Source organism: Accumulibacter sp., from assembly GCF_029255285.1.
In the GTDB taxonomy this organism is placed as follows: Bacteria; Pseudomonadota; Gammaproteobacteria; order Burkholderiales; family Rhodocyclaceae; genus Accumulibacter.
The window spans coordinates 1-96,962 of the sequence record NZ_JAPUVI010000112.1 but is presented as its reverse complement, the minus strand read 5'-3'; the positions used below and the strand labels follow the sequence as shown (position 1 = coordinate 96,962).

Annotated in this window: 98 protein-coding genes and 2 pseudogenes; 48 read left to right on the top strand and 52 right to left on the bottom strand. The window is 64.2% G+C overall.

What is annotated here, in order from left to right; genetic code table 11:
* The 4 genes and pseudogenes from Q1M07_RS18520 to Q1M07_RS18505 form a co-directional block, all read right to left on the bottom strand.
* Positions 1–259: pseudogene (locus Q1M07_RS18520) on the bottom strand (hypothetical protein); the annotation flags it as partial.
* Positions 260–541: 282 nt separating this feature from the next.
* The gene (gene mnmA, locus Q1M07_RS18515; protein ID WP_300456689.1) at positions 542–1,642 is read right to left on the bottom strand and encodes a tRNA 2-thiouridine(34) synthase MnmA; all 1,101 of its coding nucleotides are present in this window, start codon (positions 1,640–1,642) and stop codon (positions 542–544) included.
* Positions 1,643–1,655: 13 nt separating this feature from the next.
* Positions 1,656–2,267, bottom strand: coding sequence for a hypothetical protein (locus Q1M07_RS18510; RefSeq protein WP_300456687.1), 612 nt, complete (start codon positions 2,265–2,267; stop codon positions 1,656–1,658).
* Entirely contained in the window at positions 2,264–2,716 is a 453-nt protein-coding gene (locus Q1M07_RS18505) for an NUDIX hydrolase (RefSeq protein ID WP_300456685.1), read from the bottom strand. The genes Q1M07_RS18510 and Q1M07_RS18505 overlap by 4 nt, the downstream gene beginning before the upstream one ends.
* A 108-nt stretch (positions 2,717–2,824) precedes the next feature.
* Here Q1M07_RS18505 and Q1M07_RS18500 point away from each other — a divergent pair, with 108 nt between their 5' ends.
* The 9 genes from Q1M07_RS18500 (at position 2,825) to Q1M07_RS18460 (ending at position 10,749) form a co-directional block, all read left to right on the top strand.
* Positions 2,825–3,745, top strand: a complete 921-nt coding sequence (locus Q1M07_RS18500) for a branched-chain amino acid transaminase (RefSeq protein ID WP_300456682.1) — start codon at positions 2,825–2,827, stop codon at positions 3,743–3,745.
* 25 nt (positions 3,746–3,770) lie between these two features.
* A complete protein-coding gene (locus tag Q1M07_RS18495; RefSeq protein ID WP_300456679.1) occupies positions 3,771–3,968 on the top strand; it encodes a zinc-finger domain-containing protein in 198 nt (65 codons plus the stop codon).
* Positions 3,969–4,009: 41 nt separating this feature from the next.
* Positions 4,010–5,026 carry a lipopolysaccharide heptosyltransferase II gene (gene waaF, locus Q1M07_RS18490; protein ID WP_300456676.1) on the top strand — a complete coding sequence of 339 codons (1,017 nt, stop codon included), beginning with the start codon at positions 4,010–4,012 and terminating at the stop codon, positions 5,024–5,026.
* On the top strand, positions 5,023–5,472 hold the full coding sequence (locus Q1M07_RS18485; RefSeq protein WP_300456673.1) for a nuclear transport factor 2 family protein: 450 nt from the start codon (positions 5,023–5,025) through the stop codon (positions 5,470–5,472). Before waaF ends, Q1M07_RS18485 begins: the two co-directional genes overlap by 4 nt.
* Positions 5,469–6,440, top strand: coding sequence for a hydrolase (locus tag Q1M07_RS18480; RefSeq protein ID WP_300456671.1), 972 nt, complete (start codon positions 5,469–5,471; stop codon positions 6,438–6,440). The genes Q1M07_RS18485 and Q1M07_RS18480 overlap by 4 nt, the downstream gene beginning before the upstream one ends.
* 1 nt (position 6,441) lies before the next feature.
* The gene (locus Q1M07_RS18475) at positions 6,442–7,821 is read left to right on the top strand and encodes a phosphomannomutase/phosphoglucomutase (RefSeq protein WP_300456668.1); all 1,380 of its coding nucleotides are present in this window, start codon (positions 6,442–6,444) and stop codon (positions 7,819–7,821) included.
* Between the two features lie 45 nt (positions 7,822–7,866).
* Entirely contained in the window at positions 7,867–9,114 is a 1,248-nt protein-coding gene (locus tag Q1M07_RS18470; RefSeq protein WP_300456666.1) for an EAL domain-containing protein, read from the top strand.
* Positions 9,115–9,551: 437 nt separating this feature from the next.
* Positions 9,552–9,878 (top strand): EscU/YscU/HrcU family type III secretion system export apparatus switch protein, encoded by a 327-nt coding sequence (locus Q1M07_RS18465; RefSeq protein ID WP_300456601.1) that lies wholly within the window; start codon positions 9,552–9,554, stop codon positions 9,876–9,878.
* Between the two features lie 73 nt (positions 9,879–9,951).
* On the top strand, positions 9,952–10,749 hold the full coding sequence (locus Q1M07_RS18460; protein WP_300456598.1) for a flagellar brake protein: 798 nt from the start codon (positions 9,952–9,954) through the stop codon (positions 10,747–10,749).
* A gap of 169 nt (positions 10,750–10,918) precedes the next feature.
* On the opposite strand, the gene frdD is transcribed toward Q1M07_RS18460, so the two are convergent.
* The 10 genes from frdD to gmk form a co-directional block, all read right to left on the bottom strand.
* A complete protein-coding gene (gene frdD / locus Q1M07_RS18455) occupies positions 10,919–11,290 on the bottom strand; it encodes a fumarate reductase subunit FrdD (protein ID WP_300456595.1) in 372 nt (123 codons plus the stop codon).
* Positions 11,287–11,685, bottom strand: a complete 399-nt coding sequence (locus Q1M07_RS18450) for a fumarate reductase subunit C (RefSeq protein ID WP_300456591.1) — start codon at positions 11,683–11,685, stop codon at positions 11,287–11,289. The genes frdD and Q1M07_RS18450 overlap by 4 nt, the downstream gene beginning before the upstream one ends.
* Positions 11,682–12,437, bottom strand: a complete 756-nt coding sequence (locus Q1M07_RS18445; RefSeq protein WP_300456587.1) for a succinate dehydrogenase/fumarate reductase iron-sulfur subunit — start codon at positions 12,435–12,437, stop codon at positions 11,682–11,684. Before Q1M07_RS18445 ends, Q1M07_RS18450 begins: the two co-directional genes overlap by 4 nt.
* Positions 12,430–14,220 carry a fumarate reductase (quinol) flavoprotein subunit gene (gene frdA, locus Q1M07_RS18440; RefSeq protein ID WP_300456584.1) on the bottom strand — a complete coding sequence of 597 codons (1,791 nt, stop codon included), beginning with the start codon at positions 14,218–14,220 and terminating at the stop codon, positions 12,430–12,432. Before frdA ends, Q1M07_RS18445 begins: the two co-directional genes overlap by 8 nt.
* A gap of 88 nt (positions 14,221–14,308) precedes the next feature.
* Complete coding sequence (gene rquA / locus Q1M07_RS18435) at positions 14,309–15,031, bottom strand: rhodoquinone biosynthesis methyltransferase RquA (RefSeq protein WP_300456580.1); 723 nt, start codon at positions 15,029–15,031, stop codon at positions 14,309–14,311.
* Positions 15,032–15,248: 217 nt separating this feature from the next.
* Entirely contained in the window at positions 15,249–16,037 is a 789-nt protein-coding gene (locus Q1M07_RS18430; RefSeq protein ID WP_300456577.1) for a TatD family hydrolase, read from the bottom strand.
* A gap of 9 nt (positions 16,038–16,046) precedes the next feature.
* On the bottom strand, positions 16,047–17,285 hold the full coding sequence (locus tag Q1M07_RS18425) for a D-amino acid dehydrogenase (RefSeq protein WP_300456574.1): 1,239 nt from the start codon (positions 17,283–17,285) through the stop codon (positions 16,047–16,049).
* Entirely contained in the window at positions 17,282–19,384 is a 2,103-nt protein-coding gene (locus Q1M07_RS18420; protein WP_300456701.1) for a bifunctional (p)ppGpp synthetase/guanosine-3',5'-bis(diphosphate) 3'-pyrophosphohydrolase, read from the bottom strand. The genes Q1M07_RS18425 and Q1M07_RS18420 overlap by 4 nt, the downstream gene beginning before the upstream one ends.
* 131 nt (positions 19,385–19,515) lie before the next feature.
* The gene (gene rpoZ, locus Q1M07_RS18415) at positions 19,516–19,722 is read right to left on the bottom strand and encodes a DNA-directed RNA polymerase subunit omega (protein ID WP_300456571.1); all 207 of its coding nucleotides are present in this window, start codon (positions 19,720–19,722) and stop codon (positions 19,516–19,518) included.
* An 18-nt stretch (positions 19,723–19,740) separates the two neighbouring features.
* Positions 19,741–20,349, bottom strand: a complete 609-nt coding sequence (gene gmk, locus Q1M07_RS18410) for a guanylate kinase (RefSeq protein WP_300456568.1) — start codon at positions 20,347–20,349, stop codon at positions 19,741–19,743.
* Positions 20,350–20,497: 148 nt separating this feature from the next.
* On the opposite strand from gmk, the gene Q1M07_RS18405 reads away from it, so the two are divergent.
* Positions 20,498–20,854, top strand: coding sequence for a hypothetical protein (locus tag Q1M07_RS18405; protein ID WP_300456566.1), 357 nt, complete (start codon positions 20,498–20,500; stop codon positions 20,852–20,854).
* Between the two features lie 50 nt (positions 20,855–20,904).
* Here the strand turns inward: Q1M07_RS18405 and Q1M07_RS18400 are convergent, their stop codons facing one another.
* Positions 20,905–21,771 carry a YicC/YloC family endoribonuclease gene (locus Q1M07_RS18400; protein ID WP_300456563.1) on the bottom strand — a complete coding sequence of 289 codons (867 nt, stop codon included), beginning with the start codon at positions 21,769–21,771 and terminating at the stop codon, positions 20,905–20,907.
* A gap of 103 nt (positions 21,772–21,874) precedes the next feature.
* On the opposite strand from Q1M07_RS18400, the gene Q1M07_RS18395 reads away from it, so the two are divergent.
* Genes Q1M07_RS18395 through hemW form a run of 5 tightly spaced genes read left to right on the top strand, consistent with a single transcriptional unit; the run spans position 21,875 to position 26,295 of the window.
* Complete coding sequence (locus Q1M07_RS18395; RefSeq protein ID WP_300456698.1) at positions 21,875–22,825, top strand: serine/threonine-protein kinase; 951 nt, start codon at positions 21,875–21,877, stop codon at positions 22,823–22,825.
* Positions 22,822–23,739 carry a serine/threonine-protein phosphatase gene (locus tag Q1M07_RS18390; protein ID WP_300456560.1) on the top strand — a complete coding sequence of 306 codons (918 nt, stop codon included), beginning with the start codon at positions 22,822–22,824 and terminating at the stop codon, positions 23,737–23,739. Before Q1M07_RS18395 ends, Q1M07_RS18390 begins: the two co-directional genes overlap by 4 nt.
* 8 nt (positions 23,740–23,747) lie before the next feature.
* Positions 23,748–24,464: a ribonuclease PH gene (rph, locus tag Q1M07_RS18385; RefSeq protein WP_300456557.1), complete on the top strand. Its 717-nt coding sequence runs from the start codon at positions 23,748–23,750 to the stop codon at positions 24,462–24,464.
* A complete protein-coding gene (gene rdgB / locus Q1M07_RS18380; protein ID WP_300456554.1) occupies positions 24,461–25,048 on the top strand; it encodes an RdgB/HAM1 family non-canonical purine NTP pyrophosphatase in 588 nt (195 codons plus the stop codon). Before rph ends, rdgB begins: the two co-directional genes overlap by 4 nt.
* Positions 25,048–26,295 (top strand): radical SAM family heme chaperone HemW, encoded by a 1,248-nt coding sequence (gene hemW, locus Q1M07_RS18375; RefSeq protein ID WP_300456551.1) that lies wholly within the window; start codon positions 25,048–25,050, stop codon positions 26,293–26,295. The genes rdgB and hemW overlap by 1 nt, the downstream gene beginning before the upstream one ends.
* A gap of 46 nt (positions 26,296–26,341) precedes the next feature.
* Here the strand turns inward: hemW and Q1M07_RS18370 are convergent, their stop codons facing one another.
* A complete protein-coding gene (locus Q1M07_RS18370) occupies positions 26,342–27,544 on the bottom strand; it encodes an ankyrin repeat domain-containing protein (RefSeq protein WP_300456548.1) in 1,203 nt (400 codons plus the stop codon).
* A 30-nt stretch (positions 27,545–27,574) separates the two neighbouring features.
* Here Q1M07_RS18370 and Q1M07_RS18365 point away from each other — a divergent pair, with 30 nt between their 5' ends.
* Positions 27,575–28,102 carry an energy transducer TonB gene (locus tag Q1M07_RS18365; RefSeq protein ID WP_300456545.1) on the top strand — a complete coding sequence of 176 codons (528 nt, stop codon included), beginning with the start codon at positions 27,575–27,577 and terminating at the stop codon, positions 28,100–28,102.
* Here Q1M07_RS18365 and trmB read toward each other — a convergent pair.
* The 5 genes from trmB to Q1M07_RS18340 all read right to left on the bottom strand — a co-directional run bounded on the left by trmB (position 28,061) and on the right by Q1M07_RS18340 (position 32,377).
* Positions 28,061–28,807, bottom strand: a complete 747-nt coding sequence (gene trmB, locus Q1M07_RS18360) for a tRNA (guanosine(46)-N7)-methyltransferase TrmB (RefSeq protein WP_300456542.1) — start codon at positions 28,805–28,807, stop codon at positions 28,061–28,063. The genes Q1M07_RS18365 and trmB overlap by 42 nt on opposite strands.
* Positions 28,808–28,809: 2 nt before the next feature.
* On the bottom strand, positions 28,810–29,604 hold the full coding sequence (locus Q1M07_RS18355; protein WP_300456539.1) for a thiazole synthase: 795 nt from the start codon (positions 29,602–29,604) through the stop codon (positions 28,810–28,812).
* Between the two features lie 23 nt (positions 29,605–29,627).
* Positions 29,628–29,828: a sulfur carrier protein ThiS gene (thiS, locus tag Q1M07_RS18350; protein WP_300456536.1), complete on the bottom strand. Its 201-nt coding sequence runs from the start codon at positions 29,826–29,828 to the stop codon at positions 29,628–29,630.
* Positions 29,829–29,933: 105 nt separating this feature from the next.
* Complete coding sequence (locus Q1M07_RS18345; protein WP_300456533.1) at positions 29,934–31,352, bottom strand: UDP-glucose/GDP-mannose dehydrogenase family protein; 1,419 nt, start codon at positions 31,350–31,352, stop codon at positions 29,934–29,936.
* Positions 31,349–32,377 (bottom strand): NAD-dependent epimerase, encoded by a 1,029-nt coding sequence (locus tag Q1M07_RS18340; RefSeq protein WP_300456530.1) that lies wholly within the window; start codon positions 32,375–32,377, stop codon positions 31,349–31,351. Before Q1M07_RS18340 ends, Q1M07_RS18345 begins: the two co-directional genes overlap by 4 nt.
* A 613-nt stretch (positions 32,378–32,990) precedes the next feature.
* Here Q1M07_RS18340 and Q1M07_RS18335 point away from each other — a divergent pair.
* The 4 genes from Q1M07_RS18335 (at position 32,991) to Q1M07_RS18320 (ending at position 35,540) form a co-directional block, all read left to right on the top strand.
* On the top strand, positions 32,991–33,713 hold the full coding sequence (locus tag Q1M07_RS18335) for a winged helix-turn-helix domain-containing protein (protein ID WP_300456527.1): 723 nt from the start codon (positions 32,991–32,993) through the stop codon (positions 33,711–33,713).
* Positions 33,700–35,103 carry an ATP-binding protein gene (locus Q1M07_RS18330; RefSeq protein WP_300456524.1) on the top strand — a complete coding sequence of 468 codons (1,404 nt, stop codon included), beginning with the start codon at positions 33,700–33,702 and terminating at the stop codon, positions 35,101–35,103. The genes Q1M07_RS18335 and Q1M07_RS18330 overlap by 14 nt, the downstream gene beginning before the upstream one ends.
* A gap of 81 nt (positions 35,104–35,184) precedes the next feature.
* Entirely contained in the window at positions 35,185–35,343 is a 159-nt protein-coding gene (locus Q1M07_RS18325) for a hypothetical protein (protein ID WP_300456521.1), read from the top strand.
* A 5-nt stretch (positions 35,344–35,348) separates the two neighbouring features.
* A complete protein-coding gene (locus tag Q1M07_RS18320; protein WP_300456518.1) occupies positions 35,349–35,540 on the top strand; it encodes a hypothetical protein in 192 nt (63 codons plus the stop codon).
* 14 nt (positions 35,541–35,554) lie between these two features.
* Here Q1M07_RS18320 and Q1M07_RS18315 read toward each other — a convergent pair whose 3' ends face one another.
* Genes Q1M07_RS18315 through Q1M07_RS18295 form a run of 5 tightly spaced genes read right to left on the bottom strand, consistent with a single transcriptional unit; the run spans position 35,555 to position 40,509 of the window.
* Positions 35,555–36,916, bottom strand: a complete 1,362-nt coding sequence (locus tag Q1M07_RS18315) for a mechanosensitive ion channel domain-containing protein (protein ID WP_300456514.1) — start codon at positions 36,914–36,916, stop codon at positions 35,555–35,557.
* Positions 36,913–38,127, bottom strand: coding sequence for an RsmB/NOP family class I SAM-dependent RNA methyltransferase (locus Q1M07_RS18310; protein WP_300456511.1), 1,215 nt, complete (start codon positions 38,125–38,127; stop codon positions 36,913–36,915). Before Q1M07_RS18310 ends, Q1M07_RS18315 begins: the two co-directional genes overlap by 4 nt.
* Positions 38,128–38,171: 44 nt before the next feature.
* Complete coding sequence (locus tag Q1M07_RS18305) at positions 38,172–39,203, bottom strand: DUF3108 domain-containing protein (protein WP_300456508.1); 1,032 nt, start codon at positions 39,201–39,203, stop codon at positions 38,172–38,174.
* 13 nt (positions 39,204–39,216) lie between these two features.
* Positions 39,217–39,870 (bottom strand): phosphoribosylglycinamide formyltransferase, encoded by a 654-nt coding sequence (gene purN / locus Q1M07_RS18300; RefSeq protein WP_300456505.1) that lies wholly within the window; start codon positions 39,868–39,870, stop codon positions 39,217–39,219.
* Positions 39,871–39,873: 3 nt separating this feature from the next.
* On the bottom strand, positions 39,874–40,509 hold the full coding sequence (locus Q1M07_RS18295) for a DedA family protein (protein WP_300456502.1): 636 nt from the start codon (positions 40,507–40,509) through the stop codon (positions 39,874–39,876).
* A gap of 76 nt (positions 40,510–40,585) precedes the next feature.
* Between Q1M07_RS18295 and mutL the strand changes: the two genes are divergently transcribed.
* A complete protein-coding gene (gene mutL / locus Q1M07_RS18290; RefSeq protein ID WP_300456499.1) occupies positions 40,586–42,418 on the top strand; it encodes a DNA mismatch repair endonuclease MutL in 1,833 nt (610 codons plus the stop codon).
* Positions 42,415–43,368 carry a tRNA (adenosine(37)-N6)-dimethylallyltransferase MiaA gene (gene miaA, locus Q1M07_RS18285; RefSeq protein WP_300456496.1) on the top strand — a complete coding sequence of 318 codons (954 nt, stop codon included), beginning with the start codon at positions 42,415–42,417 and terminating at the stop codon, positions 43,366–43,368. The genes mutL and miaA overlap by 4 nt, the downstream gene beginning before the upstream one ends.
* Positions 43,369–43,401: 33 nt before the next feature.
* Here miaA and Q1M07_RS18280 read toward each other — a convergent pair whose 3' ends face one another.
* The gene (locus tag Q1M07_RS18280) at positions 43,402–44,607 is read right to left on the bottom strand and encodes a patatin-like phospholipase family protein (RefSeq protein WP_300456492.1); all 1,206 of its coding nucleotides are present in this window, start codon (positions 44,605–44,607) and stop codon (positions 43,402–43,404) included.
* A 72-nt stretch (positions 44,608–44,679) separates the two neighbouring features.
* Complete coding sequence (locus tag Q1M07_RS18275) at positions 44,680–45,156, bottom strand: Lrp/AsnC family transcriptional regulator (RefSeq protein WP_300456489.1); 477 nt, start codon at positions 45,154–45,156, stop codon at positions 44,680–44,682.
* Positions 45,157–45,328: 172 nt separating this feature from the next.
* Here Q1M07_RS18275 and leuA point away from each other — a divergent pair, with 172 nt between their 5' ends.
* Positions 45,329–47,026 (top strand): 2-isopropylmalate synthase, encoded by a 1,698-nt coding sequence (gene leuA, locus Q1M07_RS18270; RefSeq protein WP_300456486.1) that lies wholly within the window; start codon positions 45,329–45,331, stop codon positions 47,024–47,026.
* Between the two features lie 112 nt (positions 47,027–47,138).
* Here the strand turns inward: leuA and Q1M07_RS18265 are convergent, their stop codons facing one another.
* Positions 47,139–49,643 carry an ATP-binding protein gene (locus Q1M07_RS18265; RefSeq protein ID WP_300456483.1) on the bottom strand — a complete coding sequence of 835 codons (2,505 nt, stop codon included), beginning with the start codon at positions 49,641–49,643 and terminating at the stop codon, positions 47,139–47,141.
* A 355-nt stretch (positions 49,644–49,998) separates the two neighbouring features.
* Between Q1M07_RS18265 and Q1M07_RS18260 the strand changes: the two genes are divergently transcribed.
* Positions 49,999–51,093, top strand: coding sequence for a DUF2157 domain-containing protein (locus tag Q1M07_RS18260; RefSeq protein WP_300456480.1), 1,095 nt, complete (start codon positions 49,999–50,001; stop codon positions 51,091–51,093).
* Positions 51,094–51,140: 47 nt separating this feature from the next.
* On the top strand, positions 51,141–51,989 hold the full coding sequence (locus Q1M07_RS18255; RefSeq protein WP_300456478.1) for a DUF4824 family protein: 849 nt from the start codon (positions 51,141–51,143) through the stop codon (positions 51,987–51,989).
* A gap of 153 nt (positions 51,990–52,142) precedes the next feature.
* Here the strand turns inward: Q1M07_RS18255 and Q1M07_RS18250 are convergent, their stop codons facing one another.
* The gene (locus tag Q1M07_RS18250; RefSeq protein ID WP_300456475.1) at positions 52,143–53,150 is read right to left on the bottom strand and encodes a PEP-CTERM sorting domain-containing protein; all 1,008 of its coding nucleotides are present in this window, start codon (positions 53,148–53,150) and stop codon (positions 52,143–52,145) included.
* Positions 53,151–53,577: 427 nt separating this feature from the next.
* On the opposite strand from Q1M07_RS18250, the gene Q1M07_RS18245 reads away from it, so the two are divergent.
* Entirely contained in the window at positions 53,578–54,450 is an 873-nt protein-coding gene (locus Q1M07_RS18245) for a DUF3365 domain-containing protein (RefSeq protein ID WP_300456472.1), read from the top strand.
* Positions 54,451–54,468: 18 nt separating this feature from the next.
* Positions 54,469–55,854: a serine/threonine-protein kinase gene (locus Q1M07_RS18240; protein ID WP_300456469.1), complete on the top strand. Its 1,386-nt coding sequence runs from the start codon at positions 54,469–54,471 to the stop codon at positions 55,852–55,854.
* A gap of 327 nt (positions 55,855–56,181) precedes the next feature.
* Here the strand turns inward: Q1M07_RS18240 and Q1M07_RS18235 are convergent.
* The 4 genes and pseudogenes from Q1M07_RS18235 to Q1M07_RS18220 all read right to left on the bottom strand — a co-directional run bounded on the left by Q1M07_RS18235 (position 56,182) and on the right by Q1M07_RS18220 (position 59,098).
* Positions 56,182–57,317 (bottom strand): IS3 family transposase gene (locus Q1M07_RS18235; RefSeq protein WP_300456466.1). Its coding sequence is split into 2 segments (ribosomal slippage): positions 56,182–57,056 and positions 57,056–57,317, totalling 1,137 coding nucleotides; the frame shifts between segments, so codons are not numbered across the junction.
* Positions 57,318–57,382: 65 nt separating this feature from the next.
* Positions 57,383–57,634 (bottom strand): annotated as a pseudogene (locus tag Q1M07_RS18230) (transposase zinc-binding domain-containing protein); the annotation flags it as partial.
* Positions 57,635–57,688: 54 nt separating this feature from the next.
* Positions 57,689–58,321 (bottom strand): NAAT family transporter, encoded by a 633-nt coding sequence (locus Q1M07_RS18225; protein WP_300456463.1) that lies wholly within the window; start codon positions 58,319–58,321, stop codon positions 57,689–57,691.
* 195 nt (positions 58,322–58,516) lie between these two features.
* Entirely contained in the window at positions 58,517–59,098 is a 582-nt protein-coding gene (locus Q1M07_RS18220; protein ID WP_300456460.1) for a PEP-CTERM sorting domain-containing protein, read from the bottom strand.
* 289 nt (positions 59,099–59,387) lie between these two features.
* Between Q1M07_RS18220 and Q1M07_RS18215 the strand changes: the two genes are divergently transcribed.
* From Q1M07_RS18215 to bioD, 9 genes are all read left to right on the top strand, one after another.
* A complete protein-coding gene (locus tag Q1M07_RS18215; RefSeq protein WP_300456457.1) occupies positions 59,388–60,248 on the top strand; it encodes a DMT family transporter in 861 nt (286 codons plus the stop codon).
* A gap of 308 nt (positions 60,249–60,556) precedes the next feature.
* The gene (locus Q1M07_RS18210; protein ID WP_300456455.1) at positions 60,557–61,000 is read left to right on the top strand and encodes a DUF2934 domain-containing protein; all 444 of its coding nucleotides are present in this window, start codon (positions 60,557–60,559) and stop codon (positions 60,998–61,000) included.
* Between the two features lie 56 nt (positions 61,001–61,056).
* Positions 61,057–61,533, top strand: a complete 477-nt coding sequence (locus Q1M07_RS18205) for a discoidin domain-containing protein (RefSeq protein WP_300456453.1) — start codon at positions 61,057–61,059, stop codon at positions 61,531–61,533.
* Between the two features lie 197 nt (positions 61,534–61,730).
* Positions 61,731–62,909, top strand: a complete 1,179-nt coding sequence (locus Q1M07_RS18200) for a DUF2863 family protein (protein WP_300456450.1) — start codon at positions 61,731–61,733, stop codon at positions 62,907–62,909.
* Between the two features lie 20 nt (positions 62,910–62,929).
* Positions 62,930–64,261 (top strand): adenosylmethionine--8-amino-7-oxononanoate transaminase, encoded by a 1,332-nt coding sequence (locus Q1M07_RS18195; protein WP_300456448.1) that lies wholly within the window; start codon positions 62,930–62,932, stop codon positions 64,259–64,261.
* Entirely contained in the window at positions 64,258–65,412 is a 1,155-nt protein-coding gene (bioF, locus tag Q1M07_RS18190) for an 8-amino-7-oxononanoate synthase (protein ID WP_300456445.1), read from the top strand. Before Q1M07_RS18195 ends, bioF begins: the two co-directional genes overlap by 4 nt.
* Positions 65,409–66,173 (top strand): alpha/beta fold hydrolase, encoded by a 765-nt coding sequence (locus tag Q1M07_RS18185; protein ID WP_300456442.1) that lies wholly within the window; start codon positions 65,409–65,411, stop codon positions 66,171–66,173. Before bioF ends, Q1M07_RS18185 begins: the two co-directional genes overlap by 4 nt.
* Positions 66,151–66,930: a malonyl-ACP O-methyltransferase BioC gene (bioC, locus tag Q1M07_RS18180; protein ID WP_300456439.1), complete on the top strand. Its 780-nt coding sequence runs from the start codon at positions 66,151–66,153 to the stop codon at positions 66,928–66,930. Before Q1M07_RS18185 ends, bioC begins: the two co-directional genes overlap by 23 nt.
* Positions 66,927–67,589 (top strand): dethiobiotin synthase, encoded by a 663-nt coding sequence (gene bioD / locus Q1M07_RS18175; RefSeq protein ID WP_300456436.1) that lies wholly within the window; start codon positions 66,927–66,929, stop codon positions 67,587–67,589. The genes bioC and bioD overlap by 4 nt, the downstream gene beginning before the upstream one ends.
* Positions 67,590–67,729: 140 nt before the next feature.
* On the opposite strand, the gene Q1M07_RS18170 is transcribed toward bioD, so the two are convergent.
* The gene (locus tag Q1M07_RS18170) at positions 67,730–68,911 is read right to left on the bottom strand and encodes an acetyl-CoA C-acyltransferase family protein (protein WP_300456433.1); all 1,182 of its coding nucleotides are present in this window, start codon (positions 68,909–68,911) and stop codon (positions 67,730–67,732) included.
* Positions 68,912–69,579: 668 nt separating this feature from the next.
* Between Q1M07_RS18170 and Q1M07_RS18165 the strand changes: the two genes are divergently transcribed.
* A complete protein-coding gene (locus tag Q1M07_RS18165; RefSeq protein ID WP_300456430.1) occupies positions 69,580–70,038 on the top strand; it encodes a hypothetical protein in 459 nt (152 codons plus the stop codon).
* Positions 70,039–70,147: 109 nt separating this feature from the next.
* On the opposite strand, the gene Q1M07_RS18160 is transcribed toward Q1M07_RS18165, so the two are convergent.
* The 4 genes from Q1M07_RS18160 to Q1M07_RS18145 form a co-directional block, all read right to left on the bottom strand.
* Entirely contained in the window at positions 70,148–70,792 is a 645-nt protein-coding gene (locus Q1M07_RS18160) for a CoA pyrophosphatase (RefSeq protein ID WP_300456428.1), read from the bottom strand.
* On the bottom strand, positions 70,770–71,036 hold the full coding sequence (locus tag Q1M07_RS18155) for a hypothetical protein (protein WP_300456425.1): 267 nt from the start codon (positions 71,034–71,036) through the stop codon (positions 70,770–70,772). The genes Q1M07_RS18160 and Q1M07_RS18155 overlap by 23 nt, the downstream gene beginning before the upstream one ends.
* Before the next feature lie 15 nt (positions 71,037–71,051).
* Positions 71,052–71,750 carry a TIGR02281 family clan AA aspartic protease gene (locus Q1M07_RS18150; protein ID WP_300456422.1) on the bottom strand — a complete coding sequence of 233 codons (699 nt, stop codon included), beginning with the start codon at positions 71,748–71,750 and terminating at the stop codon, positions 71,052–71,054.
* A 326-nt stretch (positions 71,751–72,076) separates the two neighbouring features.
* Complete coding sequence (locus tag Q1M07_RS18145) at positions 72,077–72,520, bottom strand: universal stress protein (RefSeq protein WP_300456419.1); 444 nt, start codon at positions 72,518–72,520, stop codon at positions 72,077–72,079.
* Between the two features lie 196 nt (positions 72,521–72,716).
* On the opposite strand from Q1M07_RS18145, the gene Q1M07_RS18140 reads away from it, so the two are divergent.
* Genes Q1M07_RS18140 through Q1M07_RS18125 form a run of 4 tightly spaced genes read left to right on the top strand, consistent with a single transcriptional unit; the run spans position 72,717 to position 75,158 of the window.
* Positions 72,717–73,181: a hemerythrin domain-containing protein gene (locus tag Q1M07_RS18140; protein ID WP_300456417.1), complete on the top strand. Its 465-nt coding sequence runs from the start codon at positions 72,717–72,719 to the stop codon at positions 73,179–73,181.
* A gap of 5 nt (positions 73,182–73,186) precedes the next feature.
* On the top strand, positions 73,187–73,414 hold the full coding sequence (locus tag Q1M07_RS18135; RefSeq protein ID WP_300456695.1) for a DUF2249 domain-containing protein: 228 nt from the start codon (positions 73,187–73,189) through the stop codon (positions 73,412–73,414).
* Positions 73,414–74,721, top strand: coding sequence for a hypothetical protein (locus Q1M07_RS18130; RefSeq protein ID WP_300456414.1), 1,308 nt, complete (start codon positions 73,414–73,416; stop codon positions 74,719–74,721). The genes Q1M07_RS18135 and Q1M07_RS18130 overlap by 1 nt, the downstream gene beginning before the upstream one ends.
* 44 nt (positions 74,722–74,765) lie before the next feature.
* Positions 74,766–75,158, top strand: a complete 393-nt coding sequence (locus Q1M07_RS18125) for a SirB2 family protein (RefSeq protein WP_300456411.1) — start codon at positions 74,766–74,768, stop codon at positions 75,156–75,158.
* 28 nt (positions 75,159–75,186) lie between these two features.
* On the opposite strand, the gene fnr is transcribed toward Q1M07_RS18125, so the two are convergent.
* A complete protein-coding gene (fnr, locus tag Q1M07_RS18120) occupies positions 75,187–75,930 on the bottom strand; it encodes a fumarate/nitrate reduction transcriptional regulator Fnr (protein WP_300456409.1) in 744 nt (247 codons plus the stop codon).
* Positions 75,931–76,026: 96 nt separating this feature from the next.
* Between fnr and hemN the strand changes: the two genes are divergently transcribed.
* The 3 genes from hemN to selD all read left to right on the top strand — a co-directional run bounded on the left by hemN (position 76,027) and on the right by selD (position 79,611).
* Positions 76,027–77,424, top strand: a complete 1,398-nt coding sequence (gene hemN / locus Q1M07_RS18115; protein WP_300456406.1) for an oxygen-independent coproporphyrinogen III oxidase — start codon at positions 76,027–76,029, stop codon at positions 77,422–77,424.
* Positions 77,425–77,502: 78 nt separating this feature from the next.
* Positions 77,503–78,180, top strand: a complete 678-nt coding sequence (locus tag Q1M07_RS18110) for a sulfite exporter TauE/SafE family protein (RefSeq protein ID WP_300456403.1) — start codon at positions 77,503–77,505, stop codon at positions 78,178–78,180.
* A 324-nt stretch (positions 78,181–78,504) separates the two neighbouring features.
* Positions 78,505–79,611 (top strand): selenide, water dikinase SelD, encoded by a 1,107-nt coding sequence (gene selD / locus Q1M07_RS18105; RefSeq protein WP_300456400.1) that lies wholly within the window; start codon positions 78,505–78,507, stop codon positions 79,609–79,611.
* 17 nt (positions 79,612–79,628) lie between these two features.
* Here selD and Q1M07_RS18100 read toward each other — a convergent pair whose 3' ends face one another.
* The 9 genes from Q1M07_RS18100 to lexA form a co-directional block, all read right to left on the bottom strand.
* The gene (locus Q1M07_RS18100) at positions 79,629–80,873 is read right to left on the bottom strand and encodes a DUF1015 family protein (RefSeq protein ID WP_300456397.1); all 1,245 of its coding nucleotides are present in this window, start codon (positions 80,871–80,873) and stop codon (positions 79,629–79,631) included.
* A 23-nt stretch (positions 80,874–80,896) separates the two neighbouring features.
* Positions 80,897–82,339 (bottom strand): glycogen synthase GlgA, encoded by a 1,443-nt coding sequence (gene glgA / locus Q1M07_RS18095; protein WP_300456394.1) that lies wholly within the window; start codon positions 82,337–82,339, stop codon positions 80,897–80,899.
* Positions 82,340–82,355: 16 nt separating this feature from the next.
* Complete coding sequence (glgC, locus tag Q1M07_RS18090) at positions 82,356–83,624, bottom strand: glucose-1-phosphate adenylyltransferase (protein ID WP_300456391.1); 1,269 nt, start codon at positions 83,622–83,624, stop codon at positions 82,356–82,358.
* A gap of 62 nt (positions 83,625–83,686) precedes the next feature.
* Complete coding sequence (locus Q1M07_RS18085; protein WP_300456388.1) at positions 83,687–85,330, bottom strand: alpha-D-glucose phosphate-specific phosphoglucomutase; 1,644 nt, start codon at positions 85,328–85,330, stop codon at positions 83,687–83,689.
* Positions 85,331–85,384: 54 nt separating this feature from the next.
* A complete protein-coding gene (pgi, locus tag Q1M07_RS18080; RefSeq protein WP_300456385.1) occupies positions 85,385–87,016 on the bottom strand; it encodes a glucose-6-phosphate isomerase in 1,632 nt (543 codons plus the stop codon).
* 294 nt (positions 87,017–87,310) lie between these two features.
* Positions 87,311–87,745 carry a hemerythrin family protein gene (locus Q1M07_RS18075; protein ID WP_300456382.1) on the bottom strand — a complete coding sequence of 145 codons (435 nt, stop codon included), beginning with the start codon at positions 87,743–87,745 and terminating at the stop codon, positions 87,311–87,313.
* An 89-nt stretch (positions 87,746–87,834) separates the two neighbouring features.
* Positions 87,835–89,316 (bottom strand): DNA polymerase Y family protein, encoded by a 1,482-nt coding sequence (locus Q1M07_RS18070; protein WP_300456379.1) that lies wholly within the window; start codon positions 89,314–89,316, stop codon positions 87,835–87,837.
* Positions 89,249–89,956, bottom strand: coding sequence for a translesion DNA synthesis-associated protein ImuA (gene imuA / locus Q1M07_RS18065; protein WP_300456376.1), 708 nt, complete (start codon positions 89,954–89,956; stop codon positions 89,249–89,251). Before imuA ends, Q1M07_RS18070 begins: the two co-directional genes overlap by 68 nt.
* Positions 89,957–89,975: 19 nt before the next feature.
* On the bottom strand, positions 89,976–90,578 hold the full coding sequence (gene lexA, locus Q1M07_RS18060; protein WP_300456374.1) for a transcriptional repressor LexA: 603 nt from the start codon (positions 90,576–90,578) through the stop codon (positions 89,976–89,978).
* Positions 90,579–90,711: 133 nt separating this feature from the next.
* Here lexA and arsB point away from each other — a divergent pair, with 133 nt between their 5' ends.
* Positions 90,712–91,770, top strand: coding sequence for an ACR3 family arsenite efflux transporter (gene arsB, locus Q1M07_RS18055; RefSeq protein ID WP_300456371.1), 1,059 nt, complete (start codon positions 90,712–90,714; stop codon positions 91,768–91,770).
* A 191-nt stretch (positions 91,771–91,961) separates the two neighbouring features.
* Here the strand turns inward: arsB and Q1M07_RS18050 are convergent, their stop codons facing one another.
* The gene (locus Q1M07_RS18050) at positions 91,962–92,678 is read right to left on the bottom strand and encodes a hypothetical protein (RefSeq protein ID WP_300456369.1); all 717 of its coding nucleotides are present in this window, start codon (positions 92,676–92,678) and stop codon (positions 91,962–91,964) included.
* Between the two features lie 197 nt (positions 92,679–92,875).
* On the opposite strand from Q1M07_RS18050, the gene Q1M07_RS18045 reads away from it, so the two are divergent.
* From Q1M07_RS18045 to Q1M07_RS18035, 3 genes are read left to right on the top strand one after another with little or no spacing between them, the layout of a single operon-like run.
* Positions 92,876–93,229, top strand: a complete 354-nt coding sequence (locus Q1M07_RS18045; RefSeq protein ID WP_300456366.1) for a hypothetical protein — start codon at positions 92,876–92,878, stop codon at positions 93,227–93,229.
* A gap of 20 nt (positions 93,230–93,249) precedes the next feature.
* Positions 93,250–94,503: a ferric reductase-like transmembrane domain-containing protein gene (locus Q1M07_RS18040; protein ID WP_300456363.1), complete on the top strand. Its 1,254-nt coding sequence runs from the start codon at positions 93,250–93,252 to the stop codon at positions 94,501–94,503.
* Entirely contained in the window at positions 94,500–94,871 is a 372-nt protein-coding gene (locus Q1M07_RS18035) for a cytochrome b5-like heme/steroid binding domain-containing protein (protein ID WP_300456692.1), read from the top strand. Before Q1M07_RS18040 ends, Q1M07_RS18035 begins: the two co-directional genes overlap by 4 nt.
* 53 nt (positions 94,872–94,924) lie before the next feature.
* Here the strand turns inward: Q1M07_RS18035 and Q1M07_RS18030 are convergent, their stop codons facing one another.
* Both Q1M07_RS18030 and Q1M07_RS18025 read right to left on the bottom strand, forming a co-directional pair.
* Positions 94,925–96,328, bottom strand: coding sequence for an alpha/beta hydrolase (locus Q1M07_RS18030; protein ID WP_300456360.1), 1,404 nt, complete (start codon positions 96,326–96,328; stop codon positions 94,925–94,927).
* 50 nt (positions 96,329–96,378) lie between these two features.
* On the bottom strand, positions 96,379–96,804 hold the full coding sequence (locus Q1M07_RS18025; RefSeq protein ID WP_300456357.1) for a tetratricopeptide repeat protein: 426 nt from the start codon (positions 96,802–96,804) through the stop codon (positions 96,379–96,381).
* Positions 96,805–96,962 lie beyond the last annotated feature (158 nt).

Below are 96,962 nucleotides of genomic sequence, written 5' to 3'. Positions count from 1 at the left end.
CGTTGTAGGCCGAGCCGGCACCGATCGCCGTCGCCGGACCCGCGCCAGCGATGTTGTCGATCGAGAAGATGCCTCTCAGCGAATCGCCGACATCGAGAATGCCATTCCCGTTGGCGTCGATGTGCTGCTCGGCGCTGTTGTCCGAAAACAGGGACGTGCCGGCCGGGATGGCGCCAGCGATGGCCAGCGCGGCGCTCGCGCTGCCGGCGCCGACGGCCAGCGCGGCCGCCAGGGCAATCTGGGTAAGTTTCGTGTTCATGGTCAACTCCAGTTCAACTTTAGTTAGGGGATACCGCAGGCAATACCTTAGCAGAATCTGTTCCAGCAACGCAATTCACTGTAATACCAATACCTTAGGAGGATGCTGTCAGTACCCCCCTTGGCATGTGTAAATTTTTCCGACAGCCAAGCGGGCACGCACCCAATCCCGCCTGCAGCCAGACGACCGGACTCGTCTCCGCCCTCGGAGATTTCGCTGCCTCGTGGGCGGCTGGCCGCCAAGCGCCCGCGTGCCGGCTGGTCTTCGGAACCCGCGCGCGCCTCAAACGATGACTCCGCCGCCGAGGCAGACCCGACTTTCGTAGAGCACCACCGATTGCCCCGGCGTGATGGCCCATTGCGGCTCGGCAAAGTGGATCAGGCAGGCGTGCGGGTCGACGCGCTCGACTTCGCAGGGCGCATCGACCTGCCGGTAACGAGTCTTGGCCGTATAGACCCAGTGCGTATGCGGCGGCACACCGGCTACCCAGGAAAGATCCCCAGCGACCAGTTGATCGGCCAGCAGCGCCGGATGCGAATGGCCCTGGACGACGTAGAGGACATTCGTCGCGACGTCCTTCCTGACCACGAACCACGCGTCGTGGTCGCCGCTCGCGCCGCTCCGGCCGCCCTTCACGCCGCCGATATGCAGCCCCTTGCGCTGACCGATGGTGTGGTAGGCAACGCCGTCATGTTCGCCGAGCACCCGATCGTCGTCGAGGCAGCGAATCTCGCCCTTCCTCGGCGGCAGATAACGCATCAGGAATTCCTTGAACGGCCGCTCGCCGATGAAGCAGATGCCCGTCGAATCCTTTTTCAGGGCCAGGTGCAGGCCGGCAGCCGCCGCCATCTGCCGAACCTCGCGCTTGTACAGTCCGGCCAGCGGAAACAGGGTCTTCGACAACTGCTCCTGATTGAGGCGATGGAGAAAATAGCTCTGATCCTTGGTTCCGTCCTCGGCCTTGAGCAACTGCCAGGTGCCGTCGAACTCGCGCACGCCGGCGTAATGGCCGGTGGCGATGCGATCGGCACCGATCTTCAGCGCATGCTCGAGAAAGGCGTTGAACTTAATCTCGGAGTTGCACAGCACGTCGGGGTTGGGCGTCCGTCCCGCCTCGTATTCGGCCAGAAAATGGGCGAATACGCGCTCCCGGTAACGGCTGGCGAAGTTCACGACTTCGACCTCGATACCGATCACATCGGCGACGCTCAGCACATCGACCAGATCCTGGCGCGACGAGCAGTATTCGTCGGTGTCGTCGTCTTCCCAGTTCTGCATGAACAGCCCGACGACATGCCAGCCCTGCTGCTTGAGCAGCAGCGCCGCCACCGACGAATCGACGCCGCCCGACAGGCCGACGACCACCGTACTTCCCTTGCTCATCTTCCCGTCCTCGCTAACGTTCGATCGTCGATCCTTCGCCCGGCCCGACCAGCATGACGCTCGATCCGCCGGCTTCGTCTTCGCCTTCGCCGGCCAGCCAGCGAGACAGCGGCAATACCACCGCCGACTGACCGTTGTCGCGAAACCAGCTATCGACGACATGGCGCGCCGCTTCCTCGGACGCTGGCGCCAGTTCCTCGATCTGCGCCGAGTAATGGGCATCGAACACGAAGCGAACGCGCAGCACCGGTTCGAGAGCGCGATGGAAACGCAACCAGCCACGCCCTTCGAGCAGGCGCAACAAGCGCGTCGTCGTGGTCGAGTGATCGATGCAGTCCATCCGCCCGAAAACGCCATCATCGGCGATGTTACCTCCACGATCGGCGGCGATCGGCGTCTGGCGGCCCGCCCAGCCGAGCAGCCAGCCAATCGCCACCGACAGCCGGACGCGTTCGTCCTCGGCGCTCTGCGCGCTGCCGAGCAAGGCCCGCACACGGGCCAACTGCGACTCGTCGAAATAGGCCTGGGCCTCGGCGAGACAGCCGTAGTTGTAACAGACGCTGACCGTCTCGCCGCTCGCCGCGGTCGCCAGGCAGGCCAACACGAGCCACGGCAACCATTTCATGGGCAAGAGCAATGACTCAACAGGGCGAGTGGATAGCGCCGACCGGCCCGCCAATCGTCGATGCAGCGCAGGACCAGCGGGCTGCGGTGTTGCGCCTGCCGCGCAAGGATTTCGTCGGGCGTCAGCCAGTGCGCCGCGACGATTCCGTCGTCCAGCGCTCGCTCGGGATCGTGCGCGCCGACCTGACCACCGAAGGCAAAGCGCAGGTAGGTCAGATCCCGGGCCTCGTTGCGATAGAGGTAAACACCGACCAGGTAGTGCGGATCGAAGGCGAAAGCGGTCTCCTCGAGCGTCTCGCGAATGACGGCTTCGATCAGCGACTCGCCGCACTCGAGGTGCCCGGCCGGCTGGTTGTAGCAAATACCGTATTCGGTTTCCTCTTCGACGAGCAGGAAGCGACCATCGCTTTCGAGCACCGAAGCGACGGTCACGTTGGGTCTCCAGACCATGGCAGAAGCCTTGCACGGATCAAGCACAGGCGCCATTTTACCGCCAACCGGCCGGCAAAATCGGCTAGAATTTCCGCTTCAGGATTTCCGGCGAAGGGAGAGGTTGACATGTCCATGGCGGATCGCGACGGATTCATCTGGTACGACGGCAAGCTGGTGCCATGGCGTGAAGCGACGACGCACGTGCTGACCCATACCCTGCACTACGGGATGGGAGTGTTCGAAGGAATCCGCGCCTATCGGGCGGAAAAAGGAACCGCCATTTTCCGCCTCAAGGAACACACCGACCGCCTGTTCAACTCGGCCTACATCTTCCAGATGAAGATGCCTTACGACAAGGAGACGCTGCTCGAAGCGCAGAAGGAGGTCGTCCGCGCCAACCAGCTCGAATCGTGTTACATCCGGCCGATCGTCTTCTACGGATCGGAGGCGATGGGTATCGCCGCCACCTCGATCAGCACGCACATCGCCGTCGCGGCTTGGCCCTGGGGAGCCTATCTCGGCGCAGAGGGAATGGAAAAAGGCATTCGCGTCAAAACCTCGTCGTTTACCCGGCACCACGTCAATATCAACATGTGCCGCGCCAAGTCCGTCGGCACCTACACCAACTCGATCCTCGCCCACCAGGAAGTGGCGCACGACGGCTACGACGAGGCGTTGCTGCTCGACGTGGACGGCTACATCGCCGAGGGAGCCGGCGAGAACATCTTCATCGTCAAGAACGGCAAGCTCTTCACGCCGGACCTGACGTCCTGCCTCGAGGGAATCACACGCGCCTCGGTGCTACAACTCGCCGACGATCTGGGAATCCAGGTCATCGAAAAACGGATCACGCGCGACGAGGTGTATTGCGCCGACGAAGCCTTTTTCACGGGTACCGCCGCCGAAGTGACGCCAATTCGCGAACTCGACAACCGCCAAATCGGGGCCGGTCGCCGTGGCCCGCTCACGACCCGAATCCAGAGCCTGTTCTTCGACTGCGTAAATGGCCGCGTAGCGGCGCACGCCGACTGGCTCGCCTACGTCTAAGCTCTCCGTTTGCAAGGTTGCCATCATGCCTCAGAACCCCCAACAGAGACTCGTCGAGATCACCGCGCATGACCTGCCGCTGCATTGCCCGACCAAGGATGCACCGCTCTGGGCGAGACATCCGAGGGTCTTTCTCGACATCACACACACCGGGGAAGTCGTCTGTCCCTACTGTAGCGCGCGTTACGTCCTCAAGGGTGACTTGCCGAAGGGGCAACACTGATCGTCGGCCAGCGGGTCGGCTAGCCGACTGAACGGTCGAGCATGAAAGCGCTGATCGTCGCCCCGTCCTGGATCGGCGACACAGTACTGGCGCAGCCGCTGTTCGTCCGACTGCACGAGCGAACGCCAGGCCTGCAACTCGACGCGCTGGCCGCCGGCTGGGTGGCGCCGGTCCTCGAGCGCATGCCGCAGATCGCGGAAGTGATCGACAGTCCGTTTGCGCACGGCGAGTTGTCGCTGAAAGCGCGGCATAGACTGGCGCGCCAGGTCGCCCAGCGAGGCTACCAGCGAGCCTACGTTCTGCCGAATTCGCTCAAGTCGGCCCTGATTCCCTTTTTTGCCGACATCCCGGAGCGCATCGGCTTCATCGGCGAGACCCGCTACGGACTGATCAACCGCCGCCACGTTCTGGACAAGGCGCGGTTGCCGCAAATGGCCGAACGTTTCGCGCAACTCGCCGAGCCGCCGGGAGCGCCGCTGCCCAGACCCCTGCCGCAGCCGCGGCTGAGCACCGGCAAACCGGCGCGAGCGGCGACCTTGACCGCGCTCGGCCTCGAACTGCCTGGCAAACTGGCGGTCTTCTGTCCCGGCGCCGAGTATGGCCCGGCCAAGCGGTGGCCAGCCCGTCATTTCGCGACCCTGGCCAACGCCTTGGCCGCCCGCGGCTATGCGGTCTGGCTGCTCGGCTCGGCCAAGGATCGCGCGATCGGCGACGACATCGTCAGCCGAGCCAGTTCGACCGCTCTGCCGCTCAACCTGTGCGGCTCCACCTCGCTCGGCCAGGCGATCGACCTGCTAGCCGCCGCGTCTTTCGTCGTCTGCAACGACTCCGGCCTGATGCATGTCGCCGCCGCTCTGGACCGGCCGCTGCTCGCCCTCTACGGCTCCTCTTCGCCGGGCTTCACGCCGCCGCTCTCGAAACGAGCGCAAATCGTCAGCCTGCAGCTCGAGTGCAGCCCGTGCTTCAAACGCGAATGTCCGCTGGGCCATCTCGACTGTCTGGAGAAGCTCGAACCGCAGCGGGTTCTCGACGCCTGCCTCGGAGCCTGGCCGGCATGATCGTCGTCTTCGCCACCCCGGAGGATGTCGAGGCCAGCTTCTACGAAGCCATTGCGCGCGCCGACCTGGCCGCTCTGATGAGCGTCTGGGCCGACGACGAAGAGATCGTCTGCATCCACCCGACCGGACAACGCCTGACCGGTGCGACGGCGATCCGCGACAGTTGGCGCGGCATCTTCGCCAACAACCCGCGCCTGACGGTTCGCCTGTCGCGCGCCGTGCGCTGGAGCGGCATGTTGCTCGCCGTGCATAACGTCGTCGAAACGCTATACATCGGCGACGAGCGTAAACCGCATGGCCCGATGCTAGCGACCAACGTTTTCCAGCGCGGCGCCGGCGGCTGGCGGCTGCTCGCCCACCACTCATCGACGGCGGCCGACCGCGACGTTGGCGAGACCTCGAACGCTGGCGGCAGTGATGGAAGAGCGCCGCGGACGCTGCATTGATCGCCTATCGCGCGCCACGCTGGCTACCCGGTGGCCACGCGCAAACCATCTACCCCCTGCTGATCCGGCCGGATCCTCTGCCCTGGCACCGCCAGCGCTGGCAGACACCCGACGACGACTTCGTCGATGTCGACTGCTACGAGCCGCCTCCCGCTTTGGCCGCCGACCAGGTCGGTCCGCTGCTGGTTCTTTTCCACGGCCTGGAAGGCAGCTCCAACAGCCACTATGCGACGACGCTGATGCGCAGCGCGGCAGCCATCGGCTGGTCCGGCATCGTGGTCAATTTCCGCGGCTGTTCGGGAGAGATCAATCGTCTGCCGCGCACCTACCACGCGGGCGACAGCGACGAGATCGAGTGGGTCCTGCACGCTCTGCGGCAGCGTTTTCCACGCCGCCCACGTTACGCCGTCGGCGTCTCGCTGGGCGGCAACGCCCTTCTCAAATGGCTGGGCGAAAGGGAAACGAAGGCCGGAGATTACCTTTCCGCCGCGGCGGCGATCAGCGCCCCGGTCGACCTGGCGGCCTGCTGTCACCACTTGGCACACGGCTTCAACCGCGTCTATACGAAAGCTTTCCTGCACACGCTGAAAAAGAAGGCCAACCAGAAGTTGCGCCTCTATCCCGGTCTTCTGGACGAGGGGCGCATGCGTGCGGCAAGCAATCTGTATGAGTTCGACGATGTCGTGACCGCACCGCTGCACGGCTTCGCCAGTGCCGAGGACTACTGGCGCCGCGCCTCGAGCAAGCCCTGGCTGGCCGCCATCCGGCTGCCGACACTGCTGCTCAACGCGCAGAACGACCCTTTCCTGCCGACCGCCGCGCTGCCTGTCGCGGCGCAGGTGGCGGCACAAGTGCAGCTCGACTATCCGCGCCAGGGCGGACATGTCGGTTTCGTCACCGGCCGTCCGCCAGGGCAACTCGACTGGTTGCCGCTGCGCATTCTCCATTTTTTTCAGAACGAGGTCTGACATGCCCGCTTCCCTGCCCACCGAGATCTTCAAGGCCTACGACATTCGCGGCATCGTCGGCCGGACGCTGACCGCCGACGTCGTCCGCCGCATCGGCCACGGACTCGGTTCGCTGGCGGTCGAGCGCGGCCAGAACGCGATCGCCGTCGGCCGCGACGGCCGCCTGTCCGGACCCGAACTGGCGGCGGCGCTGATGGAAGGCATCCGGCTGGCCGGAATCGACACCATCGACGTCGGTTGTGTACCGACGCCGGTCGTCTACTTCGCCGCGCACGAGCTGGGCTGCGGCAGTTGCGTCGCGGTCACTGGCAGCCACAATCCGCCCGACTACAACGGCCTGAAGATGGTCGTCGCCGGCGAGACGCTGGCCGGCGAAACCATCCAGGGAATCCGGCGGCGGGTCGACGCCGGCGAATTGCGCCATGGCGAGGGGCAGGCAACTTGCGCCGACGTCCGGCGGGCTTACGTGACGCGCATTACCGGCGACGTCCGTCTGGCGCGTCCACTGAAGATCGTCGTCGACTGCGGCAACGGGGTGGCCGGCGGCATCGCCCCGACCCTCTTCCGCTCGCTGGGCTGCGAGGTCAGCGAATTGTTCTGTGAGGTCGACGGCAACTTCCCGAACCACCATCCCGACCCGTCGAAGCCGGAAAACCTGCAAGACGTGATTTACGCGCTGCGTAACGGCGATGCCGAACTCGGACTGGCCTTCGACGGCGATGGCGATCGCCTCGGCGTCGTTACCCGAGACGGCGAAATCATCTACCCGGACCGGCAGTTGATGCTTTTTGCCGCCGACGTGCTCAGCCGCTGCCCGGGCCAGCCGATCATCTACGACGTCAAATGCACGCGCCGGCTGGCGCCATGGATCCGCGAGCACGGCGGCGAGCCACTGATGTGGAAGACTGGCCATGCGCTGGTCAAAGCCAAGCTAAGAGAAACCGGCGCGCCGCTGGCCGGAGAAATGAGCGGCCATGTCTTCTTCCGCGAGCGCTGGTTCGGCTTCGACGATGGTCTCTACGCGGGCGTCCGCCTGCTCGAGATCCTCTCGCGATCGACTGATCCGAACGCCGTCCTCAAAGGACTTCCCAACAGCAGTTCGACACCCGAGCTGAACATCGCGATGAACGAAGGCGAGCCTGCCGCGCTGATCGAAGAACTGCAACGTAATGCGGGTTTTGACGGCGCACGCGAGATCATCACCATTGACGGCCTGCGTGTCGAATACGCCGACGGCTTTGGACTGGCGAGGCCGTCGAACACGACACCGGTGGTGGTGCTCAGATTCGAGGCCGACAGTGACGCCGCACTCGAGCGGATTCAGGCCGATTTCCGGCGTCTCCTCCTGGCCGCGCGGCCTGGTCTGCGTTTGCCGTTCTGAAACTCCGACCCCCGCCGCGACGGCCGGAACACTTGGGCGACAACGATGACCGATCGACCCCTCGAGAACGCCTTCCTTTTCCGCCAGCCGATCCTGGACCGCAAGGAGGAACTCGCCGGTTACCAGTTGTCCCTGCGCGGCAGCGCCGAGCTCGCCGGCAACAGCGGCGGCGCTAGCGGCGCCCCCCTGTGCGCGGCTTATTCCGAACTCGGCATGCGCAGCGCGCTGGGCAACGTATGTGCGTTCATCGGCATCGGCAGCGACTTCCTGCAACAGGACGCGATCGACCTGTTGCCATCGGATGGCGTAGTCCTCGAGCTGCTGATCGAGGGTGTTCCTGACCGGGCGACGCTGACGCGTTGCCAGAACCTGCGCGCGCGGGGCTACTCGCTGGCGCTGACCGATTACCGCGGAATCGACGAACGCAGCCGCCTGCTGCTACCGATGGTCGAGGTGATCAAGATCGACCTGCACGGTGCCGGCGCCGGCCAATTGCGTGACCTCGCGGGCTCGCTGCGCCACCTGCCGATCAGGCTGCTGGCGCAGCATGTCGAGAGCCGCGAACAGATGGAACGTTGCCGGTATCTCGGGTTTGAACTCTTCCAGGGCCGCCACCTCGCGCAAGCCGAAATCGTCAGTGGCCGCCGTCTGTCGGCCTCGCAAGCGGCGCTGATTCGCCTGATTGAACTCGTCGGCCGTGACGTGGACACGGGAGTGATCGAAGACGCGTTCAAGCACGAACCGGCGCTGACCCTCAATCTGCTGCGCGTCGTCAACGCGGTCGGTCATCGTGGCAACCGTCTCGCACAACCCGTCACCTCGCTGCGCCACGCCATCACCCTGCTCGGGCGACGCCAGTTGCAACGCTGGTTGTCGTTGTTGATGATGGCGCCCGGCAGCAGCACGGCCGACCCTACCCGCTCGCCCCTGCTGCAGGTCGCCGCCTTGCGGGGGCGAATGATGGAGCTGCTAGTCGAAGTCGGTCAGCCGCGCGACCACAAGCTGGCCGACCTGGCTTTCCTCACCGGCATCCTGTCGATCGTTCCGCTGGCACTGGGCCTGCCGATCGAGGAAATCCTCGAGCAGATTACGGTCGAGCGCGAAGTGCGTGGCGCGCTCTGCCAGCACGACGGCTTGCTGGGCAAACTCCTGGCCCTGCTCGAGCGCTTCGACGGCGACGATGCGGCCGGCTGCGACGCGCTATTGTCCGAGTTGCCGGGCCGCTTCGACCGCCACACGCTGAACCTGTGCCTCGGCAGCGCGCTCCGCTGGCTGAACAGCGGCAGCGGATGACGCTGTCGAGCTTGCCGTCGACACAGGTAGAGGTGTTTTTTCGGTGGCAAGGTGGCGATTTCGCGCGGGTTAGCGGTGTCAGGATGTCAGAACCGGGTCTTGCGTAGACGACCGGAGGAGAGAAGACAGGTCAACATCTGCCTCGCCAAGAAGGGCTCGATCAAGCGCCGCGCGCCGCCGCTGTGCTTCGCCCGCCCTTGACGCGCCTGGCCGTCAGTTCCCTGAACTCGGCCGTGCAGGTCTTTTGTCGGCATCTTCATTTCCCCCTCAAAAGCGACGGTGATTTCACGCCACCCCTTGGCAGACGAGATTTCGGGGGAAGCTCAGTCTATCGCGTCGCCTTGGTCGGAGTTAATATGATAAGCCGTGACTCCGAAAAAGCTGCCGTTCGCCGCCGCACCGCTTGGCGAGCGAGCGCCTACAGACAAGCGATCCGCATGTCCAAAGCACCGAACAACCCGTTAAGAAACGCTGTCGCGCTGGCTTACAGTCAGACCGACGCCGCGCCACGGGTGGTTGCCAGGGGACGTGGCCTGATGGCCGAGCAAATCATTGCACGGGCCCACGAACACGGCGTTTACGTTCATGAGTCGGCGGAACTGGTTTCGTTGCTGATGCAGGTCGATCTGGATCAGCATATTCCGCCACAACTGTATCTTGCCGTGGCCGAACTTTTGGCTTGGCTTTATCGACTCGAGAATGGTCAGGCGACGTCACCGCCGCCGGCCTTTGTCGCCCCACCGGCAGACGCTGCGAAAACCTGAGCGAGTTGTCGTTCATGATGTCTGCCAAGCTTTTGCTCTAAACTACCGCTTTCAGCCGATGCCGGGAAAGTCAATGGAAGAATCGGACGTCCAGCCGCACGAGACGCCACCGCGCTTCGAAATAGAGCAGCCCGAAGACTACGACCAGTACTTCCTGCATTCCAAGGCGGAGATCGTGGCGGTGTTGCGGTCGCTTATCCAAAAGAGGGCGCTCGTCAGTGCCTATTTCGACGACGGGCGCTCGTTCATGCTCACATCGGTGCTGCAGGTCGTCCCAGAGTCCGGAGAACTGATTCTCGACCGTGGTCGCGAGGAAACGGTCAATCGCCAGGCGCTACTCGCCGAGCGGCTGGTTCTGACGGCGATGGTCGACAAAGTCAAGGTCCAGTTTACGCTGCGCGGGCTTACCGAGACACAGAGCGCGGGTCGCGCCGCTTTTACGGCGGCACTGCCCGACAGGGTCTTGCGTCTGCAGCGCCGAGAGTATTTCCGGCTGGCGACGCCGATCGCCAAACCGGTGAAGTTCATCACCACGATCCGGCGCCGCGATGACAGCGCGCTGGTTGTCGAAGCCTCGTTGCTCGACATCAGCGGCGGCGGCGTGGGTCTGATGGCCACACCCGGCTTGGCCTTGCTCTTGCCGCGCGGCGCCCTGCTGCACGACTGCAAGATGGCGCTTCCCGACGAGGGCTTGCTGGTCGCCGATCTTTGTGTGCGTAACAAGTTCGACGTCACAGCTCGCGGCGGTTCACGCTACGTCCGTGTGGGCTGCGAATTCATCGGCTTGCCTGGCGCCAAGGTGAGCATGGTGCAACGCTACATCACGCGCGTGGAACGGGAGCGAAAGGCGCGGCTGAGCGGTATCGCCTAGCCGGCGCCGCGGCCGCCCGTCGCGGTTTGGCCGCGGACTCGCCGGACTGGTAGCCGGCAGATCGCGGCCGCAGCGCGCGCTTTGGCGAGTCGCTGCGTGCGGTCGGGGTGGCGCTGCTTTGCGTCCACCCGACCGCAGCCGTCCTCCGCCTGCTTTGCCGGGCGCCAGCCTAAAAACCGATCGCCAGCAACGCGTAGGCAGCAATCAGCGTTCCCAGCATCGCGAGCCCGTAGCACAGCAGCTTTGCCCCTGTTCCGGCGTGGATGCCGATGTCGTGCAGACTATGGAAGATGCGGTGCGCGGCATGCCACAGGAAGAGCGCGATGATGGCGAAGATGAAACCCTTGCCGATGATGTTCTGCGCGAAGGCCAGCATGTGCGGGTAGCTCATGGTGTCCGCCGGCAGCACAACGGCAAGCGGAACGGCGATTCCGGTAATGAATACCAGCATCGGACCGAACAAGGCCGAGAGCATGCCGCCGGCGCCAAACAGGGCCCAGAAGATTGGCGCATTGGATCGTTTCAGTGTTCTCTGTTTCATCGTACCAACCCCCAAACCAGACCCAGTAGGGCGGCGCTCGCCGCCGCCGCGACGGCCAGCCCGCTGCCGGTGATTGCCCAAGCCGGGAGCCTCTGACCACCGACGACGACCGGCGGCATGGTGCGCGGCATGATCTTGAACCAAGTGTAGGTGTGGTAGGCAATAGCCGCCAGCGCGAGCAGGTGGAAGCCGACGTACCACGGGTTCTTGAGCGCCGACAACCAGGCGTTCCAGGCCGCCTCTCCCTGCGACAGGCGGACCAGCCCGGTGAGCAGAATCGCTGCGTAGGCAGCGACGAAGAGTGCGGTGCCCTCATGTACCATGTACTCGACGAAGAACGGGTTCTTCCGCCACCAACCGTCCATCGGACGGACGTAGGGACGACGCTTGTTCACTTGGCACCTCCCTTCGGGGTGAGGAAACGAAGAAAATAGTCGGCCGCGCTGTTCGTCTTGTTCTGATTGACGGCGTTCGCCGGGTCGACATGTTTCGGGCACACCTCGGAGCAATAGCCGACCGCCGTGCAGTTGAAAACGCCTTCTTCGGAATTGATCAACTCCATACGCTGGGACTTGCCACCGTCACGGGAGTCGACATTGTAGCGATGCAACAGCGCGGTCGCGGCGGGCCCGATGAAGTTGGAATTCAGTCCGAACTGCGGGCAGGCAGCGTAGCACAGCAGGCAGTTGATGCAGGAGCTGAACTGCTCGTAGGCGTCGAGCTGTTCAGGCGTCTGCAGGTACTCGCCCTGGGCCAGCGTGCGCGTTTCCCGCGGAATGATGTAGGGCTGGATGCTCTCCAGTTTCTCGATGAAGCCCTCCATGTTGATCACCAGGTCGCGCTCGATGGGGAAATGCGACAGTGCTTCGACCCGCACCCGAGCCGGGTAGTAGTCGCGCAGAAAAGTCTGGCACGACAGACTCGGTTCGCCGTTGATCATCATTCCGCAACTGCCGCAGATCGCCATCCGGCACGACCAGCGAAAGCTCAACGACCCGTCGAGGTAGTCCTTGATGTACTGCACGCCCTGCAGCACCGACATGTCATCGGTAAACGGCACCTCGAAGACCTGCTTGTGAGGTTCCTTGTCCTTTTCCGGATGGTAGCGCAGAACCTCGATTTCGATGATTTTCTGTTTCTCAGACATTCGATGCCTTCCTTTCTTCCTGCTCGGCCTTTTCGCCAGCGGCACCGTAGGCACGCGTGCCCGGCTGCGATTTGGTGATCTTGACAGGGCCGTAGTCGATACGCGGTGGGCCGCCAGCGACATAGTGTGCCTGTGAATGCTGCAGGAAGTTGACGTCGTCGCGTGCTTCGAAACCGTCGAGGCGCTGGTGTGCGCCACGCGATTCGCGCCGGTTGATCGCCGAATAGGCCATCGCCTGAGCGACGTCGAGCTGGTATTCGAGTTCGATCGCCAGTAGCCACTCGGTGTTCCAGACGCTCGACTTGTCCTCCAGATTGACGTTGCGGAAACGTGCCTTGAGTTCGTCGAGCTTGTCACAGGTCTGCTGCATCGTTTTGGCCAGACGATAGATACCGCAGCCATCTTCCATGGTCTGCGCCATCTCCTTACGCAGCGTAGCGATACGTTCGCTGCCACCGGTTTTCGTCTTCAGTCCGAGAACCCGCTGTTCGACGGCCTGCGCCTGCTTGAGCAAGCTGGCCGAATTCCCCGGCGCCACTGATTTGGCGAAGCGGGCGGCTTCGACGCCCGCCACCTTGCCGAAGACCAGAAGTTCGGACAGGGAATTGGAACCCAGTCGGTTGGCGCCATGGATGCCGACGCTCGAGCATTCGCCCGCCGCGTACAGCCCGGCCAGCGGCGCGGCGCAACGACCGTCGACGAGGATTCCGCCCATCGTGTAATGCACCGCCGGACGAACCGGTATCGGTGCGTGTGCCGGATCGACGCCCATGAACTGTTCTGCCAGCTCGTAGATCTGCGGCAGGCGCTCACGCAGCTTGGCCTCACCGAGATGGCGGAGGTCGAGGTGCACCACCGAACCGTGCAGTCCTTCGATCGTCCGGCCTTTTTGCTGCTCGTACCAGAAAGCCTGGCTGAGACGGTCGCGCGGCCCGAGTTCCATCGCCTTGTTGCGCGGCGTCGGCTCGGCCGGGCCGAGACCGTAATCCTGCAGATAGCGGTAACCGTCCTTGTTCACCAGAAAGCCGCCTTCGCCGCGACACGCTTCGGTGAATAGGAGACCGGTACCAGGCATGCAGGTCGGGTGATACTGCACGAACTCCATGTCGCGCAAGGGCACGCCGTGCCGGTAGGCGAGCGCCATGCCGTCACCGGTGACGACGCCGCCGTTGGTGTTCTCGCGGAACACCCGGCCGGCACCGCCGGTAGCGATGACCACCGATCTGGCTTCGACCAGAGTCAGCTCGCCGGAAGCGATTTCGATGGCCACAACGCCCTGGACACGGCCGTCCTCGACCACCAGATCGACACAGAAATGCTCGTCGAAGCGCTTGATCGAGGGATACTTGATCGACGTCTGGAAGAGCGTGTGCAACATGTGGAAACCGGTCTTGTCAGCCGCGAACCAAGTCCGTTCGATCTTCATACCACCGAAAGCGCGCACGTTGACGTGGCCGTCCGGCGTACGGCTCCACGGGCAACCCCAGTGTTCGAGCTGGGTAAGCTCTTCAGTGCAGTGGGCGACGAAGTACTCGACGACATCCTGCTCGCAGAGCCAGTCGCCACCATGAACCGTATCGTTGAAGTGATACTCGAGGCTGTCCGTTGCCTGTTTCACGCCGGCCGAGCCGCCTTCGGCGGCGACGGTATGGCTGCGCATCGGATAGACCTTCGACACCAGGGCAATGCGCAGCGCGGGATCAGACTCCGCCACCGCGATCGCCGCCCGCAGGCCGGCGCCACCGCCGCCCACGATCACCACGTCCGCCTTATATGTCTCCACGCTTTATCCTTTCTCCCACCAGGTTGCGCCTGGCGTGGCCAACTTCCGACAAGCCCCGGCACGGCCAGGGCCTACTGTACTGAACTGCTTACGCCCTCGCTGACCGGCCCGCGTCGGGCTCGGCGATCCTGAGGGTCAACATCTGATACATGCCGCCGAAAAAACGTTGTTTGCTGACCGTTACGAAACTCCCATCCCGCGGCAACCAGGCGGCGACTTCCTCGCTGAACAGATCATGAGCGAACGGTTCGAGGCGGTCCAGAACCGGCTTCCAGAAATACCGCAATGGGTTGAAGCGGTTCGGAGGGGCGTAGTCCACGATGGTCAAGGTGCCGCCGGGGCGGACGACTCGCAAGGCTTCGGCCAGGGTTTGTTCCCGTACCGCTTGGGGCTGCTCGTGCAGCAGGAAAAACAGCAGGGCCCGGTCGAAACTCCCGTCGGCAAACCCGAGCGCTGCCGAATCCATGCAATGCAGTTTGATCGGCGTTTCCCGGGGCAGCTTGCCGGCCAGATTCTCGAGCTGGATAGGCAGGATATCGACGATCTCCAGCGAACCATCGGGAGTCACACATCGCGCCAGGCGCGGCGTCAGATCGCCGTAGGCACAGGCGATCTGAAGCGTACGGCCTGGCAGATGATGGCCGTAGCCATGGAGCACCGCGTTGCACAGGCGCTTGTAGTTGCCCCAGAGGATGAGGTTGACCAGCCACTGCCGTTCGAAAACGTGCACCGCCCGTGGATGGACATAGGCCCACCAGTAGTGGGCCTGCAGGTATTGCGGAACGGCGGGGAGGCTCTTCTTGACAGCCACGCATGTGGCACCTGGTCGATCGACGCGAGTTTTCATTGGAAAGATCTTAAGGTTTACGATCAGCGAGAAACCGCCTGCGACTGGCCAGCCGGAAGCTCCTGATTGATCTTCCGATCACCCGAGAATGGTCTTTGCAAGGTCTTGCCGCCCCCCTCGCGTGCTGCCCGCCCTGTCGGAAAATGGGAAGTTCCAAGCCGACAGGCCGTACCCTACCCGATCAAACCGGCGAAAGCAACTCGGGCAGCACCGCCCGCGCGTTGGCCGATGTGGCTTCCGCCAGATCATCGGCCGCCGTGGCGCGCAGTTCCGCCAGCACAGCATTGATTCGTGGCAACTGCGCCGGCGTGTTGCGACCACCCGCCAGCCAGGCTGGCGGCATGTCGGGAGCATCCGTTTCGAGAACGATCGAGGTCAGTGGCAGGGTTGCGGCGAGGCGGCGAAGGCGCGTTGCCCCGGAATGCGTCAGGGCGCCGCCGAAACCGAGCTTGAAGCCCAGTTTTACGAACTCCGCGGCTTGCTGACTGCTGCCATTGAAAGCATGCGCGATACCGCCTCTAACCCGGATGCGGCGCAGTTGCGCGAGAACCTGATCGATGGCACGGCGGATGTGCAGGAGCACCGGGAGGTCAAGCTCGCGGGCGATCTTCAGCTGTTCGACGAAAAAGTGTTCCTGCCGTGCGAAATCGGCGCCGGCAACGAACAGGTCGAGGCCGATCTCGCCTACCGCAAGCGCCGGTCGCCGCTTGCCAGGGGTTGCCGCAAGCCATTGGCGCAAGGCGTCCAGATCCGCCGGGCTGGCCTGCCGAACACTCAGCGGATGGATACCGTAGGCTGGAAAGCAAGCGACATGGCTTGAGCAACAGTCGTTCACGGCGTCGAAACTGGCGACGTCGATCGCCGGCACCACGATCGCCGATACGCCCGCCGCCCGTGCTTCCGCTGCCACAGCCTTCCGGTCGCCAGCAAACTCGTCAGCCGCCAGATGACAATGGGTATCGATCAGCATGGTGCGACGTCAAAGGAAGCGAAAGTCTGGTTCGGGCGACTGGCCGCCGATGATGGCGGCCAGCGCGGCGCCCGAACCACAGGCCATCGTCCAGCCGAGCGTTCCGTGGCCGCTGTTGATGTACAGGTTGCTGATGGCCGAACGTCCGATCAGTGGTACGTTCGACGGTGTAGCCGGTCGCAGGCCGCACCAGAACAGCGCCTCGCCGGCCGGCCGCAGGTCTGGGAAGAACTCCATCGCACGCGTCATCAAGGCTTGGCAACGCACGGCGTTGAGCTCGGTATTGTAACCGTTGAACTCGGCCGTTCCGGCGATCCTCAAGCGTTGGCCGAGGCGCGAAAAGACAATCTTGCGGCTGTCGTCGATCAGGCTGACGGTTGGCGCGACGCTGTTCTCGGTCAGCGGAATGGTCGCCGAGTAACCTTTCGCCGGATAGATCGGCAGACGGATCCCGACTGGGCGGAGTAATAAAGGAGTGTAACTGCCGAGCGCGGCGACATAGGCGTCGGCCTGCAGCAACTCACCACCGGCCAGCAAGCCGGCGACTCGTCCGCCGACGACGGTCAACCGGTCGATCGTGACGCCATAGCGGAAAACGACGCCGCGCGCCGCACAGAGCGCGGCCAGCTGTTGCGTGAAACGATGCGCGTCGCCGGATTCATCAGCCGCCGTATAGTCGCCGCCGACCAGCAACGATCTGGCGGCGGCAAGCGCTGGTTCGATGGCGATGCACTCGTCAACCCCGACGGTTCGTCGTTCACAGCCGAAATCACGCATTGCCGCGGCCGCGTCACCGGCCGCGGCAAACTCATGGCGATCGGTGTAGACATGCAGGATGCCGCGTTCGAGATGGTCGTAGGTCAGCGAGTTCTCGGCGGCGCGCAGGGCCTGCAGCTGCTCGCGGCTGTAGAGCGCGAGCCTGACGATCTGGCGAATATTGTCACGCGTTCGCTGCGCGGAGCACTCACGCAGGAAGCGCAGGCTCCAGTCGAGCAGGGCCGCGTCCGGGCGCGGCCGAAAAAGCAACGGAGCGTCTTCGCGCAGCATCCAGCTCAGGGCACGGCGCGGCGCCTGCGGGTTAGCCCAGGGCTCGGCATGCGAGACGGAAATCTGGCCGCCGTTGGCAAAGCTGGTCTCCATGGCAGCGGCCGCCTGGCGATCGATCACCGTCACCCGATGCCCGGCCCTGGCAAGATACCAGGCGGTGGTGACGCCAATGACGCCGGCCCCGAGCACCAGAACCTTCAAGCAGTCAACCCCTGATCCCGGGAAATGCGCGCGACTTCGGGGATGCGGCGCAGGCTGCGCATGAGGCGCGCCAGGGAAGTGCGGCTGGCGACCTGAACCGTGAAGTACAACGTCGTGTAAAGCCCCGGGTGTTTCTCGTCCATGTTGACGTGTTCGATATTCGTTCCGGAATTCGATATCTCAGTGGCGATTCGGCCGAGTACGCCAAGGGTGTTCTGTACCATGATCCGCAAACGCACGCTGAACAGCTTGCCAGGTTCAGGCTCCCACTCGACGTCGATCCACTTGGCGGGTTTGGCACTGCGCGCCCGGCGGATTGCCGGGCAGTCATGGGTATGAATCACCAGTCCCTTGCCCTTCCAGATCGAACCGATGATCGGGTCGCCGGGGATCGGCTGACAACACGGCGCGAACTGGACGGCCATACCTTCCGTACCGCGAATGCTCAGCGAAGCCGGGCGCTTCTCGGTACCCTGTGGCGCTTCCTCACGAGCCAGCAGACGGCGCGCGACGACACCCGCCATCCGAAAGCCGAGACCGATGTCGGTATACACTTCCTTGATCAGTTTGTTGCCGGAATCGCGCAGGACGTTCTTCCAACTGGACACGGGCACCTCGGAAGCGACCACGCCGAGGGCGCGCAACTCTTGGTCGAGCATCTTTTCGCCGAGCGCCGTCGACTCGTCGTGGTGCGCGGTCTTCAGGTAGTGGCGGATCTTGCTGCGTGCGCGCCCGGTCTTGACGTGGGCCAGCCAGGCGGCGCTCGGGTGAGCGTCGGCGGCGGTGACGATCTCCACTCGGTCACCATTGGTCAGTTCCGTCGCCAGCGACATCAGGTTGAAGTTGATCTGGGCGGCGACCGAGTGATTGCCGATATCGGTGTGCACGGCGTAAGCCAGGTCGACCGGCGTCGCGCCGCGCGGCAAGGGGATGATCTTGCCCTTCGGCGTGAAAACGTAGATCTCGTGCGGAAAGAGGTCGACCTTGACGTGCTCGAAGAACTCGGAGGAGTTGCCGGCGCTACTCTGCAGGTCAAGCAGCGAGTGGAACCACTTGGTGGTCTTCTGTTGCAGTTCGGCACCGAAGGACTCGCTATCCTTGTACAGCCAGTGCGAAGCGACACCTTCCTGCGCTACGTTGTCCATCGCCTCGGTACGAATCTGCAGTTCGAATGGAGTGCCATGCGGACCGATCAGCGTGGTATGCAGGGACTGGTAGCCGTTGGGCTTGGGAATGGCGATGTAGTCCTTGAACTTGCCCGGTACCGGCTTGTACAGCGCGTGCAGGGCACCCAGAGCCAGATAGGCCGTAGCGACATCGTTGACCACGACGCGGAAGCCATAAACATCGAGCACCTGCGAGAACGACAGCCGCTTGTCGAGCATCTTGCGATAGATCGAGTAGAGGCTCTTCTCCCGGCCGAAGACCTGCGCCTCGATTCCCGTGTCACGCAGCTTGCCCTTGATACCCTCCAGGATACGCGACAGCAGCTCACGCCGGTTGCCGCGCGCCGACTTCAGCGCGCGTGCGAGGACGCGGGCGCGCATCGGATAAATCAGCTCGAAGGAAAGATCCTGCAACTCCCGGAAAAGCTTGTTGAGACCCAGTCGGCCGGCAATCGGCGCGTAGATCTCCAGCGTTTCGCGAGCGATGCGGCGACGCTTGTCGGCGCGCACGGCAGACATGGTCTGCAGGTTGTGATGGCGATCGGCCAGTTTGATCAAAACGACACGCAAGTCGCGCGCCATAGCCATCAACATCTTGCGAAAGTTTTCCGCCTGCGCTTCTTCGTGCGACTGAAACTCTATCCTGTCGAGCTTCGACAAACCGTCGACCAGATCGGCGACCGGTTTGCCGAAGCGCTCGGCGATCTCGTTCTTGCCGACCGACGTATCCTCCATCACGTCGTGCAGCAGCGCCGCGACGACGCCTTCCACGTCCATCTGCCATTCGGCGATGGCACCGGCCACGGCCAGCGGGTGAGTGATGTAGGCTTCGCCGGACAAGCGCGTCTGGCCGCGATGCGCCTGCTCGCTGAACAGGTAGGCCTCGCGAACGCGCTCGATTTCTTCCGGCAGCAGGTAGTTCAGGCTGTCGATGAAAACCTGATAAGCTGGTTCGTCTTCGGGATGGGTAAGCGCACCCTCGACGACTTGCCGTTCAGCCGCCGGTTTCGTTTCGGCAACGGTGGTGTGCACGCTGACGCCCCGCTCCCCAAGCTGGAACGACGTCAGGCCTGGCCGCGGTTGAGGACTTCCAGACCGACCTTGCCGGCGCCAATTTCACGCAGGGCGATGACTGTGGGCTTGTCACGACCCGGATCGATCAGCGGCGTGGCGCCTGAGGTGATCTGACGGGCACGGTAGGTCGCCGCCAAGGTCATCTGGAAACGGTTTGGAATACGGTGCAGACAGTCGTCTACGGTCACTCTTGCCATGCGAATCTCCTGGAGGAATCAGAGCAGCGTCGAAAACAGGATGGAATGGCGCTGGCGCTGCGCTGCGTAGCGTAGGCGCGAAGCGACGACCACTGCCGACAAGTCGTCTAACGCACGCTGCAAGTCATCGTTGATAATAACATAGTCGAATTCGCCGACATGCCGCATCTCCTCGCGCGCGGCAGCCATGCGGCGCGCGATCGTCTCGGCCGTGTCGGTACCGCGGTCGCGCAGGCGACGTTCGAGCTCGTCGAGCGAAGGCGGCAAGATGAAAACGCCGATCGCCGCCGGGAACAAGCGGCGTACCTGTTCGGCGCCCTGCCAGTCGATCTCCAGCAGAACGTCCTGCCCGGATTGCAGGGCGACTGCGATACCATTTCCTGATGTGCCGTAGTAGTTGCCATGTACCCTCGCCCACTCGAGAAACTCACCTCGGCCGATCTTGTCCAGAAAATCCGACACGCCGATGAAGTGGTACGCGATACCCTCCAGTTCGCCAGCACGCGGCGAACGGGTGGTGTGAGAAATTGACAGACGAATTCTCGGATCGTTCTCGAGCAGCCGCCGCACCAGCGTCGTCTTGCCGGCACCCGACGGGGCCGTGACTATGTAAAGGTGTCCAGTCATGCTCTTTGACCTGCGAACGCAAGATCGCCATTGTACCCGTGGCGCGACGCCCTTCGCCAAAGGGACGCTTGCTTCGGCATGGACTCCGGCGGGCTTAAGGACGAAAATCGCGCCTTGGAAGCATTCATACTCGAGGAGGAGCAAGCTGATGTCCCGATGGAAGTGGATACCGCCCGCTGCCGGTTTGCTTGCCGCGCTGTCGGCCGGCGATGCCAGCGCGGCCGTTCCGATCAAGATTCTCGGCTTTGACGACATGTCGTGCCGTGCGTGGACCGCATCGAAAGACGACGCGGAACAGCGGGCGCTCTATGTCGCCTGGGTGCGTGGCGTTCTCACCGGACACAACTATGCCAACCAGAGTCAACAAGTGTCCACGATATCGAGTGGCACCGTCGAACAGCACGTACAACGCTACTGCACCGAAAAGCCGCTCGGGCAGTTCAGCGATGCCGCGCTTCGTCTCAGCGACCAGTTTTCGGGCCGCAACGCGGCGATCACCAAGTAGAAACCGCCGCGGCGCTCTGAACGGACGCTGGCCGGCCGCGAGGTGATCCCCTATTCCAAGTTTTGCACCTGCTCGCGCATCTGCTCGATGAGCAGCTTGAACTCGATCGCGGCTTGCGAGACTTCCGCGACGAGCGACTTGGAAGCCAGCGTATTCGCTTCGCGATTGAGCTCCTGCATCAGAAAATCCAGGCGTTTGCCGCTTTCGCCGCCGGTTTCGAGCACACGCTCGACTTCGTCGAGATGGGTGGACAGGCGCGCCAGTTCCTCGGCGACATCGATTCGTGCAGCGAAGAGCGCCACTTCCTGCCGGATACGCTCGTCGCCTACCGTATCGACCGCTTCCAGCAGGCGTTGCCGCAGCTTGTCATTGAACGCCGCCTGGGCGGCCGGAATGCGTGGCGCGACCTGCTTCACCAGCGCGCGCATGCAGGCGAGACGTTCGAGAATCACCATGGCCAGCTTGGCGCCTTCGCGGGCCCGGCTGGCGGCGAAATCGTCCAGCGTTTCACCGGCCAACGCCAGACAGGCCGGCGTCAGGATGTCGAGGTCCAGCGCGTCGTCACCAAAGATGCCCGGCCAGTGCAGCACGTCGTTGACCGCCAGCGGAACCGCCGACGGCAGAACGCCGCGCACCTGCGCGTCGTACGATCTGAGGCGTTCGAGCAGGTCGGCATTCAAATTGGCTTGCTGCCCCGTGGCAAGTGCCGAAAGAAAGCTGACACGGCACTCGAGCTTGCCGCGGCGAACGCGAGCATTGATCAGTTCACGCAGCGCCGGTTCGACGAGACGCAACTCGTCAGCGACGCGGAAATGGCAGTCCAGGTAGCGCGAGTTGACGCTTTTCAGCTCGATGTGCAGTGCGCCACCTTTGACGGCACGCGTCCTGGTGGCATAGCCGGTCATGCTGTAGATCATTGAATTCCTGGCGGGTTGACGATGCGCCGTGGGCAGGCGGCTTTACAGCCGCCCCCAAAAACGCCGACAATGATTGGAAACTTCCATGATAGCCTCGATACGGATGGCGCAACAAGCGAACCACCCCCTTCCCGCCGGTTTTCTGCTCGATGAGTATTGCATCGAACATCAATTATCGCTGGGTGGTTTTTCGATCGTTTATGTTGCCACCGACAGTCAGGGGCAGCGCGTCGCGATCAAGGAATATTTGCCGAACACCCTGGCCTTGCGGGCCGAAGGCAGGACGACCCCGGTCATTTCGGAAGAGCACTTGCCCGCGTTTCGCTACGGCATGAAGTGCTTCTTCGAGGAAGGACGGGCACTGGCTGGGCTTTCCCATCCCAACGTGATCCGCGTGCTGAACTTCTTTCGTGCCAACGAGACGGTGTACATGGTGATGGAGTACGAGCAGGGGCGTACCTTGCAGGAGCTTATCCAGAAGAACCGCGCCGGTGTGACCGAAAACTTCATTCGCAATGTTTTCACCAAGATGCTCAACGGCCTGCGTGAAGTGCACTCGCACAGGCTGCTCCACCTCGACCTCAAACCGTCGAACATCTATATGCGCAACGACCATGTGCCGGTGCTGATCGACTTTGGCGCGGCGCGCCAGACGCTGGCCTGCGACACGCCGATGCTCAAACCGATGTACACGCCGGGCTTCGCCTCGCCCGAGCACTACAGCCAGCGCGAACTGCTCGGTCCGTGGAGCGACATCTACAGCGTCGGCGCCTCGATGTACGCCTGCATCGCGGCCAGTACGCCGCAACCGGCAGACAGCCGCCTGCAAAAAGACGAACTCAAACCGGCGATGGTGCGCTGGGACGGCAAGTACTCGGACCAGTTGCTGGAAACAATAGACTGGTGCCTGTGCCTCAATCATCGCTATCGTCCGCAAAGCGTTTTCGCATTGCAGAAGGCGCTCACCGAACCGGTCGTCGCACCGGCTCCGCCAGCGAAAGGAAGCTGGCTGGAGCAGATGGTCGGCAAAATCAGAAAGCCCAGGGACGCATGAAGTTCACGATCTATCAGGAAACCCGGGTCGGCAAGCGGGCCAACAACGAGGACCGGCTGGCCCATTGCTATTCGCGTGACGCGCTGCTCATGGTCGTCGCCGACGGCATGGGTGGCCACTATTATGGCGAGGTAGCGGCACAGATCGCCGTACAGACTTTGACCGAGGCTTTCAAGCGCGAGTTCAGGCCGCGTATTCGTGACCCCTTCATGTTCTTGCAGAAGGGGATGCTCAACGCCCACCGCGGGATTCTCGACTTTGCCGGCACGCATCACCTGCAGGATTCCCCGCGCACAACCTGCGTCGCCTGCATCGTCCAGAACAATGTCGCGTACTGGGCGCACTCGGGCGACTCGCGCCTCTACCTGTTGCGGGACGGCAGGGTGCTGGCGCAGACCAAGGATCACTCGCGCGTTCGCTTGCTGGTTGACCAGGGAGTAATCAGCGAAGATCAGGTGCACGCTCACCCCGATCGCAACAAGATCTATGGCTGCCTGGGCGGGCAACAGACGCCGGAAATCACCTTTTCCCACAAGATGACTCTGGAGGCGGGTGACGTCTTGGTCCTGTGCACCGACGGTGTCTGGAGCGGGCTGCCGGGCGATGTGCTGGCGCTGGCGCTGAAGACTGCCGATCTGATGCGCGCGGTGCCGTCGTTGATGGGCCAGGCGGAAGCCCGTGGCGGTCCGACGGCCGACAACTTGTCGATCATCACCGTGCGCTGGCAGGACACCTACAATGACGGTAGCACGGGAGGCAACAGCGTGATATCGACCAAAACGATGCCACGCGATACGGTGACGACGCGACTCGATGAGTTCGGGCGCAACCCGGACGCCAAGACCGAGCTGACAGAGGACGAAATCGAACTCGCCATCGAAGAGATACGTTCGACCATACAGAAGTACAAATAGGAGTCCGCATGCGTCCCAGCCAACGTCAACCCTCGCAACTGCGCGCGGTTCGCCTGACGCGCCGCTTCACTCGGCACGCCGAGGGCTCGGTGCTGATCGAGGTCGGCGACACGCGTGTCTTGTGCACGGCCAGCGTCGATGAGTCCGTGCCGCATTTCCTGCGTGGTGCCGGACAGGGCTGGGTGACGGCCGAATACGGCATGCTGCCTCGGTCGACGCACACGCGTACGCATCGTGAAGCGGCAAAAGGCAAGCAAAGCGGCCGAAGTCTGGAAATCCAGCGGCTGATCGGTCGTGCGCTGCGCGCGGTGACCAATCTCAAGGCGCTCGGCGAACGTCAGATCACCCTCGACTGCGACGTTCTGCAAGCCGACGGCGGTACGCGCTGTGCCGCCATCACGGGTGCCTGGCTGGCGTTGCACGACGCTTGCGCGCATCTCGTCAGGGTCGGCCGGGTCGCCACGAGCCCGTTGCTCGATCATGTTGCGGCAGTTTCGGTCGGCATCTATCGTGGGCTCGCCGTGCTCGATCTCGATTACTCCGAGGATGCGAGCTGCGATACCGACATGAATGTCGTGATGACCGGCCAGGGAGGGATTGTCGAGCTTCAGGGGACGGCCGAAGGCGATCCGTTCACGCGTTCCCAGATGAACGATCTGCTCGACTTGGCCGAGGCTGGCATCGGTCAGTTGATCGCCCAACAAAAGTCGGCGTTGGCCTCATGAAACTCGTACTGGCTTCGAACAACGTCAAGAAACTCGCGGAACTCGACGCGATTCTCGCCCCGCTCGGCTGGCAACTCATCGCACAGGGTGACTTGGGGATTCCCGAGGTCGAGGAGCCGCACGGCACCTTCGTCGAAAACGCGCTGGCGAAAGCCCGCCACGCCTCGCAGATCGCCGGCTTGCCGGCGCTGGCCGATGACTCCGGCTTGTGCGTCGATGCCTTTGGCGGTGCGCCGGGCGTCTGGTCGGCGCGCTACGCTGGCGAGCCGAAATCCGATGCCCGCAACAACGAGAAGTTGTTGCGCGAACTCGGCGGCAATCGCCAGCGCACGGCGCACTTCGTTTCGGTCATCGTTTTCGTCCGTCACCCCGACGATCCGCAGCCCATCATTGCCGAAGGCGAGTGGCACGGCGAGATCCTTTCGGCGGCACGCGGCGACGACGGTTTCGGCTACGATCCCCTGTTCTACATCCGCGAATTGGACAAGAGCGCCGCCGAACTCGATGCCGCGGAGAAGAATCGCCGCTCGCACCGCGGCCAGGCCTTGGCCCGTCTCGTCGAGCGTCTGCAGGCACGTCGCTGATGCCCGGCGGCAGCGGCCGGACGATCATCCCGCTGCGCCGGCAGCCGCCAGCGTCGACCGACGAGATCGGCTTCCGCCGCCCGCCCCCATTGGCGCTGTACGTTCATGTTCCGTGGTGCGTGCGCAAGTGTCCCTATTGCGACTTCAATTCGCATGCCCTGTCGGCCGACAGCAAAATGCCTCGCGAGCCGGCGGCGATTCCTGAGCGCGAGTACCTCGCCGCTTTGCTTGGCGACCTCGAGTCTGCCTTGCCCCTGGTTTGGGGCCGCCGTGTCGACAGCGTCTTTCTCGGCGGCGGAACGCCCAGCCTGCTGTCGGGCGCCGCCGTCGACGAACTGCTGGCCGCCGTGCGCAGCCGCCTGCCCCTGCTGCCAAACGCCGAGATCACTCTGGAAGCCAACCCGGGGACCATCGAGCGCGAGAAGTTCGCGGCTTTCCGCGCCGCTGGCGTCAACCGCCTGTCGCTGGGAATTCAAAGCTTCAACCCGCATCACCTCGAGTCGCTCGGCCGGATCCACGACGGCCACCAGGCGAAAACGGCCATCGTCGAGGCCATCCGCTACTTCGACAACTTCAATCTCGATCTGATGTATGGTCTGCCCGGCCAGGCGCTGACCGAGGCGGTCGAGGACATCGACCTCGCGCTCTCGTTTGCGCCACCGCATCTCTCCTGCTATCAACTCACGATCGAGGCGAACACCGCTTTCGCGGCCCGGCCGCCGGCGCTTCCTGATGCCGACGACTGTGCCGACATGCAGGATGCCATCGAGGCCAAGCTCGCTGCCGCGGGCTATCGACACTACGAAACGTCGGCCTTTGCCCAACCCGGCCGCGAGTGCCGGCACAACCTCAACTACTGGCATTTCGGCGATTACCTGGGAATCGGTGCCGGCGCGCACAGCAAGCTCACGCTGCGCGATCGCGTGCTGCGCCAGATGCGCTGGAAGCGGCCGGAGCAATACCTGGTCAAGGTCGCCGCCGGAACACCGTTGCAGGAGGAATTCGCCGTCGACCCGGCGGATTTGCCTGGCGAATTCATGATGAACGCGCTACGCCTGATCGACGGCTTTGCCGCGCCGCTCTTCGCGACGCGTACAGCCTGGTCGTTGCGGAGTATCGAGAAGCAACTGCAGCAGGCGGAAAAAGAGGGACTGCTCGAGCGCCGGGGCGAACACATTGCACCGACCGATCGCGGCCGACGCTTTCTCAATCGACTGCTGCAGGGTTTTCTCGCCGAGCGGGCCTGACGGCGCGCGCCGGTCGTCGACAACAAGGTCGCCGAGGCCCCAGCGGCTAGCGCTTCATCGCTTCGACCGCCAGGTCAAGCTGCCGCCGGAGTTCGTCGGCCGGCTGCTCCTGCGCTTCAGCGAGACGAATCTGGCGCAGCAGATCGGATACTCGCGCGGCAGCCAAGCGACGTGCTTTCGCCGATCCCGCCGTCGGTGGCGTCTGCGGCGCGGCGTTGGGCGCCGCGACTGGCGGGACGACAGGCTTGCCGTCGACGACCAACTGGGCGCGTTCGGCACCCGGCTGACCCCGTCGGGCGGTGATCACCATAGATCGCGGTTGATACGGGCGCGGCACCGGCCGCGGGGCAGCGGCTGCCACCCCGGCCTCCTTCATGGCGTTGACCGCGGCCAGCAGCTTGCGATGCAAGTCTTCACTCGGCCGACCTTCGGCCTCGGCAGCACGGATCTGCTTCATGAGTTCGTCGATCTCGCGCGGCACCGACGCCGAGCGGACCGCTTCGCCGACGCTCGCCGGCGGCGCCTTGACGGCGATCGCGAACTCCTCCGGCGAAGAGATCATCTTCGCCAGGCGCAGATGGTTGTAGCGCATCGCCATGGTCACCGCCGTATCGCCCCAATCACTCTGCAGTCCGGTGTTGGCCCCGGCTTCGAGCAGGCTCCTGGCGAGTTCCTGGTGTCCCTCGCGGGCGGCCATCATCAGCGGTGTCGAGCCGTTCGGCGAGCGGGCATTGACGTTGGCGCCGCGCGCCAGAAGATCGCTCACCACCTTGCCGTGGCCGTTGAAAACCGCGTAGTGCAACGCGCCCCACTGGTTGCCCTGACGGTCGAGCGGCGCTCCGCGCTCGAGAAGCCACTTGACGGCCTCGAGATGCCCACCCCAGGCAGCGAGTTGCAACGCCTGCTCGCCGTTCCGGTTGTTGCGCCGCAGGTCGGCGCCTCGCTCGACGAACAGCGCCATCATTTCGATGTTGCCATGCCAGGCGGCCACCATCAGGCCGCTGCCGATATGCGCCGCCTGGTACTCCGGGTCCAGTCCCTCGTCGAGCCAGCGCTTGACCTTGCGCAGATCGCCGCGCTCGATGGCATACTCGAAAGTGATCGGATCGGGCGCCGGCGCCTGTGCCCAGACGGTACCGACAAGCAGCCACAGTCCTAGCCAGCGGGAACCGGCGACCAAGACCTGGTGCAGCGCGCGCCAGGCGAAATGGGCCACACCCGCCGCACGGCTCGCTTTAGCGTGTTGCACGTTGTCGTTTTGCCTCACAATGGCGGATCAATGTGGTCCCGCCTGATTCCCGCTTTCGCGGTTTCGCTTGCCTTGCACGCCAGCCTTCTGCTGCCGGACGCCCTCAAACTCGGCGCCGCGCCGGTGCGCCCGTCGCTCGAAGCGTCACTGCGCCTGCCGGCCAAGCGGCTACCGGCCACCGACGACGCCTTGCTGAAGAACACCCTGGCGACCGACAAGATTCCTCCGCATGTCAAGCCACCCCCCCCCGCGCCGGCCGCACGCACCGCCTCGCCAGCTGACAAGACGACGGCCAAGCGTAGCGTCGACGCCGCGCAGCGCAAACTTTCGCAACACTTGTACTATCCGCCGGAAGCGATCGCTCGCGGCCTCGAAGGCGAAGTCCGCCTGATGCTGACGCTAGGCGAAGACGGCAGCATTCTCGACGTTGGGGTGGCCAGCAGCAGTGGCCAACCGATTCTCGATAAGGCCGCGGTGCGGGCGGCCTGGGCGATGAGTCGCGTGAACTGGGCTCAGTCACGCGAGTTCATCCTGCCGGTCATTTTTCGTCTCGACTGACTCTGGCTTCCTGACAAAGACCAGATCCCACACGCCGTGCCCGAGGCGCAGGCCGCGCTGCTCGAATTTCGTTTGCGGACGATGGTCGGAACGCGGCGCGTAGTCCGGCGCCGTGTTCGCGAGTCGTGCTTCAGCCGACAGCACGGCGAGCATCTGCCGCGCGTAGTCTTCCCAATCGGTCGCGCAGTGCAGATAGCCACCGGCTTGCAAGCGGCTGGCGAGCAGCGCGACGAAGGGCGGCTGCAACAGGCGCCGCTTGTGATGACGCTTTTTCGGCCAGGGGTCGGGGAAGAAGACATGTATCCCGGCCAGCGAAGCAGGGGTGATCATGTCGCGCAGTACCTCGACCGCGTCGTGCTGGATGATGCGCTGATTCCTTAGCCCCAGTTCGGCGACCAGCTTGCACAGGCTGCCGACTCCCGGCGTGTGAACTTCGATGCCGAGATAATCATTTTCGGGATGACTGGCGGCGATCGCCGCCGATGTCTCGCCCATGCCGAAACCGATTTCGAGAATCTGCGGCGCGCTCCGTCCGAACAGCGCGTCGAGATCGACAGGCGCTGCGCTGTAGGGCACGCCGATCTTTGCCATCATCGCGTCGCGATAGCGTTGCTGGGCATTCGACAGCCGTCCCTGGCGAAGGACGAAACTACGGATGGAGGCGCGTTCCCGAACGCCGGCGCCAACGTTCCCGCCACCTGCCATGGCTAGGAGCCGATCAGTCCGGTGGTCGGCGACGAAGGATCCGCCGAGTAGTACTTGCGCGGCATGCGGCCGGCAAGGAAAGCTTCGCGCCCAGCCTCGACGGCCTTCTTCATGGCGCTGGCCATCAACCGCGGATCGCGGGCGTGCGCGATGGCGGTGTTCATCAGCACGCCGTCGCAACCCAGCTCCATGGCGATCGCCGCGTCGGACGCCGTGCCGACACCGGCGTCGACGAGCACCGGCACCTTCGCCTGATCAATGATCAGGCGCAGACTCCACGGGTTGACGATGCCCATGCCGGAGCCGATCAGCGAAGCCAGCGGCATGATCGCGACGCAACCGATCTCCTCCAGCATTCTCGCCTGGATCGGATCGTCGGCGCAGTAGACCATCACCGCGAAACCCTCTTTGACCAGGATTTCCGCCGCCTTCAGCGTTTCCGGCATGTTCGGAAAGAGGCTGTTTGGATCGCCCAACACCTCGAGCTTGCACAAGGCATGCCCGTCGAGCAATTCGCGCCCCAGGCGCAACGTGCGTACGGCGTCGGTCGCCGTATAGCAGCCTGCCGTGTTCGGCAGGATAGTGAACTGCGATGGTGGCAGGACGTCGAGCAGATTTGCTTCGCCCGCCGTCTGCCCGATGTTGGTACGGCGAATGGCAACGGTGATGATTTCCGCGCCGGAGGCATCGATCGCCGCTCGTGTCTCGGCGAAATCCTTGTATTTGCCGGTGCCAACCAGCAGGCGCGAGCGGTAGGTCCGACCGGCTACCGTCAGACTGTGAGGAGAGGAAGTCATGAGTCTTTCGATTCGCAGTATGTTCAGCCGCCGCCGACGGCGACGACGATCTCTATCCGGTCGCCGTCGGCCAAGTGCGTTTCGGCATGGCGACCGCGGGCGACGATTTCACCGTTACGCTCAACGGCGATCCGCTTGCCGGCGTGGTCGAGTACCGTCAGCAGTTCGGCGACGGTCAGTGACGAGGGAAATTCGCGGCTTTCGCCGTTGATCAACAGGTTCATGGGAGGCCGATTCTAGCATGCCGCCGCGTCATCACTCCGGCCACCTGAGGCTCGCCGGGACTCCAACACAGCGCGGCTGCCTGCCGGCCCGCCGGCCAGCGGGTTTCAGGGCAGGCGCGCGAGCGATGGCCCGCTCCCGGAAGCCCACCCGCAGCCGTTGCCCTTGACGTCATCCGTAGCGGTGCCGAGCGCCGGTAGCGACACGCCATGCCCGATCGCGCAATACTCGATCCCCAGGCTGCGCACCAATGCCGGGTCGAACAGGTTGCGACCGTCGAAAATCAGCGGCTGTTTGAGCAGCGCCCGCATCTGCTCGAAATCCGGGCTCTTGAACTCGCGCCATTCTGTGACGATCAGCAACGCATCGGCGTCGCGCAGGGCCTCCGCCTGATGGGTCGCAAAACTCAGTCCCGGCCGATCGCCAAACACCCGTCGCGCCTCGTCCATCGCCACCGGGTCGTAGGCGCAGACCGTGGCGCCGCGGCGCAACAGCTCGTTTACGATGACCCGGCTCGGCGCTTCGCGCATGTCGTCCGTGTCCGGCTTGAATGCCAGCCCCCAGACGGCAAAGCGGCGGCTCTGCAGTTCTTCGCCAAAACGGAAGACGACCTTTTCCACCAAGACGCGCTTCTGAGTCTCGTTGACCGCTTCGACGGCCGCCAGCACGCGCAGGTCGATGCCGAAAGCATGGCCGGTACGCACCAGCGCCTTCAGATCCTTTGGGAAGCACGAGCCGCCGTAGCCGGTTCCGGCGTAGAGGAAGTGTGAACCGATGCGCGGATCGCTGCCGATGCCGAGGCGCACCCGTTCGATATCGGCACCGACGCGCTCGGCGAGCCGTGCCAGTTCGTTCATGAAGCTGATTCGCGTCGCCAGCATGGCATTGGCCGCGTACTTGGTAAGCTCGGCGCTACGCGTATCCATCAGCAGCAGTTTCTCGCGGTTACGCGAAAAAGGCGCGTAGATCGCCCGCATCAGCAGCCGCGCGCGTTCATCGTCGGCACCGATGATGATGCGGTCGGGGCGCATGAAGTCCTCGACTGCGGCACCCTCCTTCAAAAACTCGGGATTGCTGACGACCGCGAAGTCGATGCTCACCCCGCGTTCGGCGAGCACCTCCTGTACTGCCGCCCGAACGCGATCGGCGGTACCCACCGGCACCGTGCTCTTGTCGACGATCACCTTGTAGTCGGTCATGTGCCGGCCGATGCCGGACGCGGCAGCGAGCACGTACTGGAGATCGGCCGAACCGTCCTCGTCGGGCGGCGTACCGACGCTGATGAACTGCAGCGTTCCGTGGTGCACGGCGGCGACGATGTCGTTGGTGAACTGCAGCCGTCCAGCCGCGACGTTGCGGCGCATCATCTCGCCCAGGCCCGGCTCGTGAATCGGGAGCCCCCCAGCATTGAGGACCGCGATCTTGCCTTCGTCCACATCCAGACAGACGACGTGGTTGCCCATTTCCGACAGGCAGACGCCGGTCACGAGGCCAACGTAGCCGGTACCAATGACAGTCACTTTCATCCGCAGCTCGCTTCCATTCGGATTTTGTAATAACGCCGATACCAATCGACGAAACGCCCTATGCCGTCGGCCAGCGGTGTGTCCGGCGCAAAGCCGATCCATCTATCCAGGGCAGAGGTGTCGGCACAGGTCGCCGGCACGTCCCCGGGTTGCGCAGCGAGCAGCCGTTTCTCGGCCACCCGCCCAAGGCACTGCTCGAGGCAGCCGATGAAGTCCATCAGCGCCACCGGTTGACGATTGCCCACGTTGAACACCCGGTATGGCGCATCGCTGGTCGCCGGATCGGGCGCCGACGCCGAATACCCCGGATCCGGCTCGGCCACCCGGTCATGGACTCTCAGTACGGCTTCGACGACGTCGTCGACGTAGGTGAAGTCGCGCCGCATGCGGCCGTGGTTGAATACGTCGATCGGCCGACCTTCAAGGATCGCCCGGGTGAACAGAAAAGGAGCCATGTCGGGACGGCCCCAGGGACCGTAGACGGTAAAGAAGCGCAGGCCGGTCGTCGGCAGGCGATAGAGGTGGCTATAGGTGTGCGCCAGCAACTCGTTGGCCTTCTTGGTTGCCGCGTAGAGGCTGACCGGATGGTCGACGTTGTCGCGCTCGGCGAAGGGCAGCCGTGTGTTGCCGCCATAGACGCTGGAACTCGAGGCATACACCAGGTGTTGAACCCGTTGCTGGCGGCAACCTTCGAGCACGTTCACGAAGCCGAGCAGGTTGCTGTGTACGTAGGCATGCGGATTGAGCAGCGAGTAACGCACACCGGCTTGCGCCGCCAGATGGGTGACCCGCTCGAAGCCTTCGCTGGCGAACAATCCGGCCATCGCCGGCCGGTCGGCGACATCCAGCGCGATGAAGCGGAAATCGCCCTGCCCGGTCAGGCAGGCCAGGCGGGAACGCTTGAGATGGACATCGTAGTAATCGTTGAGGTTGTCGATGCCGACCACGCTGTCGCCGCGCCTAAGAAACCTTTGGGCGACGTGCATGCCGATGAAACCGGCGACACCGGTGACGAGGAGTTTCATGCGCGCCGCTTTCGAACTCTCGTGCTTGTCATGGCAACGACCGGCCGCGCGCGGCCCGATGCGCTTGGACGACGTCCCGGAAACACTGCCGGGACGACCAGGCAGGCAGTCATGGGCACGTGTGACTCGTCGAAGAAAAGCGTTGTGGCAATCCTGAGTGCAAACCTGGAGACCAGAATGAAAGCCGAGGCACTGGGTAAACCACCGGCCGGAATAGATCGGTTGAATGGGCAAAGCTGGAGGCAACAACTGCGCCACGCCAAGGCCAGCAGCAACTGTGCGGGAGGCGATGATAGCAGCCCAATCGAATTTTGTCCGACGGCCCTGCGGGTTGTTTCGCCGCGTGGATGCCGGACCTCCTGCCGCGCTCACTGACCCGACCCGCGGCAGGGGGAATGCGCGCCGCGCTTCTGGCAAGGACGACGCCCCGTCGCGAGGCTCCACCGCCCTGGGGTCGGATCGACGATCATCAGATCGTTGGCTAAGCCAGGCGACCCGCCGCATTGGCCGACGTTGACCATTCCTCTCTGCTGGTCGCCCGGCTGGTCGCTGGTCACCGGCAGAAAACGGCAGAACCGTTTATCGCGCGCCGACAACCGGCTATCATAGAACGATGAAAACACGAATCCTGCTGGTCGAGGACGACGAACGCCTCGCTGAACTGACTGCTGAATACCTGCGCAAGAACAACTTCGAAGTCATGGTGGAAGGTCGAGGTGACACCGCCGAGACGCGCATTCTCAGCGAACGTCCTGACCTGGTCATTCTCGACGTCATGCTGCCGGGCAAGGACGGTTTCGCGGTCTGCCGTGCCGTTCGCAGTCAGTACAGCGGCGTGATTCTGATGTTCACGGCGCGTGACGAGGAATTCGACCAGATCTTCGGCCTCGAACTGGGTGCCGATGACTACATCGCCAAGCCCGTTCAACCACGCCTCCTGCTGGCGCGCATCAAGGCCTTGCTGCGCCGGGCGCCAGCCGCGCCGGGGGGGGCACCCGTCGAAGGCGCCGACCCGGGTGAACCGGCCGAACTGGCGTTCGGCCGCTTCCGGATCAGCCAGGCGACGCGCAGCAGCTTTTTGGGCGACGACAGTATCGACCTGACGACGGCCGAGTTCGACCTGCTCTGGCTGCTCGCCCGCCACGCCGGCAGCATCCTGTCGCGCGACGATCTTCTGCAGGAATTGCGCGGCATCGGTTTCGACGGGCTGGACCGCTCGATCGACGCCCGCATTTCCCGGCTGCGTCGCAAGCTCGGCGACGATCCGGAAAACCCGACGCGAATCAAGACGGTGCGCGGCAAAGGCTACCTGTTCAGCAAACATGACTGGCAGTAGCCGGCTGCTCGCCCTGCTCGGCAACACTACGCCGGCGCCGTGGCGCGGACGCTACAGCCTATCGCGGCTGTTCTTCAACTTTTACCTGCTGGTCATGGGCTCGTTCGTGGCCATTGCGATCTTCGCCGACTTCGTCATTTCGACTGCCGTCAAGGGCATTACCGACGACTACACCCGCCGTTTCATGCGTGGCACGATCGTCCTCATCGAGGACGAACTGTTCCGCAAGCCACGCTCGGAGTGGCCAAAAACGATAGAGGCGCTGGACAGGAAGTTCTCTTACAAACTGGACATCGTCGACCGCTGGACCCTGAACCTGCCACCGCCACAGGCCGCCAAACTCGACGACGGCGAACTGGCCATCGACGCACAGGGCGAGATTCTCTATCACCGCCTCAAACAGACGCCGCAGATTCTGATGGTCGGCCCGATCTCGCCCGAGCGCGACCCGGACTACCGGAAGGGTATCCCGCTCGATTTGCGCATCCGCCTGCTCACCTGGAGCCTGATCGGTCTGTGCCTGGCGATCGTCGTCTGGCTGTGGGTACACCCGGTCTGGCGCGATTTGGAAGCGATGCGTCAGACGACGCGGGCACTCGGAGAGGGACTCTTCGAAGCGCGTGCGCCGACGATGCGCAGCAGCGCTTTCGGACCTCTCGCGGAAACCCTTAACGGCATGGCGGAGCGAATTCAGCGTCTGATCGCCACCCAGAAGGAGCTTTCCAGCGCCATTTCGCACGAATTGCGAACGCCGATCGCACGCCTGCGTTTCGCACTCGAGATGCTGGCCGAGACCGAAGAACCGGGCGAACGCGAGCGGCTCTGGCGACTGATGGAAGCCGACCTCGACGAACTCGACAGCTTGATCGACTCCAGTCTGACCTACGCCCGCTTCGAACGCGAGCAGCCGGAACTTCAGTTGAGCGCCGTCGAGTTCGGTCCATGGCTCGCGCAACAGGTGGCGGCCAATCGGTTGCTCGGACGCCATCTCGAGCTCATGGTAGACACATCGGCCCTACCGCCCGCGCAGCATGTCGAACTCGACTCGCGGAGCATGCCTTACGCGGTCACCAACCTGCTGCGCAACGCCATCAAGTACGCCAGAACGCGCATCCGGGTAAGTGCCGAGATGGTCGGCCAGCACATCGCCTTGCACGTCGACGACGACGGTATCGGCATCCCGCCGGAAGAGCGAGAGCGCGTCTTCTCGGCCTTTACCCGACTCGACCGCTCGCGCGACCGAGCGACCGGTGGCTATGGCCTGGGTCTGGCGATCGCCCGGCTGGTGCTCGAACAACACGGTGGCACGGCCAGCGCTGGCGCCTCGCCGCTCGGCGGCGCCCGCTTCACGCTACGTTGGCCACTGTCACAAAGCGTCACCGAAAGCTGACGCAATCGCTGCAGACTCGCCAGCGAAGGGCCGCTATGATCACGCTTTCCGCTGGCAGTAAAGAGCGATCGAGGGCACGAAGTGAACGAATTCCTACTCATCAGCGAGCGCTTGCTCGCCACCACACGCCAGCACTTCTTCGCCGACGACCTGGCGACGCCCATCGAGCAGGCTGAAGACGACGGCTGTGCGGGCCGTTGTTTCGGTGATCCGCCACATCGAGCCCGCACCGACAAGTGAGCGCGGTGGCCGGGTCGCCTGTCCGTTTCCCGATCGCCGAAGGTTTCGGCATCTTTGTCGCGATTGCCGCGGCTGACGTACTCATCGCGGGCGAGGTAAATCTGTTCAAGGCTTCGCTGATTGCGGCCGGCGCGGCAATCGTGCTGTACTTGGCACGACGCCGGCTGCTTGCCAACCGACGTCGCCACTTGCACTGAAGCTCCGGGCAACATTAGCCCCCGCCCACTGCCGGCGAGTTTTCTTGGCCGGCGAGATCAGGGCGCGTTCTTGGCGAAGTGACCGTGGGCACACTGCCGACGACACGAACTTCGCGCTGCGGGAACGGAATCTCGATACCTTCGTCGCGAAAGCTACGCCAGATCGCCAGGTTGATCGCCGAGCGAACGCCGCCGGTTCCCTCCTGCGGATCGCCAATCCAGAAGCCGAGTTCAAGGTTGATGCCGCTATCGGCGAAAGCGCTCAGTAAAGCTTGCGGTGGCGGATCGGTGAGCACCCTGGGCTGTGCCTGTGCGGCCTCGCGCATGAGCCGCATCGCCTGCTCAAGGTCGGTCCCGTAGGCTACCTGAATCGAGATGGTGACACGCAGGCGCGAATCGGTAAACGACTCGTTGCGCACGATGTTCGATACCAGGTATTCGTTCGGAATGATGACCTCGGTACCGGTGAGCGTGCGCACGACGGTATAGCGTGCGGTAATCTGCGTCACCACACCGGAAGTCGTGGCGTCGATGGCGACCAGGTGGCCGATGCATACCGAACGGTCGAGCAGGAGAATGAAGCCACTGACGTAGTTGCTGGCGATCTTCTGCAAACCGAGTCCGAGACCCACAGCCAGCGCACCACTGAACACCGACAAGGCAGTCATGTCGATACCGACGATGGACAGGCTGAGCAACAGTGCGATGACCGACAGCACGGCCTTGACCAGGCGGCCCAGGACGACACGCGTATTGGCATCGAGCTTGTCGTTCGCCAGCACACGATTCTCGATCTCGCCCGAGAGCCAGAGAGCCACCAGAACCGTGACGCACACCGTCACCAGGCCGGTGAGCAAGGTCCAGAGATCCAGCTTCTGTTTGCCGGCCGTGAAAGTCACCTGCTCGAGCAACTCGACGATCGGTTCCGCCAGTCCGGTAATGTAGAGCGCCAGGCAGAACCATATGCCCATGCCGATGAAGCGCTCGGAACTCGCCAGCAAGCTGCCGGCCTGGAAAGCGTGGCGCAAGATGTAGATCGCCGCCCGCACCAGCGCCAGCGAGAGCAGCAGCGGCAGCGCCAGATCGAGCAGGCTGATCGGTCCCCAGTGCCAGTATCTGAATGCCTTGCGTACGACGAGAACGAACACCAGGGCAAGCAGGGGAAAAGCAACGCGCTTCAGACTGCCGGTGCCGAAGCTGCGCAACACGCCGTGATCGGTCCGCGAGCGCGCAAATTCGCGCCGCTGCCCATAGCGCGACAAGCCCCAGGCAAGCAGCAGACAGGCCGCGAGTGCCACCACCTGCCAGAGAAAACCGGGATCGCGCAGATCACGCCAGAGTCCGACCAACAAGGCAAACATCTCTTTTTCGTTCATTTTCTCTCCATCACCGCGGCATAGAAGGCATCGGTCCCGTGCCGGTGCGGCGACAGGCGCAGGCGTTTGCCGCAATCGATCGTGATTTCCTGCTGACCGAGAATTTCCTGCGCGCGGCAATCAACGAACTCGGAGTGTTGCGCCAGGAAAGCCCCGACCACCGCTTCGTTTTCCGCCTCGAGCAGACTGCAGGTCGCGTAGACGAGCCGCCCGCCCGGTTTGACGAGCGTTGCGGCGGCAGCCAGAATCGCCGTCTGCTTGGCGCTCAGATCGGCAACGCTGGCCGCCGTCTGCCGCCACTTGAGATCCGGATTGCGGCGCAGCGTTCCAAGACCGGAACACGGCGCATCGACCAGCACGCGGTCCAGCTTGCCAGCCAGTCGCCGGATCTTGATGTCGCGCTCCGAATCGATGCGCAGCGGATGGACATTCGACAGGCCGGAGCGCGCCAGCCGCGGCTTCAGCTTGGCCAGCCGCCGTTCGGCGACATCGAAGGCGTAGAGGCGGCCCTGCGAGCGCATCAGGGCGCCCAGCAGCAAGGTCTTGCCGCCGGCACCGGCGCAGAAATCGGCCACCATCTCGCCACGTCTGGGCTGCAGCAGGAAGCCGAGCAACTGGCTGCCTTCGTCCTGCACTTCGATGCTGCCGTCTAGGAACAAGGGGTACTTCGACAGTGCCGGCTTGCCCGCCAGGCGAATGCCGAGCGGCGAATACGGGCAGGGCTCGGCGGCCAGGCCGTCGGAGCGCAGACGCGTCAACACCTCCTGGCGCCCGGTCTTGAGCGAATTGACGCGCAGATCGAGCGGTGCCGGCCGATTGAACCCGGCCGCCAGACGTTCGACTTCTTCGCTGGCGTACTGCTCGTTCAACAAGGCGTAGAGCCAGTCCGGCAGATCGAGCCGCACGGCGGCCGGCAGATCGTTGACCTTTACCCCCTTGGCGTGCGCCAACCACTTGCTCTCGGATTCGGTCATCACCTCCGCCAGCTGTCGCCGGTTCATTCCCTGCAGACAAGCCAGCGCTGCCAGCAACAGCCGCCGCGAGCTCACCTCTTCGGCACAGCGCGCTGCCAGCGAACGTTTGCGGCGCAACACGGTGAAAACGGTTTCCGCGACGAAACCACGGTCAGCGTGACCGAGTTCGCGGTGCTGCCGAAAATAGTTGGCAACCACCAGGTCGGCCGGAAAACCCGAGCCGAGCAGATCAGACAACAGTTTTTCCGCATGCCGAAAAAGAGCGGTTGAGAAGCGCAACTTCAAGGCTCCTGAGTCAAGTCGATGGCCGTTGCGACCTGCACGAAAAGATCGCCCTTGCGGTCGGTATGCTGAATCTTCACCGGTAACAGCGAGCGATCGTAGGCCAGCCAGATCTCGGTCATCGGCACGCCCGGAACGCGCAGGTGGAGACAGCGGAAGGTCCCGGCCGGCGTCTCCACCTGCTCGTCGCCGAGCACTTCGATGCGATAAACCGAGTACTTCTTGCCGGTGACGATCGACAGGCTGCTGCCCGATACGAGGTCAGTGATCAGGCCAAGTTGGTAGTTGAAGGACAACAGATCCTGCGTACCGGGCATCAAGGCCTGTTCTGGTCGGTTAGGCATCCGCAACAGGCCCTCCGCCCAGTCGAAGTCGGTCTGCTCGCTGGTCTCGCGACCCTTTTGGCGAGTCACGAATCGTTCGGGAACCAGTCCGCTGGCGGTCATCCGGCCACGGCTCTCGACTTCGAGACGCAGCGGCTTGAACAACCACACCAGACCGCTCGTTTCGGTGACCGCCGTGATGCGGTAGGACCCGTCTACGACCTCCCACTCGTGTATCGAATAGCCGATCTGAAAACCCTGGTCACCACGATCGATACGGTAACGTATCTCCCCCTTTGCCGGGAGACGCGGCGACGCTGTCGGTGGCGCCGGCGGCGTCGTCTCTGTTGGTGGAGCCGCACTCTCGCCGTCCGATTCCGCCACCGGCTCGCCATCGGCTGGCCGCACGCCCTCCGATCCGGGAGGAGGCTCGGCGGTCGCCGACGAGGAATCTGGCGCGCTGAGCGCTGGCGGGCGCCTGCCCGACGGTGAGGCTTTGCGCGCCAACGGCCGCCGTTTGGTGGCCACGGCCTGGGCGACCGGCTTGGCCGGCAACTCGACGGGCGGTAAAGCCTTCACCGATGGCGGCAGTTCGACGACCAGCGGCGGGGGGTCACTGGCCAGCGACAGGTCGAGATCCGGACCGAAAAGCACCAGGCCATGCACGCCGAGCGACGCGGCGAACGCAATGATCAGGACGAAAGGCATGGCGCCGACTGGCTCACACCGCGACGAGCTGGGGCGCGATCAGCACGCCGCCGTCGCTCTGTACCGACGCGAGCAGGACACGTCCGTCGCACAAGCGCAGACGGCCATCGGCGAACCAGCGTATCGCCAGCGGATAGATCCGGTGTTCCTGGGCCAGCACACGCGCCGCCAGCGCCGCCTCGTCGTCGGTGTCGAGCACCGGTACGGCGGCCTGCACGATGATCGGGCCGTGGTCCAGCTCAGGCGTTACGAAGTGCACCGTGCACCCATGCACCCGCACTCCCTCGGCGAGCGCCCGCCGGTGCGTGTGCAAACCGGGAAAGGCCGGCAACAGAGAGGGATGAATATTGATCAGCCGTCCCGCGTAACGGCGTACGAAACGATCGCCGAGGATCCGCATGAAGCCCGCCAGCACGACGAGGTCGGGCGCGAAGCCATCGATCGCTTCGGCAAGCGCCGTATCGAAGGCTTCACGATCGGCGAACAGGCGATGATCCAGGGCGCGCGTCGGAACTCCGGCCGCGCTCGCCGTCTCGAGGCCGGGCGCGTCAGCGCAATTGGCGAGTACGCCGACGACGCGCGCCGGCAGCGTACCGGCGGCAGCGGCACTGAGCAGCGCCGCCAGGTTGCTGCCGCGGCCGGAGATGAGGACGACGAGCCGCATCATCGCTCAGGCCCGGCGATGCTGCCACCAGCCGACGAACACCGGCACCAGCGACAGGACGATGATCGCCAGGATGACCAGCGTCAGGTTCTTCTGAATCCAAGGCAGATTGCCGAACCAGTAGCCGGCCAGCGTGAGCGAGGCGACCCAAGCGACGCCGCCGATCAGATTGAAGAACGTGAAGCGGGCATAGGTCATCGCGGCGATGCCGGCGACGAACGGGGCAAAAGTGCGGAATAGCGGCAAGAAACGCGACAGGACCAGCGTCTTACCGCCGTGCTTCTCGTAGAAGGCGTGGGTTTTCTCGAGTGCCGCCTTGTTGAAGAAGCGCGACTGTTCCCAGGAAAAGACCTTCGGCCCGAGAAAGCGACCGATCTGGTAGTTCACCATGTTGCCGAGCACCGCCGCGGCGGTCAGCACGGCGAGCAGCATGCCGATCTCCATGCCGCCGAGAGCCGCCAACGCACCGGCGACGAAGAGCAGGGAGTCGCCGGGCAGAAAGGGCGTCACCACGAAACCGGTCTCGCTGAAGATGATGACGAACAGAATGGCATAGATCCACGACCCGTACTGCTGCACGAGTACCGCCAGATGTTTGTCGAGGTGCAGGATGATGTCGATGAAGCTGGTCAGGTATTCCATGGTCGGAGGGCGGGCACGGGATAGCGAAAGCGGGAAGCCGCGATTCTACCGGAAGGCGGACCGGTATAATCCGCCGATGCTCGAACTCCCCCGTATCCGTCTGCTGCCCGATCTGCTGATCAGCCAGATCGCGGCCGGCGAAGTCGTCGATCGCCCAGCCTCGGTGGTCAAGGAACTCCTCGAAAACGCTCTCGATGCTGGCGCGTCGACGATCCAGATCCAGCTCGAGGACGGCGGTGTCAAGCTGCTGCGCGTGATCGACGACGGCTGCGGCATGGCGCGCGACGAGCTGGCGCTCGCCTTCACCCGCCACGCGACATCGAAAATTGCTTCGCTGGACGACCTCGAACGTGTCGGGACGCTGGGCTTTCGTGGCGAAGCTCTGGCATCGATCGCCGCCGTGGCAAGGCTGACGCTGACCAGCCGCCAGGCAAGTGGCGAAAACACCGCCGGACGACACGCCTGGCGGCTTACCGGCGAACCCGGAGCAACTCCGGAACCGGCCGCCCTGCTCGCCGGAACGGTGATCGAAATGCGCGATCTTTACTACAACACGCCGGCCCGCCGCAAATTCCTGAAGTCGGACGGCACCGAATACGCCCACTGCACAGAAGCGGTGAGGCGCATCGCACTGGCTCACCCCGACGTCGCTTTCAGTCTCTCGCACAATGGCCGGCTCGCCCTGCATTTGCAAGCCAGCGATGGCCAGACGCGTGCCGGAGCGATCCTCGGCGACGACTTCCTCGCCCAGTCGCGCCAGCTCGACGTCCGCGCAGGCCCGCTGCGCGTCGCCGGTTGCTGTGCCCTGCCGGCCTATTCGCGGACACGCGGCGACGCCCAATATTGCTACGTCAATGGACGTTTCGTGCGCGACAAGCTGCTCTCGCATGCCCTGCGCGAGGCCTACCAAAACCTGTTGCATGGCAGCCGCTACCCGGCCTACTGCCTGTTCCTGGAAATCGACCCGGCCACCGTCGACGTCAATGTCCATCCGCAGAAGACCGAAGTCCGCTTCCGCGACGCACGCGCAGTACACCAGTTCGTCTTTCACGCCGTGCAGGGCTTGCTGGCCAATCCGTCGGCGAGCCGCAACAGCGCGTCCGTGAGCGCCGGGTTGGCATCCGAAAACCCGCCATCGCCGACGCCGGAACCACTCGCCGCGCCCAGCGCGGCGCCCATGTTTGGTCGGCGGACAGCTTTCCAGGCGTCGTTGCGCGTCGCCGAACCCGGTAGCGCCGGCAGCTACCTGGCTTTCGTCGATGCCGCGCAGCCAACTTCACCGAGCTCCGGCGAAGAGCCGGAAAGGCTTGCCGAAGAAGCCCAGATGCCGCCACTCGGTTACGCACTGGCGCAATTGCACGGCATCTATATCCTGGCACAGAACGCACGCGGTCTGATCGTCGTGGACATGCACGCGGCGCACGAGCGCATCCTGTACGAGAAGCTCAAGCAGGCACTCGACGGTGAGCGCGTCGCCACGCAACCGCTGCTGATTCCGGCCGTGTTCAACGCCGACGTACTCGACGTGGCAACCGCCGAGGAGCACGCCGAAGCGCTGCAGCGGCTCGGTTTCGAGCTTGCGGCGCTGGGCCCGCGGCAACTGGCGGTACGCAGCGTTCCCGCCCTGCTGCTGGCCGGCGACCCGACCGCGCTGGCGCGCTCGCTGCTCGGCGAACTGCGCGAGCACGGTCTGACGCAACTCGTGACCACCCGCCGCAACGAACTTCTGGCCAGCCTCGCCTGCCACGGCGCCGTGCGCGCCCGACGCCTGCTGGCGGTCAGCGAAATGAACGCGCTGCTGCGCCAGATGGAAGAGACCGAGCGCGCCGACCACTGCAATCACGGACGCCCGACGTGGATGCAGCTCTCGCTGGCCGACCTCGACCGGCACTTTCAGCGCGGCCGATGAGGAACGGCACGGCGCGCCACTCGCCGCCGCCAGCCATCCTGCTCATGGGACCGACGGCGAGCGGCAAGACCGCGATCGCCATCGAACTGGCGCGGCGTTTCCCGGTCGAGATCGTGAGCGTTGATTCGGCACAGGTTTTTCGCGACATGGACATCGGAACCGCGAAGCCCGACGCCGCCACGCTGGCCGAGTTCCCGCACCGCCTGATCAACCTGATCGACCCGCCGGAAGCCTACTCGGCAGCCAAGTTCCGCTCCGATGCCTTGGCCGCCATGGCGGCGATCACCGCACAGGGCAAAGTACCTCTGCTGGTCGGCGGGTCCATGCTCTATTTCAAGGCGCTCGTCGATGGGCTGGTCGACCTGCCGCCGGCCGATCCGCCAACGCGCGCCGCCATCGATCGGCAGGCCGCCGTCGTCGGCTGGCCTGCCTTGCACGCCGAGCTGGCAGCCGTCGACCCGGTGACCGCCGACCGTCTGCAACGCGGTGATGCACAGCGCATCCAACGTGCACTGGAGGTTTTCCGCCTTACCGGCCAACCGCTGTCCACCCTGCTTGCCGCCGGCCAGCCCGTGCCGCCGGACCATCTCTTCCTGTCGATCGGCCTGTTGCCCTCGCAACGCGGCGTCTTGCACCAGCGCATCGCCGAACGCTTCGACGCCATGCTCGCCGCCGGGCTGGAGGCCGAAGTCGAGAAGCTGCGCCGGAAATACGTCTTGCACGCCGAGCTGCCGTCGATGCGCTGCGTCGGCTACCGCCAGGTGTGGGAGGTGCAGCAGGGAATCGTGCCCCGCCGCGAGTTGCGCGAACGCGGCATCTGCGCCACCCGCCAGTTGGCCAAACGACAAATCACCTGGATCGGCAACACGTTGCGACCGCAGACCTTCGACTGCCTGTCGCCGACGCTGCTCTCCGAAATCCTCGACAGCGTCGGCCGCGTGCTCGGCTGACGCCGCCAGAGTACGCGGCGCCAGCGGGGTCGCTCAGTTGCCGACGACCAGATCCAGCAACTGGTCGGCGCGCGCCAGGGCATCCCCTTCACCCATCGCCATCAGCGACTGCACGAAACCCGGCTCGAACAGGAGATAACTCGCCAGCGCACCGCCACCTCGGCTGAGCATCCCGAGCGCGCCCAAGGCGTCGCGAATCGTCGCCGGCAATTCGCCTGTGTACTGTTGTGCCAGCGCGTCCAGCGACTGCGTCGGCGCCATCGCCAATACGTCGACCGCTTTGAAGCGCATCGCCGACAGCGCCTCCTGCGGCAATCCGTTGATCGTTTCGGCGACTCGCCGTGCCTGCTCGACATCCGCCTGCAGCGTATCGTGGAAGACGCTCGCCATGACGTGGCCGGTCATGCTGCCCAGACTCGGGCGATGTCCAGCCGCACCTGGCGTCGGCGACGCCAGACCCGGACGCTCCGGTTGCCCGACGCCGATGACCAGAATTCGCTGGGCGCCGAGGTGCATCGCCGGCGATAGCGGCGTGATCTGCCGCATCGAACCGTCGCCGAAGTGTTCGCGCTGACCCTCGACTTCGAGAGCAGTGGCCGGAAAGAGGAAGGGAATGGCGCTCGATGCCAGCAGATGCGCCGTGCTCAGTCGCTGAAACTCGGCACGACGCCCCGGACGCGTCCACGGCTGAAAAGCTTCGCGACTGGCGGTCTGGCAAAAAGTCCAGTGCACCCCGCTCGTGTAGCTCGATCCGGTGACCGCCAGCGCGTCGATGGCTTTCGACTGCAGCGCCTGCTCGATGTCGTCGAAAGCGATTCCCTGACCCAGCATTTCCGCCAGCGGTGTGTTGTCGAGCAGGGCGCCCCTGGCCTGAACATGGCGCGACAGGCTGAGGGCCAGCGTGAGACGGCTGAAGCGCAACCAGCGCGGCGAGCTGAGGCGATAGACATCGGTCGACCGCAGCCGCCCCCAGAACATCGCCAGTTCCTCGAAAGCCTGCAAACCCTCGCGCGCCCGCCCGGCCAGAAAAGCGGCGTTGATCGCGCCGGCCGACGTGCCGACCAGAATCCGGAATGGAAAAGCCCGCGCACCGCTGGCGTGAGCTTGCAGCATCGTCGCCAGCGCGCGCAGCACGCCGACCTGATAGGCCGTACGCGCGCCGCCGCCCATCAGGACCAGTGCGATGGTCGGCCGATCGTACTGGCGCATGCCGGCATGAATGACTGTCGCGAGACTCATCGTCCTCCTCCACAGGAGACTCCAAGTATACGGCACGCGCCGGCGAACACCTGTGCGCGCGTACCGCTCGCCTCAAAGCGCAGGGATCGGCAACGGCAGCGCCGTCTTGTCCACCACCTGGCGCAGCACAAAGCTGGAATGTACGCCCGTCACTCCCGGAATACGCGTGATGCGGTCGAGCAGAAGTTCCTGATAGGCATCCATGTCGCGAACCACCACCTTGAGCTGGTAGTCGGCATCCTGACCGGTGATCAGCAGGCATTCGAGCAATTCCGGGATCTCGGCAATCCGCGCGTCGAAGGTGCTGAAGCGTTCCGGCGTGTGTTGATCCATCGAAATATGGATCAAGGCCATGAGCGACAAGCCGAGCTTGCGGGCGTCGAGAAGCGCACGATAGCCGGTGATCAACCCCGATTCTTCGAGCGCACGCAAACGGCGCAGACACGGCGAGGGCGACAAACCGATGCGGTCGGCCAGATCCTGATTGCTGATCCGGCCATCCTGCTGCAGAACCTGCAATATCTTCCAATCGTGGCGGTCGAGTGGCACGACATTCCTTTCGGCGGATCAAAATGAAATATTCTGTTTCTAAAAGGTTATAATACGCCAGAATATTGCTCAAACTCTTGTTTTATCCCCACAAATAGCAAGCACCTGCGGGCCACATGTGCTTAAGATGACGCCTGTCGTTTTTTCACCCCCTTCCCGAGGAGTCGTCATCATGCTGCAGAACCCCGCCACCAAGTACCGACCCTTCCCGAGCGTCGATCTCGCCGATCGCCAATGGCCGCACCGCAGCATTACCAAGCCGCCGATCTGGATGAGCACCGATCTGCGCGACGGCAACCAGTCGCTTTTCGAACCGATGAACGTCGAACGCAAGATGCGCTTGTTCCGCCTCCTCTGCGAGATCGGCTTCAAGGAGATCGAAGTCGCCTTTCCGTCCGCCTCGCAAACCGAGTTCGACTTCGTCCGCCGCCTCGTCGAAGGCGATCACATTCCGGCTGACGTCTGCATCGAAGTCCTCACACCGGCACGCGAGCACCTGATCCGCCGGACGATGGACTCGCTCCGCGGTGCCCGGAAGGCGATCGTACACGTCTATAACGCGACTTCGCGACCATTCCGCGACTTCGTCTTCGGCATGACCCGAGCGGAAGTCGTCAACCTGGCCGTCTCCGCCGTCGAGCTGATCCGCCAGCTCGCCGCCGAGCAACCGGCAACCGACTGGGTACTCGAATACAGTCCCGAGACCTTTACGGCCACCGAACTCGACTTTGCTCTCGAAGTGTGCAACGCGGTTACCGCGGCCTGGGGGGCGAGTCCCGAGCGCAAGGTGATCCTCAATCTGCCGACCACGGTCGAGCTGGCAACGCCCAACGTCTACGCCGACCAGATCGAGTGGATGCACCGCCACCTCGATCGGCGCGACAGTATCATCCTCAGCCTGCACCCGCACAACGACCGCGGAACCGCGGTGGCGGCCGCCGAGCTCGCACTGATGGCCGGCGCCGACCGCGTCGAGGGTTGCCTGTTCGGCAATGGCGAACGTACCGGCAACGTCGATCTCGTCACGCTGGCGCTCAACCTTTACACCCAGGGTGTCGCGCCGGGTCTCGATTTTTCCGACATCAACGCCGTCGCGCGCACGGTCGAACACTGTAACCAGTTGCCGATCCACCCTCGCCATCCCTATGTCGGCGATCTCGTATTCACCGCCTTCTCGGGCTCGCATCAGGACGCGATCAAGAAAGGCTTCGCGGTCAATCCAGCCGGCCCGCTCTGGAACGTTCCGTATCTGCCGATCGATCCGGCCGATCTCGGCCGCAGCTACGAGTCGGTGATTCGCATCAACAGCCAGTCCGGTAAAGGCGGCATCGCCTATCTCCTGGAAAACGAGTACGGCGTGGTGATGCCGCGTCGGCTGCAGGTCGAGTTCTCGGGCGTCGTTCAGCAGTACACCGAAAGGCACGGCGGCGAGATCAGCGCAGCGCAAATCTGGCAGCTTTTTGCAACGACTTATCTCGACACCTGCGCACCCATTTGCTATCGCGAACACCGCTTGTTCGAAAACGGTCACGCACAAGGTATCCGGCTCACCGTCGACATCGACGGCAGTGCGCGCGTTCTCACCGGCGAAGGCAACGGCCCGATCGACGCGGCGGTCAACGCGCTGCGCAGCGCCGGCATCAGCGTTCAGGTGCGCAGCTACGAGGAACGCTCGATGAGCGCCAGTGGCGAAGGGGGCAACGCCAAAGCCTGCGCCTTCATCGAGATCACTTCGGGCAGCGGCGGCGGCGAGGTCTATGGCGCCGGCGTGGATGCCAACATCGTCACGGCGTCGATCAAGGCTTTGCTGAGCAGCGTCAATCGGCTGCCTGCCAGCCTGCGCCAAGGCGAACGGCAAGCCGCCGCGTAGGCGGCGGGCCGGCGGCCGGCCGCGCCCGGCGCCGGCGGCCGACCCCGCGCGGCTCGATCCTGCCGGTGCGACCGCCAGGGGCGCGTCCGCCGCCGCGTCGGGTCGCGCGGGGTCAGGGAGCGACGGCGATCCAGCGACCCAGAACCTCCTGCAGGGCAGCAGCCGGGAAAGGCTTACTCAGGTAATCGTCCATTCCGGCCTGCAGGCACTGCGCGCGATAGCCCGCCATCGCATGCGCTGTGAGCGCGACCACGGGCGTGCGCGCCGACCCGTTCGCCTTCTCCACTTCGCGAATTCGCTGTGTCGCTTCGAAGCCATCCATCCCCGGCATCTGGCAGTCCATCAGAATCAGGTCGAAGCGTTGCCGCGCATGCTCGGCGACCGCCTTCTCGCCGTTGCCAGCCAGCACGACGTCGATTCCGTAATGAATCAACATGGCGCGCGTCACCTCGGCGTTGACCGGCTCGTCCTCGACCACCAGCACCCGACGGTTGACAAAAGATGTCGTCGGTACGCCGCCACGCGACTCCTCTGGGACTGGCGCCACAGGCAGTCTGACCCGGAACCAGAAACACGAGCCCTCCCCCGGCGCGCTCTGCAAGCCAATGTCGCCACCCATCAGACGGACCAGGTGACGGGCGATCGACAAGCCGAGCCCAGTGCCACCGAAACGCCGCGTTGTTCCCTGATCGGCCTGCGCAAACGCGTCGAAGATTTGTGCTTGCTTTTCCGGCGCGATACCAATGCCCATGTCGCTCACCGAAAAACGCAAGCTGCCGTCCTCTTCGCAACTCGCATCGACGCCGATCGTCCCGTGCGAGGAAAATTTGACGGCATTCGATACCAGATTCAGCAAGACCTGCCGCAACCGTATCAGATCCCCTCTGACCCAGCGCGGCACCTCGGGCGCCACCGTCACGGCGATCCGCACGCCTTTGGCACGCGCCGCTTGAGCGAACAGATCGTCCATCTCGCGCACCATTTCCGGCAGGTCGAAACCGGCCGATTCCAGCTCCAAGCGCCCGGCCTCGATCTTCGAGAGATCCAGCACATCGTCCAGCACGCCAAGCAGGGTCCGCCCCGAACGCTGAATGGTTTCCGCGTAGTGCCTGGCGCGATCGCCCAGAGGCTCGCGCAACAGCAGTTCCGCCACCCCGATCACACCGTTCATCGGGGTCCGGATTTCGTGACTCATGTTCGCCAAAAACGCTGACTTGGCGCGGCTTGCCGCTTCGGCGGCATCCCTGGCAGCGATCAGTTCATGCTCGATCTGCTTGCGCTCGCTGACATCCTGCACGACACCGCTCAGCTTGACGATGCGGCCGGCGGAATCGGCATGCAGGACTTGAGCGCGTACCTCGACCGTCCGTTCGACACCGTCCGGCCGTACGATGCGGAGTTCCAACGTATACGTCGCACGGGTTGCGAGCACCTGGGCGAGGGCGTCGAAGAGCTTTGGCCGGTCTTCGGCCCGCGTGGCAGAGACATAGTCGGTACGGAAAGACGGCGTGAAGCTTCCCGGCCGATGCCCGTAGATGCGGTATACCTCGTCGCTCCACTCCAGGCGGTCGCTCGGCAGATCGTATTCCCAGTTGCCGACATGCGCCATGGCCTGCGCTTCGGCCAGTCTGACCTGGCTCTCCTGCAGCGCCATCAGCACCCGCTTGCGTTCGCTGTCGTCGATTCCGAAGATGTAGGCACCCCGCACCGACCCGTCCTCGGCCCAATCGGGAACCAGATACATGCGGTCGTAGCGCGTCGTCCCGTCAGGCAGAGACAAGGCCCAGTCGTATTCGCTGGCTTCCCCGCGCAGCACCTGTTGCACATAGGGCTCGACCTGATGGTAGCGTTCTTCGCCAAGCACCTCGACTACCGGCGCGCCGGCGATTTGCTCGACTGTCCTGCCGTAGCGCTCGGCGAAACGCCGGTTGGCGAACGAATAGCGCGGCACGCTGCCGCTGTGGTCGGCATAGGCGATCGACGCCGGCAAGCCATCGACGATACGCTGCAATCGCCTCTCGTTCTGCCGAAGGCTTTCCCTGGCGGTGGCTCGAGCCCGCACGACGATCCTCGCCGCTATGGCGACCACCCCGAGCGACGAGAGCTGAGCGATCAGCGCCAAGGTCGGACTCTCCTCGACCGGCACGATGCTGGGTGGCAGCAAGCCGTTCACCGAAGCCAGATAGAGGCCGACGATGACCGCGGCGTCGACGGCAAAAACGACGAGCAGCATACGCGCCTTGCCGAACGTTCCGAGCGTGGCGAGCAAGGCGATCAACCAAGGCACCGCCACCGACAGAACGCCGCCGGTGACGGCTGCCCAAATCGCGACGCAAGCGATTCCAGCAAGGTTGGTCAGCAAGAGCGCGCTGGTGGTGTTGACCGCGCAGCGAATGGCAAGCGCGGCCAGCACGGGAGTCAGCAACGCCACAGCGAAAGTCGCGAGTTCGATCGGACTGGGCCGGCTCCGCACCAGGAGAAAGGGCACGAGCACCAGGGCCAAGGCGCTCGAGATCGTGAGCAGCGATCCCGCCACCGTTCGCGCGCGATCAGCGAGTCGCTCGTCGGCCCGCGCGGACGACGGAACGAACCAGTCGAGGAACTGACGGAAGATCACTCCGCAGCGCCTACCCGCGGCACCCGGCTCGACCCGCCGTCGCGGAAGCAGGCGGCGCTCTTCGTGCACAGGAATTGAGCCGCCGGTCTGCCTTCTTCAACACCGTGCCATGCCCGGCGGAGCGCCAGCCGGAACCTGCCGGGCATGGCCACCAGGGGGGCAAACGGTCGCAAGCTCATGGGCATCGGCTGAGTATAGGGCGGCCAATCGAGGGCGGTCAACTCGCCGCCGCGCCGCGTCCAGGCGCGTCCACCCGATCACCGCCGCACTCCGAAGCAGCGCCGGCGAACAGCGCGGCATGGCCCGCGACAAGCATGGCGGCGGAGCGGCAAAATCGCCATAATGGACGACAATGATGACCGAGCAAGCACCTGACATAGCGGCTCGCCACCAGGCGCAGCAACGGGCCGACGACATCGAAACCTTTCGCAGAGAACTCGCGCGCCTGGAAGCGGAAGGCGTCCTCTCGCTCGACACAACGACACGACAAGCGATCGCCGCGCATCACCGGGTACTTCTCGCCCGTTATGCGGCGGATCACGACATCGACCGCAGCCAGCGCGCCAGGCAGCTCTCTCTGGGCATGCGCGCGGCTTCCTTGCTCGGTGCCCTGGCGCTGGCGGCGAGCGTCTTCTTCCTGTTCTACCAGTTCTGGGGGCTCTTCCCGGAAACCGCCCAGGTTGCCATCCTGATCGTCAGCGCCGTGGCCGGACTTGGTCTGACCGCCTACTTGCAGAAGCGCGACACCACAGGCTATTTCACCAAGCTCGCGGCCTTGGTCGCCTTGGCCTGCTTCGTGCTGAACGTCAGCATGCTCGGCCAGATCTACAACGTCATGCCGTCCGACCGGGCACTCCTGCCGTGGGCGGCGATGGCCCTCCTCCTCGCCTACGCCTGCGACCTGCGCCTGCTTCTCGGCGTCGGCATCCTCTGCCTCGTCGCTTTCGTCTCGGCGCGCGTCGGCAGCTGGTACGGCATCTACTGGCCGAACGTCGGCGAACGTCCGGAGAACTTCTTCGTCGCAGCGTTGCTGTTGCTGGCCATTTCTCGCCTCACGGTCAATCACCGCCATTCCGGTTTTGCCGCGATCTACCGTGTCTTCGGACTGCTCACGGCGCTCATCCCGATGCTCTTTCTCGGTCAGTGGGGCTACTTCAGCTACCTCGATCTGCCGCCAAAGCTGGTCGAAGGCGCTTACCAACTGCTCGGTTTTGCCGCCAGCGCGCTGGCGATCTGGATCGGCACACGCCGCGACTGGCCCGAAACGGCCAACACGGGCATCGCCTTCTTCGTCCTGTTCCTGTACGCCAAGCTCTACGACTGGTGGTGGGCAGTGATGCCCAAGTATCTGTTCTTCCTTGTCCTCGGCCTCAGCGCATTGCTGATCCTGTTGATCCTCAAACGGCTGCGCGGTGTCATCGGTCGCACCGAGCGCGGAGACACACCCTGAAAGCCTGGACATACTGGCACACGCTCACCGCCGGAGGAGCGCTGATCGTGCTGACCAATGCCATTATCCTGTCCGGTATCGCCCATAACCGGGTGGCCGAACCCGAAAGCCGCGCCACCCTCAGCGAACGTGAACTGGCGCTACCCTATGGCGTCCGGCAGATCGAGAACAGCGGCCTGGCGCTGACGCTCAACTGGCGCCTCCTCGACGCCGACAGCGAGCGTCTCGACTACCGTTATGCGCCCTACGGCACACGTCCGGCATGGCTGGACGCGGAACGACTGGCGGCCCTCGGCTTCGACACCTCGGGCGGTGCCGCCACCGAGGCGGCGCGCGAGCGCTTCACGCGCCAGTTGCCGCGCCAGGTGCTGGTAGTTCTCGAATTCGAAGGGCCGGCATGGCGACAGGCCGTCGAACGTGCGCGAACGAATGCCGCGCGTCGCACAGCCGCCGCGGCGGCCAACCCGGACAGCCAGGAGTTCGCCAGGCAGGCCCAGGCCGGACGCGAAGGACTGGCACTCGAAGAAGGGCATGCCAGCCGCCTGTTCGCCATCGACGCCGGCCTCGACGCCAGCGCCTTGCGCGCGCGCTACCCGGACCGTGGTCGCTTTCTGATCCTGCGTGGCACGGTTAGGCCGAGCGTGCGCGGCGGCGAAGACCGGCAGTACCGTCTCGCGGGCTTTCTCGGCGAGATCGCCATCGACCGCATCAACGTTCCCTTCGCGCTGCGTCCGCCGCTCGAACCGTTGCGCGATCCCGGCCGACCCGCGGCGGCCGAACGGACGCCACGCTACCTGGTGCAGATTGCTATCGGCCAGCGCCTCGAACCGTGGATCGAACATCTGACGATGCTGCCGGCGGACGCCCCCAATACGCCAGCGCCACCCGCGCCATGAGCGTCGTGTCCGGCACCAGGCGTCGCGGCGCGCCGGGAAGTACGATCGACAATCCGGAGGCGGATTTCGCCGCCAGCGACCGGCAACCGGGAGCGCTATCGGCTCTATCAGGTTGAGCCAGTGACAGAGCCGGCCAGCGCCGGAAGTACCTTGTCAGCCATTCTCCTTGCGTCGTTGGAGCGCCAATCCAGCAAGCGCGATGCCGAACAGCAGCACGCTCGCCGGCTCCGGAAGCGGGGGCGGCAATTTGGTAAAGCCGCGCAAGGCGACGATGCGGTCCGCAGTGGTGCCAAAAGTGGAGAACAGGAAGTCGCCGGTCAGCGGATCGATAGCCGCACCTTCCGCACCCTCGAGTCCGGTGATCAACTCACGTCGAGTCGTGACCAGTGGGTTGCCGTCGCCATCCAGATCGTAAGCCACCACGTTGCCGGCACTGAACTCCGAAACCAGCATGGCGTTGGCGACGAAGCCCGGGTTACCCGCGGTAATATAGACGAAGCCCTCGGGCCCGCCAGGCAAAGTGTCCATGGCCAGTGTGGTCGAATCGAGGTCGACCTGGGTGACGCTGCTGATGTCGAAGGTCCCCGTTCCGTCGGGTGCATAGGCCGCAGTATAGAACTGGCCGCCAGACCACGACACCAGCTTCATCTGTGAAGCACCGGCAAAGCCGGCCGGAACGAAGTTCAACGCGGCATGCGATGGCGCGACGCCGAACGGAAGCAGGTCGATCACCTTGTCCGCTGCGCTACTACCGGGCTTGGTTTGCACCAGCTTGTTTTCCGGCCACTGGGATGTGAACAGTACGCCACCCGGACCATACACCACCCCACCATCGTTGAAGGCACCGACCGTGCCGAAAGCCGTCGCGCTGCCGCTGAAGCCGGTAATGTGATTATCGACGCCACGCACCACACCGATCTGGTAGAGCAGACCACTGGCTGCGTTGGCCGTCCCGCCGATCAGAATGGTGTTGGGATCTCCCGCCTTGAAGCTAAGCCCGCCGTAAGGAAGCGGCAGTGACGGCACGGCGGCCAGATCGACGAGCGTATAGTCGGCGGCGAAGGGAGCACTGACAGTCTGCGCCTGTACGGCCGATGTCAGGCCGATCGACGACAGCCCGAGGGCAAGGCAAGAGGCACGAAGGAAGGTTCTTGATATCACTTGTCGTTCTCCGGTTGGTGTGGTCAAACTGCGCACGCCGAAAATAGAAGCCAATCTGCTACAGACTTGCCCAGGCTCGACGCGGCACGCACGAGGTGGCGCTGCCGCACAGGCCGCGTACCGCTAGCGAAGAGCACACCGCCACCAGAATGCTATAAGCAAGATTCGCGCCTTAACCATATATCGATTATTAAACAGTAGCTTGGCAGCTTACCGAAGTCGCGGCGACCGGCGCCTGTAAGATTTTCCGTCAATAGCGGCCGACACCGCTCGCTTCGCGTCGCTGGCGGCGACATCGCCATCAAACCGGCGCCATCGGGTATGGCCGCGCGCCGGATCGAGATTGACCGCCGTTGACCGCGCCACATATACTCTGCGCGCTGCCGCGGGATCTTCGATCCGCATCCTATTGCCAGGAGTAGTGCTGATGGGTCTGCGACTGAAATTCAATCTGGTGTTGCTGGTCGTCTTTGGCGCTGGAATGAGCGTCTCCGCCTACGTGTCGCACCGGCTGCTCGACGAAAACGCCAAACAGGAGACCTTGCGCAATGCCGGGTTGATGATGGAATCCGCACTGTCGGTACGCGGCTACACCGTCAAACAGGTGAAGCCGCTGCTCGACGCGCAGTTGGCTGACACCTTCCTGCCGCAAACGGTCCCGGCCTACGCAGCGACCGAGGTATTCAACAACCTGCGTGTGAAGTACCCGGACTTCGCCTACAAGGAAGCGGCGCTCAACCCGACCAACCCGCGCGACCGTGCGGTCGAATGGGAGAGCGACATCGTGCAGAAGTTCCGGGCCGATGCCGGAGCCCGGGAACTGGCCGGCGAACGCGAGACACCGACCGGACGCATGCTCTATCTGGCACGACCGATCACGATCAGCGACCCGGCGTGCCTAGCCTGCCACAGCGTCCCCTCGGCCGCGCCACCGTCGATGATTCGGATTTATGGCGAGAACAACGGCTTCGGCTGGCAACACATGGAAACGATAGGCGCACAGGTGGTCTCGGTGCCAATGTCGGTGCCGCTGGCCAACGCGCAGCGCACCTTCAACACCTTCATGCTCTCGCTGGGCGGGATTTTCCTGGCCACCTTCGCGGTCCTCAACGTCATGCTGTCGCTGTTGATCATCCGGCCCATTTCGAACATGTCGGCCGCGGCGGACCGGATATCCACCGGCGACTTCGACTTGCCCGAGTTCCCGGCGCACGGCGGCGACGAGATCGGTATCCTGGGTAATTCCTTCAACCGCATGCGCCGCAGCCTGGAAAAAGCGATCAAGCTGATCGAAGGTTGAGCGCGGAGACCCGACGCCATGACCCTGCCTCACCACATCGGCAAATACGAAATCCGTCGCGAGATTGGCAAGGGCGCGATGGGTACCGTGTACGAGGGCTTCGATCCGGTCATCGAAAGACCGGTGGCGATCAAGACGATTCTTGCCGAATATCTGGAGAGCGTCGAATCGGCGGCGGCAATCGCCCGCTTCAAACGCGAGGCTCAGGCCGGCGGGAGACTGCAGCACCCGGCCATCGTCGGGGTCTATGAATATGGCGAAGACGAACGGATGGCGTTCATCGTCATGGAGTATGTCGAGGGGCGGCAGTTGCGCAGGCTGATGCGCGACCGCGGCCGCTTCGAACTGATCGACGTTTTCGAGGTGATGAAACAATTGCTCGCCGCGCTCGACTACTCGCATCGACATGGCGTCGTGCACCGCGACATCAAGCCGGCCAACGTGATGGTGTTGCGCGGGATGAAGATCAAGGTAATGGACTTCGGCGTCGCCCGGCTGGAGACTTCGTCGCTGACGCAAGTAGGTACGGTCATGGGAACGCCGACACATATCGCGCCCGAACAACTGCTCGGCCTGGCCGCGGATGGCCGGGCCGACCTGTGGTCGGCCGGGGTAATTCTTTACGAGTTGCTCACCGGCCGCGGACCTTTCGTCGCCGAGACTCCAGCGACGGTCATGCACCACGTCCTGCACGTCGACCCCGCCCCACCTTCGACCTTGGTTGCCGACGTACCATCAATCTTCGACGAATTGCTGGCGCGCGCCCTGGCAAAGAAACCGGACGACCGTTTCCAAAGCGCGCGCGACTTCACCAACGCTCTGCTGGCCGCGTTCGTCAAGAGCAAGCCGACTGTCAGGCCGGCCGGCCGTGACGCGGCCGGTTCGCCGCCTTTGCCAGGTTGCGACGCGGCACACGCCACCGACGACAAGGCCATCAGCCTACCCCTGCCACTGCCGGCGGAAACGCTGGCCGAGATCGAGTCGTCCCTCATCCGGTCGATCGGCCCGCTTGCCAAGCATCTGGTGCGCAAAGTGGCGACACAGGCGAAAAGCCTAGACGAGTTCTGCTCGACACTCGCCGAGAGCATTCCCGAAGGCGCCGAGCGTTCGGATTTCCTGCAGCACGTCGAACGGCTGAACAAAGCGACAAGCACCAGCGCGATTCCGGCGACCGCGTCGCCATCGCCCTCGCCAATGGGCGCCGCGAAACCCGCTCGAGCTTTCACTCCGGCAACCCTCGCCGAGGCCGAAAAGCGCCTCGCCGACTACGTCGGCCCGCTCGCCAAAGTGCTGATCAAGCGCGCGGCAAGCGATACGGGCGACGTCAACGAACTCTACCGAAGGCTCGCCGAGCATATCGACTCCGAGCCGGAACGCCGCGCTTTTCTGAAGAGCCTCCATTAGTTGTAAAGTGTAGCCGGCAGCGGACCCGGCGCGCCGCGGGCGACGTCGGGTCAACTGCAGTCTGCGGTGCTCCCGGTCGCTTGGACAGCCACCGGGGTGGAATAAGCTAAGGCCAGAACCGGAGAGATGGTTTTGACTTTCCCGGATTCTATCCCGATCAGATCGAGCGCTGTGGGGCTTGTGGGCAGCCGCCGACCTGTGGGCAAGCGGTGGGCAACGCGTAGCGTTGTCCAGGGCTTGTCCATAGGGGATCGCGCTGGCGCGATCAGGCGGGAACCGGCGCAGCCGGCTGTCCACAAATCCACAGGGCATCGTCTTTTTCGCATGTTACGCCGCCGGGGATTGCGCTTGCGCCAAGGCGTCGAAGTAGGTTTCGTCCGGAGTCTTCCAGCCGAGCGACTGAGGCGGACGCCGACGGTTGTACCAGTCGAAGCACTCGGCGAGACTCTTTCGCTGCTCGATTCCGTTGTCACACGGGCGCTGATAGACCCACTCGTGCTTTACCGTCGACCACAGGCGTTCGACGAAGATGTTGTCGTGGCAACGCCCCCGACCGTCCATGCTGATCTTGATCTTGTGCTCGATCAGCACACCGGTGAATTCGGCGCGGGTGAATTGGCTACCCTGGTCGGTGTTGAAGATTTCCGGCGTTCCGTAACGCGCCAGCGCCTCCTTGAGTGCTGCCGTGTAGAAATCGCTGGTCAGCGTATTCGACAGGCGCCAGCTCAGCACTCTGCGCGTCGCCCAATCCATGATGGCGCACAGGTACAGGAAGCCGTGCCGCATGCGGATGTAGGTGATGTCGGTGGCCCAGACCGGGTTCGGGTAGTCGATGACCACGCCGCGCAGCAGATACGGGTAAATCTTGTGCTCGGGGTGGGGTTTGCTGGTGTTTGGCTTCGGGCCAATCGCCCACCGGCCGAGCTTCTTCATCAGACGCCTGATCCGGCGACGACCGACCAGTGTGCCTTCGCGCTTGAGCATCTGCGGCAAACGCCGGCTCCCGTACATCGGGTTCTCGGTGAAGCTCTCGTCGAGCCGCTTGAGCAGGTCGAGTTCTTCCTGCGAGTCCGGCGGCGGCCGATAGTAGACGCTGCTGCGCGAGACGCTCAGCAACTCGGCTTGTCGGGTGACGGACAGCGCGCTTCCCGTCTTGATCCTTGCCCGCCTTTCAACAGTCGGGCAATGGCGGGCTGTCCGGCCAAGAAATCCCGTTCAACCTGCAACTGGCCAATCTTGCGATGCCGGTTGTCGATCACGGCCTGTGGATCGGCGGCTTTCTTGGTGCCCCGCTCGAACAGGTCCTTGGCGTTCTTGACCAACTCCTGTTTCCAGGTGCTGATCATCGTCGGGTGCACGCCGTATTCCGAGGCGAGTTCCGCCAACGTCTTGTCTCCCGACAAGGCCGCCATCGCGACCCGCGCTTTGAATTCCGCGCTGTGCTGCTTGCGCTTTGCTCCCATTTTTCACGTCCCTTTCAACCGGTCGGCCTTAGCTTATCCGACTGTCCGAAAAAACGTGACCGCCGCAACAGATCCTGGCGCCGTTTCGCCAGCCAGTTCTCCTTGGCTCGGGTCTGGCACTGCGGGCCGTGGCGGTTGCGGCACGAGTGAAGGACGTGTCGCGTCACGCCGCAGCCGTCGCAGGTCTCGACGTGGCCGCCGAGCACGGCCGTGCGACAGGCGACGATCTCCCGCCAGACCTTCGCCCTAGCCGACGACAGGACGTGGCTGGCGAGATACGCCGGCCCGTGCCGACCGAAGACGTCGGCCAGCGTCACCGGCGCCGACTCAACTCAGAGGAGCAAGCCGTTCCAGCAGCGAGGTGCTGCCGCTCAACGGCCAAGCACCGGAAAGAGTTTGATCAAGCCGTCAGCCATGACCTCGACCGCGATCGCGGCGAGGATCAGACCCATCAGCCGGGTCATCACGTTGATCCCCGTCTGGCCCATGAACTTGCCGATCCGACCGGCGGCCGACAAAGCCAGCCAGGTCGCGAGACCGATCACCAAGCCATAGACCACGAGTACACCGAGTTCCCAGACGTGCTTGGCCTTGTCGGCATAAATCACCACGGTCGAGATAGACGCCGGGCCGGTGAGCAAAGGAATCGTCAAGGGCACGACGGCGATGCTGGCTCCGGAGTCGGCGCGGCTGGCGCCCTCGTCCACGTCCTGCGAACGCGACTCGGCCGGTTGCGCGTTAAGCATGTGCATCGAACTGATCAACAGCAGCATGCCGCCGCCGACCTGGAACGAGGCCAGTGAAATGCCGAAAAACTCGAGTACCTTGAGGCCCGCCAGGGCGCTCGTGGCGATCACGACGAAAGCGGTAAACGCGGCCACGCGCGCCGTTTTGGCCCGCTGCGCGCCACTCAGATTGCGTGTGAAATGGATGAAAAAGGGGATCACTCCGATCGGGTTGACGATCGCCAACAGTGTGATCAGCGGTTTGAGGGGGAAGTCCATGGCCGGCAGGCGGGCCCGGCTGGCAGCCGGACCAAAGATGGCGAAGGGCGCAGTCTACCCCGCAAGCGGGCCAGGAAACGCAAAAGCGCCCCGCTATCTCTCTACCGCATGAGAAAACCGGCCAACCAGATACGATCGAGGACTCGCGTCACTCCCGCCAGGGCGACTCCTCGACACCTGCGCCGGAATCAAAGCTTACCGCGTACCGCGGCGCCCCATCCCCAGACCCACCAGACCCAAGGCCAGCAGAGCCAGCGCTCCAGGCTCAGGGACCGAGGAACGCGTATTGGTGAACGAAAAGCTCAGATCGTTGTAGTCGAACGGACCACCGTTGAGATCTTCGAAACTGACCAGCGCTTCGCCAGGCAGCCACTCTCCCTGGACGCGCGCATGGGAACTACCGTCAGCGTTACGTGCCGCCGGCCCCGTGAAGAAGTCGTAGCCTGTGTTGTTGACGTGCAGTCGGAAAATCAGCTCGGTGCCTACGGTGAACGAACCGAGGTTGACGGTGCTGCCCACCGACGAGGCATGATTGTTGAAAATGAACCGGTCGTTGCTGAAATTTCCGTCGTCGCCCGGATTGCCTAGACCATCGAGCATCAGGTAAAGATCGTTGCTGTACGAAGCGGAGTTACCCTGATAAGTCGCAACGATTGGATCAGTGCTGCTGACGATGACCTTGAGGCCTTCGCTGCCCGGCGCGGCGATCGGAAAGGCGTTTGCCACCAGCGGAAGGGAGCCAAGTGCGGCAACAAGAAGCGGGACAAGTTTTTTCATGGGGTTCTTCTCCGGTGATGTAGCTAGGTAATGATTTGCGAGCCTGAAAGGATCGCGGCGGCTCGCGGCATGAACCTTTAAGCATGTTCCGTGCCATACAGCGACGAAGCCCACGATCAATCATTAATACAGCGCTTTGGGGCGTTGTTCGATGGAGGGCGACAAGTCGCCCAGCCGGCTTGCCGAGCCGACTGTCAAAATTCCCGACACGTTTCGATCTCGGATCTCATCCCCCGGCCTGACGGGCTTGAGGGTAAGATCTGCCTTCCCTTTCCGGCGACGCACTTCGATGCAATCCCTGTGGATGCTCCTGGCCAGCCTGCTGTTCGCCTGCATGGGCGTATGCGTGAAGCTGGCGGCGGCCACGCACTCGGCGGTGGAGATCGTTTTCTACCGCAGCTTCCTGTCGCTGATCCTGATGCTTGCCCTAGTCAGACTGCGCGGGATATCGCTTGGAACACCGCACTGGCGATGGCAGGTCAGCCGGGGAGCGCTCGGTTTCGCGGCGCTCGGCACGTACTTCTGGGCGATCACCCTGTTGCCACTGGCGACGGCGGTGACGCTCAACTACACGTCGGCGATCTTCCTGGCCATTTACCTGGCGATATCCGGCCTGCGCCTGAGCACGGGGATCGTCGGCGCCCTGATCCTCGGACTGGCCGGGGTCGGCCTGTTGCTCAAGCCGACGCTGCACGCCGAGCAATGGGCTGCCGGACTGATCGGCCTGCTCTCCGGCGTACTCGCCGGCATGGCCTACTTCAGCGTGCGCGAACTCGGGTCGCGCGGCGAGCCGGAAACGCGCACCGTGTTCTATTTTTCGCTCGTCTCATCGATCTGCGCCAGCGCCTGGCTGTCGCTGTCGGACAGACATCCGGTGGACCTGCGCAGCGGCTCGCTGCTGGTCGGCGTAGCGGCCTTCGCCACCGCCGCGCAACTGGCGATGACGCGCGCCTACACCGGCTCGCAAACGCTGCTGGCCGCCGCGCTGGCCTATAGTACGGTCGTCTTCGCCAGCCTGTTCGGCATCATCCTGTGGCACGAAACGCCCGATCGGTCGACCTGGCTGGCCATCGGGCTGATCGTCCTGTCAGGACTGGCGGCCACTCGCTTCTCGCGCGCCAGCCCGGCGCCGGCGCCACCGGCGCCTTGAGCTACGCTGCTGCGGCACCCCGCGGCTTTCCGGTTGGCCCCTCGTGCCAGATCAGGCGGTCGCCGCCACTGGAACCGTCCTGCGCGACGGGAAAGCGAGCGTGTGAGCGTGTACCTCTCCGCCCGCCGCTTTCGATCTTTCCGACGAACGACTGGAGGCCGCTCGCAAGACCGTGCATTTCGCCGCCCGCCTTGACCGATGCGCCTGATTTTCCTATCCTGCAAAGCTAGACAGGCGTTCGCCGATCCGTTTTTTTTTGACCAATCACTCAGCAAGCGACACCGACATCCTCCGAATAAGGAATCATCATGACCGAAGAAAAGAGCACGACCAAGAGATCGCCCGCCACCAAGAAAGCGGCGACTGACGAGACCGCAACGGCCAAGGCGCCAGCGGTGAAGAAAACCCCTGCCGCAACGACGGCCAGCCGAAAGGCACCGGCCAGCAAGTCTGCCCAGGCGGCGGTCGCCAAGACGCCACCTGCCGCCGCCACGTCGGCGACCAGCGCTGCAGCAGCCGAAGCCGCTACGTCGGCGACCAGCGCTGCGGCAGCCGAAGCCGCCGCGGCAGTCAGCGCCGCGCCTGCCACGAACGACGTATCGGTGAAGCCAAGCGCCGAAGAACGCTACCGGATGGTCGAGTCGACGGCCTATTTCATTGCGGAAAAGAACGGCTTCCAGGGCTGTTCGACGCACTACTGGGCGCTTGCCGAGCAGGAGGTGGCCACCCGGCTCGGCGAAGTGGCGGCTTAGCGACGGACGATTCGACGGGCGAGAAATCACTGCGCGACGGTGGTGAGGAGCAGCCCATGCGCAAGCGCTTGATCCGCGCCGAGTTGGTGGGCGAACCCTCGCCTGCCGATGCCGCCTGGCTTGACATCGAGGCCATCGCCGAAGCCGAGATCAGCTCCGAAGACGCCGCGCATCCGATCGAAGCCGCGCTGCTGGCCGACCGAGGCGGTGGCTGGCGTGCCGCAGGACCGGGCCGACAGACGATCCGGCTGAACTTTGCGCCGCCACAGCACCTGCACCGGATACGTCTGGTGTTTGTCGAGACCACCACGGCGCGGACGCAGGAGTATCTGCTGCGCTGGTCGGCCGACGGTGGACGAACTTTTCAGGACATCGTCCGGCAGCAATGGAACTTTGACCCGCAGGCGGCGGCTCGCGAAACCGAAGAGCATCGGGTCGATCTGCCGCAGGTCACCGTCCTCGAACTGCTCATCGACCCGGATATCGCCCACGGGCTGGGCGTAGCTTCTCTGGCGCAACTACGCCTGGCCTGAAAGTCGCTGGCCCGCTGCGGCCGCGGCGCCTGCCGCGTAGCGCGCTTGGCATGGCGGCCAGCGACTTTCTGCACGCTGGCGATCCCGCATCGACGACGGCGTGACGCGCCGCGTATCGGCAAGAAGATGGCGGCGCGCGAACTTCGGCCTCGTCAGCTTGGTACAATGGCGGATTGACCGTCCCCGGGCTCCCGACCATGAAACGCAACCGCTTCTCGTCCCGCAAGCGCATTTCGGCTGACGCCACCGAACTCGGCCGCCTCTCCATCGGCCTTGCCGAATCCGGCAGCAAGCTCGAAGACACCTTCTGGCAGGCCCGTCTCGTCGAACTACTGGATCGGCTGTTCCAGGATGGTGCCGAGGATGACTTGACGGCCGCCCTCGACCGCCTGTTCGACACCCATCCGATGGCGCACGACGACCTCGCCGACATCATCGAATCGCACGCCGAATCGTGCGTTCTGCGGGAACATGGGAAAGAACTCGACCTGCTGCTCTTCGCGGCACCGGTGCTCGCCTGGTCGCGCTTCTCGATTCCTGCGGCGACCATCGCCAAGAGTACGCTGCAAACGCTCAAGGTCCATCTCGGGGCACACGTCTTCGCGGCCGGTGCCCGGCTGGCACTCGCCGACTACCTGTACAGCCCCGACCAACTCCCGCACAGCTTCGTAGACACCTGGCAGATGACGCGCCAGCTAGGCGCCGCGGCGCTGGCGGGAAGCGATCTCAATGTCGACGCCGCCGCGATGCCCGAGACCAACCGCTTCCTTTCCGACACGCGCTATCTGGTAGGCGCGCTCATCGTTCCGCACGGCATGCCGCTCTTCCGCTGGAACGAGGCCGACAGGATCACCCGCGAGTCGGCGGTCAAGGAATGGGTCAAGCAAGGTGGTCCCTGCCTCGAGCCCTTGCTTACCGGCTGCGCGTATCAACCGCTGCTGGCCGACGCCTATCATGCCGCCTGCCGGGCGGCCGATAGCGCGTCACGCCCCTACTCGCTGAACGCTTCGGTCGCCTTCCTGCAAGGCGCGCTCGGCCAGGCCGCCGGCGAGAGCCTGCGTGCGGTGGTGGGAGGCTTCCACGACAAACGTCTCGAGGAATACCGGATCGGTTTCGGCCCGCTCGACGGCGACACCATCTACCACGGTGTGGTCTGGCCACTATTGGGCATCGAAGATGAAAGCACCGACGTCACTGGCGAGATCGAGAGCGTCCTGCGCAAGGCGGGCCTGAAGGACGTTCTGATCCTCGATCAGCAGTTTCCTTACGAGTTCTGCGACGACTGCGGCGCGCCGCTCTATCCCAACAGCGAAGGCGACACGGTGCATGCCGAGATGCCGGAACAGGACGACGCGCCATCGCAAACGCTCCACTGAACTCCGGTCAAGGAACGACGATGAGCAACAGCGATCTGCTGCAGCGCAGCCTGGCGGCCGTCTGGCACCCATGCACGCAGATGAAGCAGCACGCAACGGCCGGCGAAGCCCTGCCACTGGTTCCGATCGCGCGCGGCCAAGGGGTCTGGCTGTTCGACTTCGACGGCCGGCGCTACCTGGACGGCATCAGCTCGTGGTGGGTCAACCTGTTCGGCCACTGCCATCCACAAATCAACGCCGCATTGCGCGCACAGCTCGACGAGCTCGAGCATGTGCTTCTCGCCGGTTTCACGCATCGCCCGGTAGTCGAGCTCTCCGAACGGCTGATTGGCCTGACCGATGGCTCCCTCGGCCATTGTTTTTATGCCTCCGACGGCGCTTCGGCGACCGAAATCGCTCTCAAGATGTCTTTCCACGCCTGGCACAACCGGGGTCGTCGGGACAAGCAGGAGTTTCTTTGCCTGAGCGGCAGTTATCACGGCGAAACGGTCGGCGCACTGGCCGTGACCGACGTGCCGCTGTTCAAGGATGCTTACGCGCCATTGATCCGCCCGGCCAGCACGGTGGCCACGCCAGACGCCCGACTGGCAAGCGACGGCGAAACCCCGGTCGACGTGGCGCGCCGCGCTGCCGCGGCGCTGGCGACTCATCTCGAACGGCACCATGAAGAGATCGCGGCGCTGATCGTCGAGCCACTCGTCCAGTGCGCCAGCGGCATGGCGATGTACGATCCGGAATACCTGCGTCTGGCACGCGAACTCTGCGACCGCTACGAAGTGCACCTGATCTGCGACGAGATCGCCGTCGGCTGCGGTCGTACCGGAACCTTCTTCGCGCATGAGCAGGCCGGCATCCGACCCGACTTTCTGTGCCTGTCGAAAGGCATCTCCGGCGGCTACCTGCCCTTGTCGATCGTCCTCACTACCGACGGGGTTTACGATGCCTTTTACGACGATCGCACCAGCCGCGGCTTTCTGCACTCGCACTCCTATACTGGCAATGCCTTGGCCTGCCGCGCCGCGCTGGCGACGCTCGACATCTTCGCCGAGCAACAGGTCATCGCCGCCAACCTTCCGCTGGCCGAGCGTCTCGCCACGTGTCTGGGCCCGCTGGCGGCACACCCGAACGTCCGCCACCTGCGCCAGCGCGGCATGATCGCCGCCTTCGACGTGCTGTGCGACGATCCGCGGTTTGCGCAGCGTTTCTACCGGCAGGCGCTGGCGAACGAGATCCTGCTGCGGCCGATCGGCAACACGGTCTATTTCATGCCGCCCTACGTGATCAGTGCCGAGGAATGCGAGTTTCTCGCCGCTGGCGCCATCGCCGCACTGGACGCCGCGCTACCGACATGATCTGGGAAGACCTGCAAGCGGAAATCGACGCGTTGCAGCGCGCCGGTCTCAAACGCAGCCGTCGCACCCTGGAAATGCCCTGCGGCCCGCTGGCTCGGGTCGACGGCCGCGAGTTGGTGAGCTTCTGCAGTAACGATTACCTCGGGCTGGCCAACGACCCGGCGCTCGTCGAAGCCGCCTGTGCGGGCGCGCAAGCTTGGGGGGTCGGCAGCGGCGCCTCGCATCTGGTCAGCGGCCACCTCGCGCCGCACGCCGCGCTCGAGGAGAAACTCGCCGCCTTTACCGGCTTTGCGCGCGCGCTGCTCTTCTCCACCGGCTACATGGCCAACCTGGCCATCGTTCCGGCGCTCGTCGGCCGTCGCGACGCTGTTTTTGCCGACCGCCTCAACCATGCCTCCCTGATCGACGCCGCCCAGCTTTCACGCGCCGACAACCAGCGCTACCCGCACGGCGACATCGTGGCGCTCGAACGTCTGCTCGCCGGCAGTCGTGCGCGGCGCAAGCTGATTCTGACCGACGCCGTGTTCAGCATGGATGGCGATCTCGCTCCGCTGCCCGCCCTGCTGGCACTGGCCGAGCGTTTCGACGCCTGGCTGGTGGTGGACGACGCGCATGGTTTCGGCGTCCTCGGCCCGCAGGGCCGCGGCAGCCTGGCGTACTTCCAGCTGCCGACGGCCCGCCGCCTGATTTACATGGGTACGCTCGGCAAAGCCGCTGGCGCGTCCGGCGCCTTCGTCGCCGCCGACGCGACCGTCGTCGAATGGCTGGAACAACGCGCCCGCACCTACGTCTTCACGACCGCTGGCAGCCCGCTCATTGCCTGCGCCCTCGCCGCCAGCGTCGATCTGATCGCCGACGGCGAGTCGCGGCGCCAACGCCTGTGGCAGCTCACCGCGCAATTGCGCGACGGTCTGGCCGGCACGCGATGGCGCCTGCTCCCCTCGCCGACGGCCATCCAGCCGATCGTCATCGGCGACAACCACGAGGTCTTGCGGGTTGCCGGGGCGCTTTACGAGCGGGGTCTGTGGGTGCCAGCCATCCGCCCGCCGACGGTCCCGGCCGGCAGCGCACGCCTGCGGGTTTCGCTGAGCGCAGCGCACAGCGCGGAGCAGGTAGACCGACTGCTGCATGCTTTACGGGAACTGGCATGATGCGGCGAATCGGCAAGGGGCCGCCGCGCGCGCTGATCCACGGCTGGGGGCTTGGCAGCGCGGTCTGGGAATCGCTGCTTCCCGCCTTGGCGGAGCGCTCGCAGGTCCATCTGGTCGACCTGCCGGGCTACGGCGAGGCGTGCGACGCCGCCACCGACTTCACTGCCACCGCGCAGGCATTGATCGACGCGCTGCCCCACCCCGTTACGCTCTGCGGCTGGTCACTCGGCGCCATGCTGGCCATGCGCGCCGCAGGGCTGGCGCCGGAACGCGTCGGCGGTCTGATCCTGGTCGGCGCCACGGCCAGTTTCACGCGGCGCGACAACTGGTGCGAAGCGCAGGAGAGGCAGCTCGTCGACGATTTCGCGGCCAGCCTCGGGCGGCAACCGAAACAGACGCGGCAACGTTTTGTCGCTCTGCTGAACCAGGGCGACAGTCAGGCGCGAACGATCACTCGCCAACTCGTCGCCTGTCTGCAGGAGGGACCGACTGCGGACGCGGCGGCGCTCGCGCGTGGCCTCGACTGGCTGCGCGAAGTCGACCTGCGTGATCTGGCACCGGCCGTGCGCACGCGCTGCCTTCTGGTGCACGGAGAGAACGACGCGCTGAATCCTCTCCCGGCTGCCAGGCGACTGGCGGAAATGATCCCCAACGCGCGCCTGGAGGTTTTCGCCGGTGCGGGGCATGCCCCTTTCCTCAATGACCCGGAGCGCTTTGTCCGACTGCTGGACGAATTCGATGGTCTCCACCCTGCCGCCTAAGGAACGTGTGCGCGAGTCCTTCGAGCGCGCGGCGGCGTCCTACGACGCGGCCGCCGTGCTTCAACGACAGGTCTGCGACGATCTGCTGGCCAACTTCGATCTGTCGTCCGAGCCAGACAGCATCGTCGACGCCGGTTGCGGCACCGGCTACGGCAGCCAACTGCTGCGTTCACGCTGGCCCGACGCACAGCTCACCGCGGTCGACTTCGCGCCGGCGATGCTCACCCTGGCGCGGCACGACGCCCATTGCTGTCTGGCGGCCGACATCGAGGCCCTGCCCTGCCGGGACGAAAGCTTCGCCGTCTGGTGGTCCAGCCTGACCGTCCAGTGGTGCGACACCAACCGCGCATTCGCCGAAGCTTGGCGCGTCCTTCGTCCGGGCGGGCGGCTGGCAGTCAGCACCCTCGGTCCGGAAACCTTCGGCGAGTTGCGCGAGGCCTTCGCCGGCATCGACCGCTATCGCCACACCCTGACCTTTACTGAACCGGCGGCGATCGAGGAGGCTCTGTCGCGGGCCGGGTTCACCGACATCCTCTGGCAGCGCCGGACCGTCTGCCTGCATTACCCCGACCTGAAATCGCTGCTGCGCGCGGTCAAGGACATCGGCGCCCACTCGGTCGGCGACGGCGCCCGCGCCGGACTTTTCGGGCGCCTGGCCTGGCAGCGCGTACAGGCCGCCTACGAACGACATCGCACAGCCGCCGGCCTGCCGGCGCGCTATGATGTCATTCTTGCCTACGCTGCCAGAAAAAAATGAAAGACCCAAGCGGCTGGTTCATAACCGGCACCGACACCGAGATCGGCAAGACTTTCGTCGCTTGCGCGCTGCTCCACGCGGTCCGGCGAACGGGCGCCCGCGCGCTGGCAATGAAGCCAGTCGCGGCCGGCTTCGACGAGCATGGACTCAACGATGACGTCGAGCGCCTGATCGCCGCTTCGTCGTTCGCGGCACCGCGGACGCTGATCAACCCCTACGGCTTCCGGGCGGCCATCGCACCGCACATCGCCGCCGAAGAGGAAGGGCGAATCATCGATCTGGCGCACATCGACACCGCACTGAAACGGCTGCAAAGCTTGGCGGAAATCGTTCTGGTCGAGGGAGTCGGTGGTTTCTGCGTACCGCTCGGCGACACTTGCGACACCGCGGATCTGGCGTCCCTGCTCGGCCTGCCTCTGATCCTGGTGGTCGGCATGCGGCTGGGCTGCATCAACCACGCTCTGCTGACCCGGCAGGCCATCGCCGCGCGAGGTCTGCCGCTGGCCGGCTGGGTAGCAAACCGTGTCGATCCGGCGATGGCGCGCTTCAGCGAAAATCTGGCCACCCTGAAGGTACGCTTGGCCGCGCCGCTGCTCGGCGTCGTCGAGCATGGCACGACTCCCGAGCAGGCCGCGCTGACGCTGCGCCTTCCCGGCTGACGCTCGCGGCGAAGCGGGCCACCGGACGAGCGCGATAGGCACCCTCCTCGAAGATCAACGCACCAGGTCGGGAGACAAAAAAGCCCGACCACAATACGGCCGGGCTTCGGCAAAGCCGCGTGAAGCGGCCTTGGGCAACGTCAGGCGCGCTCGAAAACCACCGCGATACCCTGGCCACCACCGATGCACATCGTGACCAGCGCGTATTTTCCACCGGTGCGCTGCAACTCGTAGATCGCCTTCGTCGCGATAAAGGCGCCGGAGCAGCCAACCGGGTGACCGAGGGCAATCGCGCCGCCGTTCGGGTTGGTCTTCACGGGATCGAGGCCGAGCCCCTTGTTAACCGCAATGGCCTGCGCTGCAAAGGCTTCGTTGGACTCGACGACATCCATCTGTTCGAGCGTCAGGCCGGCTTTCTTGAGCACCAGCTTGCTTGCCGGAATCGGGCCTTCGCCCATGATCTCGTTCGGCACACCGGCAATCGCGTAGGCAACCAGCCGCGCTATCGGCTTCTGACCAGCCTGCGCTGCCACGTCGGCTGCCGCGAGCACCAGAAAAGCCGCACCATCGTTGATTCCCGATGCGTTGCCGGCGGTCACCGTTCCGTCCTTGAGAAAAGCCGGCTTCATCTTGGCCAGCGTCTCGATCGTCGTTCCACTCTTGACATGTTCATCGGTGTCGAAAACGACATCGCCCTTGCGCGTCTTCAGGACAATCGGAACGATCTGCGATTTGAAACGCCCTTCAGCGATCGCAGCGGCGGCCCGCCGCTGCGACTCGACGGCAAGGGCATCCTGCTCTTCGCGGCTAATGTTCCACTTCTTGGCCAGGTTCTCGGCCGTGACGCCCATGTGACCAACGCCGAACGGATCGCTGAGCGTGGCGACCATCATGTCGATCGCCTTGGTATCGCCCATGCGGGCACCCGAGCGCATGGCCGGCAGCATGTACGAACCGCGCGACATGACTTCGACGCCGCCACCAATGCCGTAGTCGGAGTCGCCGAGCAGAATGTTCTGAGCCGCGGAGACCACGCCCTGCAGACCCGATGCGCACAAGCGATTCACCGCCATCGCCACCGAGTCCATCGGCAAGCCGGCTTGAATCGAAGCGACGCGAGCCACATAGGCGAAGCGCGCATCGGTGGGAATGACGTTGCCGACGGCAACATAGTTGATTTGCTGCGGATCGACGCCGGAGCGGGCGATCGACTCCTTCATTACCGTACCAGCCAGTTCATGCGGCTCCATATTGGCGAGCGATCCACCAAAGGTACCGATAGCGGAACGGACCGCGCTGAGTACAACGACTTCTCTGCTCATGAAGAAACTCCCGAAAAAGATCGATCATCCGCCTACCATACCGGCAAGCCCCAACAACAACAGCAGCTACCGCCGCAGCGCGCCAGACCGGCCGGACCGCACTCTCCATGAAGTCGACAGCGGCGGCTTCTTCGCCGGAACCGATGCGGGCCGGCAATTTGGCCGACGCCCAACACCGGGATACCAAGACGAACCCCCGGCGCACCAGCGCCGCTCGCCAGTCCGATACGCAGACCTCGGTCATCCGGCCATTTATCGGCTTGCCCGCGCCAGCAGGAGACCGCCCCCTCGAAATAGCCGGCGCTCGCGGTCACCCGCACGAGAAGCCGGTCAATGATAGCAAAGGTTTGACGTGCAAAGTCTCCGAAGGTGCCATATTCTTCGTTGCCAGCGCCGGGCCGGGAGGGCGGACAAGTGGCGGACCCGACGCCAAACCGCCGGCCGCACGAGGCACCGAGCCGTTGCCTCGCGACTGCCTGCCAACCCGCTCAGCGATCGGTCGACCAGGCGATGCTACGCTGGCGGCCCGAAACGCCCGACCTGCTCGAGCCGCGATGAGGCAGAGGCAAAGCTCGTACCGACGCCCTTTCAGGGTTCGGCAAGTGTGGGCTTGCGGAAACTTTCCACTTCACGCAACATCACCCTGACGCATCTGGAAGAACTTCCACATGGATCTGTCGTCTGTCTTAAGCAAAACGGCGAAGGGCCTGGATGAGATAGCCACCCGCAGGCATCGCCTGCCCGCCCGAATGCGCGCCCTGCTCATCATGGTCGATGGCCGGCACAGCGGCAAGCAGTTGCTGGCCATGCGCCCGTCGACCGTCGAGGCCGAACGCCACCTCGCCGCGCTGCTTGCCGAAGGCTTCATTCAGTCGAGAGCGTCGCCGGCGACACGTCAACAGCCACTGCCGGACGAAGACATCACGCTGGCCAAGAGCTATATCGTCAGGACGCTGCGCGAGCTGCTGGGCGTGGAGGCGGACGCGCTGATCAGAGAAATCGAAATGCTGACCAACGCCGACCAACTCCAACGGCACGTGGAAAAAATGCGTGTCGCCCTGAGCGCCGTGGCCGACCAAAAAAAAGCGCAACAATTTCTCGACGAGCTGGCGCTGGTACTCGATTGACTGCCCCCACCCCGTGCTCGCCATTCTCGAGCCGGATCACCGTGACCTGCCGCGCCGACGCCGCAGACCGGCGACGGGCGATTGGCGAGTCTCCGGAGGAGTCTTCAGGTCATGGCTCCAGCTTCTCGAGCGCCCGATAGAGAGACATGATCATGCCTGCCGTGGCGCCCCAGATGAAGTAGTCACCGTAAGGCATGGCGTAGTAGGAGCGTAGTTTGCCGCGGTAGTGAAGCGAGTGCTGCTGGTGATTCACGGGGTCGAGCAGGAACGACAGTGGCACTTCAAACACCGCTGCCACCTCGAAGGCATCGAGCCGCAGCTCGAAAGGCGGCGTCACCATGGCCACCACTGGCGTGACGCGAAACCCGGTGCTGGTCAGATACTCGGGCAAATAGCCGGCGACGTCGATATGCGCCGGCGCCAGACCGATTTCCTCGTCGGCTTCACGCAGCGCGGTGTGCGCCGGCGAGGCGTCGGCTGATTCGCAGCGTCCGCCCGGGAAACTGATCTGCCCAGGATGGTCCTTCAGATGCGCCGTGCGCTGTGTCAGCAATACCGTTGGCTCTCGGCTGCGCCGAACGATAGGGAAGAGCACAGCGGCGGGAGTCAGTTCTTCGTCGCCGACCCCATCTTCGAGAACGAAGGAACTCCTCGAAGGAGCCGGGCACAAGACCTGCCGCACGCGGTCGAGGTCGACGGCACGGCGGTCGCTTGTTCGGCCGCGATCAGCGTCAGTTGCTGACGACAGGCTCATCGTCCTCGATCTTCGCATGCACGGCGGCCAGCGCATCGCGCAGCGTCTCGTCGGGCAAGGTGTTGATCCCCGTTGCCACCAGATCGGCCGACACCATCGCCGCGGGCGGCAACAGACGCGAGTCGAGTGAGGCAATCAGGGCAGCCGTCGCACCGACGATCTTCAACAGAGTCTGCCGCTCGCCCATCAGAATGTCGAGTTCGCGGCCCAGCATGGCAGTAGTCCAGGCACGTTGGCGTGTCATCGGCATCTCCTATCGTTAGCGCTTCCTGAGGGACATCGTCTGACCGTCACCCTGGATGTCCAAATAGTTCAGGAAATTCATGCCCAGCAAGACAAAGGGCAGGTTGTTGTCGATGTTGATCATCGCGTCGACATTGTCGACCACAATCTCGCCAACGCGAACAGAGTCCAGTCTTACGTGGCGCACCAGAGCTGGCCCGTTCGCCGTAATTATCACGCCCATTTGCCCCTGCTTGCTGCCAATTCCCAGCCGTCTCGCATCGCTGGCGCCCACCGTGATCATCGTCGCACCGGTGTCGACCAGGAAACGGACGGTGGTGCCATTGATGGCACCGGTCGTCACAAAGTGACCACGGGCGTCGGCCGTCAGCACCGCCTTGCTGCCTAGCATTTCGGCCGGCTTTGAGACCACCTTCTGACCGACACGCAGGATTCGCTTCTTGCCGTCGGCTTCGACGGTCGCCACATCGCTGTCTACGGACAGCACCTTGACTCCTTCGACCGTCGTCGTGCCGACAGCCACCGCCCGAGGCGCGGTGCCGTCGATCGTCAGCAAGGCTTTCCCCGGAAAGACACCGGCCAACCCGACGTCGACCGCTCCAACCGGCGTACACACCATGGCGAGAATCAGTACGCCAAACCGCCAGAACGTCGGCGCCCCGTTGTCTCCAGCCCTCTCTGCCCGACAGTGCAATGCGCCTCCCGTGTCTTCCATCGCCAGCCGCATTGGGCCATCAGAAGCCCCGTCGGACAAGGAATTTTGCCACATTCCGCGCACCCCACAGCGAACTATCCGGACTGCCGGCAGGTAACCGTCGCCGTGCCACCCAGGCGCTTGGCCGACAAGGCGAGAAACAACTCGTGCGGTGAGTTCACTCGCTCCGACGCGCAAAGGCCAGCCGTCAGAATCAGCCAAGCCGGCGCCGATGTCGCCGGAACACGCCGTGCCGCCGAAAGCATGACGCTGCGGACACCGGACAGCGAGAAACCTCAATCGCCAGGCGATCGGCCAACGCCGCCAGCCTGTCTGGCGAACGGCTATCAGCGATAGACGAGGACGGGAGTCTTGGAGTGCGTGAGCACCTTGTTGGTCTCACTGCCAAGCAACAAGGCCGTGATGCCACGGCGGCCGTGCGAAGCCATGAAAATCAGATCACAGCCGCTCTGCGCGGCACCATCGATGATCGCCTGGTACGGGATGTCGCTGGTGATCGACAGTTTGTCGGCCGGGACACCGGCGCTACGACAAAGGTCTACGACGAAATCGAGCGTCTGCTGTGCCTGTTGTTCGGCAAGTTCGGCGAACTTTTCCGGTGTGGTCGGGTCGATAAGAGCGCCTTCGCCGTAGTAGCTGACCGGATACTCCGGTTTGGCGTAGAACGCCGTGATGCGTGCCCCAGCCTCCTTGGCGAACGATACGGCTCGGCGTGCGGTTTCCTGTGACAGCTCGGAGCCGTCGGTCGGAACAAGGATATGCTTGAACATGTTGTTTCCTCCGGAGTCGATTGGACCAACGGCCCACTATAGGCACGAAAACGCGGGTCGATGTTGATCGAAATCAAAGGACAGGCGCTCGCCGCGTCAAGTCGTCGCACCCGCCCCGGCGGATTGCTTGATGTCGATCAACGCTGGCCCCGCCGTCAGACCGCACAATGCGTCAGGTCATTCGGCGAGGTGTAGCATGCACGAAATCACGGACTTGATGAGCCGTAATCATCGCTCCTGCGACGATCACCTGGTCGCGGTCGAACAGGCCGTCACCCGCGGTAGCTGGGAAGAGGCGACGACCGCTTTTGGCCGTTTCCGGGACGCGCTGCTGTATCATTTCGCGGCCGAAGAATCGCTGCTCTTCCCGCTCTTCGAGCAAAGCACCGGAATTTTCCGCGGCCCGACACAGGTGATGCGCGGCGAGCATTTGCAGTTGCGACAGTTGCTCGCTGCCGCTGAATCGGCGCTCGCCGAGAAGGACGCCGATGACTATGCGGGCACCGCCGAAACCTTGTTGATCATGATGCAGCAACACAACGTCAAGGAAGAGAACGTCCTCTATCCGATGTGCGACCAGCAACTGGCCGATCGGCTGGCGGAGCTGCTGCCGGAACTGCGCCGGCAGCTCGAAGAACACCAGGAAGGACCGCCCAGTTGAACCGGATGGCTGCCGAAGTCGTTATCGATGCCCGCGCTCTCGAGCCACCCGAGCCACTGCTGCGCACGATGGAAGCGCTCGAGCATCTCGACTCAGACTCGACACTCGTCGTCCTGCTGCCGCGCGAGCCCTACCCACTGTACCGTGCGCTCGCAGTTAACGGCTTCGGCTGGCAGACGGAGTGTCGCCCGGACGGCTCGGTCGAAGTCCGGATCCGACGCCAGTCGACCTGATGCAGGCTTTGCTGTCCTTTGAGCAGGCGCCCCCGCTTTCTGCACCGCTCCGCTTCTTTCTCAGCGCCCCGCTGTTCGCCGTGCTGGCCGGCCTCTTGCTGCTCTGGAGCGGCCCCGAATTGTTTGCCTCGCGCTGGACGCCCGCGGCGCTGGCGCTGACTCACCTGATAAGCGCCGGGTTCATGTTGCAGGTGATGATCGGTGCGCTGTTTCAGATTCTGCCGGTGGTCGCCGGCGCCAACCTGGCGCGACCACGGCTGGTCGCCAAGCTGGTACATTCCACCACGGTGCTGGGCACCCTGCTGCTGGCAGCCGGTTTTCTCGGTCGGCCGCCGCTTGCCTTCGAACTGGCCGTGTTTTTTCTCGCTGGCGGCCTTGCCCTTTTCGTCGTTGCGGCAGGTCGCGCCCTGTACGGCGTGCCGTCCACCAGTCCGACGATTCGGGGTCTCAAGCTGGCCTTGTTCGGCTTGGCCGTGACGGTCCTTATCGGCGCGTTGCTGGCGGCCACCATCGGCGGTTGGCTCGCCCTGCCGGTCGTGAAAATGACCTCCGTCCATTTCGGCTGGGGCTTCGTCGGCTGGGGCGTCGTTCTACTGGCGGCCGTCGCCCTGGTCGTCGTGCCCATGTTCCAGATGACTCCCCCCTACCCACCATGGTTCAGCCGCCACTTCTGCCGCGCAACGCCAATTGTCCTGTCGGTCTGGAGCATCGCCGAAATGGCCGATCATCAAGCATCGTTGGCTTGGCTATCCGGCGCCGTGGTGTTGGTGGCAGTCGCCTTTGCTGGCGCGACCTTGAGTCTCCAGCGGCGCAGCAAGCGCGCTCGCTTCGACGCCACCCAGCGGCTCTGGTGTGTAGCCATGCTCTGCGTACTGGCAGCCTGCCTGTTGTGGCTGCTGGCGGCCGTCCTGCCAGGCCTGGCCGAGTGGCCGCAGTGGCCTCTACTGTTCGGTGTTCTGATACTGTCCGGCGGCTTCATGTCGGTAATGATCGGCATGCTCTACAAGATCGTCCCCTTCCTGATCTGGTTGCACCTGCAGAATCTCGGCGGCGGACGAGTGATGGCGCCAAACATGAACAAGGTGATCGCCGGACAACGGATCGATCGGCAAACCCTGGCTCATTTCGCCTCGCTGGCCCTGCTGCTGGCCGCCAGTGCCTGGCCGGAGTGGTTCACCTATCCGGCGGGAATTGCCCTGCTGATGGCCAATGCCTGGCTGTTGCTCAACCTCCTGGCGGCGGTCGCTTTCTACCGCCAGCAGCGGTCGAAGATTGAGGCCCTGAGGCCAGCGATGGTGAGCGGCTGACGCCGATGCGTGACGCCTCGCTTTTCGATCAAGGCTAGATAGAGATGGACTACCTGATCCTGAAACACCTGCACGTAAGCTGCGTTGCCCTCAGCGGCACGGGCTTTTTCCTGCGTGGACTGTTGATGCTGTACCGATCGCCATGGCGACAGCTCCCGCTGGTCCGCGTGCTGCCGCACGTGATCGACACCGCCTTGCTGGCCAGCGCGCTGGCCATGACGGTGATCAGCGCTCAGTACCCTTTCGTTGCCGACTGGCTGACCGCCAAACTGCTCGGCCTGGTAATTTACATCGCCTGCGGCACGATGGCGCTCAAGCGCGCACGCACGCAGTCGCAGCGCGCCGCCTTCTTCGTCGCTGCGCTGTTCGCTTTTACCTACATCGTGTCGGTCGCTCTGACTCGCCATGTGCTCGGACCCTTGGTCTGGATCACGTGACACCGCCCTCTCCGCGTGACGTGATCGCTCAACCGCGTTGATGCGTCATCAGCGTCTTCAATCCGTCGGTATTGAGGATCCTGATCTTCTTCTGGTGCACCGAAAGCAGACCGTCTTCCTGAAAGCGCGAAAAGGCCCGACTGACGGTTTCCAGCTTCAAACCGAGATAGCTGCCGATTTCGTCACGCGACATGCGCAGATTGAATTCGGCTGGCGAGTAGCCGCGTGCCTTGAAGCGCTGCGAGAGGTTGAGAAGGAAAGCCGCCAGACGCTCCTCGGCGCGCATGGTTCCGAGCAGCAGCATTACCCCGTGATCACGAACGATTTCCCGGCTCATCACTTTGTGAAAGTGGTGCTGCAGAGTATGAATCTGCCGCGACAGCCCCTCGAGATGCGAGAAAGGGATGGCGCAGACCTCGCTGTCTTCGAGTGCGATGGCGTTACAGGTGTGTACTTCACTGCTGATTCCGTCGAGACCAAGCAACTCGCCAGTCATCTGGAAGCCGGTCACCTGATCGCGGCCGTCCTCGATCATCACGTCCGTCTTGAAGAAACCGCTACGCACGGCGTAGATCGACTCGAAACCCTGGCCGACGCGGTACAGAAAATCGCCACGCCTGAGCCGCCGGCGCGTCGATACCAGTTCGTCGAGCTTCTTCAGTTCGGCCGGCTCGATACCGATCGGTAGGCACAGCTCGCGCAGGTTGCAGTTCGAACAGGCGGTCTTGACCAGCTCGAAGGCCAGCCTGGCCGCCATGGCATTGTTGGACATGCGTACCCTTTTCACTGAACCCCGGGTTTGATCCACGTCAACCCACCGAATTCAGCGCGGTCCGATAATCCAGTCAATCGATTCTGTCGTTGGAACATGAACTCCGTCGCTGGCAACCTTGTCTTTGATCCGCAGATCATCCGTCGGTTCGACATCAACGGTCCCCGTTACACGTCGTATCCGACGGCGGACCGCTTCGTCGAAGCCTTCGGCTCGGAGGCCTACAGGCTTTGGCTCGGCAAGCGCAACATCGGCGCCATCAGCCGGCAGTTGTCATTGTACTTCCACATTCCATTCTGCAACACCATCTGCTACTACTGCGCCTGCAACAAGATCATCACCAAGGACCACGGGCGTTCAGCCAAGTACCTGAAATACCTGGCCAAGGAACTGGCATTGCAGAGCAGCTATCTCGAAGGCGGCGACCAGGAAGTGGCCCAGTTGCACTGGGGCGGCGGAACGCCGACCTTTCTGTCGCACGACGAGATGCACCAGTTGATGGCCGTGACGCGGAAACACTTCAAGCTCATCGAGGGCGGCGAATACTCGATCGAAGTCGATCCGCGCAAGGTCGACCGAACAACCGTCGAACTGCTCGGCGCACTGGGCTTCAATCGGATGAGTGTCGGCGTGCAGGATTTCGACACCACGGTTCAAAAAGCCGTCAATCGTCTGCAAAGCGAAGCGGAGACTTGCGCTGTGATCGAGGCGGCGCGTGCGACGGGCTTCAAATCGATCAGCATCGACCTCATCTACGGCCTGCCGAAACAGTCGGTCGAAGGCTTCGGCCGCACGCTGGAACGGGTGATCGCCGCCAGCCCGGATCGCGTCTCGATCTACAACTACGCCCACCTGCCTAGCCTTTTCAAGCCGCAGCGGCGCATCCTCGAGGCGGACATGCCGAATGCCGACGCGCGGCTGCAGATCCTGGCCCTAGCCATCCGAAGGATGACCGAGGCGGGCTACGTCTATATCGGCATGGACCACTTCGCCAAACCCGACGACGAACTGGCGATAGCCCAGCGACAGGGTCGCTTGCATCGCAACTTCCAAGGTTACTCGACGCATGCCGACTGCGATCTTCTCGCCTTCGGCATCTCGGCAATCAGCAAGGTCGGACCGACCTACAGCCAGAACGTCAAGACCCTCGACGAGTACTACGATCTGCTCGACAGCGCCACCCTGCCGGTCTATCGCGGTATTGAACTGAACGCGGACGATATCCTGCGGCGCTCCATCATTCAGTCGTTGATGTGTCATTTCGAGCTGTCGATCGAGTCGATCGAAATTGCGCACCTGATCGACTTCAGAAAATATTTCGCGACCGAACTCGACGATCTGCGCGAAATGGCCGATGCCGGGCTGGTTCGCGTAGACGACAAGTGGATCACTGTCTTGCCGCGCGGACGCATGCTGGTGAGGGCGATTTCCATGGTCTTCGACCGCTATCTACGCGCCGACCGGCAACGTACGCGCTACTCCAAAGTAATCTGACGCCGATCTGTGGATCGGTCGCCGTAAGGGCAAGGGTAGAATCGTGGCATTTTCCGCCCGCTACTCTTCGTTGCACTGATGCCTGAATCGAGCTATCTCGCTTTGCTACTCGTCGGTCTGCTCGGTGGTACGCACTGCGTCACCATGTGCGGCGGCATTGTCGGCGCGTTTTCGATGACGGGACCGACGCGCTGGACACTTCAGCTGGCCTACAACGCCGGGCGCGTCGTCAGCTATGCCGGTGCCGGAGCGCTCGCCGGCGCCCTCGGCGGGGCGGGTGCGGCCCTCTCCGGACAGTGGCCGGTGCGCAGCCTCCTCTACCTGCTCGCCAATCTGATGCTCATCGCGCTCGGCCTCTATTTGATGGGTTACACCCAGGCGCTGGCGTTCAGCGAGCGCTTCGGACAAAGGCTGTGGCGCCACCTGCAACCGCTGACTAGGCGTTTTCTTCCGGCATGCCGCGCGTCGCAGGCGTTTTCCCTCGGTCTCCTGTGGGGCTGGTTGCCCTGTGGTCTGGTCTACAGCGCGCTGGCGAGCGCCTTGACCAGTGGCTCGGCACTGAGCGGTGCCGGGCTGATGCTCGCCTTCGGCGCGGGCACCTTGCCAACTCTGCTACTCGCTGGCTTGATGGCCGCTCGTCTGCAGACCTATGTGCGCCGGCCGGAAGTCCGCTTGATAGGCGGGCTGTTGGTTCTTGGTTTTGGCGTATGGGGGCTGATCGGACTCGCTCGAACGGTACTCCGAGCGCCGTGGTAAGCCCGATGCGGCCTGTCGTCGCCCGGTTGGCGGTCGAAGTGACGTGCGAGGCCGGGAAAATTCGGGCAGAATCCGTTCCTCATCTTCACCAACACCGTTGCAATGAGCCCGACCTCGAGTGCTTTGCACTCGTAGCTTCGTAAGCGCCGGCCGCCGAGCGATGGAGTACTGCGTCGACCGAAGGGAAGGGTGACAGATGTTTCGGGAATGAATTGCCAGCCCGGCGGCCCGGACGCCGGCACGGCACGCCGAGTCAACTGGCAACTCGCCGTAGCGATGTGGCGGCAACCCGGATGCGCAACAAGAAGAAGACGAGGAAAATAGATGCCGAGAAAAAAACTCAGAACGGCCGAGCCACCAGCCTCCGAGCTCCAGTCGAACGAAACCGTCAGACTGACCCAGTTCTCGCATGGCGGAGGTTGCGGCTGCAAGATCGCCCCCGGCGTGCTCGAGCAGATCCTGGCCAAGGTGTCGCCACAGGTTGCCCCAAGCCAGTTACTGGTCGGCATCGAGACCAGCGACGATGCCGCCGTGTATCAACTGAACGCCGACCAGGCTCTGGTGGCAACAACCGATTTTTTCATGCCGATCGTCGATGACCCGTTCGATTTCGGTCGCATCGCCGCAACCAATGCCCTGTCCGATGTTTATGCCATGGGCGGCTCGCCATTGTTGGCGCTGGCTGTCGTCGGAATGCCGGTGGACAAGTTGGCACTCGACACGATCAGGCGAATACTCAAAGGTGGTGAGTCGATCTGCGCCAAGGCAGGCATACCGATTGCCGGCGGACACACGATCGACTCGGCCGAGCCGATCTACGGTCTCGTCGCCATCGGTCTGGTGGCGCCCGGCAATCTCAAGCGCAACTCAGGCGCTCGCGCCGGCGACAAGCTCATTCTCGGCAAGGGTTTGGGCATCGGGTTTTACAGCGCCGCACTGAAGAAGGGCCTGTTGTCGGCCGCCAGCTACGCTTCACTCATCGCGTCCACGACGCAACTCAACACGCCCGGGCGGGCTCTCGGTTGTCTGGCTGGCGTGCATGCCATGACCGACGTCACCGGTTTCGGCCTGCTCGGCCATCTGGTGGAGATCTGCAAGGCGTCGGGCGTCGCGGCACTGATCGACTACGCGGCGTTGCCGCTCTTGCCAAACGTTCTCGATTACGGTGCCAAGGGCTGCGTCACCGGCGCTTCGGGCCGCAACTGGGCGAGCTACGGACAGCATGTGGAACTGCCGAAGAAGGGTTTCGGCGACCTGGAGCGTGCGTTGTTGACCGATCCGCAGACCAGCGGCGGACTACTGGTTTCCTGTGCACCGGAAGTGGTCACCGAAGTGCTGGCGATCTTCCTGCAGGAAGGATTCGACCACGCGGCGGTAATCGGCGAGGTCGCCGAAGGAAAACCGCAGGTATCCGTCGTCCGGAGCCGTTGATCCGGCCCGCCGGCTGCTCAATCGAGAAGATGAGATACCAAGCCATCAGCCAGTTTTGGTTCGAACCACGTCGACTTCGGCGGCATCACCTGGCCGGCGTCGGCGACCGCCATAAGTTCGCCCATCGGCGTCGGGTACATCGCGAAAGCCACCGCCATCTCGCCGCTATCGACCCGCCTTTCGAGTTCCGGCAGGCCACGCATGCCGCCGACAAAATCGATGCGGCTATCGCGGCGTAAATCAGTGATTCCCAGCAACGGGCCGAGGATCTGCTCGGCAAGTAAAGAAACGTCGAGGCGCCGCACCGGATCGGCCAACGGAACCCGCCCGGACAGGATTTCGAGCCGGTACCAGCGACCTGCCAGATACATGCCGCAAACTCCCGTCCGCTCGGGCCGCACCGGTAGGGCCGACAGGCTCAGCGCATAGCGCCCACGGACGGCCGCCAGAAACTCCTCTTCACTCAAGCCGTTCAGATCGCGTACCACGCGGTTGTAGTCCATGATCCGCATCTGCGTCGCCGGAAAGATGACGGACAGAAAAAATTCGGCGCCGAACGACCTCGCACTCTGGCCACGCCGAGCAGCGGCAACGCGCGAAGCGGCCGCCGAGCGATGATGGCCATCGGCAATGTAGAGTGCCGGCATGGCGTCAAAAACCTCGCTGATCCGCGCAATGTGCGCGGCATCGTCGATCACCCACAGGGTGTGCCGGATGCCGTCTTCTGCTCTGACATCAGCGACCGGCGTGGAGGCACTGACCGGTACCAGCAGGCGCTCGGCTTCCCCGCTGGCGGGGTGAGCGAGCAACACCGGCCCAGTCTGCGCGTTGAGCGCCTCGATTTGACGCACCCGATCGTCTTCCTTGTCTGGCCGAGTGAGTTCATGCTTACGAATCCGGTTGCTCTCGTAGGCCAGCACCGAGGCAACGGCTACAAGGCCGAGTTGAACATGCTCGCCCATTTCGAGCCGATAGGCGTAGTAACACGGCTGCCCGTCACGGCGCAACACACCGGAATCGATCAGGCGTCGGAAGTTGTCGGCCGACCTGGCATAGACCTCGGGAGCGTGCGGATCGACATCCGGAGGCAAGTCGATCTCGGCCTTGGAAACGTGCAAGAAGGACAAGGGTTTGTCGGTTGCTGCCCGACGGGCCTCGTCGCTCGAGAGGACATCGTAGGGTGGTGCCGCCACGGCGGCGGCATCCTCGCGGCGCGGCCGGAGGCCGGCGAAGGGTCGAATCAGGCAAGAATCAAGCGACAAAGAAATCTCCTGCTGAGTAATCTTCAGATGCTCCGGTACAGAGCCTCATAGCGGACGGCAGAATCGGCCCAGGAAAAATCCTGTGCCATACCACGCCTCTGGATCTGAAGCCACACCACGGGATCACGATAAAGCGTCAGCGCATCGCCAATCCTGGAGGCCAGCGCGCGGCTGCCGGCATCATCGAAAACAAAGCCGTTCGCCGTTCCCGCCTTGATCTGCGCCGGAGTGGCATCGCTCACCGTATCGGCCAAACCGCCCACCCGACGCACCAAAGGTAAAGTGCCGTAGCGCAGGGCATAGAGTTGGGTCAGCCCGCAGGGTTCGAAGCGCGAAGGAACCAGCAGAATGTCGGCACCGGCAATGATACGGTGCGACAAGGCGTCATCGTAGCCCAGGTAAACCGATACGGCCTCCGGATGGGCTGCCGCCGCCGCCCGGAAGGCGGCTTCGATATCGGCCTCGCCACTGCCGATCACGACTAGCTGCCCACCCCCGGCGAGCAGATCCGGCAGGGCGCCGAGGATCAGATCCATGCCTTTTTGTGAGGTCAGCCGGCTGACTACCGCAAACAACGGCGCGTTGGCCCGACGGGCAAAACCGAGCTCGGTCTGCAGCTTGGCCTTGCAGACCTTCTTTCCCCGCAGATGACTCGCCGTATAGTTGGCGGGTATCGCCTGGTCACTGCCGGGATCCCATACTGCATAGTCGACGCCATTCAGAATGCCCGAGAGATCCGTTCCCCGGTCGCGCAGCAGACCGTCGAGGCCCCAGCCGAATTCCGGTGTGCAGATTTCCCGGGCATAGGTCGGGCTGACGGCGTTCACGCGCTTCGCATGCACGAGAGCCGCTTTCATGAACGACAACTGCCCGTGAAACTCGAGTGCACTCTGGTTGGCTCCGGAGATGAGCAGCCCGAGATCCGCGTGGTGGTCGAGCGGAAACAGGCCACGAAAAGCCAGATTGTGGATCGTAAACACCGTCGCCGTACTCAGCGCCGGATTCTGCGCCACATAGGCCGCTGCCAGCCCGGCATGCCAGTCATGGGCATGCACAACCTCCGGCTGCCAGTTTCTATCGAGTTCACCGGCCGCCAAGTGGGCGGCCACCCAGCCGAGCAAGGCAAAGCGCCGATGATTGTCCCGCCAGTCGCGACCGTCTGGAGCCAGATAAGGATTGCCATCACGGCGATACAGGAACGGCGCATCGATGACGTAGGCCGGCAGGCCGCTATCCGGCAGACGTCCAAGCCGCAACGTGATCATCGCGGCGCCGAAGGCCGGTCCGAAGCGGCTGATCCGCCTAAGATCGGTCAGGCCATTGAGAACGGCGGGCAGGCCGGGCAGCAGGACGCGGGTATCCAGCCCACGTGCCGCCAGGGCGACCGGCAAGGCGGCAACGACATCGGCCAGACCGCCGGTCTTGACCAGCGGATAGATTTCGACGGCAACATGGAGAACGCGCAAGTCTGGCTTCCCTGGGTCAGTTGATCCGCTCGAGCATCTTGCGGGTGATCAGCGTCACGCCGCTGTCGGTACGGCGGAAGCGACGCGCATCGTCATCCGGATCTTCGCCGACGACCATTCCCGGCGGGATGTCGCAATCGCTATCGACGACGCAGCGCGTCAGGCGCGCTCTCGTTCCGACGGTCGTGTCGGGCAGCAACACCGACAGGTTCACCCGGGCATAGGAATGGACACGGCAACTCGAAAACAGCAGTGAGCGATTGACCTCACCGGAAACGATGCAACCGCTGGAGACCGTAGACTCGATGGCATTGCCGCGCCGGTCGAGATGGTTATGCACGAATTTGGCAGGCGGCAGTTGTTGCTGATACGTCCACACCGGCCAGTTGCGGTCGTAGAGGTTGAGCGCCGGAACGGTGGCCGTGAGATCGATATTGGCGTCCCAGTAGGCATCGATCGTCCCGGCGTCGCGCCAGTAATGCTCCCTGAACTGCTCGTCCGGAGCAACGATGCAACTGCGGGAGAAGGGATGAGCGACAGCGACCCGGTTGGCCACCGCACGCGGGATGATGTCCTTGCCGAAATCGTGACTCGACGTCGGGTCCATGATGTCGCGCGCGAGTTCGGCGTACAGGTACTTGGCGTTGAACACGTAAACACCCATGCTGCACATCGCCATGTCCGGATTGCCCGGCATCGCCGGCGGATCGGCAGGTTTTTCGACAAAATCGGTGATCAGGCCACTGTCATCGACGGCCATCACGCCAAAACCGCTCGCCTCCCGGCGCGGTACCTCGATGCAGGCGACGGTGCACTCGGCGCCGCTCTCGACATGGTCGACCAGCATCACCGCGTAGTTCATCTTGTAGACGTGGTCACCGGCCAGAATCACGACAAACTCTGGTGCCGGCCGATAGGTTTCGAGGATGTCGATATTCTGGTAGACCGCGTCGGCCGTACCCCGGTACCACGATTCCTCGTCCACCCGCTGCTGCGCCGGCAGCAGGTCAACGAATTCGTTCACCTCGCCGTGCAGGAAGTTCCAGCCCCGCTGCAGGTGGCGCAGGAGGCTGTGCGACTTGTACTGCGTCACCACACCGACGCGCCGGATCTGCGAGTTGACACAGTTCGACAAAGCGAAATCGATAATCCGGAACTTGCCGCCAAAATGGACCGCCGGCTTGGCGCGCCGATCCGTCAACTCGTGCAACCGGCTGCCACGACCGCCAGCAAGGACCAGGGCAATCGCCTTGCGCGGCAATTGGAATGTCTTCCTGTCAACCATTTTCGTATCCCCTATGAACTCGTTTCATCGCATCTGGCGGCGCCACCTGGTGTCACCACGTCCTAACTGATCACGTCGGGGCCCTTTCTCCCGGTGATCGAAGCAATCCGTGCAATCGTATCGGCCAGGCCGACGAGCGGCTCCAGTGCCTCTTGCGTCGGCACTTCGTGCTGGCTGGAGTCGCCAACGAAGCGTTCGAGGTAGACGCGCAAAGTCGCGCCTTCGGTACCCGTTCCGGACAGCCGGAATACCACCCGCGAGCCATCGTCGAGCAGGATGCGCACTCCCTGGCGCTCCGAACGTGAGCCATCGACCGGGTCGGTATAGGCGAAATCATCGGCTGCCGCGATCGCCAGCCCGTTGCTCAGCGAGCCGGGCAGTTGCGGCAGGCGTGCCCGTAGTTCTGCCATCAGAAGGTCCGCTTTCGCCGTCTCGATCGCCTCGTAATCGTGGCGCGAATAGACGTTGCGCCCGAAACGACGCCAGTGTTCACGCACGATCACGTCGGCCGGCAAGTCGCGCACGGCCAGAATGTTGAGCCAGTAAAGGACCGCCCACAGGCCATCCTTCTCGCGCACGTGGTTGGAACCCGTGCCGGCGCTTTCCTCGCCGCACAGCGTCGCCATTCCGGCATCGAGCAGCGATCCGAAGTATTTCCAGCCAGTCGGCGTTTCGTAGCAGGCAATGCCGAGTTCCTTCGCCACGCGGTCTACGGCACAACTCGTCGGCATCGAGCGCGCGACTCCCGCCAGACCCCCGGCATAGGCCGGAATCAGCGCGTGGTTGGCGGCCAGGACGGCCAGGCTGTCGCTCGGGCTGACGACGAAATTGCGACCGACAATCATGTTGCGGTCGCCGTCGCCGTCCGAAGCAGCGCCGAACGACAGGCCAGAGCGGCTGTCGGCCAGCGCCGCGACGAGGTCGGCCGCCCAGACCGGGTTGGGATCCGGGTGACCGCCACCGAAATCCGGCAGCGGCGTTCCGTTGACCACCGTGCCGGCAGGGGCACCGAGGCGGGTTTCGAGAATAGCTCGCGCATAGGGGCCGGTGACCGCGTGCATGGCGTCGAAACGCATGCGAAAGTCCGGGCGCGCCAGCAGGCCGGCAATGCGATCGAAGTCGAACAGGGATTCGAGAAGCTCGGCGTAGTCGGCCACCGGATCGATGACGCTGACGATCATTTCGCCAATGACGGTCTCGCCGATGTGCGCCAGATCGATGTCGGGCGACTCGACGGTGCGATAGGCGCTGATCTCCTGCGTGCGCCGATAAACGGCGTCGGTGAAGGCCTCGTTCGCCGGCCCGCCGTTGCCGAGGTTGTACTTGATTCCGAAATCACCCTTCGGGCCACCCTCGTTGTGACTGGCGGACAGGATGATGCCGCCGAAAGCCTGCCATTTGCGGATCACGGCGCTCGCCGCCGGGGTGGACAGAATACCGTCACGACCGACGAGAACACGGCCGAAACCGGCCGCCGCCGCCATGCGCAGGATGGTCTGGATGGCCACATCGTTGTAGTAACGACCGTCGCCACCGAGGACCAGGGTTTGCCCCTGCTGGCCCGACAGCGTGTCGAAGATGGCCTGTACGAAATTCTCGAGATAGCGCGGCTGGCAAAAAACCGCGACCTTCTTCCGTAACCCGGATGTCCCCGGCTTCTGGCCTGAGTAAGGCGTGCTGGGAACGCTGATCACCTTGATGCTCATCTTATGCCTCGTGACAAATGGAGTTTTCTGGATCGCCGACCGAGCGCTACGGGCTCATGCCAGATGTTGCCGGCTGAAAGCCAGCAACTGGCGCGTCGAAGTGTCGAGCTTTTCCGCCAGCGCCGGGTCGCCGATCGCCGGCAGTATGCTGTTGGCGACAGCCTTGCCCAACTCGACTCCCCACTGGTCGAAAGAATTGAGCCCCCAGATGACGCCCTGAACGAATACCTTGTGCTCGTACAGGGCGACCAGTGCGCCAATCGTTTGCGGATCGAGTCGCGACAGCAACAAGGTCGACGACGGCTGATTACCGGGAAACACCTTATGTGGCAGGAGTTCGGCCAGCGCTGCCGGCGACATCGTCCGACTGAGTTCATTGCGCGCCTCGTCGATCGTCTTGCCGAAAGCGAGCGCGGCACTCTGCGCGAAACAGTTGGCGAGCAAGGCTTCCTGATGCCCGGGCAAAGGATAGTCGGAACGTACGGCCGCGATGAAATCGCAAGGCACGAGTCGCCCACCCTGATGGAGGAGCTGGAAAAACGCGTGCTGCCCATTGTTGCCGAGTTCTCCCCACACGATGGGATTCGACGCACAGGCCAGCGGCTGGCCATCGATCCCCACCGCCTTGCCGTTGCTCTCCATCTCGAGTTGCTGCAGGAACGACGGAAAGTACTTCAGCGACTCGTTGTAGGGCAGCACCGCATTGCTCGTCGCGCCCAGGAAATTGGTGTTCCAGATGCCGATCAGGGCCATCACCACCGGCAGGTTGCGCTCATAGGGCGTGCTGAGAAAATGCTCGTCCATGCGCTGGGCACCGGCGAGCAGATCAGCAAAGGCATGCGGACCGATGGCGATCATGAGCGCCAAGCCAACGGCCGACCACAGCGAGAAACGCCCTCCGACCCAATCCCAGAGCGGAAACACCGCCTCCTCGCGAATGCCGAATTCGACGGCGCGCTGTGGTTTGGCGGTCAGCGCGGCAAAGTGGTTGCCCACCGCCGCGTCGCCGAGGTTGGCGACCAGCCAGCCGCGCGCGGTCTGCGCGTTGAGCATCGTCTCCTGCGTGGTGAAGGTCTTGCTGGCGACGAGGAACAGTGTCGTACGCGGATCGAGCGTCTGCAGGAGCGGCGCCAGTTGGGCACCATCGAGATTGGAAACATAGTGCACGCCGAGCGCTGGATGAGAGATCGAGCGCAAGGCGTAACCGACCATCTTGGGGCCGAGATCGGAGCCGCCGATGCCGATGTTGACGACATTGCGGATCGGCATGCCAGTAAAGCCGAAGGCGTTGCCGGAACGGATGTTGTCGGCGAAAGCGGCCATGCGCTGGCGCGTCGCGAGAACCTCCGGCATGACGTCCAGATCGCCGGCCGGGAAAGGCCCGTTCGCCCGCCGCAGAGCGACATGGAGCACCGCCCGGTCTTCGCTGGCATTGATCCGTTCGCCGCCGAACATCCGCTGCGTCCACTCCTCGAGCCGCGCCTCGTGCGCCAACGCGGTCAGCAACTGCAGCGTCGTCGAATCGACGCGCTGCTTCGAGAAATCGTAGAGGATTCCGTCGAAGCTCAGCGAGAGCGAGTTGGCACGCCCTGGATCGCGGGCAAACATTTCTCTCAGATGCACAGGCGAAGACGACAGCCGGTGCGCTTCAATAGCCTTCCAGGCGGTTGAGGCGGTGATGTTCATGGTCGGTCAAAGCTCGTTGATGAAGGATCAGGCCATTCGAAAATGGCTGCAGGAGAGGGCTGGAGACGAAATATGACGAGATATGCTGTTCCGGTTGTCAGCTTGCCAGAATGCTCGGCAGAACGCAAAAAAGAATGCTCGACGGCCATCCCGGGAGCCATTCCCGAGCCGTTTCGGACCTTGGTTGCGGAGCTATGCGGATCACGGTTTGCACACTGTTGGCACCCGGCCGACCGAGCGAGGCAGGGATGGCGAAGAAAAGCAAAGAGTACTGGTCGGCCTGGTCGATTGAAGTCAAAGACTGGCCACCGACTGCCGATCGGCAGCCTCGAGCCGACATGCCCGCACGCTGGCGGCGAAAGGCTTGTCCTCCTCGTTGATGTGACGCTCGAACCAATATTCGGCATAGCGCAAAAAGGAGTGCACATCGCGCCTGCCACGCTTTACCTCGCCGAGCGCCCGGCGTAGCACGCGCAGGTTTTCCCGGTGCACTTTGGCGTGCTCGGCGAACTCCGCCCCGGCTTCCCGGGCCACACGCTCTTCGGTCGCGAAATGGTGCTGCACGTAGTCGAGCAGGCTCTGGAAGCCGTCGAAAGGAGCCGGCCCACTACCGTAGCAGGCGACCTTGAGGGACTCGACACGACGAAAAATCTCTTCGTGCTGGGTATCGATTTCAGGCAGATCAATCAGCAGGGCCTCCGGCAAGACACCAGCAAGACTGACCTCCATGACAAAGCCCTCCAGGAAAACGTGGAATTCTTTCAATGGCTACAGTATAAAAAGAGGGACCGAAGAATTCCAGTAAAATCAGGCCACGCTCAGGCGAATACGCCATGCAGGAACCATCCGATCTGGCTGCGGAAGACCCATAGCCATTCGGCACGCGGGGAGACGGCGACGAAATAGTCGCGCCGCACATCGCCGAGCGCACCGCGCTCGGCTTCGTCCCACCAACCACTCTCAATGCGCTCGGGGCCGGCAAGCAATCGCAGAGGGCCGCCACATTGCGGCCGACCGGCCACCTCGCGCAAGATCTGCGGTCTGGCGAGGAGCCAAAGCGGACGCGGGCCGGGCAGCGCGTCCCGCTGGACGGCTGCGGGCCGTCTGGCCGGGAACTTTTCTCCTGCCGGCAAGCGGGGAGGGATGGCCCGTGAAGCATTCTCCGGACGATGCTCGGCAAGCACCGACAAAGCATGCACACGGCCACTCCCGAGGCGCGCCTGCAGACCTTCGACCAGCGCTGCCAACGAATCGCCGCCGGCACTTTCGCCCTGCTGGCCGAACAGGCTCCCGGTACGGCTCGGCAGCGCGGCCGGCGCCTCGGCCCGCAAAGTGATCCGCTCGACAGCCGCCGGCAGTGCGAGCCCTTGCAGGCGCTCGCCGAACACGCGCCTGATCCGCCCGGCACTGCGCGTCGCCGCGGCAAAGCCGAGCGCCAGAACGGTGGCCGGTCGCTGTCGCACGCCACGCTCGTGGTCGAACTCGAAAAAGCATTCACTGACGCCTGCACCACGGACAGCCAGCCAGCCGCACAAGGCATCGATCAGGCAGCGTCCGGCGAAACCGATGGCCATGGCATTTTCCACCCGTACCGGCAATTCCAGCCGCTCGACGAAACGTTCCGGAAAAACGAAGCGCGGTCGCGGATCCGGCAACTCGCCGAGCGCGCGTGCCAGGTCAGTGGCCAAGCCGGAACCGAGGCGGCGCGTCAGACCGGCGCGCGGCAGACGCAATACATCAGCCAACGAACGCACACCAAAGCTCGCCAGACGGAGTTGCTGCTGTGCCGACAGGCCGAGCACCGTCAGCGGCAGCCTGGCGAGGCGATGCGGTAACTGAGCGCTGACCAGGCAGGGTTTTGCATCGCCGGCCAACGCCAGCCACTGTGCGGCGAGCGGCGTCGGCGCCAGCGCTGCCCGCGGCGCGAAGCCCTGCTCGGCGCAAGCGCGAACGATGCGCTCGAACAAAAGCGCGGTGCCGCCGAAGAGGCGTAGCGACCCGCTTACCTCGAGCAGCAGCGTTTGTGGTGGCAGAACGCAGACTTCGGAAGTGAAAGTGCCGGCCCAGCAGGCGAGCCGAGCCAAGGCGGCCTGCTCGCGCGCGGCAGCGCGTTCCTGAATGGCCAAAGCGGGCAACAAGCCCCACGCCTCGGCCAGTCGCAATCCGGGCAGGACGCCTGATGCGGCGGCGACATCGTCGGCCACGACGATACGTTCATGGCTGACGACGGCACTAGGCGATGAGCGGCTGGCAAGGACTTCGAGCGACAAGTTCGGCAGATGCAGGGCAAGCCAGAGCATGACTCAGGGGCAAGGGGCGGTGAACGGCAAGCGGCAGCGGTACGGGCTGGGCGCCGCCACGGCGCTTGAGCAGGCGGACGACGAATTGCTCACCCGCCGTTTCGAGCAGCAGACGCAGCGGCGCCGGCGAGGGCTGGCCGGCGCAATCCGGCGGACGGAAGACGAACAACAGCATACGGCTGGCCTCGGCAGCAAGTTGCAGGCGGCGAAGCAGACTCGCCTGGGCGTCGGGCAGCCAGGCGACGACGGCGCCAACGCCTTCGGTAGCCAGAGCGCGCTCACAAGCCCAGGCAGCGTCGCGGCCGGGAGCACTGGCGACCAGCAGGCGTGACAGATCGACGCCGGCCGCCTGCAAGGCCGGCGCATAGAGTGGGTGCGGTGGGGCGACGCAAACCAGCCAGGCCAGTTCATCACTCGACAGGCGTGCCAAGGCCGGGAGCAAGAGGCTCAGTTCGCCCATTCCGTGCCGTACCGGCAAAAGCTCGGTCAGACAAGCGCGTGGCCAGCCGCCACCGGGCAACTCACGATCGAGTTCGGCAAAACCCGTCGATACCCCGGGTAGCGGCGCTCTGGCAAGGTCGTCACCGCGCCAGACGTCGGCGCGTTCGAGGATTTGCGAGAGCATCGGTGATGGACGCATGCGGAAAGCCCGGCCACCTCTACATCGCTTCGCTGTCGCGGATCAAGCCGACGGCAATCCCTTCGATGGCCAAGGTCCGCGTGTTCGTGTCAACGACGATGGGCGCGAAATCGGGGTTCTCGGCGATGAGCTCGATCACGCTGCCCTGCTGACGGAAGCGCTTGACCGTCACCTCTTCGTCGAGCCTGGCGACGACGATCTGGCCGTTGCGCGCCTCTCTGCTGCGATGCACGGCGAGCAGGTCGCCATCGAGAATGCCGGCGTCGATCATCGACAGACCGCGAACGCGCAACAGGAAATCGGCGCGTGGCCGAAACAGGCTGCTATCGAGCGCATAACGGCGCTGAATGTTTTCCATGGCCAGAATCGGGCTACCGGCCGCGACACTGCCGATCAAGGGCAGACCGAGTTGTTCGACCAGCCGGATACCGCGCGCCGAGCCCGGTTCGAGCAAAATGGCGCCCTTCTTGGCCAGCGCCCGGAGGTGCTCCTCAGCCGCATTGTGCGAAGCAAAGCCGAAAGCGTTGGCGATTTCGGCCCGCGTCGGTGGCGCGCCGAGCGCCTCCAGCGTCTGGCGAATGAAGTCGAGTATTTCCTGTTGCCGCGGCGTAAGCTTGAGCATGATCTTGCCCTCCATGGTCGATTTCTGTATTTTCATACAGTCAAAGATAAAAAAGCAAGGGGCAGGATCTCCGAATGAGTGGGAAGCGGAGGCGCAAGATGCGACAATTGCCGCATCGCAGCAGAGGTACGAAATGAGCGCCGTTACCCGAAAACTGTCTTTCCTCGACAGGTATTTGACGATCTGGATTTTTGCCGCCATGGCCATTGGCGTCGGTCTGGGCTTTTACGTTCCGGGCATCGAGGAGCGGATCGATTCCTTCCGGGTCGGAACGACCAACCTGCCGATCGCGTTGGGCCTCATCCTGATGATGTACCCGCCCTTCGCCAAAGTGCGCTACGAGGAACTGCCGGATGTCTTCGTCGACCGGAAGGTTCTCGCTCTGTCGCTGCTTCAGAACTGGGTCGTCGGGCCGCTGCTGATGTTCGCGCTGGCGGTCATCTTCCTGCCGGACAAGCCCGAATACATGGTGGGGCTGATCCTGATCGGGCTGGCCCGCTGCATCGCCATGGTGATCGTCTGGAACGAAATCGCCAGGGGGTCGACCGAGTACGCGGCCGGTCTCGTCGCTTTCAACTCGATTTTTCAGGTCCTGTTCTACAGCGCCTATGCCTGGCTGTTCGTGACCGTACTGCCGCCCATGTTCGGGCTCTCGGGTTCGGTGGTCGATGTCTCGATCGGCCAGATTGCCGAGAGCGTCTTCATCTACCTGGGAATTCCCTGCGTCGCCGGGGTGCTGACGCGAGTGCTCATGCTGCGCTTCGTCTCGAAGCAGTGGTACCACGAACGGTTCGTCCCGAAGATCGGACCGCTCACCCTGCTTGCCCTGCTCTTCACCATCGTCGTCATGTTCAGCCTCAAAGGCAAGCTGATCGTCACCATCCCGCTCGACGTGCTGCGCATCGCCGTCCCTCTGCTGCTCTACTTCGTGCTCATGTTTCTGGTGTCCTTCCTCATGAGCAAGCAGGCCGGCGCCGGCTACGGGAAATGCGCCACCCTGTCGTTCACCGCGGCGAGCAACAACTTCGAGCTGGCGATCGCCGTCGCCGTCGCCGTTTATGGCATCGATTCCGGCGTCGCCTTCGCGGCCGTCGTCGGCCCGCTGGTCGAGGTGCCCGTGATGATCGGTCTGGTGAGGGCTTCGCTGTGGTTCGAGAAGCGCTATTTCGCCTCCGAAGACCGCACCGCGTGAACGCCTGCCCAGGTAACGCCGGCTGGCTGGCGTTCTTGCCGGCCAGCCGCGGCGCCGCGTCGACATCGCTGCCGACCTTAATGCCGCGGCCACGTGCGGCCACATCCTCCCGCAACGGCCGCTCCACGCCGGCGGCGGACTGCCGGACTACGCCATCCCGGCGATCCGGGTTCTTGGGCGGAGAGCCTCGATCATGGAAGGCGGCGGTGAGCGGCGAGCGTTCGTCCTGCCGCCCGCTTGCCCACCTGGACGAGCATGAGAGCCACGGCGAGCGCCGTCAGGAAGCTGGACGCCGGTTCCGGAACGGCGCGCGTTCCGGCAAACCGCAGAATGGGCTGCGCTCCCGAAATGGTCGAGGAGACGACTTCCCTCTCATAGGCACCCGTATTGTCGAAAGAGAAGTAGTAGCGGCCAAGGTGGGTCGCACCCGCGTCTCTTGTGAAGTTGACGCCGAATCCGGAAATGTTTCGAAAACCGACGAAATAGTCCTCGCCTGTCTGTAGATCCAGGTCGGCGAACGACCACGTTTCGAACGGCTGCCCGGTGATGCTGGTCGAGGCGCTGCCGAGCAAATGACCGCCGTTCAAAGGTGCTCCGTCCCAAATCTCCAGCACTACGGTACGACTATCGATCGACGCAAAGCGCGTCTTGACCTCGGACAACGAGTAGGATTCGGTCGGCGAATACAACCATCCGGCTTCCGCCGCTGACCAGTCGGTGCCTGCGACGGGCGACGCCCCGCCATTGATCGAGTCGACTTGCGTTGGCAGTGCGGCGGCAGAGCCGCAGGCAATGACCGTCGCCACCACAAAGCATGCGCGCGCAAAATTCATGACACCCCCCTTTTTTCGACTTGGTTTAGAGACAACGGCTGACCGGGCGGCGAAAGCAATACCGATGCCACCCACGCAGATCGTTGATTCGTCTGTTGTCCGAGGATGGCCGAAGTGGTCGCTTTAAAATTATCCGACAAGGCAAGCGCTTGGGCCGGCGTTCCCGAAGTGGAATATTGGCGCCTGTGCGGCGCCTGCCGAACGAGTTCGTTCGGCGCTGACGATATACTTGACCCATGCTTCGCCGGAGAAGCTCGTTACCTAGGCACACCATGGATGAGAACCAGCGCCGTTCGGCGCACCGGGAATGGCGAGAGCCCCGCCAGAGCGGGCTATTGATCGTCCTGCTGCTCGCGCTGGCCGCCACCGCGCAGGCGCGCGGCCCGGTGCGGGCGAGCGAGGGAAACACCCGCGGCTGGCAGCTCATGACGCCGGAAGAACGGGTCGAACATCAGGCGACCATCCGCGGCTTCAAGACTTACGAGGAATGCCACAACTACCAGGTGGCGCACCACCAGCGCATGGCGGAACGCGCCCGCCAGCGCGGCCTGGACTTGCCGCCGGGAAGGCGGGACATCTGCGCCCACCTGCAACCGGCGAATGACCCCCGCCCAGCGGCCGACTGATCCTGCGCCAAGCCGTCCTCATGACCCTCCTCCGCCGGCTAGCGATTCCGCTGCTCGTCCTGGTCGCCTGCACCACCCCGGTGTATTGGGCCTTTCCCGAGGATCTCTCGGTGGCGCGCGGCCTGGGCATCGTCCTCGGCTGGGCCGGTTGCGGCCTGTTGCTCGCCAGCCTGCTGCTGATGCTGCGCGAGACCTGGCTGTCCCGCTGGCTGGGCGGACTGGAAAGGATGTACCAGTGGCATCACCGGGTCGGCGTCGCGGCCTATATCCTGTTGCTGGCGCATCCGCTGGCACTCGCTGTCGACGCCTGGCCGACGTCTCCCGCGCTGGCCTGGCAGACGCTGTCGCCCTTCAGCCAGGGCTGGCCGGTCTGGCTGGGCTGGCTGTCGCTGCTCTTGCTGATGCTCGGCCTGGCCGCCACCTTCGCCAGTCACCTGCCGTATCGAAGCTGGCGCCGGCGGCACGTCTCGCTCGGCGTCGGCGTTCTCGTCGGCCTGCTGCATCTGCGGCAGCTCGGCATCGAAGAGCCGGTCCTGCCGATCCTCGCACTGGCCGCGCTGTTTCTCGGCTGGCGACTGATCCGCGAGGATTTCGGGCTTGCCGCCCGGCCGTACGTCGTGCAGTCGGCGGCGCCGGTCGCCGAAGGAATGGTCGAGATCGTCCTCCAGCCGCTTGCCGAACCCATTGCCGCGACGCCGGGACAGTTCGTTCTGGTCGCCTTCTTCGCCGGGCCGACCTTCCGCGGCTGTGGCGAATTCCACCCCTTCACCGTCAGTTCGATCGCCGCCGGCGGCCTGATCCGGATCGGCGTCAAAGCCCTGGGCGACTGCACCCGGCGCCTGCAGAGCGTCGAATCGGGCGTCCTGGCACGGGTGCATGGCGCCTTCGGCACCTTTCTCGCCGACCGGCCCGCGGCGCCGCAACTGTGGCTGGCCGGCGGCATCGGCATCACGCCTTTCCTCGCCCTGCTGCGGGCCGGACCGCTCGGCCAGCCGACGACACTCGTCTACCTCCATCGCCGCGCCGCGGACGCCGCTTTTCTGCAGGAGATCCGCGCCCTGGCCGAGAGCGACCGCCAACTGACCTTGCACGCGCTGGCCACCGGCAACGAGCCGCCGGACCTCGCCGCCCTGCTGCCGGCCGCGCCCGCCCTGGCCGGCATCGAATGCTATCTGTGCGGGCCGCCGGCCATGATCGACGCCGTCCGGCAGGTGCTGCGCGAACGCGGCATCCGGCCCCGCCACATCCACTTCGAGAACTTCGGGTTCCGCTGATGCGCCGCCTGTATGTCCTGGCAACGGCGCTTTTCTGGCTCCTGGTGGCGGCCTTCTGGGCCGCCGGCCGCTGGTGGCCGGCGGCCGACGAGACGGGCACGGCGCTCGCCGAGCGGTCGTTTGCGCCGGCCGAGCTGGCCAGACACGCGCTTCCCGACGACTGCTGGATGGCGATTCGCGGCCAAGTGTACGATGTCAGCGCCTATCTTCCCGAGCACCCGTCGCGCCCGGGCGTCGTCCTGCCCTGGTGCGGCAAGGAAGCGACCGAAGCCTACGAGACCAAGAACAAGGGCCGCCCGCATTCCGCCCAGGCCGACGAACTGCTGGCCAGGTATCGCATCGGCCGTCTGGCGGCCGACCGGCCCTGACCGGCCCTGACCGGCCCTGACCGGCGCGCCGCCGGTGCGCGGCGCGCCGGCGATCAAGCGCCGATCAGCCAGTACCGCTCGCCGCGCTCGGTCGCCACCGCGCGCAGGCCGAAGCGGCGCTCCGGCGCCGCGCCGTGGCGGATCAGCGCGTGCATGTCGCAGATCACGTCGCGGGCTTCGGCGACGTAGCCATGCCCGAGCAGCGTCAGATCGGCGTTGACGGCGTTCACCGTGTCGATGCCGGGCGCGATGGTGACCGGCGGCATGAGTCCGGCGCGCGGGTAGTCGTGCAGCCAGCGCGAAGCCTCGACCGCCGCATCGCGACTGGAGACGTACAGCGTCGTGCGCTGCGCGAGCCGCGGATAGGCGGCGCAGCGCTGCAGGAACTGACGCGCATCGACGTCGGCGGCGGCGAGCATGATCTGCCCGAAGCGCACATCGACGCGCCGCCGGGCCTCGTCGGCGATCCTGTGCACGGCGCGCAGGACGGCACGGTTGCCCATGCTGTGCGCGATCAGATGCACCCGGCTGGCGCCGCTGCGCAACGCGAAGTCGCACAGAAAATCGGCGATCGGGTCTTCGTCCAGCTCGATGGCGGCCTCGTCGGCCAGGTAGCTCGCCACTCGTCCGCGCGAGGCCCAACTGTAGAAGGCCATCGCCCCCCGGATCTGGAGATCGAAGCCGATCTGCGCGGCGCGCAGCGCGGCCTCCTCGAAGTCGACGTTGAAGCCGTGGATGAAGACGACCGCGTCGCGCTCGTCCACCGGGCTCTGCCGCAAGTGCTCGCCGAGCTGCCGCCAGAAGGTCTCGGCGTTCGCCGCGTCGACGGCGAGCAGGCGCAAGCGGTCGTCGGTGAAGGTGACGAGACGCTTCCACCAGGGGGAGCCGAGGGCGCCGACCTGGTGCGAACGCGGGACGAACACCCGGCAACTGCCGTAGTGAATCCGGCTGTCGCGCTCGACGCCGAAACCGAGCGCGGGCTTGGTCGCGTCGAGCGGTGTGCGGCTGGTCGCGTACCAGACGCGGTACTCGGCGTCCGCTTGCGGAGCCGCCGGCGCGAAGCCGGCGTAGGCCGCGAGTTGGCGGGCGAGGCCGCGCACGAGACCGTGCCGGCCCTCACGACGGCCGCCGTCCGCGTCGCCGGCAGCGGCGGGCGGGCCGGCCGGCGCCAGTTGGGTTTCCAGCACGGCCAGCACATCGGCGGTTTCCAAGCGCTCGCCGCCGGGGGCGAAGCGGCGCATCGGTTCCGCCTGCGCCAGCAGCGCCGCGAGCGCGTCGCGGAAGCGATCGTCGCTCGCGAGGACACGCAGCGCCGACCGCGCGAGCTCGCCTTCGGACGGCCGGTCGACGCTGTCAGCCGCCACCGACAGCGTCTTGAACAGCGCGTCGGCCTGCGCTGGCGCGAAACCTGGCGCGGCGGCGGGCGTCGGCATCGCGCGAACGAAACGTCGCAGCAAAGCGATCGCCTGTTCGCTGCCAAGGGCCTCGATTCTGGATTCGAGTTCAGTCATGAAGTGCCTCCATCCCCGGCTTGGCGAAGTGCGTCGAGGCGTTCGAGCGATCCCCGAGCGATCGCCGCGGAGTGCTCGTTGCCCACGCGCTCGAAGATCGCCAGCGACTTGCGGTACCAGCCCTCGGCCGCCGCGAAGTCGCGCCGCTCCTCGGCGACCCTGCCGAGCTGGTGGTAGGTCATCGCCGCGCCGTGCTCGTCGCCTTGGCGCTCGAAGATCGCCAGCGCCTTGCGGTACCAGTCCTCGGCCGCCGCGAAGTCGCGCCGTTCCAAGGCCAGGCTGCCAAGCTGGCCGTAGGTACTCGCCGCGCTGTGCTCGCTGCCCTGGCGCTCCTTGATCGCCAGCGACTGGCGGTACCAGTCCTCGGCCGCCGCGAAGTCGCGCCGCTCCTGGGCAACGATGCCGAGCTGGTGGTAGGTCATCGCCGCGCCGTGCTCGTTGCCCTAGCGCTCCTTGATCGCCAGCGACTTGCGGTACCAGTCCTCGGCCGCCGCGAAGTAGCGCCGCTCCTGGGCTACGATGCCGAGCTGGTGGTAGGTGATCGCCGCGCCGTGCTCGTTGCCCTGGCGCTCATTGATCG

Bases quoted from the DNA above. Each gene is read 5' to 3' on its own strand.
- Q1M07_RS18470 (WP_300456666.1), top strand. From the start codon at position 7,867: ATGACCGATCGACCCCTCGAGAACGCCTTCCTTTTCCGCCAGCCGATC.
- Q1M07_RS18200 (WP_300456450.1), top strand. From the start codon at position 61,731: ATGAAACGCAACCGCTTCTCGTCCCGCAAGCGCATTTCGGCTGACGCC.
- Q1M07_RS18400 (WP_300456563.1), bottom strand. From the start codon at position 21,771: ATGATCTACAGCATGACCGGCTATGCCACCAGGACGCGTGCCGTCAAA.
- Q1M07_RS18215 (WP_300456457.1), top strand. From the start codon at position 59,388: ATGCAATCCCTGTGGATGCTCCTGGCCAGCCTGCTGTTCGCCTGCATG.
- gmk (WP_300456568.1), bottom strand. From the start codon at position 20,349: ATGACTGGACACCTTTACATAGTCACGGCCCCGTCGGGTGCCGGCAAG.
- glgC (WP_300456391.1), bottom strand. From the start codon at position 83,624: ATGGTTGACAGGAAGACATTCCAATTGCCGCGCAAGGCGATTGCCCTG.
- Q1M07_RS18195 (WP_300456448.1), top strand. From the start codon at position 62,930: ATGAGCAACAGCGATCTGCTGCAGCGCAGCCTGGCGGCCGTCTGGCAC.
- Q1M07_RS18125 (WP_300456411.1), top strand. From the start codon at position 74,766: ATGGACTACCTGATCCTGAAACACCTGCACGTAAGCTGCGTTGCCCTC.
- Q1M07_RS18510 (WP_300456687.1), bottom strand. From the start codon at position 2,267: ATGAAATGGTTGCCGTGGCTCGTGTTGGCCTGCCTGGCGACCGCGGCG.
- rph (WP_300456557.1), top strand. From the start codon at position 23,748: ATGCGTCCCAGCCAACGTCAACCCTCGCAACTGCGCGCGGTTCGCCTG.
- waaF (WP_300456676.1), top strand. From the start codon at position 4,010: ATGAAAGCGCTGATCGTCGCCCCGTCCTGGATCGGCGACACAGTACTG.
- Q1M07_RS18445 (WP_300456587.1), bottom strand. From the start codon at position 12,437: ATGTCTGAGAAACAGAAAATCATCGAAATCGAGGTTCTGCGCTACCAT.
- Q1M07_RS18135 (WP_300456695.1), top strand. From the start codon at position 73,187: ATGGCTGCCGAAGTCGTTATCGATGCCCGCGCTCTCGAGCCACCCGAG.
- Q1M07_RS18365 (WP_300456545.1), top strand. From the start codon at position 27,575: ATGTGGTCCCGCCTGATTCCCGCTTTCGCGGTTTCGCTTGCCTTGCAC.
- bioC (WP_300456439.1), top strand. From the start codon at position 66,151: ATGGTCTCCACCCTGCCGCCTAAGGAACGTGTGCGCGAGTCCTTCGAG.
- trmB (WP_300456542.1), bottom strand. From the start codon at position 28,807: ATGGCAGGTGGCGGGAACGTTGGCGCCGGCGTTCGGGAACGCGCCTCC.
- rpoZ (WP_300456571.1), bottom strand. From the start codon at position 19,722: ATGGCAAGAGTGACCGTAGACGACTGTCTGCACCGTATTCCAAACCGT.
- Q1M07_RS18390 (WP_300456560.1), top strand. From the start codon at position 22,822: ATGAAGTTCACGATCTATCAGGAAACCCGGGTCGGCAAGCGGGCCAAC.
- Q1M07_RS18305 (WP_300456508.1), bottom strand. From the start codon at position 39,203: ATGCCTTTCGTCCTGATCATTGCGTTCGCCGCGTCGCTCGGCGTGCAT.
- Q1M07_RS18075 (WP_300456382.1), bottom strand. From the start codon at position 87,745: ATGGAGGTCAGTCTTGCTGGTGTCTTGCCGGAGGCCCTGCTGATTGAT.
- arsB (WP_300456371.1), top strand. From the start codon at position 90,712: ATGAGCGCCGTTACCCGAAAACTGTCTTTCCTCGACAGGTATTTGACG.
- Q1M07_RS18465 (WP_300456601.1), top strand. From the start codon at position 9,552: ATGTCCAAAGCACCGAACAACCCGTTAAGAAACGCTGTCGCGCTGGCT.
- Q1M07_RS18150 (WP_300456422.1), bottom strand. From the start codon at position 71,750: ATGGAAGACACGGGAGGCGCATTGCACTGTCGGGCAGAGAGGGCTGGA.
- hemN (WP_300456406.1), top strand. From the start codon at position 76,027: ATGAACTCCGTCGCTGGCAACCTTGTCTTTGATCCGCAGATCATCCGT.
- Q1M07_RS18130 (WP_300456414.1), top strand. From the start codon at position 73,414: ATGCAGGCTTTGCTGTCCTTTGAGCAGGCGCCCCCGCTTTCTGCACCG.
- Q1M07_RS18395 (WP_300456698.1), top strand. From the start codon at position 21,875: ATGGCGCAACAAGCGAACCACCCCCTTCCCGCCGGTTTTCTGCTCGAT.
- bioD (WP_300456436.1), top strand. From the start codon at position 66,927: ATGAAAGACCCAAGCGGCTGGTTCATAACCGGCACCGACACCGAGATC.
- Q1M07_RS18345 (WP_300456533.1), bottom strand. From the start codon at position 31,352: ATGAAAGTGACTGTCATTGGTACCGGCTACGTTGGCCTCGTGACCGGC.
- Q1M07_RS18155 (WP_300456425.1), bottom strand. From the start codon at position 71,036: ATGACACGCCAACGTGCCTGGACTACTGCCATGCTGGGCCGCGAACTC.
- Q1M07_RS18205 (WP_300456453.1), top strand. From the start codon at position 61,057: ATGCGCAAGCGCTTGATCCGCGCCGAGTTGGTGGGCGAACCCTCGCCT.
- lexA (WP_300456374.1), bottom strand. From the start codon at position 90,578: ATGCTCAAGCTTACGCCGCGGCAACAGGAAATACTCGACTTCATTCGC.
- Q1M07_RS18140 (WP_300456417.1), top strand. From the start codon at position 72,717: ATGCACGAAATCACGGACTTGATGAGCCGTAATCATCGCTCCTGCGAC.
- Q1M07_RS18240 (WP_300456469.1), top strand. From the start codon at position 54,469: ATGACCCTGCCTCACCACATCGGCAAATACGAAATCCGTCGCGAGATT.
- Q1M07_RS18430 (WP_300456577.1), bottom strand. From the start codon at position 16,037: ATGCTGATCGATACCCATTGTCATCTGGCGGCTGACGAGTTTGCTGGC.
- Q1M07_RS18165 (WP_300456430.1), top strand. From the start codon at position 69,580: ATGGATCTGTCGTCTGTCTTAAGCAAAACGGCGAAGGGCCTGGATGAG.
- Q1M07_RS18260 (WP_300456480.1), top strand. From the start codon at position 49,999: ATGACCGAGCAAGCACCTGACATAGCGGCTCGCCACCAGGCGCAGCAA.
- Q1M07_RS18475 (WP_300456668.1), top strand. From the start codon at position 6,442: ATGCCCGCTTCCCTGCCCACCGAGATCTTCAAGGCCTACGACATTCGC.
- mutL (WP_300456499.1), top strand. From the start codon at position 40,586: ATGCTCGAACTCCCCCGTATCCGTCTGCTGCCCGATCTGCTGATCAGC.
- miaA (WP_300456496.1), top strand. From the start codon at position 42,415: ATGAGGAACGGCACGGCGCGCCACTCGCCGCCGCCAGCCATCCTGCTC.
- Q1M07_RS18330 (WP_300456524.1), top strand. From the start codon at position 33,700: ATGACTGGCAGTAGCCGGCTGCTCGCCCTGCTCGGCAACACTACGCCG.
- Q1M07_RS18220 (WP_300456460.1), bottom strand. From the start codon at position 59,098: ATGAAAAAACTTGTCCCGCTTCTTGTTGCCGCACTTGGCTCCCTTCCG.
- mnmA (WP_300456689.1), bottom strand. From the start codon at position 1,642: ATGAGCAAGGGAAGTACGGTGGTCGTCGGCCTGTCGGGCGGCGTCGAT.
- leuA (WP_300456486.1), top strand. From the start codon at position 45,329: ATGCTGCAGAACCCCGCCACCAAGTACCGACCCTTCCCGAGCGTCGAT.
- purN (WP_300456505.1), bottom strand. From the start codon at position 39,870: ATGATGCGGCTCGTCGTCCTCATCTCCGGCCGCGGCAGCAACCTGGCG.
- Q1M07_RS18045 (WP_300456366.1), top strand. From the start codon at position 92,876: ATGGATGAGAACCAGCGCCGTTCGGCGCACCGGGAATGGCGAGAGCCC.
- pgi (WP_300456385.1), bottom strand. From the start codon at position 87,016: ATGAACATCACCGCCTCAACCGCCTGGAAGGCTATTGAAGCGCACCGG.
- Q1M07_RS18485 (WP_300456673.1), top strand. From the start codon at position 5,023: ATGATCGTCGTCTTCGCCACCCCGGAGGATGTCGAGGCCAGCTTCTAC.
- Q1M07_RS18460 (WP_300456598.1), top strand. From the start codon at position 9,952: ATGGAAGAATCGGACGTCCAGCCGCACGAGACGCCACCGCGCTTCGAA.
- hemW (WP_300456551.1), top strand. From the start codon at position 25,048: ATGCCCGGCGGCAGCGGCCGGACGATCATCCCGCTGCGCCGGCAGCCG.
- rdgB (WP_300456554.1), top strand. From the start codon at position 24,461: ATGAAACTCGTACTGGCTTCGAACAACGTCAAGAAACTCGCGGAACTC.
- frdD (WP_300456595.1), bottom strand. From the start codon at position 11,290: ATGAAACAGAGAACACTGAAACGATCCAATGCGCCAATCTTCTGGGCC.
- selD (WP_300456400.1), top strand. From the start codon at position 78,505: ATGCCGAGAAAAAAACTCAGAACGGCCGAGCCACCAGCCTCCGAGCTC.
- Q1M07_RS18025 (WP_300456357.1), bottom strand. From the start codon at position 96,804: ATGACCTACCACCAGCTCGGCATCGTTGCCCAGGAGCGGCGCGACTTC.
- Q1M07_RS18295 (WP_300456502.1), bottom strand. From the start codon at position 40,509: ATGGAATACCTGACCAGCTTCATCGACATCATCCTGCACCTCGACAAA.
- Q1M07_RS18210 (WP_300456455.1), top strand. From the start codon at position 60,557: ATGACCGAAGAAAAGAGCACGACCAAGAGATCGCCCGCCACCAAGAAA.
- Q1M07_RS18405 (WP_300456566.1), top strand. From the start codon at position 20,498: ATGTCCCGATGGAAGTGGATACCGCCCGCTGCCGGTTTGCTTGCCGCG.
- Q1M07_RS18170 (WP_300456433.1), bottom strand. From the start codon at position 68,911: ATGAGCAGAGAAGTCGTTGTACTCAGCGCGGTCCGTTCCGCTATCGGT.
- Q1M07_RS18145 (WP_300456419.1), bottom strand. From the start codon at position 72,520: ATGTTCAAGCATATCCTTGTTCCGACCGACGGCTCCGAGCTGTCACAG.
- Q1M07_RS18315 (WP_300456514.1), bottom strand. From the start codon at position 36,916: ATGAACGAAAAAGAGATGTTTGCCTTGTTGGTCGGACTCTGGCGTGAT.
- Q1M07_RS18505 (WP_300456685.1), bottom strand. From the start codon at position 2,716: ATGGTCTGGAGACCCAACGTGACCGTCGCTTCGGTGCTCGAAAGCGAT.
- Q1M07_RS18340 (WP_300456530.1), bottom strand. From the start codon at position 32,377: ATGAAACTCCTCGTCACCGGTGTCGCCGGTTTCATCGGCATGCACGTC.
- Q1M07_RS18110 (WP_300456403.1), top strand. From the start codon at position 77,503: ATGCCTGAATCGAGCTATCTCGCTTTGCTACTCGTCGGTCTGCTCGGT.
- Q1M07_RS18185 (WP_300456442.1), top strand. From the start codon at position 65,409: ATGATGCGGCGAATCGGCAAGGGGCCGCCGCGCGCGCTGATCCACGGC.
- bioF (WP_300456445.1), top strand. From the start codon at position 64,258: ATGATCTGGGAAGACCTGCAAGCGGAAATCGACGCGTTGCAGCGCGCC.
- Q1M07_RS18245 (WP_300456472.1), top strand. From the start codon at position 53,578: ATGGGTCTGCGACTGAAATTCAATCTGGTGTTGCTGGTCGTCTTTGGC.
- fnr (WP_300456409.1), bottom strand. From the start codon at position 75,930: ATGTCCAACAATGCCATGGCGGCCAGGCTGGCCTTCGAGCTGGTCAAG.
- Q1M07_RS18500 (WP_300456682.1), top strand. From the start codon at position 2,825: ATGTCCATGGCGGATCGCGACGGATTCATCTGGTACGACGGCAAGCTG.
- Q1M07_RS18280 (WP_300456492.1), bottom strand. From the start codon at position 44,607: ATGAGTCTCGCGACAGTCATTCATGCCGGCATGCGCCAGTACGATCGG.
- imuA (WP_300456376.1), bottom strand. From the start codon at position 89,956: ATGCGTCCATCACCGATGCTCTCGCAAATCCTCGAACGCGCCGACGTC.
- Q1M07_RS18225 (WP_300456463.1), bottom strand. From the start codon at position 58,321: ATGGACTTCCCCCTCAAACCGCTGATCACACTGTTGGCGATCGTCAAC.
- thiS (WP_300456536.1), bottom strand. From the start codon at position 29,828: ATGAACCTGTTGATCAACGGCGAAAGCCGCGAATTTCCCTCGTCACTG.
- Q1M07_RS18040 (WP_300456363.1), top strand. From the start codon at position 93,250: ATGACCCTCCTCCGCCGGCTAGCGATTCCGCTGCTCGTCCTGGTCGCC.
- Q1M07_RS18335 (WP_300456527.1), top strand. From the start codon at position 32,991: ATGAAAACACGAATCCTGCTGGTCGAGGACGACGAACGCCTCGCTGAA.
- Q1M07_RS18355 (WP_300456539.1), bottom strand. From the start codon at position 29,604: ATGACTTCCTCTCCTCACAGTCTGACGGTAGCCGGTCGGACCTACCGC.
- Q1M07_RS18085 (WP_300456388.1), bottom strand. From the start codon at position 85,330: ATGAGCATCAAGGTGATCAGCGTTCCCAGCACGCCTTACTCAGGCCAG.
- Q1M07_RS18160 (WP_300456428.1), bottom strand. From the start codon at position 70,792: ATGAGCCTGTCGTCAGCAACTGACGCTGATCGCGGCCGAACAAGCGAC.
- Q1M07_RS18070 (WP_300456379.1), bottom strand. From the start codon at position 89,316: ATGCTCTGGCTTGCCCTGCATCTGCCGAACTTGTCGCTCGAAGTCCTT.
- Q1M07_RS18495 (WP_300456679.1), top strand. From the start codon at position 3,771: ATGCCTCAGAACCCCCAACAGAGACTCGTCGAGATCACCGCGCATGAC.